The organism is Natronosalvus amylolyticus (assembly GCF_024298845.1).
GTDB lineage: Archaea > Halobacteriota > Halobacteria > Halobacteriales > Natrialbaceae > Natronosalvus > Natronosalvus amylolyticus.
In genome coordinates this window covers 1,995,108-2,108,923 of sequence record NZ_CP101156.1, presented here as the reverse complement: position 1 = coordinate 2,108,923, position 113,816 = coordinate 1,995,108, and the positions used below count along the sequence as shown (strand labels likewise).

General features: G+C 62.4%; 108 protein-coding genes (2 of these 108 cut by a window edge). 56 read left to right on the top strand and 52 right to left on the bottom strand.

Features of this window, described 5'->3' with window-relative positions; all coding sequences use genetic code 11:
* Nucleotides 1–106, bottom strand: partial view of an MFS transporter gene (locus tag NLK60_RS10030; RefSeq protein ID WP_254807658.1) — the beginning only. It extends 1,079 nt beyond the left edge of the window; 106 of the gene's 1,185 nt are visible here — the first part of the coding sequence; it begins with the start codon at nt 104–106; the stop codon falls past the left edge of the window.
* A gap of 222 nt (nt 107–328) precedes the next feature.
* Here NLK60_RS10030 and NLK60_RS10025 point away from each other — a divergent pair, with 222 nt between their 5' ends.
* Nucleotides 329–1,354: an asparaginase gene (locus NLK60_RS10025; protein ID WP_254807657.1), complete on the top strand. Its 1,026-nt coding sequence runs from the start codon at nt 329–331 to the stop codon at nt 1,352–1,354.
* 80 nt (nt 1,355–1,434) lie between these two features.
* Here NLK60_RS10025 and NLK60_RS10020 read toward each other — a convergent pair whose 3' ends face one another.
* On the bottom strand, nt 1,435–3,294 hold the full coding sequence (locus NLK60_RS10020; RefSeq protein ID WP_254807656.1) for an excinuclease ABC subunit C: 1,860 nt from the start codon (nt 3,292–3,294) through the stop codon (nt 1,435–1,437).
* A 110-nt stretch (nt 3,295–3,404) separates the two neighbouring features.
* Here NLK60_RS10020 and NLK60_RS10015 point away from each other — a divergent pair, with 110 nt between their 5' ends.
* On the top strand, nt 3,405–4,463 hold the full coding sequence (locus tag NLK60_RS10015) for an outer membrane protein assembly factor BamB family protein (RefSeq protein ID WP_254807655.1): 1,059 nt from the start codon (nt 3,405–3,407) through the stop codon (nt 4,461–4,463).
* 253 nt (nt 4,464–4,716) lie between these two features.
* The gene (gene radA, locus NLK60_RS10010; protein WP_254807654.1) at nt 4,717–5,748 is read left to right on the top strand and encodes a DNA repair and recombination protein RadA; all 1,032 of its coding nucleotides are present in this window, start codon (nt 4,717–4,719) and stop codon (nt 5,746–5,748) included.
* A 278-nt stretch (nt 5,749–6,026) separates the two neighbouring features.
* Here the strand turns inward: radA and sufU are convergent, their stop codons facing one another.
* The 4 genes from sufU to NLK60_RS09990 form a co-directional block, all read right to left on the bottom strand.
* Entirely contained in the window at nt 6,027–6,443 is a 417-nt protein-coding gene (gene sufU / locus NLK60_RS10005; RefSeq protein ID WP_254807653.1) for a Fe-S cluster assembly sulfur transfer protein SufU, read from the bottom strand.
* A 93-nt stretch (nt 6,444–6,536) separates the two neighbouring features.
* A complete protein-coding gene (locus NLK60_RS10000) occupies nt 6,537–7,733 on the bottom strand; it encodes an MFS transporter (protein ID WP_254807652.1) in 1,197 nt (398 codons plus the stop codon).
* 112 nt (nt 7,734–7,845) lie between these two features.
* Nucleotides 7,846–9,090 carry an aminotransferase class V-fold PLP-dependent enzyme gene (locus NLK60_RS09995; RefSeq protein ID WP_254807651.1) on the bottom strand — a complete coding sequence of 415 codons (1,245 nt, stop codon included), beginning with the start codon at nt 9,088–9,090 and terminating at the stop codon, nt 7,846–7,848.
* 121 nt (nt 9,091–9,211) lie between these two features.
* A complete protein-coding gene (locus NLK60_RS09990) occupies nt 9,212–10,066 on the bottom strand; it encodes a DUF8054 domain-containing protein (protein WP_254807650.1) in 855 nt (284 codons plus the stop codon).
* A 162-nt stretch (nt 10,067–10,228) separates the two neighbouring features.
* Here NLK60_RS09990 and NLK60_RS09985 point away from each other — a divergent pair, with 162 nt between their 5' ends.
* Both NLK60_RS09985 and NLK60_RS09980 read left to right on the top strand, forming a co-directional pair.
* Nucleotides 10,229–11,236, top strand: a complete 1,008-nt coding sequence (locus NLK60_RS09985; RefSeq protein WP_254807649.1) for an ABC transporter ATP-binding protein — start codon at nt 10,229–10,231, stop codon at nt 11,234–11,236.
* Nucleotides 11,233–12,108 carry an ABC transporter permease subunit gene (locus NLK60_RS09980; protein ID WP_254807648.1) on the top strand — a complete coding sequence of 292 codons (876 nt, stop codon included), beginning with the start codon at nt 11,233–11,235 and terminating at the stop codon, nt 12,106–12,108. The genes NLK60_RS09985 and NLK60_RS09980 overlap by 4 nt, the downstream gene beginning before the upstream one ends.
* Nucleotides 12,109–12,194: 86 nt before the next feature.
* Here NLK60_RS09980 and NLK60_RS09975 read toward each other — a convergent pair whose 3' ends face one another.
* Together NLK60_RS09975 and NLK60_RS09970 are read right to left on the bottom strand one after the other, a co-directional pair.
* Nucleotides 12,195–12,497, bottom strand: a complete 303-nt coding sequence (locus tag NLK60_RS09975; protein WP_254810461.1) for a DUF424 domain-containing protein — start codon at nt 12,495–12,497, stop codon at nt 12,195–12,197.
* A 38-nt stretch (nt 12,498–12,535) separates the two neighbouring features.
* Entirely contained in the window at nt 12,536–13,333 is a 798-nt protein-coding gene (locus NLK60_RS09970) for a tetratricopeptide repeat protein (RefSeq protein ID WP_254807647.1), read from the bottom strand.
* A 189-nt stretch (nt 13,334–13,522) separates the two neighbouring features.
* On the opposite strand from NLK60_RS09970, the gene NLK60_RS09965 reads away from it, so the two are divergent.
* On the top strand, nt 13,523–14,104 hold the full coding sequence (locus NLK60_RS09965; RefSeq protein WP_254807646.1) for a hypothetical protein: 582 nt from the start codon (nt 13,523–13,525) through the stop codon (nt 14,102–14,104).
* A 107-nt stretch (nt 14,105–14,211) separates the two neighbouring features.
* Here the strand turns inward: NLK60_RS09965 and NLK60_RS09960 are convergent, their stop codons facing one another.
* The 6 genes from NLK60_RS09960 to NLK60_RS09935 all read right to left on the bottom strand — a co-directional run bounded on the left by NLK60_RS09960 (nt 14,212) and on the right by NLK60_RS09935 (nt 21,203).
* Nucleotides 14,212–15,504: a DUF5305 domain-containing protein gene (locus NLK60_RS09960; protein WP_254807645.1), complete on the bottom strand. Its 1,293-nt coding sequence runs from the start codon at nt 15,502–15,504 to the stop codon at nt 14,212–14,214.
* 130 nt (nt 15,505–15,634) lie between these two features.
* Nucleotides 15,635–16,789 (bottom strand): signal peptidase I, encoded by a 1,155-nt coding sequence (locus NLK60_RS09955; protein WP_254807644.1) that lies wholly within the window; start codon nt 16,787–16,789, stop codon nt 15,635–15,637.
* Nucleotides 16,790–16,836: 47 nt separating this feature from the next.
* Nucleotides 16,837–17,733 carry a rhomboid family protein gene (locus tag NLK60_RS09950; RefSeq protein WP_254807643.1) on the bottom strand — a complete coding sequence of 299 codons (897 nt, stop codon included), beginning with the start codon at nt 17,731–17,733 and terminating at the stop codon, nt 16,837–16,839.
* A gap of 597 nt (nt 17,734–18,330) precedes the next feature.
* A complete protein-coding gene (locus tag NLK60_RS09945; protein ID WP_254807642.1) occupies nt 18,331–19,896 on the bottom strand; it encodes a PGF-pre-PGF domain-containing protein in 1,566 nt (521 codons plus the stop codon).
* 24 nt (nt 19,897–19,920) lie between these two features.
* A complete protein-coding gene (locus NLK60_RS09940) occupies nt 19,921–20,490 on the bottom strand; it encodes a hypothetical protein (protein WP_254807641.1) in 570 nt (189 codons plus the stop codon).
* 44 nt (nt 20,491–20,534) lie between these two features.
* On the bottom strand, nt 20,535–21,203 hold the full coding sequence (locus tag NLK60_RS09935; RefSeq protein ID WP_254807640.1) for a hypothetical protein: 669 nt from the start codon (nt 21,201–21,203) through the stop codon (nt 20,535–20,537).
* A gap of 335 nt (nt 21,204–21,538) precedes the next feature.
* Between NLK60_RS09935 and NLK60_RS09930 the strand changes: the two genes are divergently transcribed.
* Nucleotides 21,539–22,129 carry a DUF7344 domain-containing protein gene (locus NLK60_RS09930; protein WP_254807639.1) on the top strand — a complete coding sequence of 197 codons (591 nt, stop codon included), beginning with the start codon at nt 21,539–21,541 and terminating at the stop codon, nt 22,127–22,129.
* 4 nt (nt 22,130–22,133) lie between these two features.
* Nucleotides 22,134–22,598 carry a hypothetical protein gene (locus NLK60_RS09925; RefSeq protein WP_254807638.1) on the top strand — a complete coding sequence of 155 codons (465 nt, stop codon included), beginning with the start codon at nt 22,134–22,136 and terminating at the stop codon, nt 22,596–22,598.
* A 786-nt stretch (nt 22,599–23,384) separates the two neighbouring features.
* Here NLK60_RS09925 and NLK60_RS09920 read toward each other — a convergent pair.
* Entirely contained in the window at nt 23,385–25,352 is a 1,968-nt protein-coding gene (locus NLK60_RS09920; RefSeq protein WP_254807637.1) for an aconitate hydratase, read from the bottom strand.
* A gap of 303 nt (nt 25,353–25,655) precedes the next feature.
* On the opposite strand from NLK60_RS09920, the gene NLK60_RS09915 reads away from it, so the two are divergent.
* The 4 genes from NLK60_RS09915 to NLK60_RS09900 all read left to right on the top strand — a co-directional run bounded on the left by NLK60_RS09915 (nt 25,656) and on the right by NLK60_RS09900 (nt 27,879).
* The gene (locus NLK60_RS09915) at nt 25,656–26,135 is read left to right on the top strand and encodes a deoxyuridine 5'-triphosphate nucleotidohydrolase (RefSeq protein ID WP_254807636.1); all 480 of its coding nucleotides are present in this window, start codon (nt 25,656–25,658) and stop codon (nt 26,133–26,135) included.
* A 57-nt stretch (nt 26,136–26,192) separates the two neighbouring features.
* Nucleotides 26,193–26,747, top strand: coding sequence for a metal-dependent hydrolase (locus tag NLK60_RS09910; protein WP_254807635.1), 555 nt, complete (start codon nt 26,193–26,195; stop codon nt 26,745–26,747).
* 70 nt (nt 26,748–26,817) lie between these two features.
* Nucleotides 26,818–27,297, top strand: coding sequence for a copper resistance protein CopD (locus NLK60_RS09905; protein WP_254807634.1), 480 nt, complete (start codon nt 26,818–26,820; stop codon nt 27,295–27,297).
* A gap of 150 nt (nt 27,298–27,447) precedes the next feature.
* A complete protein-coding gene (locus tag NLK60_RS09900) occupies nt 27,448–27,879 on the top strand; it encodes a hypothetical protein (RefSeq protein ID WP_254807633.1) in 432 nt (143 codons plus the stop codon).
* A gap of 6 nt (nt 27,880–27,885) precedes the next feature.
* Here the strand turns inward: NLK60_RS09900 and trpY are convergent, their stop codons facing one another.
* Nucleotides 27,886–28,389 carry a TrpY family transcription regulator gene (gene trpY / locus NLK60_RS09895; protein ID WP_254807632.1) on the bottom strand — a complete coding sequence of 168 codons (504 nt, stop codon included), beginning with the start codon at nt 28,387–28,389 and terminating at the stop codon, nt 27,886–27,888.
* A 222-nt stretch (nt 28,390–28,611) separates the two neighbouring features.
* Between trpY and NLK60_RS09890 the strand changes: the two genes are divergently transcribed.
* A complete protein-coding gene (locus NLK60_RS09890) occupies nt 28,612–29,313 on the top strand; it encodes a hypothetical protein (protein WP_254807631.1) in 702 nt (233 codons plus the stop codon).
* Nucleotides 29,314–29,318: 5 nt separating this feature from the next.
* Here NLK60_RS09890 and hisB read toward each other — a convergent pair whose 3' ends face one another.
* Nucleotides 29,319–29,906 carry an imidazoleglycerol-phosphate dehydratase HisB gene (hisB, locus tag NLK60_RS09885; protein ID WP_254807630.1) on the bottom strand — a complete coding sequence of 196 codons (588 nt, stop codon included), beginning with the start codon at nt 29,904–29,906 and terminating at the stop codon, nt 29,319–29,321.
* 253 nt (nt 29,907–30,159) lie between these two features.
* Here hisB and NLK60_RS09880 point away from each other — a divergent pair, with 253 nt between their 5' ends.
* Nucleotides 30,160–30,432, top strand: a complete 273-nt coding sequence (locus NLK60_RS09880) for a DUF8028 family protein (RefSeq protein ID WP_254807629.1) — start codon at nt 30,160–30,162, stop codon at nt 30,430–30,432.
* A gap of 61 nt (nt 30,433–30,493) precedes the next feature.
* Here the strand turns inward: NLK60_RS09880 and NLK60_RS09875 are convergent, their stop codons facing one another.
* From NLK60_RS09875 to NLK60_RS09860, 4 genes are all read right to left on the bottom strand, one after another.
* Complete coding sequence (locus NLK60_RS09875) at nt 30,494–31,828, bottom strand: RNA-guided endonuclease InsQ/TnpB family protein (protein ID WP_254807628.1); 1,335 nt, start codon at nt 31,826–31,828, stop codon at nt 30,494–30,496.
* A 173-nt stretch (nt 31,829–32,001) separates the two neighbouring features.
* Nucleotides 32,002–33,585 carry an ATP-binding protein gene (locus tag NLK60_RS09870; protein ID WP_254807627.1) on the bottom strand — a complete coding sequence of 528 codons (1,584 nt, stop codon included), beginning with the start codon at nt 33,583–33,585 and terminating at the stop codon, nt 32,002–32,004.
* A gap of 68 nt (nt 33,586–33,653) precedes the next feature.
* Nucleotides 33,654–34,724, bottom strand: coding sequence for a tRNA-intron lyase (gene endA, locus NLK60_RS09865; protein ID WP_254807626.1), 1,071 nt, complete (start codon nt 34,722–34,724; stop codon nt 33,654–33,656).
* A 118-nt stretch (nt 34,725–34,842) separates the two neighbouring features.
* Nucleotides 34,843–35,634: an endonuclease NucS domain-containing protein gene (locus NLK60_RS09860; RefSeq protein WP_254807625.1), complete on the bottom strand. Its 792-nt coding sequence runs from the start codon at nt 35,632–35,634 to the stop codon at nt 34,843–34,845.
* 147 nt (nt 35,635–35,781) lie between these two features.
* Here NLK60_RS09860 and NLK60_RS09855 point away from each other — a divergent pair, with 147 nt between their 5' ends.
* Nucleotides 35,782–36,306 (top strand): PH domain-containing protein, encoded by a 525-nt coding sequence (locus NLK60_RS09855; RefSeq protein WP_254807624.1) that lies wholly within the window; start codon nt 35,782–35,784, stop codon nt 36,304–36,306.
* A 128-nt stretch (nt 36,307–36,434) separates the two neighbouring features.
* On the top strand, nt 36,435–38,819 hold the full coding sequence (locus NLK60_RS09850; RefSeq protein ID WP_254807623.1) for a DEAD/DEAH box helicase: 2,385 nt from the start codon (nt 36,435–36,437) through the stop codon (nt 38,817–38,819).
* Between the two features lie 36 nt (nt 38,820–38,855).
* On the opposite strand, the gene NLK60_RS09845 is transcribed toward NLK60_RS09850, so the two are convergent.
* Together NLK60_RS09845 and NLK60_RS09840 are read right to left on the bottom strand one after the other, a co-directional pair.
* The gene (locus NLK60_RS09845) at nt 38,856–39,515 is read right to left on the bottom strand and encodes an HAD family hydrolase (RefSeq protein WP_254807622.1); all 660 of its coding nucleotides are present in this window, start codon (nt 39,513–39,515) and stop codon (nt 38,856–38,858) included.
* Nucleotides 39,516–39,539: 24 nt separating this feature from the next.
* Nucleotides 39,540–40,907 carry an oxidoreductase gene (locus tag NLK60_RS09840; protein WP_254807621.1) on the bottom strand — a complete coding sequence of 456 codons (1,368 nt, stop codon included), beginning with the start codon at nt 40,905–40,907 and terminating at the stop codon, nt 39,540–39,542.
* 59 nt (nt 40,908–40,966) lie between these two features.
* Here NLK60_RS09840 and NLK60_RS09835 point away from each other — a divergent pair, with 59 nt between their 5' ends.
* Nucleotides 40,967–41,146 (top strand): hypothetical protein, encoded by a 180-nt coding sequence (locus tag NLK60_RS09835; protein ID WP_254807620.1) that lies wholly within the window; start codon nt 40,967–40,969, stop codon nt 41,144–41,146.
* 86 nt (nt 41,147–41,232) lie between these two features.
* On the opposite strand, the gene NLK60_RS09830 is transcribed toward NLK60_RS09835, so the two are convergent.
* Genes NLK60_RS09830 through NLK60_RS09820 form a run of 3 tightly spaced genes read right to left on the bottom strand, consistent with a single transcriptional unit; the run spans nt 41,233 to nt 44,397 of the window.
* Nucleotides 41,233–41,460: a hypothetical protein gene (locus NLK60_RS09830; RefSeq protein ID WP_254807619.1), complete on the bottom strand. Its 228-nt coding sequence runs from the start codon at nt 41,458–41,460 to the stop codon at nt 41,233–41,235.
* A 19-nt stretch (nt 41,461–41,479) separates the two neighbouring features.
* On the bottom strand, nt 41,480–42,013 hold the full coding sequence (cgi121, locus tag NLK60_RS09825) for a KEOPS complex subunit Cgi121 (RefSeq protein ID WP_254807618.1): 534 nt from the start codon (nt 42,011–42,013) through the stop codon (nt 41,480–41,482).
* Nucleotides 42,013–44,397 (bottom strand): ATP-dependent DNA helicase, encoded by a 2,385-nt coding sequence (locus tag NLK60_RS09820; RefSeq protein ID WP_254807617.1) that lies wholly within the window; start codon nt 44,395–44,397, stop codon nt 42,013–42,015. The genes cgi121 and NLK60_RS09820 overlap by 1 nt, the downstream gene beginning before the upstream one ends.
* Nucleotides 44,398–44,481: 84 nt before the next feature.
* Between NLK60_RS09820 and NLK60_RS09815 the strand changes: the two genes are divergently transcribed.
* The 3 genes from NLK60_RS09815 to NLK60_RS09805 all read left to right on the top strand — a co-directional run bounded on the left by NLK60_RS09815 (nt 44,482) and on the right by NLK60_RS09805 (nt 46,307).
* Nucleotides 44,482–44,973 carry a universal stress protein gene (locus NLK60_RS09815; protein WP_254807616.1) on the top strand — a complete coding sequence of 164 codons (492 nt, stop codon included), beginning with the start codon at nt 44,482–44,484 and terminating at the stop codon, nt 44,971–44,973.
* Nucleotides 44,974–45,052: 79 nt separating this feature from the next.
* Nucleotides 45,053–45,625, top strand: a complete 573-nt coding sequence (locus NLK60_RS09810) for a magnesium transporter (RefSeq protein WP_254807615.1) — start codon at nt 45,053–45,055, stop codon at nt 45,623–45,625.
* A gap of 46 nt (nt 45,626–45,671) precedes the next feature.
* Complete coding sequence (locus NLK60_RS09805; protein WP_425499076.1) at nt 45,672–46,307, top strand: magnesium transporter; 636 nt, start codon at nt 45,672–45,674, stop codon at nt 46,305–46,307.
* A 90-nt stretch (nt 46,308–46,397) separates the two neighbouring features.
* Here the strand turns inward: NLK60_RS09805 and NLK60_RS09800 are convergent, their stop codons facing one another.
* On the bottom strand, nt 46,398–47,606 hold the full coding sequence (locus tag NLK60_RS09800) for an inorganic phosphate transporter (RefSeq protein ID WP_254807614.1): 1,209 nt from the start codon (nt 47,604–47,606) through the stop codon (nt 46,398–46,400).
* A 124-nt stretch (nt 47,607–47,730) separates the two neighbouring features.
* Between NLK60_RS09800 and NLK60_RS09795 the strand changes: the two genes are divergently transcribed.
* Entirely contained in the window at nt 47,731–47,976 is a 246-nt protein-coding gene (locus NLK60_RS09795) for a ferredoxin (protein ID WP_254807613.1), read from the top strand.
* Nucleotides 47,977–48,169: 193 nt separating this feature from the next.
* Here the strand turns inward: NLK60_RS09795 and mdh are convergent, their stop codons facing one another.
* A complete protein-coding gene (gene mdh, locus NLK60_RS09790; RefSeq protein ID WP_254807612.1) occupies nt 48,170–49,084 on the bottom strand; it encodes a malate dehydrogenase in 915 nt (304 codons plus the stop codon).
* A 198-nt stretch (nt 49,085–49,282) separates the two neighbouring features.
* Here mdh and NLK60_RS09785 point away from each other — a divergent pair, with 198 nt between their 5' ends.
* The 3 genes from NLK60_RS09785 (at nt 49,283) to NLK60_RS09775 (ending at nt 51,050) form a co-directional block, all read left to right on the top strand.
* Nucleotides 49,283–49,747 carry a TIGR00725 family protein gene (locus NLK60_RS09785; protein WP_254807611.1) on the top strand — a complete coding sequence of 155 codons (465 nt, stop codon included), beginning with the start codon at nt 49,283–49,285 and terminating at the stop codon, nt 49,745–49,747.
* A 74-nt stretch (nt 49,748–49,821) separates the two neighbouring features.
* Nucleotides 49,822–50,271: a GNAT family N-acetyltransferase gene (locus tag NLK60_RS09780; RefSeq protein ID WP_254810459.1), complete on the top strand. Its 450-nt coding sequence runs from the start codon at nt 49,822–49,824 to the stop codon at nt 50,269–50,271.
* Nucleotides 50,272–50,354: 83 nt separating this feature from the next.
* Complete coding sequence (locus NLK60_RS09775; RefSeq protein WP_254807610.1) at nt 50,355–51,050, top strand: Sjogren's syndrome/scleroderma autoantigen 1 family protein; 696 nt, start codon at nt 50,355–50,357, stop codon at nt 51,048–51,050.
* An 18-nt stretch (nt 51,051–51,068) separates the two neighbouring features.
* On the opposite strand, the gene NLK60_RS09770 is transcribed toward NLK60_RS09775, so the two are convergent.
* Together NLK60_RS09770 and NLK60_RS09765 are read right to left on the bottom strand one after the other, a co-directional pair.
* Nucleotides 51,069–51,485: a thiol-disulfide oxidoreductase DCC family protein gene (locus tag NLK60_RS09770; protein WP_254807609.1), complete on the bottom strand. Its 417-nt coding sequence runs from the start codon at nt 51,483–51,485 to the stop codon at nt 51,069–51,071.
* A 122-nt stretch (nt 51,486–51,607) separates the two neighbouring features.
* A complete protein-coding gene (locus tag NLK60_RS09765; protein ID WP_254807608.1) occupies nt 51,608–54,139 on the bottom strand; it encodes a DEAD/DEAH box helicase in 2,532 nt (843 codons plus the stop codon).
* Nucleotides 54,140–54,225: 86 nt separating this feature from the next.
* Between NLK60_RS09765 and NLK60_RS09760 the strand changes: the two genes are divergently transcribed.
* Both NLK60_RS09760 and NLK60_RS09755 read left to right on the top strand, forming a co-directional pair.
* Entirely contained in the window at nt 54,226–54,732 is a 507-nt protein-coding gene (locus NLK60_RS09760) for a TspO/MBR family protein (protein ID WP_254807607.1), read from the top strand.
* A 50-nt stretch (nt 54,733–54,782) separates the two neighbouring features.
* Complete coding sequence (locus NLK60_RS09755) at nt 54,783–56,054, top strand: TIGR00341 family protein (protein ID WP_254807606.1); 1,272 nt, start codon at nt 54,783–54,785, stop codon at nt 56,052–56,054.
* A gap of 13 nt (nt 56,055–56,067) precedes the next feature.
* Here NLK60_RS09755 and NLK60_RS09750 read toward each other — a convergent pair whose 3' ends face one another.
* On the bottom strand, nt 56,068–56,442 hold the full coding sequence (locus NLK60_RS09750) for a hypothetical protein (RefSeq protein WP_254807605.1): 375 nt from the start codon (nt 56,440–56,442) through the stop codon (nt 56,068–56,070).
* A gap of 223 nt (nt 56,443–56,665) precedes the next feature.
* Entirely contained in the window at nt 56,666–57,793 is a 1,128-nt protein-coding gene (locus NLK60_RS09745; RefSeq protein WP_254807604.1) for an ORC1-type DNA replication protein, read from the bottom strand.
* Between the two features lie 116 nt (nt 57,794–57,909).
* On the opposite strand from NLK60_RS09745, the gene NLK60_RS09740 reads away from it, so the two are divergent.
* A complete protein-coding gene (locus NLK60_RS09740) occupies nt 57,910–58,569 on the top strand; it encodes a hypothetical protein (protein ID WP_254807603.1) in 660 nt (219 codons plus the stop codon).
* A 77-nt stretch (nt 58,570–58,646) separates the two neighbouring features.
* Here the strand turns inward: NLK60_RS09740 and NLK60_RS09735 are convergent, their stop codons facing one another.
* On the bottom strand, nt 58,647–60,686 hold the full coding sequence (locus NLK60_RS09735) for a MutS-related protein (protein WP_254810458.1): 2,040 nt from the start codon (nt 60,684–60,686) through the stop codon (nt 58,647–58,649).
* 203 nt (nt 60,687–60,889) lie between these two features.
* On the opposite strand from NLK60_RS09735, the gene NLK60_RS09730 reads away from it, so the two are divergent.
* Together NLK60_RS09730 and map are read left to right on the top strand one after the other, a co-directional pair.
* Nucleotides 60,890–61,849: a DUF368 domain-containing protein gene (locus NLK60_RS09730; protein ID WP_254807602.1), complete on the top strand. Its 960-nt coding sequence runs from the start codon at nt 60,890–60,892 to the stop codon at nt 61,847–61,849.
* Between the two features lie 83 nt (nt 61,850–61,932).
* A complete protein-coding gene (gene map, locus NLK60_RS09725; protein WP_254807601.1) occupies nt 61,933–62,835 on the top strand; it encodes a type II methionyl aminopeptidase in 903 nt (300 codons plus the stop codon).
* 76 nt (nt 62,836–62,911) lie between these two features.
* Here map and NLK60_RS09720 read toward each other — a convergent pair whose 3' ends face one another.
* Nucleotides 62,912–63,112: a DUF7835 family putative zinc beta-ribbon protein gene (locus NLK60_RS09720; protein ID WP_254807600.1), complete on the bottom strand. Its 201-nt coding sequence runs from the start codon at nt 63,110–63,112 to the stop codon at nt 62,912–62,914.
* Between the two features lie 273 nt (nt 63,113–63,385).
* On the opposite strand from NLK60_RS09720, the gene NLK60_RS09715 reads away from it, so the two are divergent.
* A complete protein-coding gene (locus NLK60_RS09715; RefSeq protein ID WP_254807599.1) occupies nt 63,386–63,937 on the top strand; it encodes an HIT family protein in 552 nt (183 codons plus the stop codon).
* Nucleotides 63,938–64,129: 192 nt separating this feature from the next.
* Here the strand turns inward: NLK60_RS09715 and NLK60_RS09710 are convergent, their stop codons facing one another.
* Nucleotides 64,130–65,377 (bottom strand): tRNA (N(6)-L-threonylcarbamoyladenosine(37)-C(2))-methylthiotransferase, encoded by a 1,248-nt coding sequence (locus NLK60_RS09710; protein WP_254807598.1) that lies wholly within the window; start codon nt 65,375–65,377, stop codon nt 64,130–64,132.
* A gap of 163 nt (nt 65,378–65,540) precedes the next feature.
* Between NLK60_RS09710 and NLK60_RS09705 the strand changes: the two genes are divergently transcribed.
* The 4 genes from NLK60_RS09705 to NLK60_RS09690 all read left to right on the top strand — a co-directional run bounded on the left by NLK60_RS09705 (nt 65,541) and on the right by NLK60_RS09690 (nt 70,655).
* A complete protein-coding gene (locus NLK60_RS09705; protein ID WP_254807597.1) occupies nt 65,541–67,475 on the top strand; it encodes a hypothetical protein in 1,935 nt (644 codons plus the stop codon).
* Nucleotides 67,476–67,662: 187 nt separating this feature from the next.
* On the top strand, nt 67,663–68,379 hold the full coding sequence (locus NLK60_RS09700; RefSeq protein ID WP_254807596.1) for a DUF547 domain-containing protein: 717 nt from the start codon (nt 67,663–67,665) through the stop codon (nt 68,377–68,379).
* Entirely contained in the window at nt 68,376–69,305 is a 930-nt protein-coding gene (locus NLK60_RS09695; RefSeq protein ID WP_254807595.1) for an HNH endonuclease, read from the top strand. Before NLK60_RS09700 ends, NLK60_RS09695 begins: the two co-directional genes overlap by 4 nt.
* 126 nt (nt 69,306–69,431) lie before the next feature.
* Entirely contained in the window at nt 69,432–70,655 is a 1,224-nt protein-coding gene (locus tag NLK60_RS09690; protein WP_254807594.1) for a digeranylgeranylglycerophospholipid reductase, read from the top strand.
* Between the two features lie 8 nt (nt 70,656–70,663).
* Here the strand turns inward: NLK60_RS09690 and NLK60_RS09685 are convergent, their stop codons facing one another.
* From NLK60_RS09685 to NLK60_RS09675, 3 genes are all read right to left on the bottom strand, one after another.
* Entirely contained in the window at nt 70,664–71,356 is a 693-nt protein-coding gene (locus NLK60_RS09685; protein WP_254807593.1) for a YqjF family protein, read from the bottom strand.
* 173 nt (nt 71,357–71,529) lie between these two features.
* Nucleotides 71,530–71,796: a YgaP family membrane protein gene (locus tag NLK60_RS09680; RefSeq protein WP_254807592.1), complete on the bottom strand. Its 267-nt coding sequence runs from the start codon at nt 71,794–71,796 to the stop codon at nt 71,530–71,532.
* Entirely contained in the window at nt 71,793–72,533 is a 741-nt protein-coding gene (locus NLK60_RS09675; RefSeq protein WP_254810457.1) for an SDR family NAD(P)-dependent oxidoreductase, read from the bottom strand. Before NLK60_RS09675 ends, NLK60_RS09680 begins: the two co-directional genes overlap by 4 nt.
* Before the next feature lie 140 nt (nt 72,534–72,673).
* Between NLK60_RS09675 and NLK60_RS09670 the strand changes: the two genes are divergently transcribed.
* The 3 genes from NLK60_RS09670 (at nt 72,674) to NLK60_RS09660 (ending at nt 75,029) form a co-directional block, all read left to right on the top strand.
* Complete coding sequence (locus NLK60_RS09670; RefSeq protein ID WP_254807591.1) at nt 72,674–73,132, top strand: universal stress protein; 459 nt, start codon at nt 72,674–72,676, stop codon at nt 73,130–73,132.
* A gap of 48 nt (nt 73,133–73,180) precedes the next feature.
* On the top strand, nt 73,181–74,149 hold the full coding sequence (locus tag NLK60_RS09665; RefSeq protein ID WP_254807590.1) for a C-terminal binding protein: 969 nt from the start codon (nt 73,181–73,183) through the stop codon (nt 74,147–74,149).
* Between the two features lie 100 nt (nt 74,150–74,249).
* On the top strand, nt 74,250–75,029 hold the full coding sequence (locus NLK60_RS09660) for an SDR family oxidoreductase (RefSeq protein ID WP_254807589.1): 780 nt from the start codon (nt 74,250–74,252) through the stop codon (nt 75,027–75,029).
* An 82-nt stretch (nt 75,030–75,111) separates the two neighbouring features.
* Here the strand turns inward: NLK60_RS09660 and NLK60_RS09655 are convergent, their stop codons facing one another.
* On the bottom strand, nt 75,112–75,705 hold the full coding sequence (locus tag NLK60_RS09655) for a nitrous oxide reductase accessory protein NosL (RefSeq protein WP_254807588.1): 594 nt from the start codon (nt 75,703–75,705) through the stop codon (nt 75,112–75,114).
* A gap of 242 nt (nt 75,706–75,947) precedes the next feature.
* Between NLK60_RS09655 and NLK60_RS09650 the strand changes: the two genes are divergently transcribed.
* The 5 genes from NLK60_RS09650 to NLK60_RS09630 all read left to right on the top strand — a co-directional run bounded on the left by NLK60_RS09650 (nt 75,948) and on the right by NLK60_RS09630 (nt 84,293).
* Nucleotides 75,948–76,748: a hypothetical protein gene (locus NLK60_RS09650; protein WP_254807587.1), complete on the top strand. Its 801-nt coding sequence runs from the start codon at nt 75,948–75,950 to the stop codon at nt 76,746–76,748.
* 125 nt (nt 76,749–76,873) lie between these two features.
* Nucleotides 76,874–78,829 carry an AMP-dependent synthetase/ligase gene (locus NLK60_RS09645; RefSeq protein ID WP_254807586.1) on the top strand — a complete coding sequence of 652 codons (1,956 nt, stop codon included), beginning with the start codon at nt 76,874–76,876 and terminating at the stop codon, nt 78,827–78,829.
* Between the two features lie 171 nt (nt 78,830–79,000).
* A complete protein-coding gene (locus NLK60_RS09640; protein ID WP_254807585.1) occupies nt 79,001–80,968 on the top strand; it encodes an AMP-dependent synthetase/ligase in 1,968 nt (655 codons plus the stop codon).
* 231 nt (nt 80,969–81,199) lie between these two features.
* Entirely contained in the window at nt 81,200–83,053 is a 1,854-nt protein-coding gene (locus NLK60_RS09635; protein ID WP_254807584.1) for an asparagine synthase-related protein, read from the top strand.
* A gap of 169 nt (nt 83,054–83,222) precedes the next feature.
* Nucleotides 83,223–84,293 (top strand): thiamine ABC transporter substrate-binding protein, encoded by a 1,071-nt coding sequence (locus tag NLK60_RS09630; RefSeq protein WP_254807583.1) that lies wholly within the window; start codon nt 83,223–83,225, stop codon nt 84,291–84,293.
* Between the two features lie 147 nt (nt 84,294–84,440).
* Here NLK60_RS09630 and NLK60_RS09625 read toward each other — a convergent pair whose 3' ends face one another.
* On the bottom strand, nt 84,441–84,758 hold the full coding sequence (locus tag NLK60_RS09625) for a thiamine-binding protein (RefSeq protein WP_254807582.1): 318 nt from the start codon (nt 84,756–84,758) through the stop codon (nt 84,441–84,443).
* Between the two features lie 189 nt (nt 84,759–84,947).
* Here NLK60_RS09625 and NLK60_RS09620 point away from each other — a divergent pair, with 189 nt between their 5' ends.
* The 6 genes from NLK60_RS09620 (at nt 84,948) to pheT (ending at nt 94,822) form a co-directional block, all read left to right on the top strand.
* Nucleotides 84,948–86,747 (top strand): ABC transporter permease, encoded by a 1,800-nt coding sequence (locus NLK60_RS09620; RefSeq protein WP_254807581.1) that lies wholly within the window; start codon nt 84,948–84,950, stop codon nt 86,745–86,747.
* The gene (locus NLK60_RS09615; RefSeq protein WP_254807580.1) at nt 86,737–87,870 is read left to right on the top strand and encodes an ABC transporter ATP-binding protein; all 1,134 of its coding nucleotides are present in this window, start codon (nt 86,737–86,739) and stop codon (nt 87,868–87,870) included. Before NLK60_RS09620 ends, NLK60_RS09615 begins: the two co-directional genes overlap by 11 nt.
* Nucleotides 87,871–87,952: 82 nt before the next feature.
* Entirely contained in the window at nt 87,953–89,539 is a 1,587-nt protein-coding gene (locus NLK60_RS09610; protein WP_254807579.1) for a tryptophan--tRNA ligase, read from the top strand.
* Nucleotides 89,540–89,614: 75 nt separating this feature from the next.
* Nucleotides 89,615–91,189 (top strand): hypothetical protein, encoded by a 1,575-nt coding sequence (locus NLK60_RS09605; RefSeq protein ID WP_254807578.1) that lies wholly within the window; start codon nt 89,615–89,617, stop codon nt 91,187–91,189.
* A gap of 283 nt (nt 91,190–91,472) precedes the next feature.
* A complete protein-coding gene (gene pheS / locus NLK60_RS09600) occupies nt 91,473–93,002 on the top strand; it encodes a phenylalanine--tRNA ligase subunit alpha (protein WP_254807577.1) in 1,530 nt (509 codons plus the stop codon).
* Nucleotides 93,002–94,822 carry a phenylalanine--tRNA ligase subunit beta gene (gene pheT / locus NLK60_RS09595; RefSeq protein ID WP_254807576.1) on the top strand — a complete coding sequence of 607 codons (1,821 nt, stop codon included), beginning with the start codon at nt 93,002–93,004 and terminating at the stop codon, nt 94,820–94,822. Before pheS ends, pheT begins: the two co-directional genes overlap by 1 nt.
* A 191-nt stretch (nt 94,823–95,013) precedes the next feature.
* On the opposite strand, the gene NLK60_RS09590 is transcribed toward pheT, so the two are convergent.
* Entirely contained in the window at nt 95,014–95,211 is a 198-nt protein-coding gene (locus tag NLK60_RS09590; RefSeq protein ID WP_254807575.1) for a hypothetical protein, read from the bottom strand.
* A gap of 240 nt (nt 95,212–95,451) precedes the next feature.
* Here NLK60_RS09590 and NLK60_RS09585 point away from each other — a divergent pair, with 240 nt between their 5' ends.
* A complete protein-coding gene (locus NLK60_RS09585; RefSeq protein ID WP_254807574.1) occupies nt 95,452–95,760 on the top strand; it encodes a non-histone chromosomal MC1 family protein in 309 nt (102 codons plus the stop codon).
* Between the two features lie 179 nt (nt 95,761–95,939).
* The gene (gene pheA, locus NLK60_RS09580; protein WP_254807573.1) at nt 95,940–96,746 is read left to right on the top strand and encodes a prephenate dehydratase; all 807 of its coding nucleotides are present in this window, start codon (nt 95,940–95,942) and stop codon (nt 96,744–96,746) included.
* A 45-nt stretch (nt 96,747–96,791) separates the two neighbouring features.
* On the opposite strand, the gene NLK60_RS09575 is transcribed toward pheA, so the two are convergent.
* From NLK60_RS09575 to NLK60_RS09565, 3 genes are all read right to left on the bottom strand, one after another.
* Entirely contained in the window at nt 96,792–97,211 is a 420-nt protein-coding gene (locus NLK60_RS09575) for an Hsp20/alpha crystallin family protein (protein ID WP_254807572.1), read from the bottom strand.
* A 74-nt stretch (nt 97,212–97,285) separates the two neighbouring features.
* On the bottom strand, nt 97,286–97,636 hold the full coding sequence (locus tag NLK60_RS09570; protein WP_254807571.1) for a hypothetical protein: 351 nt from the start codon (nt 97,634–97,636) through the stop codon (nt 97,286–97,288).
* On the bottom strand, nt 97,633–98,373 hold the full coding sequence (locus NLK60_RS09565; RefSeq protein WP_254807570.1) for a DUF4382 domain-containing protein: 741 nt from the start codon (nt 98,371–98,373) through the stop codon (nt 97,633–97,635). Before NLK60_RS09565 ends, NLK60_RS09570 begins: the two co-directional genes overlap by 4 nt.
* Nucleotides 98,374–98,631: 258 nt before the next feature.
* Between NLK60_RS09565 and leuS the strand changes: the two genes are divergently transcribed.
* Nucleotides 98,632–101,475, top strand: a complete 2,844-nt coding sequence (leuS, locus tag NLK60_RS09560; protein ID WP_254807569.1) for a leucine--tRNA ligase — start codon at nt 98,632–98,634, stop codon at nt 101,473–101,475.
* A 74-nt stretch (nt 101,476–101,549) separates the two neighbouring features.
* On the opposite strand, the gene NLK60_RS09555 is transcribed toward leuS, so the two are convergent.
* The 6 genes from NLK60_RS09555 to NLK60_RS09530 form a co-directional block, all read right to left on the bottom strand.
* On the bottom strand, nt 101,550–102,584 hold the full coding sequence (locus tag NLK60_RS09555) for a DMT family transporter (RefSeq protein ID WP_254807568.1): 1,035 nt from the start codon (nt 102,582–102,584) through the stop codon (nt 101,550–101,552).
* Between the two features lie 295 nt (nt 102,585–102,879).
* Entirely contained in the window at nt 102,880–103,155 is a 276-nt protein-coding gene (locus NLK60_RS09550; protein ID WP_254807567.1) for a hypothetical protein, read from the bottom strand.
* 177 nt (nt 103,156–103,332) lie between these two features.
* Nucleotides 103,333–103,776 (bottom strand): plastocyanin/azurin family copper-binding protein, encoded by a 444-nt coding sequence (locus NLK60_RS09545; RefSeq protein ID WP_254807566.1) that lies wholly within the window; start codon nt 103,774–103,776, stop codon nt 103,333–103,335.
* A 390-nt stretch (nt 103,777–104,166) separates the two neighbouring features.
* Nucleotides 104,167–105,000 carry a class I SAM-dependent methyltransferase gene (locus NLK60_RS09540; protein WP_254807565.1) on the bottom strand — a complete coding sequence of 278 codons (834 nt, stop codon included), beginning with the start codon at nt 104,998–105,000 and terminating at the stop codon, nt 104,167–104,169.
* Nucleotides 105,001–105,144: 144 nt separating this feature from the next.
* Entirely contained in the window at nt 105,145–105,945 is an 801-nt protein-coding gene (locus NLK60_RS09535) for a helix-turn-helix transcriptional regulator (protein ID WP_254810456.1), read from the bottom strand.
* 65 nt (nt 105,946–106,010) lie between these two features.
* Nucleotides 106,011–107,237 carry an MFS transporter gene (locus NLK60_RS09530; protein WP_254807564.1) on the bottom strand — a complete coding sequence of 409 codons (1,227 nt, stop codon included), beginning with the start codon at nt 107,235–107,237 and terminating at the stop codon, nt 106,011–106,013.
* Between the two features lie 156 nt (nt 107,238–107,393).
* Between NLK60_RS09530 and NLK60_RS09525 the strand changes: the two genes are divergently transcribed.
* The 4 genes from NLK60_RS09525 to NLK60_RS09510 all read left to right on the top strand — a co-directional run bounded on the left by NLK60_RS09525 (nt 107,394) and on the right by NLK60_RS09510 (nt 111,767).
* Nucleotides 107,394–108,725 carry an O-acetylhomoserine aminocarboxypropyltransferase/cysteine synthase family protein gene (locus NLK60_RS09525; protein ID WP_254807563.1) on the top strand — a complete coding sequence of 444 codons (1,332 nt, stop codon included), beginning with the start codon at nt 107,394–107,396 and terminating at the stop codon, nt 108,723–108,725.
* Entirely contained in the window at nt 108,722–109,966 is a 1,245-nt protein-coding gene (metX, locus tag NLK60_RS09520) for a homoserine O-acetyltransferase MetX (protein ID WP_254807562.1), read from the top strand. Before NLK60_RS09525 ends, metX begins: the two co-directional genes overlap by 4 nt.
* A 142-nt stretch (nt 109,967–110,108) precedes the next feature.
* Nucleotides 110,109–110,759, top strand: a complete 651-nt coding sequence (locus NLK60_RS09515) for a DUF7978 family protein (RefSeq protein ID WP_254807561.1) — start codon at nt 110,109–110,111, stop codon at nt 110,757–110,759.
* A gap of 87 nt (nt 110,760–110,846) precedes the next feature.
* On the top strand, nt 110,847–111,767 hold the full coding sequence (locus tag NLK60_RS09510) for a DUF7978 family protein (RefSeq protein WP_254807560.1): 921 nt from the start codon (nt 110,847–110,849) through the stop codon (nt 111,765–111,767).
* A gap of 72 nt (nt 111,768–111,839) precedes the next feature.
* Here the strand turns inward: NLK60_RS09510 and serB are convergent, their stop codons facing one another.
* Nucleotides 111,840–112,484 (bottom strand): phosphoserine phosphatase SerB, encoded by a 645-nt coding sequence (gene serB / locus NLK60_RS09505; protein ID WP_254807559.1) that lies wholly within the window; start codon nt 112,482–112,484, stop codon nt 111,840–111,842.
* 143 nt (nt 112,485–112,627) lie between these two features.
* Between serB and NLK60_RS09500 the strand changes: the two genes are divergently transcribed.
* Entirely contained in the window at nt 112,628–113,431 is an 804-nt protein-coding gene (locus tag NLK60_RS09500; RefSeq protein ID WP_254807558.1) for a ParB N-terminal domain-containing protein, read from the top strand.
* Between the two features lie 66 nt (nt 113,432–113,497).
* Here NLK60_RS09500 and NLK60_RS09495 read toward each other — a convergent pair whose 3' ends face one another.
* A protein-coding gene (locus tag NLK60_RS09495) for a TIGR00296 family protein (RefSeq protein WP_254807557.1) crosses the window boundary here: on the bottom strand, nt 113,498–113,816 show its 3' portion. The gene runs 284 nt beyond the window's last position; 319 of the gene's 603 nt are visible here — the last part of the coding sequence; its start codon lies off the right edge, out of view — the gene reads right to left on this strand; its stop codon occupies nt 113,498–113,500.

Here is a 113,816-nt window from a genome sequence, read left to right as displayed (position 1 = left end):
GAACGACCGGGCTAATCGCGAGGCGGGCGACCATCGTCGCGAAGAAGGCGAGCGTACACAGCGCGAGGACGGTGTCCCGGTAGCGCCAGCGAGCGAGTGGATTCATCGTGAGCGAAACGGTCAGTGCTCGTGTATCGATTCGTAGGGGAAAAGAACACGTCGGTTCCGGCAGCCGTTCTGGAGCGATGTCCTCGATAATCAACAGCCGTTCTCGAGCGATGTCCTCGAGTGACCAGCAGCGGTTCTGGAGCGAGACGGTCGGTGAAAGGGCTTACACTGACCGACTGCAACCGGAAACACCCTTTGGGATTCGTTTCCATACCGAGGTATGGACCAGTCAGGCGCAGCCGAACGGAACGTCTCGAGGCCCGAAGTTCACGTGTTGAGCACGGGCGGCACCATCGCCAGCACCGCGGGTGAAGATGGTAAAACGCCCTCCGAATCCGGGTCGGCGGTACTCGAGGCCGTCCCCGACATCGAAGCGCTCGCATCGGTGACGGTCGAGGATATCTGCCAGGTATCTGGCTTTCAGATGGACGGGCCGAACGCCAACGCGGTCGCCGACGCCGTCGAACGGGCGGCGCGATCGGGTGCCGACGGCGTCGTCGTCACCCACGGCACCGATACGATGGCAGAGACGGCGTACTTCCTCGAGACGGTTCTCGAGGCGGAGCTCCCGGTGGTCTGTACGGGCTCACAGCGGTCGTTCGACCAGCTAGGCACGGACGGGCCGACGAACCTTCGACTCGCGGTTCGAGCCGCTGCTGACGAACGGTTCCGGGACGCCGGGGGCGTATACGTCGCGTTCAACGAAACGGTACACGCTGCACGCGATGTCGTCAAACATCACACGAGCAAACTCGAGACCTTCCAGTCGCCGAACCTGGGGCCGGTGGCGGTCGAGACGCCGACTGGACTGCGGTTTTCCGGCTCGCCCGGCCCGCGAGTCCCGCCGATTCCCGGCGCCCGTTTCGACCCGGACGTTCAGGTCGCCATCGTGACCAACGCGCTGGGTGCCGATGGGGGCGTTCTCGAGGCCGCCCTCGAGGGACCGGACGCCGTCGACGGTATCGTGCTCGCCGGAACGGGGCTAGGGAACGCGACGGCCTCGCTCGGGGGTGTCCTCGAGCAGGCGCTCGAGGGCGATATTCCGGTTGTGCTCACTTCGCGGTGTTACGCCGGTTCGAGCGCCGGCGTCTACGGCGGCTCCGGCGGCGCGACGACGTTGCTCGAGACTGGAGCCATCCTCGGAAGTGACCTTCCGGCCTGGAAAGCGCGACTCACGCTGTGGCTTGCCCTCGGTGCCGGCAAAGACAGGACGGCCATCCGGGCACTGTTCGACGAACTCGAGTGAACCACGTCGTGCGTTTGCCCGCGCTCGAGTGACTCGTTTCGGATGAGGCCAAAGCGGGCTCGAAAACTGATCAACCGCTCTCACAGCCGCTTTTGGACCACCTGTGCGGTCTTCTCGCCGACGCCGTCGACCGACTGGAGTTCCTCGAGGCTCGCCGCCCGGACGTTCTCGACGCTACCGAATCGACGCAACAGGCGCTTTCGCGTTTCGGGACCGATCCCCGGCACGTCGTCGAGCACCGTCGACACCTCGTCGCGCAGCGTCTGGTGGTACTGAACTGCAAAGCGATGGGATTCGTCGCGCACGCGCTGGAGGAGGTGTAGCTGTGGGGCGTCCGTCGGCCAGTCGTACTCCCTGTCGGCGGTTATCACGCGCTCGTCGGCTTTCGCCAGCCCGATTGCGGGAACGTCCCAGCCCACCCTCTCGAGGGCTTCGCGAGCGGCCTCGAGTTGGCCTTTCCCGCCGTCGATAACCAGCAAGTCGGGATCGGGCCGCTCGTCGCGGCCCTCGACAGCACGGCGGGCGCGCCACTCGAGGAGTCGGCGCATGTTGGCGTAGTCGTCGTTCTCGTCGCTCAGTTTCTTCCGGCGATATCCCGACTTGTCGGCGCTGCCGTCGACGAACGTCACGTTCGAGCCGACGGCTGCCGTTCCCTGCGCGTGGCTCACGTCGAACCCTTCGAGCCTGCTGGCGCGCTCGAGGCCGAGTGCCTCGGCGAGCAGGCCACACTCGTCCCGTCGACCGACGTTCTGTCGGGCGTTTTTCAACGCGAGTTCGACGAGGGTCGCTTCCCGCCCAGCGCCGGGGACGCGGACGGCGACGCCCTCGCCCTCGAGCCAGGCCGACACCTCGTCGTCGCCGTGACGTTCGGGGAGCAAGAGGGCGTCCGGAAGCCGTCGCTCGGCGTAGTACTGGACGAGAAACGCTGCCAGGACGCCCGGGACGCCACCTGCTTCGGGGTCGTCAGCGGCGGGTGCCTCGAGCGTGTGGCGGTCACGCTCGACGAGTTTCCCCCCTTCGGAGCGGAGTCGGGCGACGGTGGCCTCGGCACCGCGAATCGCGACGCCGATGACGTCGACGACGCGCTCGTCGCCCACCGACTGGACGGCCGCGCTCCCCTCGCCGTGAATCGCTTCGACGGCCTCGAGCCGGTCACGAAGGTGAGCGGCGCGTTCGAAGTTCTCGCTTTCGGCGGCGGCCTCCATCTGTCGGCGTAACGGGTCGGCGAGGATGCCCGTTTCGCCGTCAAAGAATCGGGTCACAGCGGCTACGTCTTCGGCGTAGCTCTCGTGGCCGATTTCGCCGGTACAGGGGGCAGTGCACAGTCCCATTTCGTAGTCCAGACAGGGCCGATCTCGGCCGGCGTACTTGTGATCTGAACAGCCGCGCAGGCCGTAGGTTTCACGGATAGCCTTGACGACGGTCTCGAGGCGGCCCTTGTCGGTGAACGGGCCGAAGACGGTCGCGGCCGCGCCGGTCGACCCGTTCTCCCGGCCGCCAGTCGATCCGTTCGGCCGACTGCTCGCCAACCCGTTTCCTCGAGTCGCCGCCGGTGTAGCCTTCCCTCGGCTCTTGGCGGGGTCGGTATTCGGGTCCCGCGTAATCTCGATTCGTGGGGCCTCGTGGGCCGTCAGCTGAACCATCGGGTAGGACTTGTCGTCTTTGAGCCGAACGTTGTATCGAGGCTGGTGGCGCTTGATGAGGTTCGCCTCGAGCAACAGCGCCTGGGTTTCGGTGTCCGTGACGGCGATATCGACTTCGTCGGCCCGGTCGACCATCCGCCGGATTCGAGCACTGCGTGGGTCGGCGTAGGAGCGAACTCGTGTACGGATGTCGACGGCCTTGCCCACGTAGAGCGTGGTTCCGTCGGCCCGAAACTGGTAGACGCCGGGCTCTGTCGGCAGTGCCGACGCCCGTTCACGAACCGCCTCGGCGTTCATCGGCGGCCCTAGCCGGTCGAGCGATTTCAGTGTACCGTCCGCGGTCGGTCGTGTCGGTCCCTCGAGTGCGAAGGCATCGCTTATCCGATTCGCCTCGAAAGCGGGTAGTAGTGAACGGCTGGAACCAGTTTCGAGGCGACGAACGAAACCGCTCGCGGATAGATGGGGCGGGGCTGACAACTCGGCCGACGCAGGCCTGGCAGGTCGAACTCAGCGGCGCGCTCGAGTGTCCGCCCATCCTCGACGACGACACCGTTTACGTCGGCTCGAGCGCCGGGAATCTGTACGCGTTCGACCGGCAGGGGCGCCGTCGGTGGGTGTACGAGACGACGACCACGACGACCATCGCTCCGGCAGTGAGCGGGTATCACCTCTGTCTCGTGCTCGACGACCGACTGGTCGGTATCGACTCGGCGCGTGGCACAGCCGAGTGGGAGCGACAGATAGACGGCCTCTATACGACGCCACCCACGGTCGACGGGAACCTCGGCCTCGTCGGCTCGAGCGACGGACTCACGGCGTTTCGCGTCGAGGGTGGCGAGGAGATCTGGACGCGGGACCTCGGCTCGCCGCCGGTCGGTGCACCAGCGGTCGGCTCGAGTCACGTCTACGTGGCGACGCGAGACGAGCAGGTCCACGCCCTCGAGTTGGGTTCGGGGGAGACGGCCTGGAGTGCGCCTACCGACGGCGTGGTCGTGGGTGGCCCGACGCTGACTGACGACCGCGCTTACGTCGCAGACGACAGCGGCACGCTGCTCGCACTCGATCCCGAGTCGGGCCAGACCTGGTTCTCGTATGAAATTCGCGCACCGTTTGCGTCCGCGCCGACGGTCCTCGAGGACCGGGACACGCTGTTGGTCACCGCTGCCGACGAAACGTTGCACATCACCGATACCACCTTCGGCAACCGCAAGCGTCGCGGCTGGCTGTTTTCGAAAGCCGGCCTCGGACTCGACGGTGCGCCCACCACCGACCCCGTCTGCGTCGGCGAGAACGCCTTCGTCGGCGACGACACCGGCGGCCTCTACGGGGTGGACCTCAAGGACCTCGATTTCACCTGGCACCTGCCCCTCGAGGCCCCCATCGCGGCCACGCCAGCGCCGCTGGCCGAGGGCGACCTCTTCGTGGGTGACGAGGCGGGCGTTCTCACCAGGTTGACCTGGCCCTGACGCTCACTCGAAAGCTCAAGTCCTTGCTTTCTCAGTCCGCCTGTCCTGTCTCCCCGTTCCCGTTGTCGCACCCTCGCTGTTCCCGAAACTCCTGTTTCCGGGGTCACCGTCGTTCTCGACTTCTTCCCGTTCTCGGCTCGATGGTATACAAACCTTCGTTGCACTCGCTTTTTCACCGGCAAGCAGTCGGCCACTTTCACTTCCACTTTGGTGTTAACGAGGGTTTATACCCCATCCGGCACAACCCCCAGCTATGCCCGAAGTAGATCTCGAGACACTCCCCGGTGTAGGACCGGCAACTGCAGACAAACTCACTGACGCCGGGTACGACTCCTTCCAGAGCCTGGCCGTCGCGTCTCCCTCCGAACTCTCGAACACCGCCGACGTCGGCGAATCGACTGCTGGCGACATCGTTCGCGCCGCCCGTGACGCAGCAGATATCGGCGGCTTCGAAACCGGTTCGACCGTCCTCGAGCGGCGAAACCAGATCGGCAAACTCTCCTGGCACATCGACGAGGTCGACGACCTGCTCGGCGGCGGTATCGAAACCCAGTCGATCACCGAGGTGTACGGCGAGTTCGGCTCCGGTAAGTCCCAGGTCACCCACCAGATGGCGGTCAACGTCCAGTTGCCCCACGAGGTCGGCGGTCTCCACGGCAGCACCATCTTCATCGATTCGGAGGACACCTTCCGACCCGAGCGTATCGACGACATGGTCCGCGGTCTCCCCGACGAGGCCATCGACGCCGCCCTCGAGGATCGTGAAATCGAAGGGTCTGCGGGTGACGAGGAAGCCGTTGACGAACTCGTCGCGAGCATACTCGAGAAGATTCACGTCGCGAAGGCGTTCAACTCCAACCACCAGATGCTACTGGCCGAGAAGGCAAAAGAGATCGCGAGCGAACACGAGGACTCGGAGTACCCCGTTCGCTTACTGTGTGTCGACTCGCTGACCGCCCACTTCCGTGCGGAGTACGTCGGCCGTGGCAACCTCGCCAACCGCCAGCAAAAACTGAACAAACACCTTCACGACATCGACAAGGTCGGCAACCTCTACAACGCGGCCGTCATCGTCACCAACCAGGTTACCTCGAACCCCGACGCGTTCTTCGGCGACCCGACCAAACCCATCGGTGGCAACATTCTCGGCCACAAATCGACCTTCCGAATGTACCTCCGCAAGTCCAAAGGCGACAAGCGAATCGTCAAACTCGTCGACGCGCCGAACCTCGCCGACGGCGAGGCCGTCATGCGCGTCCAGGACGAAGGTCTGAAACCGGAATAACCCGTTTTCACTGTTTCGCTCGCGGTACCGCTCCACGCTCGATCGACTGCTCGGATGGAACCACTCGAGCGCAACCGCTCGAATCGCCCCGAGTTTGTGTCATCTGTTAACCGACCCTCGAACGACGTGGACGCTCGAGGTGTCTCGGTTCGCTGTTGAAACTACGGAATTGAAACCGTTCAATTCCCAATCTGGAATAAAAGGCACTTATCGAGACCGTCGTAACTGACTCCGGCCAGCGACTCACGTTTCGTCGCTGACCGCGACACCGAACCCTATCAGTCGTCTTCGGTCGTCGTCTTCTCCTTCTCGAGTTCGCCGCGATACATTTTGGCTCCGTCTTGGGCGACTTTCTCGGCTAACACCGCACACTTGATTCGCATCGGCGAGATTTCGACACCGAGCATATCGACAATGTCGTCCCGGTCCATCTCGAGCAGTTCGTCGACCGTCGTTCCCGGCAACTCCGTCGTGAGCATGCTGGCGGCGGCCTGGCTGATAGCACAGCCGTCACCCGAGAACGCGACCTGTTCGATCTCCTCGCCATCGAGGCGGACGTCCATTCGAATCTCATCGCCACACATCGGGTTCTCGCCGATGTGGGTGAACGTCGGATCCTCGAGTTCCCCGTAGTTTCGGGGGCTCTTGTAGTGGTCGAGGATCTGCTGTCGGTACATATCGGAGCCAAGTCCCATGTCAGGTACGGGTACGGTTGTCGCGTCCAAAAGGGTTCCGGGGTGGCCGGTGTCTGCCGCTGTGTGGTGGTCTCCTCTCGGGCGAGACCTGAATCAGTAGCCCGTTCGCAGTGCCCAGTTTCCGAATAGCAGGACTAGCCCGATGGCCAGCAGCGTCACGAGGACGGCGATGGAAGCGGCCCAGCCGGCCAGATCGGCGACGGTTCCGGTGACGACGGAGCCAGCGGCAGCGAGACCCATGACGACGGTCTGTGTCAACCCGAAACCTGCCCCGCGGTCCTCGCTCGAGAACAGGTCCATAAACCGGGCCATAGCGGCAGTGTACGCACCCAGACCGACACCGACGAGGACGACGCCGATGACGACGAAAGCGGAGGCGGTCGGAATCACGAGTGCGAGCAAGCCAGTAATTGCCAACACGAGACAGCCAGCGATGACGGGGTCACGGCCGTACTGGTCGGAAAACTGCCCGATTTTGACCTGCGTCAGCCCCTGGACGACGAAAAAACCGGAGAACGCGATTGCGGCCAACCCATCGCTGTATTCGTGATAGGAGACCAGGAACGTGGGTAAAAACGAGGCGAGCGCTTGCCAGGAAAACGAGAGCAGGACCGAAATCACGACCGTGAACGTGACCGATGGCCGGGAGAGGACCGTCAGCAACGGCTCGAGGCGAAACTGATTCCGGATCTCGAGGTCGGGCCGTCGAGGTGGCGTCGGCTCGACGTACCGAAAAAAGAGGGCGAACGCGGGAATCGCGACGACGAGTCCGATAGCGACACCGGTTCGCCATCCGTATCGAACGCCGATCCAGGTGGCCGCGATGGGGGCCAAAAGGCCGCCGAAGGTGCTCCCCAGCGTGTGGATGCCGATGGCGCGACCGACGTCGTCGTAGGTTCGGGTGAGCAACGTCGTCGCCACGCTAAAGTGGAGACCGGCGAGCGCGCCGAGGATGACCGTCGCGATGGCGAAGACGAAAAAGACTGGTGCCGTGACGATAAGGAGGCTGCCCAGCGCGGTGCCCGCGAGGGCAACCAGAATCACCGGCCGCTCGCCGTACCGGTCGGCAAACACCCCACTGGGGTACTGTGCCAGGCCGTAGGTGAGCCACATTCCGGTCAGTGCCAGGCCGACGAGCGCGTTCGAAACACCGTATGTTGCAGTAATCGCGGGAACCAGTGGACTGATCGCCAGGCGGGCAACCATGGTCGCGAACAGGGCGAACGTACACAGCGCCAGCACTGTCTGGCGGTAGTGCCAGCCCCTCGAGGTCACGACTCCTGGAAACACGGCTGTAACGACCGCATGTCGCGAGTGGAAGGGCATATGTCTCGCGGAAACGCGTTGGGATCCCCTCGAGCAAAAATCTGGACCAAAAAATCGCTCTCCGTTCGCGGTAGACCTATGCGAACAGTTGGCGGGCGCTGTCGATAGCCTCGACCAGTTTGTCGACCTCCTCTCGAGTGTTGTAAACGTAGAACGACGCTCGAGCGGAGGCCGCGACACCAAGTTTGTCGTGCAGTGGCTGGGTACAGTGGTCACCGGCGCGAATCGCCACGGCGTGGTCGTTCATGATCGAGGCCAGATCGTGGGCGTGAACTGACTCGAGATTGAAGCTCACCAGTCCGCCGCGGTCCGGGCCGGGTTCGGGGCCGTAGAGTTCGACGTCCCCCTCCTCGGACAGTTGCTCGTAGGCGTACTCTGCCAGCTGTTCTTCGTGTGCCTGCACGCGCTCCATGCCGATGTCCTCGAGGTAGTCGACGGCGGCCTCGAGACCGACGGCCTCCGCGATGGGTGGCGTGCCGGGTTCGAACTTCCAAGGCAATTCGGCCCAGGTGGAGTCCTCGAAGGTGACCTTCTCGATCATGCCGCCGCCGTACAGGTACGGCTGCATGGCCTCGAGCAGGTGACGTTTTCCGTAGAGGACGCCGATACCGGTGGGTCCGGCCATTTTGTGGCCCGAAAAGGCGTAGAAGTCGGCGTCGATGGCCTGGACATCGACGGGCCGGGTCGGGACGGCCTGTGCGCCGTCGACGAAGATGTAGGCGTCGTGGTCGTGGGCGACGTCGGCCAGTTCGGCGACCGGATTGACCGTCCCGAGCGTGTTCGAGACGTGGACGGCGCTGACGATAGCGGTGTCGTCGGTGATACACTCGCGAGCGTGGTCCATGTCGAGGCGGCCGTCTTCGTCGATAGCGATGTACTTGACGTCCGCGCCGGTGCGATTGGCGATCTGTTGCCAGGTGACCAGCGAGGCGTGGTGTTCCATCTCCGTGAGGACGACCTCGTCGCCGGGGCCGAGTTCGGCCAGCCCCCAGGCGTAGGCGAGGAGGTTCTCGCTCTCGGTCGTGTTCTTCGTGAAGATGACCTCTTCGCGACCGTCGGCACCGATAAAGTCGGCGACCCGGTCGTGGGCTTCCTCGTAGGCGATCGAGGCTTCCTGACTGAGGTGGTGGATACCGCGGTGGACGTTCGAATTGTACTGTCGATAGTACTCGCTCATCGCGTCGACGACGGGATCTGGTGTGTGCGTCGTCGCTGCGTTGTCGAGGTAAACCAGTTGACTCCCCGAAAACTCGCGCTCGAGGATCGGGTACTCCGCCCGGATCCGGTCGACATCGAGGGACTCGACCTGTTGGTGACTCATTACTCGAAGAGAGGAACCGTAGACAAAACACTCCTTCGGTCCATCCCGGTTTCGCCGTTATCCGGGAGTTCCCGGATTCGATCAGGAACGCACCAGTCCCGCTTTTCCTACCGTCTGTTGTTCAGGCGTCGACTTCGAGCAATCGCGCGTCACAGTCCTCGCAGGTAACGGCGTACACTTCGTAGGAGCGACAGCAGGATTCGACGGTTTCGGCGTCGATGGAAATCGTTCCGCTACAGGTCGGACAGGTCTCGAGAAACGCCCTGAGGCCGCTGACCAGTTGACTGCGCTGTTCGAGTGTGAGTGCCTCCCAGTTTTCGACGCGGTGCTCGAGGAGGTCGAAGCCGGCGACGTCGGCCAGTAACGCGGCGTCTGATTCCCAGCGAGCCGCGACTCGACCGTCGACGCGGACGACGACGTGGTTGCTGCGCTGACTGTCCCGGACGTCGACCTTATCGGGCTCCGCGTCGAGAAAGGCTGCGACCTGTTTCGCACGGTCGCCCTCACGGCGGTCCTCGATGGCCGCTCGCCAGGTCGCGTGGGCGTCGTCTTCGAGACAGAGGTCGTCGACGTCGGCACAGGGTTCGACGACGCCGGCCGAAACGAGGGTCTCCTCGGGGTTGATCCGGGTTTCCCGTTCGTGTAGGGGGTCGGGGCCGTGACTGTCGTCCGCCTCGAGGCCGTCGCCTTCGATCCCGTATCCGGGCGGGGCTTTTTCGAATTTAGCGAGCAGCCAGTCGGGAAAGTACCGTTTCGTCAGCGCAGGCGTGCCTGGCACGAGATAGCCGCGGAAATAAATCGCGAGCAACGAGAGCGCGAAGACGGCGAAGCCCACCGGTGGGACGAGGAACCCGACGGCGAGAGAAAGGACGAGTGCAATCAGGACGTTGACGACCGTGCACGGAATACACCGGTTTTCGCCGGTGTATTCTGGTTGGCGAAGCCGGTCGAGGGCTCGAGACGGTGTCGTTGGCATAATCCCGACTTGGATAACCCTCGTAAAAAACACGTCGGTTCTGTGGGCTGTTAGCAGTACTCGAGCCCTGGCTTCCCCGGAACGACTGTAAAAATGTGGGTCAGATAACAAGTTTTAACCGACGGGAACGTGCCAGCTAGGCCCACCGAACGTGTTCATTACATGCCAGCAATAGAGACACGCAGATTGTCCAAGCGGTTCGGCGACGTAACCGCCGTGGACGACCTCAACCTGACGGTCGAGGAGGGCGAAGTATTCGGCTTTTTGGGCCCGAACGGGGCCGGCAAGTCGACGACGATCAATATGTTACTGGATTTCACTCGCCCAACGTCGGGGTCGGCAACCGTCCTGGGCTACGACGCACAGACGGAGACTGACGCGATCAGCTCACGCGTTGGTGTTCTCCCCGAGGGGTTTGGCGTCTACGAACGGCTCACCGGCCGCAAACACCTCGAGTTTGCTATCGAGACGAAACGCTCCGACGACGACCCCGAGGAACTGCTCGAGCGCGTCGGTCTCGACGGCGAAGACGCGTCCCGCCCTGCTGGCGAGTACTCCAAGGGAATGCGACAGCGACTCGCGACCGGGATGGCGCTGGTGGGTGACCCCGATTTACTCATCATGGACGAACCTTCGACGGGGCTCGATCCGACGGGAATTCGGGAGATGCAAACCCTCGTTCAGAGCGAAGCCGACCGGGGGACGACGGTCTTTTTCTCGAGTCACATCCTCGAGCACGTCGAAGCCGTCTGTGACCGCATTGGCGTCCTCAACGAGGGCGAACTCCTGGTCGTCGATACGCTCGAGGGACTTCGCGACTCGCTCGGCAACGGGGCGACGATGACGGTCACGCTGGCCGACCCAGTCGACGGCGCGGCCGAAACCGTCGCCGCACTCGAGGGCGTCAGCAACGTCACCGCTGGCGGTCGTCGACTCGAGGCCTCGGTCACCGAACCGACTGCCAAAGCGACTATCGTGACGGCCCTCGATGCGGCCGGTGGGACGATCACTGATATCCGTATCGAGGAAACCTCGCTCGAGTCGCTGTTCTCGATGCTGGTCGACGGCGAGGCCGATGAGTTGCTCGCATCGACAACCGACCCGGGGGCCGAAACCGCGGTGTCGACACCAACACGAAAGGCTTCGTCGTCGGGAGGTGTCTCTCAGTGACCTCTCACATCACGACCGTTGCACGCAAGGACCTCGAGGATGCTGGCCGTTCGAAACTGCTCTGGGCTATCGTCGGGTTGCTCGTGGGACTGATGGCAATCGGATACGTCGCCGCCTGGGCCACCATCGACGACGCGACGGGGGCCGCGATGCTCGGCTTCGTCGCCCTCCCGTTGAGCGTCCTGTTGCCGGTTGCAGCCCTCATCGCGGGTTACATGGCTGTTGTCGGTGAACGTCGCTCGGGGAGCCTGAAACTCCTGCTTGGCTTGCCGCCGAACCGGACGGATGTCGTCTTCGGCAAGCTACTCGGCCGCGTGGCCGTCATCTCTTCGGCCGTCGTCCTCGCGTTCGTCGTCGCACTGGCGTTGAGCCTCCTGCTTTTCGGTTCGGTCCCGTTTCTCGACTGGCTGGCGTTCGGGGCCGTCAGTCTCCTCTTTGGGCTCACCTTCGTGGGGCTTGCCGTCGGCGTCTCCGCGGGCGTCGCCTCGAGGGGGCGGTCGATGGCCCTCGTCGTCGGAACCTACATGGTGTTCGTCGGGCTCTGGGAACTCATCACTGCGGGTCCGTACTACCTGATCTACGGTGAGACGCCACCGATCGAAGCCGAAACGTGGTATCTGCTACTATTACAGCTCAACCCGCTCGAGACTTACGCAAACGTCTCCTCCACCATCGTCGAAGGCGAGGTGTTTCCGTTCATGTTCCGCTACGGTCTCGAGCCGTTCGAGGCTCAGAGCATGACGCCGGCTGAACGCTACGTGGGCGACGCGCCGTTTTATCTCCAGGAGTGGTTCGGTGCGGTGGCGATGTTGTTCTGGGTCGTCGTCCCCGTTGCTATCGGCTACTACCGGTTCCAGCGAGCGGACCTGTAATAGGGACTGCTGTCGTCACGTATCAGCGAGCGCCCTCCCCGTGGCAAACGCTCGGCGGCAAACTGTCACACCGATCTCGATGACCGCTACATTCGCATAAACTGGGCGTGCCTGGTCCCCTCGAGTTCCAGCACGTTCCCTTCCTCGACGTAGCCCGCTTCGATGGCGACGCCGACGGCATCGTTGCCGACGAGGTTCGCCACACTCGCTCGAGCCAGGCTCTCGAGGGCGCTTTCGGCATCGACGGATTCGGCACCCTCGCCGTAAAAATCCTCGGTGACCGTCAGCGAGACGTCCTGGTCGACGCCTTCGAAGGTCTCACCGAGCAGACCGTCATCACAGACCGAGACGAGCAATCCTTTGGGCGTCTGGCGCTCGACCAGCAACAGCGGGCCGGCTTCCTGGAGTGAATCGCGTTCGGTCACGGTTACTCGGGCAACTGTTCGCGGTCTTCGATGAGCTGCTGTTCGGCCTGCTCGCGAAGCTGATTTGCCTCGTCGGCCAGTGCCTCGGCTTCCTCGTGTTCGCCCAATTCTTCGAGGATTTCGGCCTTCTCCTCGAGGATCTGTGCGTTTCGCAAGCCGAGTCGAATCGCGTTGTCGATACAGTTGAGTGCCTCCTCGGTGAGGCCGCGTTCGGCGAGGAAGAACGCCCGGTTGTACCACCCCTCAGCGAAGCGATCGTCGATTTCGACGGCGCGTTCGGCGTGCTCGAGTGCCTGACTCGTATCGCCAAACTCCCACAGGGCGTAGGCCAGGTTGGTGTGTGCCGTCGCCGTGTGCTGGGGGGCTGCGCGGTCGTACTCCCCACCCTCTTTGTCGGCTTCGCGGGCGATTCGCAGTGCCTCCTGGTGGGCCCCGATGGCCTCGTCGTACTCTTCCAGGTTCGCGTGGGCGACGCCCTTGTTGACCCATGCCTCCTGTTCGATACTCGGGTCTTCGGCGAACTTCGCCGTCCGTTCGAAGGCCTCGGTTGCCTCTTCGAAGCGGTTGATCTGCATGTAACTCAGGCCGACGTCGAGCAGTTCCTCGGTGTCGACGGCGTCGCTCGCGATCTGGCGCTCGTCCAGCATGTCAGAGAGCACGCGCGAGTCGACCGGGTCGACCTTCGACGGGTCGACGTCGAGTTCCGGGGGATCGAGGTCGAAATCGTCGTAGGACTCGTCGAACCCGGCACCTTCGGAGAACCGATGCCTGCGGTCTGTCTCGTCCGTTCGGTCAGTCATTGCTCGCTGTTGGGTATCTGGCGGGTTAAGGTCTGCGTTCATCTCGAGTGGGTTGTGCCATCAGTTCGGAGTGGCGAACAGATCGCCATCCGAAACGACAACGAACCTGATGAAAGGGGCGGGGTTTGATAGACAGTCGCGTCGTGAACTCCCTATGCTCACTCGAGACCAATTCGGAGGGTGGTTTTGATGGGGCGTGTCCTGGTTGGCTCGAATATTGGCGGGTCGCCGACCGGTTCGATTGCGGACTACGTCGCTGACCGGCTTGCCGAGGCGAGACACGACCCCATCGTAATCAATACGACACATCCCCCGCCAAACCTCGACCTCCGACGGTACGACGGCTGTGTCGTCGTCCGAGCGCTCCCACCAGTCGTCACCGAACCGAGTCCTTTTCTACGCGCTAACGCCGATGTGTTGAATCGATTGCATTCGGGACTGATCGCCGTCGATAGCACCGACGGCCCACTCGAGGGATCGAGACAGAAACCCCAGACCGAACCGTCTACTGGAGCGACTGCCGTCCCACCGGCAGCCGAACGTGTCGACGCCCTCTGCGAGGCGCTCGGCTGGGAACCAACCTATACGCTCATCGTGGAAGACCGATCCGGGCAGTTGTTTTCGATCGTCTGGAACGAACTCCGCTACCGACTCTCGAAGCTCCGGGGGGATACGCGCCCTCGAGAACGGATCGCGGCACGTCGACAGTGGGCGGCTATCGACGATTTCGTGGCCTCCTTCGCGGCCACACTCGAGAAGCCACACCCCTGAATTGAGCGACCAGGGGTCGTTCGCCCCGTTCAGTGGCTCCACTCCGTTTCACACGTCTCGGCGTCCGAGTTCTACTGCCATCAGCCACCGGAACGGCAGACAGATACTCACTTCCTGTCTGTCACAGTTTCCGTTTTCGGGTCTGATTCGCCGGTTTCTTTGGGTGACTCATTCGTCTTGCCGTCACTCTCTTTGGTTCTCGTGGCCGCGTCGGGAATCGATTCGTCGAACGAAGTAACTGTCCCGGAGTCCGCCGGTTCGGGTGCGTCGTCACGACCCCCATCCAGGGCGTTCGTCTGTCCACCTTCGTGTGGCGGCGACGGGGGTTCGTACACGTACCACAGGTCGTCGGTGAGCACGACGTACCGATCCCGGTCGACATCCTCGAGAATCGGCGCTTCGAGGTCGATTGCCAACTGAATCGCCGCTTCCAGGCTCTCGAGTGGGGCTTGCTGCTTTCGTCCCATTTCAGTGGTATCGTCGCCTGGCGTAGGTTCTGTGGCGTCGTCGGCGGGGAGTCGCGTCCGCGTCACAAGTGAACCCTGTTCCTCGAGCGTTTCCCGATAGGCGAGCCATTCGGCTTCCGCGGGCGATAACTCGTAGCGACTCGGGGGAACGACCGTCAATCCTATCGCACCGACCAGTCCCACGAGTGCGAGCAGTGGGCCACCGGCACGCCGTTCGAGGCCGTAGGTCCGTGTCTGGGTAACCGTCTCGTACTGTTCGTAGGTTTCGCCGAAGCTCCCGTCTTCGGTGAGCGAGTAGGTGTTCCCGTCGAGGTCGACGTCGATCGTGGTCGTCTCGGTCGTCGACCGTTGGGTGCCGTCTACCGTCCCCTCGATTTCGCGTTCGATCTCGAGGACAACCTGTCGGTCGCCCGGACTCGCGCCGAGATCTGATTCGATGGCATCCATACGGTTCTCGATTTCGCTGACGTTGAACTCGAACGCTGCCGTCGCGCTCTCGTCGGGGTCGAGGCCACTCTCGCTGGCAGTTGCAAGGGTTTCCGTCTCCCGCCAGTAGGTGTGCTCGTCGTCGCTCGACTCCCAGCGCAAGGTTACTTCGAGGTCGACACTCACGTCGTCGCCAGTGGTTCCCCGATAGCCGGCGTCGAACTCGCCCTCGAGTGTTGGTGAGAGTCGCGTGTAATACAGCGGCTGATTCGAGAGCCGTGAGCCGACCGGATACACCGTGTTCTCCGCCTCGACCACGGCGCTGTGTGTCAGGACGCCCGTCGTCGTCCACGAATCCTCGAGTTGTTGGTGCGCTTCCTCACCAGGGTCCACGTAGGTGCCGTAGGTAACCCAGGCACCGCCGACCACGGCGAGTAGACAGATGCCGATAACGAGCCATCGGTAGGAGGCGAGGTTGCGTCGAACCCGGAGGCGTTGGGTGTCCATCGTCAGCACTCACCCCGACGATGGTTGCCACTCGTCTGTCGAACCGGTACGTCCCCTCCAACCGTTTTCCACACCGTGGCTCGAGTCATTGCCACCCACCGTCGCCACCGTTCATGTGTGTTTGTCGTAACTACCATTGGTTATAATCACTTCGCTGTGCGTGTGTGTCCCGTCTTCCTGTTTTCGACCGCCGTTGTGCTGGCGTGTCGCCGATAAGGATTCGGCCGATTCCGTACGTTACGCCACCCATGAGCCCCGTAATGACGAGCACCGGGAGCCAGGGATTGAGTGATGCGAGCCCGCTGATCACCGGTGACGGTAACACGTACAGATACCGATACTCGGTCACGTATCGCTGATAGGCACCGGTATCTGCGGGAGCAGTTATCGCAACCATTGTTCCTGCAGAACCTCGTTGCTCGAGTGCCAGCCGTTCGTCCTCGACGCTGACGCCGTCTCCACCCTCGAGGCCGACCAGGACGGGTACGAAGCCGCTGTTCTCGACGGGGTAATCGATCCGTTCGGTTTCGCCCTGTTCGATGACGAGTGGCCGGTCGGAGGGCGACTGCGCACTGACCACGTCGTAGGAGTGTGTTCCGGCGGGGACGACCATCGCCCCGAGTGCGGCGACCATCACCATGAGGGCGAACGCGCCACAGAGGAGTTTCGGATCGAGACCCTCCTCGTTGTTTCGTCCGAGTCGCGACTCGCGTGCCTGTTGGCGACGCTCGCGAACGGTTTCGATGGCGTAGGCGGCCAGCGAGATACCGAGCAAGACGTAGGCTGCACCCGTCGTCCCCTGAGCGGATTGTAAGCCGAGAGCAGACGCCATCCAGGTCTGAATCCATTCGAAGAGGGCGTTGATCGCCATGACGACGGTTCCGAGTGCGGGTATCGTCAGCACCGAGCCGGTCGGCTGGGCGACCGTTGCTACGATCTGGGCGTCCTGAACCGGTGGCTCACCCCCATCCTGGTCGGTAAACGGGTTGGCGTCCCCCTGGGTCACGTACCCCTCGGGTCGTTCGTCGACGATCCGGTGCGTCGTCAATCCGCCACCCTCGATCTCCTGGGCGTCGAAGACGACGACGTCGCCCGGTTCGGGATCGCTCGCGACGACCGATGGAACGGCGACGAATCCGTCCCCGGGCTCGAGCGTCGGTTCCATACTTCCGGTTTCGACGTAGCCCAACAGAACGGGTTGTCCGAGGAGGTGCCCGGCGAGCAGGGCGACGATCGCGACGACGACGAGTAGCTGTAGCCCGCGACTGACCCACCCCTCACTCATGACGAACGTGTATCACGTCCCCACCGTCTTAACTGCGGGTGTTCCGGTCAGGCTCGGGGAGAGGAAGGGGGTTTGAGAGGGCTGGTCGGCCGGTCGTACGTCCCAGCCTCGAGCACCAGATACGGGCCGATGAACCCCAGCGAGTAGCCCAGAAAGTGCACGTAGATGTTCAATACTGCCGTCCCGTACACCACGTCGGCGGGAAACGCAACGAACAGATACGAGACGAAGACCACGCCTCCCCCCAGCGCGAGTTCCCCGTAGCCCGGTCGCTCGAGGATTTCCCGACCCAGCCGGCGAAGCTGCCAGTGTCGCTGCAACAATCCGTGTGCGTACAGGCCAGCGATCCCGACAGAGGTGGTCGCCAGGGCGACCGTCGACAGGGCGATGGGAACGGCGATGAGTGCGATGATCGCCGTCGCCACGAAGTAGGCCAGTCCGACGTGTCGTCGCTCGAGTGTCGGCGTGAACGTCGCTCTGAGATACTCACCGAGTACCAGCGGCAACAACCCGAGGAGAGCCATGTTCACGCCCGAAAAGCCATAGGAGACGGCGTTTCGTGGCACTGCGAGGTTGAGCCCCGACAGCACCAGTGGAAACACGAGGACGATAACCAGCAGTGCCGAGAGGAAAAAGCGTCGACAGTTGCCATGCACCGCCAGTAGGTACCCCACTCCGGCAAGCAGCCCGTACCCCAGGAGGTTTGCCAGCAGGTGTGTCGCCTCGAGGTGAACGAAGTGGGACGCAAACGCCGTCAGCAGCGTGGGCTCGAGATAGTACAATACGAACTCGTCCCTGAACGCTTCGGGAAGCGCATAGACCAGCACCAGCAGGGCGGGAATAGCGAACAAGAGTGCCAGGTCGAGGGCTCGCACTTTCCGTCGCGTTCGCTCGAGAAACGGCCGTTCGGCAGCGGTACGGGGTTTGGGACCTGGGTATGACATGGGGTGGTTCCCATCCCGTTACCTGCGCGTCGGATGACACGGTGGTGTGTCACGTCACACTCGAGACGAGTGGCTGACGTGTGCGTTGTGCAGTTGAAATGGATGCACGGTCCACGGCATCGCCAGTCATCGGCGTTCGTCGACTACCCACGGGGGACGGTGATCGGTTGGGGGATGGGGGGATCGGTGTAGGTAGCGTGTGCGTCCGAACGACCGATAGCTCGCGTACGGATGAACGTTCGTCTCGTTTCTGTAAATACGTCTGTACGTTTACAGGGAACGAGTCGGTCTGCGTATCGAAACTCGAGTCGAACCGTGAGTCGTGTATGAACGAGTTTGTCGCTCGAGATGAGAAAAGGTCAACACTTTACTACAACTACGCTACCCACTGGATAGTGATTGTGTAGTAATCTCAGACCCCCGTCTGATCGCTTCATCGTTCGCTTACAGTGGGTGCTCGAACTGGGGAACACGAGCGAATACATTCACCCTCGAAAACACCCAACTCGGGGATATTGCCGTCGGCACCACGGTTTCGCCTGTCGGCGCCTGCAACCCGATTCTCCGGCTGCGTGTGTCCACTCGCCCGGGTGTGGACTACACTCGACCGGCGAAAAAGTCCCCTCGAGATGGCAGCTGTTCGCGGTTTCGGTAGCCCCACAGCCCCATGGTGAGCAACACCAGCAACATCAGGATGCCACCGATTTCCAGCACGCCGAAGCCGCCTGGCTCCTCCGTCGGCTCGTCGAGTTCGTCCAGGTCGTCGGTTTCGACCGTGTCGTCGCTCGGCGGATCTTCCGCCGGCGGTTCGACCAGTATCGTCGCTTCCACCTGGCCGTCGACGATGATCTCGTAGGAGCCGGTGCCCGTCGTGGTGTACTCCGTGGCCACCGTTTCGGATTCGCCCGGCTCGAGGGTGACCGTCACCGTGTCGATGACCGTCTCCTCGACGACGATCTCGGTTTCGAACGTCCCGACTTCCTCGCCGGTGTTCGTGATGGTCGTCTCGAGCGTCGTCGACTCCCTGACCGTCACGATCGACGGTTCGGCGGTCACGTCCTCGACGGTGAAGACGGCCTGGTCGACCCCCAGTGCGTACCGGGAGAACCCGTCGTAGGTCGCCTCGAGGACCACCTGGTCGTCGGTCTCCTCGACGACGGTCGTGGTGAGCGGGTCCCACTTGCTGCCGTCGTCGGCTTGCCGGTAGAGCACGAGGGCGTCAGTGTCGATACCCTCGCTCTCGAGGTAGCTTCGGTCGACGCCGAGCGTGTAGGTGACCGTCTCGACGCGGTCGGGATCAGGCGTCTCCGTGATCTCGAACTCGCCGATGGCGCTCGTGGTGTTTTCGTCGGCCAGCGGTTGGCCATCGCCCTCGAGGGCGTCTTCCCCGAGGACGGTGAACTCTGCGTCACCGTCGTCGGCAAAGGTGACTTCGAGGCGCTCGAGGGTGACGAACTCACCAATTCCCAGCGCCTCGAAGGGCACGTCAACTGGGACGTCGGCCGGGATGTCCTCGATGGCCGCCGTTCGCTCACCGGGGCCGACGATGAGATCGATCGGCGGCTGTCCTGGGGGGTCAGGGTCCTCAGGTGGGTCCTCCGGTGGGTCGGGGTCAGCGGGCGGTGATGGTGGTGCGGGGATGAATCCGGGGCCGTCGTCATCATCTTCTTCGGGCACCTGGGCGTTGATCTCGATGGAGTCGATGAGCATATCGCCTGCCTCGAGGTCGCTTTCGCGGGTGTCGACTGAGAAACCAACGTGGACGGTTTCGTTGTGCTCGAGGGTGACGTTGTTGGCCTGTCCCTCGAGTGAGTCGCCACTGGTGTCGTAGAAGGTAACGTGGTCGGAATCGTGCTCGAGCCACACCTGTGCGAAGTCTTCGCCCGTGTAGGTGAGGGTGAAGATGTCATCGATCCCGCTCAGGGCCTCTACAGAGACCCCACTTCCCTCGATTTCCGTGTTGTTGGCGGTGAGATCGATGACGAGTTCGTCGGTTTCAGGATCTATGAAGGCATACGCGCCGTTCGAGCCCTCGGACGGTTGAGCGACTATATCGTCTGAAATCTGGTCCTGTGAACTATTTTCGACGATCGTGACAGCTGCAGTCGGGATTGCCACTATCAGGATCAGGGCGACTATGACGCCGGCGCGCGTAGCGTTCATTTATTTTAAATTTTGTGCCATGATTCAGTCTGATGTTTCAGCGACGATAACGTAACTGGCATCAACCAGATCACCGTCCGTGTCGACGTTCGTCGTATCTACTTTGACTGAAACGGATACTGGGTCTTCGCCGGGATCCAGCTCTTCGTTCAGTGCGTCTCCTGAACCGCCGTCTTCGGTCCAAAGCGTTATTTCCGGCTCTTCGTCATCTGGCGGTTCAACGTCTGCTTGTCCAGTCGTTTCGTCCGGCTCGGTTAGCTTTCCGGCCTCTCCTTTGACCTCGACTGTTTGCGTGCCCAGATTCTGTATGGTGAACACATCGCTGAAGACGTACGTTGCGTTGGCGTTGATTCCTGTTGCCGATTCGGTTCCGAGTTCCTCGTCGATTGTGATCAACAGCGATCCGTCATTATCACCGATTTCGGCGAGATCTGACGTGGCTTCGAGTGTGAGCAACGCATCCGAATCCTGTTCGGCGAGGCTGACGGATACGGTGCGCTCGACACTCGTCGCCGAAAACGCTCCCGAACCGGCGGCGAGTATACCAGTCGCTGTCAACCCGGCGACACCAAATAGCACTTCTCGTCGTTTCATCGTTTTGGTGTCTCTATGTTCGGTGATGTATCAGTTAGTCGCCATTAGCGCTGATCACGTGCAGTACCAACGCCGACAGCAGCAATTGTGAGTTCTTCGTCGAAATCTTCAAGATCTTCGTTGGTAGTCTGAATGGTGAACGAGACTGGTGTCGATTCACCAGGCTCAAGATAACGAACGTTGTTATCTTCGTCTATCGTCGCACCCTCCGGAATTACATAGCCTGAGCCACCGTCGACTTCTTCGAGCTCTGGGGATCCCGTACCAACTCCGTTATCGACATCCTCATTCTGCTCTCCGTCCTCAGTTAGCTCTCCGTCAGTAGAATAAGTGAACCATCCATCTATAGCGTCATTCTGATCTCTAATATCCATTCCTCCAAAAGTGCCGAACAAAACGTCGTTCGTACTCTGATTGACGACGTTGAAGAGGTCGGTGAAATCGGTTGATGCGTTCGGGTTTAATCCCTTAGGTTCAACACCGTCATCATCACCAGCTTCGCCAGTGAGATCAATTTCGATTCCCTCACCTGTATCAACTACTCGATCAGTATCGAGCGGTTCCAATCCCAACAGCGCGTCTGTATCCTCATCGGCAACTTCGACACTCACGGTACGTTCGGCGGACACTGCCGAGAACGCACCCGAGCCAACCGCAGCCGCTGTTCCTGATGCCAATGCGCCCATTCCGATTACGAATTTGCGTCGTTGCATATCGTTTGTCACCGGTCCCCCCTAAGGGACTCGAGTCAACCACTCGCCAGTAGGCATATTGTAATCCGGGAATTGACTCCCTACTCCCGACAGTTGACTGTCGGTCAACGACACTCACGTACTGGTATTGGACCGCTTGGAACGTCCGAAACCGGTGCCTGAAACTGACGAACGAACGGTATTACTGGGGTTGACTGGTTACAGGAACCTCGAGAAGTCCGTTCTCCGAAGTCTGAATTTGCACCCCGTTCTGGGGCTATTTTCCACCGGTGAATATGTTAGGATGGATGACTGATCAGAGGATTTAATACACTACCATCGAATAGCCACTGGTAATGGGGACCGCAAGCGCGACGTCCTTGGGGGGACGTGAGCGACAAGCATCAGCTACGACAACACTTTCGGAGGACGAACTGTTCGAACTACTCGCAAATCAGCGTCGACGGCACATTCTTCACGCACTCATGCGCGAGGACCAGGCACTCGAGATCGGGACGCTCTCACAGGAGATCGCCGCCTGGGAGGACGGCAACGCACTCGAGGAAGTCTCGAGCAAGGATCGAAAACGGGTCTATACGGCACTCCAGCAATCGCACCTGCCGAAGATGGACAAATCGGGGGTCGTCGACTACAACAGCGACCGCGGAACGGTCGAGCCGACCGAAGCGCTCGAGGACGTCGAAATCTACATGGACGTCATTCGCGGGCGTGAACTCCCTTGGAGCGACTACTACCTCGGACTGACGGGCGTTATCGCGCTCGTACTGGGTGGGGCAACGGTGGGGATTGCTCCGTTTGCGATGCTCCCGATGTCCGCCTGGACGATCTTCGTCGTGGTGACGCTCGCCGTCTCGGCGCTGGCACATCGGTACTACTCCCGGCGGAATCGCCTCGGTATCAGTGGCGAGCCACCGGGGGTCGAGTAAATCGATGAATCGGACGAAACTCGTCAGCCTCGCCGTCGGTCTGGTCGCCGTCATTGCGCTCGTGACAGCGAGCGGCGCGTTCAGCGGACTTGCGGCCGACCGATCGATAGATATCTCTGTCGTCGATGATGACGAGGCCTACCTCAAAATTGACGGGGTCGGCGAGAAGTTCAATGCAACCGAGGGCGATCCCGTCGACACATTGGAGATCACCAATCAGTTCAGTGACGAGGCCGATCTCACGATCGAACTCGAGGATTCACCCGAGGGATTCGACGAGGGTGATTTCGAAAGTGAACTCGAGCGCACACTCGAATCCGGTGCGGACCACACGTACACCCTCGAGGCCAACTGCACGGCGAGTGGCAAGGTGACGGTGACGATCACCGCAGAAACTGACTCGGCTGAAGTGACGGCAAACGATCGGTCGTTCCACCTCGAGTGCGACGAGACATCTGGTTCGTCATAAGCGATCACCGTTTTCGCTGCCGTGGCTCGAGTCCCACTCGAGGATGAGACAATCGGTAGAGGACTTTGGGACGGGACCAAAAAATTGAGCGATGGTGTACAGCGACTGTCGAAAAGGGCCGCCGATCCCCCCGGATTGGCGGCACCCCCAATAGGTGTGCTCCCAGCATGGAGGGCACGACTCGGTGTTGGTCCCTCCCCCATATTGTAGTGACACCGTTGACCTCCAGCCACACACCCGAGGCAGCAGTAAAACGACGGTTGACGGGACGGACACCGAGGAAACCGTTCGTTTCGGCGATAGAGTTGTGGTGACCTCGAGTTTTGCTGCTGCCGTTCATTCTCCTCGAGTTGAACTCGCGCTCCCTCGAGAGACAGTGTCCTCACTCGTTCGGTTCACCACATGGAGGACAACGTGCTGGGCATAGGACACTCGAGGCGCTTCGAACCCGTCGGTACGCAGAACTGTTAAGACGCGCTGGCCCTACGTTATTGATGGGAAGCGGTACCACGAATGTCGATGGGCGCTGAGCCTGTGGCAGCATTCCTGCCCGAAACTCAGCCCCCATCGGCCCGTCGGCGGCGACACGTTGGGGGACGTGTGGTCGTCGATTGCGTGCCGGATTCCCGGACGTTACTTGCCTCGATTACGGGCTTCCGGGGGGTCGCCCGACTCACTCGAGGCAGTTTTCTTCGACAGACCAGAGTGATCGCGAGTGGCCGGAGAGCGTACCCCACACTCGAGCAGGTCTATCGCCCCGTCAAAAAATCTCGGCCGGTGATCCGATCAGTCGTCGGCAGGTGCTGCGCCCGAGTCTTCGGCCTGGGCTTTCGTCCAGGCGAGTTTGCCGCCGGCAGCGAGAATGTCGCGTTCTCGCTCGGAGGCGTCGAGCGTTGCGGTGTACTCGTCGCCGTTGACGCGGACGGTGAATTCTTCCTGACCGCTCGTGACGGCTTCGTAGACGTCGTCGACGATCTCGAGGTCGTCACCCTGGTCGATCGCGTCGTAGGTGTCCTCGTCGATGGTCAGCGGGACGATTCCGAAGTTAAAGAGGTTCGCGCGGTGGATCCGGGCGAAGCTCTGGGCGAGCACCGCCTCGATGCCGAGATACATCGGACAGAGGGCGGCGTGTTCTCGCGAGGAACCCTGGCCGTAGTTCTCGCCGGCGACGAGGAACCCGCCGTCGGCGTCGAGTGCGCGCTGGGCGAAGGTGTCGTCGACGCGAGAGAGCGTGAACTCGCTCAGTTTGGGGACGTTCGACCGGTACATCAGGATGTCCTGAGTCGCGGGGATGATGTGGTCGGTCGTGATGTTGTCCTCCATCTTGAGCAGTGCTTCGCCGGCGACCTCGGAGCCGAGCTGGTCGCGAATCGGGACGTCGCCGATGTTCGGCCCTTTGATGAGTTCGTCGTCGACGGCCTCGTCCGGTGCGATGAGGTCGGTTTTGGAGCCGTCGTACTTCTCGGGGAGTTCGACGCCGGGTGCCTCGAGGTCGCCGAGTTCGTCGGCCAGGTCTCGTGGGTCGACGATTTCGCCTTTGAGCGCGGCGGCGGCGGCGACTTCCGGCGAACAGAGGTAGACGTTGTCGTCTTCGATGCCCGAACGGCCCTCGAAGTTGCGGTTGAACGTTCGCAGCGAGACGGAATCGCTCGCGGGAACGTGACCGATACCGATACAGGCACCGCAGGTGGCTTCCGAGAAGTTGACGCCGGCGGCCATCATCTCGGCGACCCAGCCTTTGCGGGCGAGCATCTCGGAGGCCTGCTTGGAGCCGGGTGCGACGATGGTCTCCGTTTCCATCGAAGTTTCGCGCCCCTCGAGCATCTTCGCGACGGGGAGGATGTCCTCGTAGCCGCCGTTGGTACAGGAGCCGACGATGACCTGTTCGACGGACTGGCCGGCGACCTCGCGGACGGGGACGACCTTGTCGGGCATCGAGGGTTCGGCGATCAACGGCTCGAGGTCCGAGAGATCGACGACGATCTGGTCGTCGTACTCGGCGTCGTCGTCGGGCTGGAGTTCGACGTACTCGTCGCCGCGGCCGACGCGCTCGAGGTAGTCTTTGGTCTGCTCGTCGGTACCGAAAATCGACGTCGTTGCGCCGAGTTCGGTGCCCATGTTGGTGATGGTCATTCGCTCGGGCGCGGTGAGGGTTTCGGCACCGGGGCCGGTGTACTCGAGGATTTTGCCGACGCCACCTTTCACGGACAGGCGGCGCAGCATCTCGAGGATGACGTCTTTCGCGGTGGCCCACTCGGGGAGTTCGCCCTCGAGGCGGACCTCGACGATTTCGGGCATCTCGATGTAGTACGGTGCGCCACCCATGGCGACGGTGACGTCGATACCGCCGGCACCGATGGCGAGTTCGCCCATTCCGCCGGGGGTTGGGGTGTGGCTGTCGGAGCCGAGCAACGTCTTGCCGGGGGCGGCGAAGTTCTCCCGGTGGACGTTGTGACAGATGCCGTTACCGGGGCGAGAGAAGTGTGCCCCGAACGTGCCGGCAGCAGAACGCAGGAAACGGTGGTCGTCGGTGTTTTTGAAGTCGAACTGGTACGTCTGGTGGTCACAGTACTGGGCCGCGATTTCGGTCTGGACCTCGTCCAGTCCCATCGCTTCGAACTGGAGCCAGACCATCGTTCCCGTGGTGTCCTGTGTCAGCACCTGGTCGATCTCGATCCCGATCTCCTCGCCAGTTTCGAGTTCGCCCTCGACGAGGTGATCTTCGAGAATTTTCTCGGTAAGCGTCTGTCCCATAGCACCAAAAAGTGGGCTTTCCTGCCTGATAAATCCAGCGTGTTTCTATCCCAATCAACCATGTGAATTTCCTCCTCTCGGGAACGCTCGCCGCAACTTTTGCGCTCATCCTGGACGCTCGGTCACTTTTCGTTCGCTGACAGCGTGTGTCCCTCGAAAGTCTGTTATTCGAGAGCGTGTGGGCGGCGGTACTGGGTCAGGGTCACCTTCCACGATGGTCTGTCGAGTCAAAACCCGTCTACGAGCAGTTGCGCTGTATCCGAACGCGATACGCTTTTGTTCATCCCTCGAGGTGGAGTCTGTATGTACCGTTCCGGCGAGTTCGTCGCCAACCACGTATCGCCGACCACCGGCGAGCAGGTACAGCCAAACGGCGTCGACCTGACCCTCGACGTCGTGTTCGAACAACTCGAGCCGGGGCGAATTACCAAAGCGGACAAAGAGGTCGGGGATCGGGTAGCCCGGCCGCTCGAGCAACTCGAGCAAAAAGACCCCGACAGCTACTATCTGCCAGAGGGGTCCTACGTCGTCCGATACGGTGAACGAATCCGCATCCCCGACGGCCACATCGGTTTCGTCTATCCGCGGTCGTCGCTCATGCGAAACTCCTGTATGCTCAACACTGCGGTCTGGGACGCGGGCTACGAGGGACGGGGGGAAGGGCTAATGCAAGTTCATCACGATATCGAACTCGAGCGCGGGGCCCGGATTGCACAACTCGTCTTCGCGAAGGCGGAGCACCAAGCTACGTACGACGGGAGCTATCAGGGTGAAAATCTCTAGTGTGCCTTCCGGTTGGCATACCGTTTTAGCGCGTGCAATTGTAAGGCTACCACTGCGATGATGGCGACAACGCACGTGTTCCTCGGACTGGCGCTCGTTGCGCCGGTCGCGTACGCGGTTCCGGAACTGGCTGCTCCGCTCGCTGTGGGGGCGATCATCGGCGGCCTCGCTCCGGATTTTGACCTCGTGTTCATCCATCGTCGGACGTTCCATTTTCCGCTCGTGGGTGGCGTGCTCACCGTCCCGATGCTCGCCGTTGCACTCCTGGTCCCGTCGGCGCTCACCGCATTCCTCGCGGCGTTCGCGCTTACGGCGTGGGTGCACGCGGTCAGTGACGCCGCTGGCGGCGGCCCCGAAATGGATCCGTGGACGAATCCGACCGACCGCGCCGTCTACGATCACGTCCGCGGTCGTTGGGTCCGCCCTCGCCGCTGGATTCGTTACGATGGTGCGCCCGAAGACGCCGTCCTGGCCGTCTCGCTTGCGGTCGTTCCGCTGATCGTGTTCGACGGACTCCTCAGAACACTCATCCTCACCTTGGTCGTCGTTTCGGTGATTTACGCACTGCTTCGCCGTCGACTCGTCGAGTGGACACCTGACTGGCTCGAGTGAGCTTGCATCCGGATATTCGCGTCTCGGCGAAAGTCACAATGCTAATACGGTTGCTACCCAAGAGTCGGGTATGCCTGTCGATGCCGTCTCGCGAATCGTCCACCTGGTGTTTGCCGCCGTGTGGGCGGGCAGCGTCTTTTACGTGGCCTTCGTCGTCTTACCGCTGGCTCGAGATGGGGCCTTCAACACGACCAAACCGCTCGAGGTCCTCTCCTCGAAGCTAACGATGCTCTCGCGTGTGAGTGCAGTCGTCCTTCTGGTGACGGGTGGCCACCTCGCGGGCGTACTGTACAGCTTCGACGGCGAGGGTGGGCCGAGTCTGTTCAGTTCGACGAACGGCCAACTCGTCATTTTCATGCTCGTTCTCTGGGTGGCTCTCGCTGCGCTGGTCGAAATCGGAGCGAAACGCTTCGAATCGGGGCTGAACGGCAAGAAACTCCGCGAACCGGCCCAGAACGCGTTGCCGATGTTCCGTGCGGCGGCCGTTATCGGTATCCTCTTGCTCATCGTTGGCGGCCTCATCACGACCGGATTCGTGCACCGCCTCTGACATTCTCGAGTACCGCCTACTCTTTTTTGCGGTTAGCTGCCGGTTATCGGGCGGTGTCGCCCAAAATGCGTCCGTATCACTTCGAAACTGAAGTGTCAGTAAGACATATAATTGCGAAAGATACTTAGCCGATTACTGTAAGATAGCGCTATGATACTCAGGGGTAAAAACGTCGCACTCTCGCTACTGGCGGTCGGCGTGGCGGCCGTCGCTGGCTACCTCCTCAGGTCTCGTGGCGGCGATAGGGCCACCGGTCAGCCGAAAGCCGACGTTGGTGCGCGCATCGTCGAGGACATTCCTGCCGAAGCAACCGTCATCGACGCCTCGAGCGAGCGCCTTCGCGAACTGCCCGGGGTCGGTCGAGCGATCCGGCGGGCGATCCGGTACGACGCCCGCGAGGAGTGGGAGCACGTCACCCTCGAGCGCGAGGGCGCGTGGGACATCGTCGACGCACTCCGTCGGTCGCTACCGTACTACGAAAACGACGACGACGCCCACAACGGCGTCTACGTTCGCTACGACGACCGGGTGGTCGTTCTCGACGCTATCGGCTGGGCGCGGATGGAAGAACCCGTACAATAATTCTCGTTATTGAATCTCGAGGGTGCGAACGAACGGTAGCGCGCGCAGATCGGTGATCACGTCGCCAGGGAGTTCTTGATCGGTTACCAGATGGAGCCGGGGTTCGTCGGTGAACTCAGGGTCTTCGCTGATCGTCTGGCGAATCGAGACGTCGTGTTCTGCGAGCACGCCGGTGACTGCGGCGACGATGCCTTTCTGTTCCGCGTCGGCAACCTCGACGGACAGGACCGTCAGGTCGAGCACCGGTGCCAGATCCATCAGACTGGGCACTTGCGAGATGTTCTGAAAGATACGCCGGAGTTCGGGGTCCTCGAGGATGACGTCGGTCGTCGAGTCGACGACCCGTCGGTCGACGTCGATCTCGCGGGCGATTCCGGTGTTCGGAATTTCGATGCCGCCGGAGACGACCCGCCCGTCGTCGTTGACGGAGAACCCACGCTCGAGCAACAGGCGAATAACGGCCTGCTGACTCGGTGACCCCTCGAACTTCTCCATGATTTCGTCGAACATTCGTCTCCCGGATAGTACGGCCCCGTCCGTATAATGATACGTGATCGACGCTCGAGGTTGCTTCGACTGGTCGAACACGCTCATCTGGAGGATATCGAGACTCGAGCCCTTTGGCTGTGGAACTTGGAGACTGGAGCAGTGCGGGGAAGGGCACGAGAAATCGCGGGTTCGGACCAGATCGTGGTGGCCACGTTTTTATCGCCAGCACCGAAATGCGAGGGTATGCGCGCAGTCAACACCTGTGATTTCTGCAGTGAGCCAGCCGTTGGCGTCTTCGAAATCGTCCCCGAATCGCTCGAGCCCAGCGAACGAGAACAACGACGGACGGCACTATGTGAGTCGTGCCAACAGCGGCTCGAGACACTGTTGGAGCCACTGCTCGAGCGAGCTACTGGGGGCTCACGAGCCGGCAGGGCGACTGGGGCTGTCGACTCGAGCCAGTCGGCTTCGCTCGAGTCGGAGCGGGATACTGCGGATGGGAACGGTGCGGACGGAAACGGGCCTGCTGTGGATGGGAGCGAGCGGGGCAAACCCAACGCGCCCCTGAACGACGAACCTGGCGGCGTGTTGCTCGAGCCCGGTTCTGCCCCGAGCGACGATTCTACAGCCACCGAGGAAAACGAGGCCGGGGCAGTCCAGGCGACCGACGGCGACACGCAGGGCTCGAGTGACGAACCGGTCTCCCCAAAGCCTGACTCGAGCACGGGAGACGAAACGGCTGACGAATCTTCTACGCCGCCACGTGCCTACGGAAAAGTTCGGCGTCTCCTCCGCAACCGCGAGTTCCCGATGGCTCGAGCCGACGTCGAGGGACTTGCTGCGGGTGCCTACGACCTCGAGCGCCACGAAGTCGATGCCATCATCGAGTACGCAATCGAACAGGGTGAACTCGTCGAATCGGGCGGCAAACTCCGTCGAGCCTGACGCTGTTATAAGGTCCCCTTCGTGCTCGGCGTTCCCTCCCGTCGCTCGTCGAGTCGAGTTGCGTCGTCGAGCGTTCGAGCGAGCGTTTTGAACAGTGCCTCCACCTCGTGGTGGGCGTTGTCGCCGTCCACTGAGAGATGGAGGGTCACGCCGGCGTGCATCGCCAGCGACTCGGCGAAGTGACGCGCCATGTCGCTCGTGAACCCGCCGATTTGCTCCTGTGAAAACCCACCTTCGAAATAAAATCGCGGGCGGCCACTCACGTCGACGACGGCATCGGCGACTGCCTCGTCGAGTGGGACCCGTCGGTCGGCATATCGGACGATACCCGCCCGGTCCCCGAGTGCGTCGTCGAACGCCTGCCCGAGGACGATTGCAACGTCTTCGACCGTGTGGTGATCGTCGACCTCGAGGTCGCCGTCACACGTCAGTTCGAGATCGAACAGTCCGTGCTTGGCGAACGCGCTGCACATGTGATCGAAAAAGCCGATACCGGTGTCGACGGTCGATTCGCCGGTACCGTCGACGGTCAGGGTACACTCGATCGACGTCTCGCCCGTCGTGCGCGAGACGGTCGCCGTTCGCTGGCTCATACTGGTGCGTGTTCGCGAACCTACAAGGCGATTGCGTTCGAGGTGGTGGTATTTCCGCTCGAGCCAGCCGATGCTACTGAATCTCTGAAGACGCATTCTAAAGGTGTTTTAAAACGTCTAGACGATTCTGAACACGTCTAAAAACGATGTATGGTCTCCATATCGGGGGTGAAAACGACTGAAAATACGTCAATGTTCGATTGGCTATATGATGTGTGCAGTGAATGTCTCGAGTAACTCGAGGAGATTACCTGTGTCCAGCTCATCCCCGCTTTCGAACGAATCGCCCTCTCTCTCGCCGCCCGAAGCCGTTAGCCGCTATGGCTCGCGTGTGCGCCGACTGGCCAGCACGCTCAGATCACCAGCGCAGTTCCTGAGCTTCTGGATTGCGATTGCCCTCCCGTTCCTGTATGTCCCCCTCCTCGTGAACGGACTGGGCAGTGCACCTGTGGCGCTGGCTTTCGTCACGCTGTTGACACTCAACGTCTTCGCGTTGTACATCGGCCACGGATACAACCAGCATTGAGACACGCGGTGTTTTGACATCCACCCACGACTGAAGTCGTGAGATCCCTCTCGTGGGAGTCTCAGTCGTCTGAGTCCCCGAGAGCGATATTTCCGCTCGATGCGGTACTTTGGTTTGTGTACGCCTCGTTGGCCGTTGTCTCCACAAGGGAGGGCGGGCTATGATGTTCCCGCCAACTGTGTTTGTTCCACTTGAGGTACACGGGCCGTGCCATCGACCCTACTGTGTTGTTCTGCTGTCTCAGGAACGATTCCGATGCGACAAGGTCGGCGTGACCCTCGAACCCACACGGACACGCCAGCGAATCCTCGTGGCGAATAGTCCCTTCGCGCTCGCCACAGTCGGGACACTCCTGACTCGTCCACGCTTCAGATTCCTCTTCGACCCTGATACCGTACTCTTCGCACATGTCTTCGAGCCGATTGATGAACCGGCGGTACGCCCAAAAGTTGTGCGTCTTCGAGTTTATAACCGGCGACCAATGTGTTGAGAGAACGCCTTTGATGTCGCCTACGTACAGCGTCGACACGCCCTCGTCGTACAGACGTTCCACGAGGTCGCGGACGAGGGTGTTTTGGGCGTGTTTGCGCCGATTCGTGCGCTTACGGTACAAGCGGTCGATGCGCTTGCTGGATTTGCGCTGGTCTTCGAGGAGTGACTGGTAGTACGCGATTTGTTCGGTGGTTTCGCGGAACCGCTCGAACAACTCACGTCCTTCGTACAAGTATTGAGAACCGGTTGTCGTCGTGCAAGCGACGAGATTGTTCGCGCCCACGTCGAGAGCGGCTTCTTCCGAAGCCAGTGGTGAATCCAGTCGAGAACTGTCGACGGTGACTGGTTGATAAGCCCTGAACGTATCTGCGGTTTCGTCGTACACGAGTTCGAGTCGGCCTTGCTCGCCGCTCCACTTCGGCTCACCAGCAACTTCAACGCGAAGCCGTTGGTTCCGATTCAACCCAAGTTCGTTTTTGAGTTCAGAGCCGATCGGGACTTCAAGCCGGGAATATTTCCCGAATTGGATGGTGTACTGGTCGTTGCGAACGTACGTACGGAGTACCCGTCCATCGTCTTCGTTACCCCAGTATCCAGGTGGAGACGGCTTCTCGTCGAGTTTGCCGGCGTGGTATCTCTCATTGCTGGAAAAGAACGACCGCCACGCTTCGGAGTTCTTGCGGATGATCTGTTGGGCGACGGAACTGCTGAGAACACCCTTGTATTTGCCTTCGAGTTTGCCGGTGTCGGCGTCCCAGATGCTTTCGTCGTCTTCAAGAAGGGCTTGGCGGCGAGCGTAGTTGGTCTCGTTCCAGAGACTCGCAGAAGCGTCCAACCAGCGAATGAACACCTCACGCTCTTTCTCCGAGCGAGGGCGAACGTTGAAGCGATTGGCTCGCTTCATCACCAGATCTTACGAAATATTGTTTTGTAAAGGTATGGATGAGCGTGGGAGACTCGGACTGGCTATCGCTCGTGGTTCGTGTCGTCTGTTGTGGGATTCATCCCACGACTCAAGTCGTGGGCTTTCTCCTTGACTTTCTGTAACCCCTCGAAACGCTCCGTTTTTGTAACTCCTTAGTGATCGAAGGTCTGGAACTCGAGGCGAAGTCCCCCATCGGCCCCGGTATGGGCGGTGACCTCCCAGTCGAAAACTGACGCGATTCGTTCGACGATTGCGAGCCCGAGCCCGGTTCCAGACCCGCTCGAGGTGTACCCGTACTCGAACAGCCGGGAACGGTCGACGTCGTCGATACCTTCACCATCGTCTTCGATGGCGAACCCGCCGGTTTCGAGGGGCTCGACCCGAACGGTCACATCACGACCGCCGTGTGTGACGGCGTTGTCGAAGAGGTTCTCGAACAGCTCCTGGAGCGGACCGTCGACCGCCCTGGCGGAACCGAGGTCCGTGGCCACTTCGAGGCTTGCGTCGCCGGTGTCGACGGTGTCCCAGGCCCGGTTGGCGACCACGCCGAGTGAGACCCACTCGAGATCGTCGCCGTCGATATCGTTTCGGACGAGTGTGAGGACATCCTCGATGAGGTTGTCCATCCGTCCCAGCGCGTCCTCGATACCTTCGATCTGGTCGCTGTCACACTCCGCTTCCAGTAACTGGAGTTTCCCCGTGGCGACGGCCAGCGGATTCCGCAGGTCGTGAGAAACGATGGCGGCGAACGCCTCGAGTCGATCGTTGGTCTCCTCGAGGGCTCGTTCCCGCTCGGTGCGTTCCAGAGCCGCCGTGGTGGTGTCTGCCAGCACGCTCAGGAACCGAAAGTCGTCGACGGTGAACGCCTGTGGCTCGATCGCGACGACGCCGAGGGTACCGTAGGTGCCGAGCGGAAAAATAAATCCAGACGACATTGGGTTGGATGGGTCGGTGAGGACGTCGCTTTCGTCGATCGATCGAACGTCGATGGCCTCGAGGTCGACGAGTTCATCGAGCCACGAGGTGCCGTCGACTGACTCGACGTCGAAGACGTCGGTCGTGGTGTCGATTCCGGTGTCGAAGTAGACGGGGCGCTGGTTCCCGAAGGCGGTTCCGGTCAGCGAGTCGCCAGCGGGGATTCGCTGTGGTGGATCGCCGTGCGTTTGCCGTTCGTCGGTCGTCGCAACGACGTCGAACCCATCTTCACGTTCGGTGTACTGAAAAACCGAGGTGAACGGATGGCCCAGCAGCCGGTTTGCTGTGTCGACGGCTGCCTCCGCAATTTCTTCGGTCGACGTCGCGTGAAACAGCTCCTGTGTCGAACGCTGGAGCGCACGAATAATCTCTTCCCGGTGACGCTCCGCGACGAAACGCTCGACGTGGTCGACCAGTGTGTCTTTGGCCGTCGTGTGAAACGTCGCTGGCCGGTAGGGGACGTCTTCGAACTCACTGCCCGCTGTCTCCCTTCCGGACTCGATATAACAGACGACTTCTCCGTTTTCGGCGTGTTTCTCGACTGCTTCGAGGAGCGTCGACAGGGCTGGTGCGCTCGATGAAGCGGGACAGACGACGCACGCGAAATCTTCGTTTTTCAATCGCTCGAGTGCGCCTTCGAGCTGTCGCTCGTGAACTAGCGTCACGCGAGAAAGCCGGGACTCGAGCGCCTCGAGTATCCCATCTCCGTGAGTGTCTCCGAGAACGAGGACGTTCGGCGCGCCGACTGCACCAACTGCCATTATCGATGAGTCGGCCCGGCGAGTCATATACCTGTTGCCCAACCGAGTATGTTCACAACACCGTCACTTCATGGGGTCAGTCGAGTGAGTGCGAGCCAGGTTATCGAATCCGCCCGGTTCTCCGCACCACTTTGGGAACTCACCAGTGCGAACACCATGGTTTTTCTGACGCCGTGGGCGAGTCGAACGTCGAGCGCGAGGTCTCGGGGCTCGAAGACGTGCTCGCTCGGGTGGACCCTGATCAGCAACTCCGAGTGGCCCAGGTCGTCGACGCTTTCGACGGACGCGTACGTGCGGAAGTCGGCCCCGAACTTGTATCCGGTTTTCGGGACGACTCCTGCTTCTCGCAGTGCGGTGTACACCGCCAACCGGCGGTCGAATCGATCGCCTTCGACGGTCCGGCCACGTTCGAGTACCCGTTCGGGCTCCAGTTCGAGTGCGCCGTTCCGGCTGAGGTGGGCTGCCTCGAGCAACGAACACTGGAGCGTCGGTCGGTCGTACTCTCTCCCCTCGAGTGGCTGGCCGTAAAACGTGCGTTCGTACAGCGTCTCCGGTGGGTTCCAGACGACGACACGGTCTTCGAGCAAGTCGGCGTCGACCCCCGTTGGTAACGCCGCCGCGCTATCGCCGCTAATTTCGGGCGTACTCACCTCGAAGTAGGTAATCTCGCTCTCTTCGTCGACGACGGCGAGTGCGCCCGCCGCGAGGTCGGTCGCTGACAGGTCGGTTCGTTCGCCGACGACCTGCAGGGCGTACTCGATTTCGCCATCTCCGGGCCCGGAACCGCGCGGAAAGACGGCAAACGCCGCATCTGGTGGGTCCTCGAGCCACGGTTCCCTGGCCGGGGTCAGGTAGAACCCACGCGAGCGGAGGTCGGCGTAGACGAGAAACCGAACGCCGAAGTCGGGTCCGTGATCGCCTGCGAGAAAGTCGCGAAACCCAAGGTTTTGGGCGCCACCGGACCGCGTATCGACGACAGCGATATCCCCACGATACAACAGGTGGGCGGCTTCGACCGGCGCGAGCGCGATTTCGTTACCCTCGAGCGGATAGCCGTAGCCGCGAGCGTCGTGAAATCGCTGGCGAGCGTCACCTGCAACGCGAACCACGTCGCCGTCGAATCGACCCTCGAGTGTCATACGCGAACCTGTGTGGCCGGGCACAAAGCGCCTGCGAATTGCGGGTCGCCATCGTATGAATACCGGGTCGAGGGTTGCTTCGACACCGTCGATCTCGACACTGTTCGGGCCCCTTTCGTCACTTCTCGACGACCGCTTCTTCCCCCTCGAGGGCGTCACGAGCGGTTCGATCGCGTTCCTCAAGTCGAGCACAGGTCGCATCCAGACAGCGCCGGCCGTGCCCGGTGTCGAAGGTTGGGAGGCCACAGCCACACTCGCCGTCGACGACGCCGGTCGGGATCACGTAGCCGGTCTCACACTCGGGGTACGATTCACAGCCGGCGATCAGCCCGCCGCGTCGGAGAATCAGGAGGTCGCTCCCACACTCCGGGCAGTCCCACTCGCGGCCGAAGGCCTCGGTGACGGCGTCGTCGAGTGATTCACAGTCGCGGTCGAGACAGACGTGAAAGGCGAGTCCCCGTTCGACGCGCATCCGTGGAAGGCCACACGAACAGCGCTCGTCGCGAATCGTCGCGTCGTTCGGAATCGCATAGCGCTCACCACAGTCGACACAGTGGACGCCGTTCGAGCGAACGAGCACGCCGGTGCAGTCGTCGTTTGGGCAGGTGCCGACGGGGATGCCGGCGCTCGAGGCGGGGTACGTCCCGAAGCCATCCTGGTCGTGGGCGGCGACGCGCAGGGTCTGGGTGTCCTTCTTGGCGACGAGGGTGAACCCATCCGAGCGGTCGCTCGAGACGCTGTCGGCTCGAGTGAGCCAGGCGACCGGCTGGTAGCCGTCGACGTCGTGGACGAGGACAGTGTTGTCGGGCTTGACGATGGTCGTCACGCGCCCGCGGTATTCGCTGCGGTCGGTGCCGTCGGCGATGACCGTACAGTCCCCGGCGATGACGCGGATCGAGTCGCTGATCATGGCTGTGCTGGCCGCGGGTTCGTATTTAAACTCGAGGAGGTACCCGAGTGGGTCCGTGTTCGAAAGTCAAATGATCCCGCACCACGGGCATTTCGCCGGGTGCGAAACGCCCCAGTCGTTTTATGATCGATGGTGGTAGCCCGGTACATGTCAGAGGGGAATAACGCGGCGTGGCTCCACCTCGCCGACGGGGAACAGGTCGTCTGGGAGAGCCGTCCGCATCCGATTTCGATGGGGTGGCGACTCCCGCTCGGGGGCGGGCTGATTCTGTTCGGTCTGGTCTTTCTGGTCTGGACGGCGACCAACGGCAACGAACTCGTGACCGCGACGGGGCTCGTCTTTTCGGGAGTTGGCCTCGGGGTCGTCCTCGTGGCGTACGTCTTCTGGACGAACACGCGCTACGTCATCACCTCGGGTGAACTGTATCGAAAACACGGTGTCATCGCTCGGAACGTCACACAGTTCCGTCTCGACCGGATACAGAACACGAGTTTGCGCCAGAGCTACTTCGGCCGGCTGCTCGGCTACGGTGAACTGACCGTCTATACGGCGGGTTCGGCCGACCCCGAACTCACGTTTCGGTACACGCCACGGCCAGAACGTGCGGCTGGCGTGCTCAACGAACAGCTCGAGGGTGGCTCGAGGCGAGAACGGGAGCGCGAGGAATCGTGACTTCCGGAAGGGTTGTAACACTCGAACGGGACCCCTTCACTCGAGTGTCTCGGTTGTTCCAAGAATCAGTTTGACATCGTCGGCCGCGACAGAAACGCCTTTCACCGGGCACACCCCGTGTCCGAGTGATGGAGGTCGCCGAGGTTCTACCTGACTTTGCTGACGCCTTCGCCTTCGAGTCGTTCAACCGGATGCAACGCGAGGCGTTGCCCGCGTTGCTCGAGCGGTCTGACAACGTCGTCGCGAGCGCGCCAACTGCCTCGGGCAAAACCGCGCTCGCAGAACTGGCAATCTGTAACGCCCTAGCCGAGGACGGGACGGCGCTGTTTCTCGCGCCGCTTCGCGCCCTGACCAACGAAAAGGAGGCCGACTGGGAGCGCTTCGAGTCCCTCGGCTACTCGGTGTACGTCGTCACCGGCGAACGCGACCTGAACCCGCGCCGCGCCGAGCGGGCGGACATCCTCGTGATGACACCCGAAAAACTCGACTCGGCGACGCGCAAACACGACTCGCCCCGGTATTCGTTCGTTACGGACATCGACGTCTGCGTCATCGACGAAGTGCATCTGCTGGATGCCGACCGGCGTGGCTCGGTCCTCGAGGTCACGATCTCTCGGCTTCGACGACTCTGTGACCCGCGCGTCGTGGCCCTGTCGGCGACGATGCCCAACATCGACGACGTGGCTGCGTGGCTCGATTCCCCGCCCGAGTGCACCTTCGAGTTCGGCGACGAGTATCGGCCCGTCGACCTCAACGCCGGGGTCAAAACCTACACCCACGGCGAGAACACCTTTGCGGACAAGTACCGGCGGTTGTACCGGGCGCTCGACCTCGCCGAACCGCACCTTCGCGAGGACGGCCAGGCGCTCGTGTTCGTCGCCTCGAGGCAGGATACCGTGCAGGCGGCGAAAAAGGCCAGAGACGAAATCGGCGAGCGAGACATTCCGATGGGGGCCCGGGGCGACTACGATTTTCATACCGAGACGAAACGCCTCGAGAACGATACCCTTCGTAACTCCGCCCTCGACGGGGTCGCCTTCCACCACGCGGGCCTCTCGAAAAACGACAAGGACCTGGTCGAGGAGTGGTTCAAGGAGGGGAAAATCGAACTACTGTTTTCGACCTCGACGCTCGCCTGGGGGGTCAACCTTCCCGCTCGCTGTGTCGTGATTCGGGATACGAAGTACCACGACCCGCTGGAGGGCGAAGTCGACATGAGTCCCCTCGACGTGTTACAGATGCTCGGGCGCGCTGGACGGCCGGGCTACGACGACGTTGGCTACGGCTGGGTCGTCTGTGATACGGCCGACGCAGACACCTACCGCCGTCTGCTCAGAGACGGCAAGGAGATCGAATCCCGACTGGCCGACAGCCTGGCGACGCATCTCAACGCCGAAATCGCGATGGGAACCATCACCGACCTCGAGGACGTGATGGACTGGCTCGAGACCACGTTCTATTACGTCCGCGGTCAGTCCCGGCCAGACGACTACGACTTCCAGAACCTCCGCCGGCGGGTTCGAGACTGTCTCGAGGGCCTCGTCGAACAGGGATTCGTCGAAACGGGACCCGAACTGTCGGTCGAAGCGACGCCTCGCGGGGTGTTGGCCTCGACGTACTACCTTCGTCTCGAGACGGCTGTCGGGTTCGCGAACCTGTGTGATCGCTCGAGCGGTGCCGACTCGGAGACTGGTACTGCGGACGATACCGCAACGCTCGAGGCCGACGACATCCTCGAGACCGTCGCGAGCGCGACGGAGTTCGACTCGGTGTCGGCACGTCAGTCGGAACGAGACGCCATCAACGCCGTACTGGTCGGCCGAAACACCCCGGAACTCGATGCCGGCCAGCGGAAGGTGCTCGCCATCCTCCGCAGTGCGGCCAACGGCAACACGCCGCCGGACCTGCGCAGCGACGCCTGGGTCATCCGGCGCAATGCCCTGCGATTGCTCGCAGCCCTGCGGGCGTTTCTCGAGCGCTTCGGAACGGCTCACGACGCGAATCTCGCCCGACGACTCGAGGCCCGGATCGAAAACGGGGTCGCCGACGACGCGGTCGGACTGACGGCGATCGACGGCGTGGCTTCGGGTCGGGCGAGCAAACTCGCCAAAGAGGGGCTGGCGACACCCGGCGACGTCGTCGAGGCGGGCGTCGAGGGGCTGGTCCGGGCGGGGCTGGGCGATAGCATCGCCGAGCGAATCTACGAGGGTGCACAGACGCTTCCCGCGGTCGAACTCGAGTGGGGTTCGTTCCCCGACTCCGTCACCACGGGTGAAAGCACCGTCCACGAGGTTATCGTTCGTAACGTCGGCGAACCGAGTACGGCGGGCATCCGCGTGACCGTCAACGGGGTCGAGATGACGGCGACGACCTGTTATTTGCGTGATCGGACGACCGTTCCGATCGGCGTCTTCGGTGCGAACGCCGACGAACTCGAGTACACTATCAGCGTCGCGTTCCCCGACGAACCGCTGGTCCCGTGCGAGGAGACGCGGGTCGTCGACGTGGTGTAACACCTCCTCCGAACCGATTTCTCACGACCGCTAACGTTACTTTTCGACCTGCTCGAGCACCGCTTCTCGAAGCGCCGCGGGCGTGGTGACCACGGCGTCTGCGCCGGAGTAGTCGATACCGTCGTGGGCGTCGATGTCGTAGGCGATACAGATCGTTCCGGCGCGAATCGCGGCCTCGATACCGTGGGCGGAGTCCTCGACGACCACGCACTCTTCGGGAGCCAGGCCCAGTTGGTCGGCGGCGTATTCGAAAATATCTGGCTCGGGTTTTCCGGGACCGTCGATCTCCTCGGCGCTGATGACCCTATCGAAGGACTCCTCGAGGTCGAATCGCTCGAGGACGATATCGATCCAGTCGTGTGGCGAAGAGGAGACGACCGCGCGCGCCACGTTCTCTTCCTCGAGTTCGGCCAGCAGGTCGTGAACGCCCTCGAGGAGACTCACTCGCTCGTGGTACAGTTCCTGTGCCGTTTCTTCGAACCGCTTGAGAAACCCTTCGCGGGAGACGGCGACGTCGTAATTCGCCTCGAGGTAGTCGTAGATCTCTCGGTAGTTCATACCGGTGATTTCGCGCACGTCGACGTTCCCGTCGGGGACGACTTCAGGGAGGAGTCGCTCTCGCTCGAGTTCGACCCAGTAATCTTCGGAGTCGACCAGGACGCCGTCCATGTCGAATAAGACTGCACTCGCGGTCATTGGCCGGGGATACAGTAGACGGGCCTAAAGGCGTTCGCCCGGCTCTCGGACGTACGCCCCTGCCCGCTCGAGTTCGCCGCGCGTCCGCAGGACGGAGGGAGTTCGACAGATACCGGGCGCGCCGGTCACCTGCGGGACCGTGCAGTTGTTGCAGTTCTCACAGATAACGCGGCGGGTGGGGTCCGTGGGGGCGTCGGGGTCGTCCTCGAGCAATCGCGCGCCGAGTCGAGGCTCCGCGTAGAAGGGTCGCGCCATCCCGACCATGTCGCAGGCCGGGGATTTGGCCCCCTGGCTCCCGCCCAGCAGGCGGTCCATCTGACCGCGTTCGCGGATCCCGCCTTCGGCCAGCACCGGTATCGAGACCTGTTCGCGGACGCGCCGACAGAACGTCTCGTTCCACGCGGGATCGAAATCGTAGACGAACGACTCGAGGCGGTTTCCCGCGGCGACGAGTCGGCGACGCCACGCACTCCCGAACGCCTCGTCGTATTTCTCTCGCAGGGCCTCGTTCTCCCACGCCCGCTTCGGGAACGACCCCCTGACGATGCTCATGTCCCAGGCGACGGAGGTCTCGACCGGCACGACGCCGTCGTAGCCGACCGCCTCGAGTCGACGAGCGATCTCGACGCCGTCCTCGAGCGAGAGCTTTCGACGAACGACCGGCCACGGCGGGGCGGGCCGCTCGGCGGGCACTTTGGTGATGAGCGGAACGTCGCCGGCCCGGTCGCGAATCTCGTCGTGGACGACTTCGAGGAACCGCATGCGGGCCTCGAGCGAGCCACCGAACTCGTCCTCGCGGCGGTTGTAAAAGGGTGAGAGGAACTGCTGGACGATGCCCATGTTCGCCCCGGAGAGGTGGATGCCGTCGTAGCCGGCGTCGGCGCAGTTGGCGGCTGCGGCCCCGAAATCGGCCGCGAGATCGTACACCTCGTCCGTCGAGAGGACGTGCGGGTCGTACTCCAGAAACCCGACGGCGTCGAGCGCGCGTAACTGCCAGGGGAGCGCGGAGACGGCCAGTTGCTCGAGGCCTGGATTATCCGATCGAAACCCCGCGTGCCAGGTTTCCATGCTCCGCAGGCCACCGTGCTCGAGTTGGACGAAAATTCGGCTCCCGTGGTCGTGGATGCGGTCGGTGAGCCTGTAGAGCTGTGAGACGAAATCGGAGTCGTGGACTCGCGTCATGCCCGGCGCGGCACAGCCGCCCTCGCCGCGGACGATGGTCGCGCCCTGACAGAGCAGACCGACCCCGGATTCGGCCGCCGGCTCGAGGTCCTCGATCAGCGCGTCGACGGCGTCCGGCCCGTTGCCCGCACACTCGAGGACGGGCGCGCGATAGAGGCGGTTCGGTATCGTCAGGCCGCCGATCTCGACCGGCTCCTCGAGTCGTGGCATACGGTGGCTACCGCGGCCGGACACAAGAGTATATTGTGGCGCTGTTCGAACACACGTGTATGCAATCGGAAGCCGCAATCCGCGAGCGACTCGAGCGCCTCGAAACGTGGTACGACGAGAACGATCCGCCGGCCTCGCCCGTGGCGGACGAACTCGAGGTCGAACTCCTCCGAGCGATCGCGGAACTCGAGTGGGTGCTCGACGAACGGGAGGATCCCGAGGAGTTCCCCGGCGAGTGATACTGCCAGACAAAACGGGTCACACACCGATCGCACTCGAGCGGGTGTTCACAGACTTTTGTCCGACAGTATGACGCGTCGGCCGATCAGCGACGTAGTCGATAGTACTCCACGCTCGTCTGGACCACGAAAAAGCCGACGGCGGCTCCGACCGCTATCGGCAGGGTCACCTCCCCGCGACTGACGTACTGGAAGGCGAGCAAGACGACCAACACGATAACGCCCTTCACGGCCGCGTCCACCAGTATATCGTTCATATCGGTCTCGGCCGCTGTCGGCGTTTCCGTCGTGGCGTCTGTACGTTTGTCACTCATTTTTCGTTACCGTCACCCCTCACTTTTCCACCTCGAGCAGTGCCACCCGCTCACAGATCAGCGTCTCGAGGTCGGCGTCAGTCGCCGCCCGCTCGGCTTCGGTGATGTCGAAAAACGACTCGATGGTCGCGCTATCGCGCCATTCGAAGGGGTCGTCGGAGTCGCCTGCCGTCTCCCTCTCGAGTGACTTCCAGCCCTCGCCGTCCAGTCGCTCGCACAGAGCAGCCGCCGCGGCAGCCTCGTCGCCAGCCCCGTCGATCACGAACACGGCTCGCGTCTCGCCCGGTGAGACGCCCATCTCGAGGGCCCGGTCGATCTGCCGGCGGCCCGCGGCGTACAACAGGATTTCGACGCTTCGATCGCGGGCGACGTTCTCGCCGCGAGCGATTGCGCGGTCAGCTAGTTCGACCGCCCGCTCGAGGTGCCGGCGGCCGGCCACGTAGCTCGCGTCGAAGGCCTGTACCGTCACGTCGTGGGCAGTCGCCACGGAATCGACCGTCTCGAGGAAGCTCTCGAGGTCGTCGATGTCGAGTTCGGCTGTGCGTAGCTCCATCAGAAATCACCCAGCGACGCCTGTGATTCGTGGTCGTCTCGGTCATCGTCGGAACGGTGGCTTTCGTCACTTTCCGACTCGCTGCTGGCGGTACCGCCGTCACTGGCCCCCGTCGTGGTTGGCGAAACGCCGTCCATCGACGGGTCGTCCCGGCCGGCGTTCTCGAGGATGGTCTCGGCCGTCTTCTTCCCTTTGAGCGCACCGAGGACGAGCGATTTGTCGGCTTCGCGGAGGTCGGCTGGCGTCTCCAGTCCCGCCGCATACAACTGGCGGGCGCGTTTCCGACCGATACCGCGGATGCCGACGAGTTCGAGTAGTTCCTCCCTGACGCCGTGTTCGACGCGCGCTCGAGCCTCGCGGACCGCGACGGTCCACTCGCTGCCGATTTCGGCCGCGAGCGATTCGGCGGCCCCGAGGAGCCACTCGGCGGTGTCGACCTTGCCCCGCAGGTCGCCAGGCCCGACCGAGTAGCGTTCCGTGAGCCTGGATTCGTCGTCTTCGTCGGCCCAGTCTTCGAGCAGTTTCCCGGTTTTCAGGGCCGAGAGCCAGTCTTCGAAACGGGCGTCTTCGTACTCACTCGGTGCGTCCCCGAGCAGTTCGGCCTCGCGTTCGTAGAACAGTTCTCCGTAGGTCTCATCGTCTCCCGAACGGAGGTACAGTTCGTACATGTCCGGGGTGCGGGCGATCAACTGGTAGAGGCCGAGCGCGGTCGGGCGCTCGTCGGTTCTCTCGAGGCCGTGGACGATTTCAGCGGCGCTCATGGGGTCGAGGTACAGCCGTGAGACTGTGTGTCCGAGATTGGTCGCCCGGAGTTCGACGTCGTTTGCCGCCGCCTCGGATGCTGCCATCGTGGCTGCGGAGACGAAGCCACCGGGGTCGTCGTCAGATTCGGATTCGGCCGTCACACCCGAAACCTCGCCCCCCTCGCGTTCGATGAAGTCGTTTCGATCGAGATAGGCGAGCACGTCGTCGGTCACTCGCTCGAGACGGCCCGCCTCGGTCGACTGGCTGGCATAGAGGGTGTTGGCCATGAACTCGAGCAGGCCGCCGCGGGTGTTTGCAAACCCTGACGCGATCGTCGCCAGCACGTGCGTCCGGAGGGCGGGTTCGGCCGCGAGTTTCGATCGGACCTCCTCGGGGTCGGCCCAGACGTAGCGCTCGAACAGTTCGTCCATCTCGTCGTGGCTTTTGGCCAGCAAGACGGCTTCGCCGTAGGGGTCGAGACCGGGTCGGCCCGCTCGCCCCATCATCTGGTGAACCTCGAGGACCGAGAGCGGGGCCATCCCGCCGGCGCTCGCGTCGAAGCGCCGCCAGTCACGAACCACGACCCGGCGAGCGGGCGTGTTGACGCCGGCGGCGAGCGTCGGCGTCGCTGATATTACTTTGATGAGTCGGTCGCGAAAGGCGTCCTCGACCAGCGACCGGTGCTCATTGGCGAGTCCAGCATGGTGAAAGGCCGACCCCGCTTCGAGGCAGGTCGCCAGTTCCTCGCTCGTTTCGGTATCCGAGATGTCTCTCACCTCGTCGGCGAGGGCGGCGAGGTCGTCGCGCTCCTCTGGCGTGAGATGGTTCCCACTCGTCTTGGCCAGTCGTCGAGCCGCGGCCTCCGCGTTCCGTCTCGAGTTGACGAACACCAGTGAGGACCCACCTTCCTCGAGGATATCCCGGAGCAAGGCGGCTTCCTGTTTTTCGGTGCCCTCGACGGGTACTTCACGGTTCGATCCGTCTTCGAACTGGATTGCGTTGCCGTAGTGGACCCCCATCTCGAGGTCGATGGGTCGCCAGTCGCTGTCGACCAGTTCGGCGTCGAGCCAGTCGGCGATGGCGTCGGCGTTGCCCACGGTCGCCGAGAGGGCGATCACCTGCAACGCGGGGTTGAGCTGTCTGAGCTTTGCGAGGGTGACCTCGAGGGTCGGTCCCCGGTTGCGGTCGTCGATCAGGTGCACCTCGTCGCTCACGACACAGGTGAGGTCGGTGAGCCAATCTGCACCGTTTCGCACGAGCGAGTCGACTTTCTCGCTGGTCGCGACGATCAGGTCCTTGGTGGCGAGCCAGTCGCTGGTCGATTCGTAGTTGCCGGTGGTCACGCCCGTCGTCACGCCGAACCGTTCGAACGCGTCGAACTCGGCCTTTTTCTCGCTGGCGAGCGCTCGCAGGGGGACGATGTAGAGCGCCTTCCCGCCGCGTTCGATGGCTGATAGCATGGAGAGTGCGGCGATCATCGTCTTTCCGCTTGCCGTGGGGACGGCGGCGACGAGGCTCTCGCCCGCACAGATGCCGGCCTCGACGGCCTCGGCCTGTGGTGGGTACAGCGACTCGACCCCCTCCTCGCGAAAGTGATCGACAGCGCCGTCGGGCAGTCCCGACAGGTCCTCGGCGTTCATTGCTCGTCGTTTGGGCGTGTTCGGGTTTAAACTGTCGTCTCGAGTGGCGATAAACCCTTGAACGGGCCGCCCGAACGGTGGCGTATGCGCAGTCCGTCCGACGTCCTCGTCTCGCTCGTTGGACGCCCTCGTGAGGAGGAGGCACTCGAGTACGCGCTCGAGCGGTTTCCGGACGCCTCGATCACGGTCCTCGCCGTGGTCCTTCCGATCGGCGCACGGCTGAGTGAGGGCGGGATTCTGGAGCGAGAAGACGAGCGAGAAGCTGCCGAACGCGAGCGAGCACGACGGTTGCTTGAGGCGGCAGGCGAGCGAGCCGAGTCAGTCGAACGGACCAGGTCGGGTGGCGGCGAAGTCGGGTCGGATGGCGAGCGAACCGACCTCCCCGCTCGAGTCGATATCGTCGTCGAAACGGGCCGCCCCGGCATGGTCGTCCCCGCGTTCGCCAGCGAGCACGACATCGATCACGTCGTCATGAGTGGTGAGGACGGGCACTGGCTCGTCCGTCGGCTGCTCGGGCGCGATATCACGACGACGGTCACTAATCGAGCGCCGGTTCCGGTCACCGTCGTCGAGTGACATCTTTGTGACCTCGAGTGATATTTTCACGGCCTCGAGTGACACGCATTCATATACGGCGAGCGCACAATTGATCGATATGAGCGAATGGGCGGACGCCATCGAAATTTATCGACGCGCACTGCCCGTGGTCCTGGTCAGTCTCGTTGCCGGGCTGTTCGCCGGCACGATCCTCGGCAGCGAGACGATGCGTGATGGTATCGAACAGGTGCCGGGCATCCTCGTTCTCTTGCCCGCCTTCCTGGCGACTCGAGGCGGCGTCTACGGCTCGCTCGGTGCACGGCTCTCGAGCGGGCTCCACCAGGGGCTGATCGAGCCGGAGTTCATCCTCGACGAGCGCCTCTCGAACGCGGTTATCGCCTCGTTCATCAACGGGATGGTGGTCTCCGCGTTCATCGCCGTCATTGCCTTCGCCGTCCTGGCGCTCACCGGCGGCGGTGGGAATCTGGTCGAGTTGGTCGGCATTATGCTCATCGCAGGCTTTCTCTCGGCGCTCCTCATGCTGTCGGTGCTGGTGACCGTCGTCTTCGTGGGCTACCGTCGCGGGCTGGACCCGGACAACATCGTCGGCCCACTGGTTACGACACTCGGTGACGTGTTCGGGGTCTTTTTCCTCCTGGTTGCGATCTATCTCGTGGGGTTGGTGCTATGAGGTGGGTACGATGAGAGACAGCTACTCCGGCGACGACCTCTCGGGCATGAGCGACACGCTGGGAGAGTTCTACGACGAGCTCGCCGGGAAAGACGATGAAGAAGCAGACCCTGTAGACGAGAGCCCCCTTGGCGACGACTGGACGATCACCCACATGGTCGCCACGATGGTGCCGTTGCTCGCCGGCCTCTCGATTTTGCAGATGGTTTCGGGCTCGGTCCTCGAGTCGTTCGAAGAAGTGCTGCTAACGAATCCGGCGCTGTTGATCCTGGTTCCGGTACAGATCGGGACCGCCGGAAACCTCGGCTCGATCATGTGCTCTCGACTGTCCACGCAACTGCATCTGGGCACGTTCGAACTCGCCCTCGACAACTCGGACGTCCGCACGAACTCGGCTGCGGTCCTGGGCCTCGGACTCACCGTGTTCACACTCGTCGGCGTTGCCGCGTGGGCTATCGGCCGCGTTCTCGGGGGATCGCTCACGCTGCTCGAGGTGCTGACGATTTCGCTCGTGAGTGGCACGCTGTTGTCGCTGTTCGTCGTCGTCGTGAGCCTCCTGTCGGTCTCGGCGTCGTTTCGACTGGGGTACAATCCCGACGACACGACGATCCCTGTCGTGACCAACGTCTGTGACATTACGGGCGTTCTCATCCTCTTTGCCGTCATCTCGATCGTGCTGTGAACTGGCTTCCTCGCCGTGATGCATACCTTGTGTGCTCGAGACGCCGTCTTCGCTCAACTATCGGTCTCGAGCGCGCACCGACAGGCCGTCTCACCCGCCGACGACGAACGCGAAGACGCGGTAGACGCCGAAGCCGACGGCGACCGACGAGAACAGCGTAAATAGCCAGAAGCCGACGGTGAAGAGTATCTTCCCTTTCGAGACGCCGCCGGAGCCAGCAGCGAGGCCGCTGCCGATGACTCCCGAGAGGATGATGTTGTTGAGCGAGATGGGAATGCCCAGGGCGATCGCTAGCTGGGCGATGACGAAACCGGGGACGAGCGCGGCGATGGAGCGGCGAACGCCGAGTTGGGCGTACTCTCGAGAGGTCGCCTGCAGGAGTCGCGGGGCGGCCATCCACGCGCCGGCGAGAATCCCGCTGGCACCCAGGGCGAGCAGGGTGATCGCCGGGAGGCCGAGCTGGACGCGAAAGAGGTTGTCGAGCGGTCCCGTTGCGAGGCCGACCTGCGAGCCGCCGGAGGAGAACGCGACGATGCCGCCCAGCACGAGCAGGAACGAGCGGATACCCCCCTCGATAGAGGCCTGAATTTGCGTCCGAACCCAGTAGAAGCTGCCGAGGCCGAAGGCGATGGTGACCAGCACCATCACGATATCGTAGTTGGACGCGACCGGCAGGGGCGACCCCAGTTGCCAGGAGACGAATTCGGCGACGGTTCCCTGGTCGCCGGCCGGTGTGGGAATCACGCCGAGACGAATGTTCGCGATGATCATTCCGACCAGCCCCGCGAGCAGGGGAACCCCGATGGTTTCTGGTACGTCATCCCGACGAAGCATGATCGCCGTCGTGTAGGCGAGGCCGCCGGACATGAACGGAACCATGAGCCAGAAGAGCCCCAACCGCTGGTAGGTCGCCATCGCGGGGTCGCCGCCGAGCGAGAGGCCGACCCCCACCATCGCGCCCGTCGTCGCGAACGCGGCAGGGATGGGATAGCGGGTGTAGATGCCGACGGCCATGAAGCCGGCGGCCGTCAGCAGGCCGGCGGTGGCGGCGAGGGCGTCGATGTCGGCGTTGTCGATCAGGTCCTGGCCGACCGTTTCGGAGATGGCGCCGCCCTGCATGAGCGCGCCCGCGGCAGCGAGCAGCCCGATGACGAACGCGGCTTGCATGGTCGAGATGGCGTTCGCCCCGATTGCGGGAGCAAACGGCGGCGAGTTGCTGTTCGCCCCGAGCACCCACGCCATGGAAAAACAGGTGAGTATTGCGACCCCGAGCAACAGCCCGAACCCGACTGTCGACATTGTCTGGCTATCGCTTGCCGCGTTGGCACCAAAAACCTATGCTCGAGTTCCCTCTGCTGGTCCGCTAGCACGACTCTAGCGGGTACCCGTCACCGCTTTAGTCCTGCCAGCCAAATCAGCAAGCATGAAAGTCGAATTTGACGAAGATACCTGCATCGGTATGTACCAGTGTGTCGTCGAGTGGAGCGAGTTCGAGAAGGATAAGTCGGCGGGGAAGGCGGTGTTGCTCGAGTCCGAAGAAGCCGAAGACGGCGTGTTCGTCCGTGAGGTCCCCGAAGGAGACGAACTGGATGCGAAGTTCGCGGCCCGGACCTGTCCGGTCGATGCGATCACGATTTACGACGACGAGGGCGAGCAGTTGATCCCCTGACTGCCTCGCTCCCCTTCCAATAATTGGATCGAATAACTATGCTATCAATACTATTAGCTACGCCTATGATATTGTTTACTATCTATTTCGAAGCATCAACTATTGAATATGTCGTAATGTAACTGACACACTCGAGTGCGACGCAACGAAAACGAGACGCTAGCCTCCCGGTGAAAACCGCCGTTCGTCGCTCTCAGGCGATTTTCTCGTACTGCTCGGTCAGCTTTTCGGCGGCTTCGCCGAGCTGGTTGCGCTCGTACTCCGAGAGGTCCCACTCGACGACCTCCTCGACGCCGTTGGCACCGAGTTTGGCCGGGACACCGAACGCGGTGTCCTCGTGGCCGAACTCGCCCTCGAGTTTCACGCTGGCGGGGAGGACTTCGCCGGTGTCGCGGATGACGGCTTCGACCATGTGGGCGACGCCAGTGGCTGGCCCCCACTCTGTCGCGCCTTTCTTCTCGATGACGTTCATCGCGCTGGTCTGGAGTTCGTTCAGAATTTCCTCGCGTTCGTCGTCGTCGAAGGTGAGGTCCTGGCCGTCGACGCGCACTTTCGAGAAGACGGGTACCTGTGCGTCGCCGTGTTCGCCGAGAATCGTCGCCTCGACGTTCTGAACGGGGGCGTCAAAGCGCTGGGAGAGCACGTACCGGAAGCGCGCGGAGTCGAGTCGGCCACCGAAGCCGATGACTTGCTCTCGAGCGCGGTCGCCGACCTCGTAGAGGTGACGGTTCAGCAGGTCGACGGGGTTCGAGGTCGTGATGGTGACGAAATCGTCGTTGTACTCCGCCAGCGAGGAGCCGATGTCTTCCATGATGGGGGCGTTGTCACCGGCGAGGTCGATACGCGTCTGGCCGGGTTTGCGGGGAATACCGGCCGTGATGACGACCACGTCGGAGCCTTCGGTCGCCGAGTAGTCGCCCTGGCGGATCACGGTGTTCGAGTCGTAGGCCGCGCCGTGGTTGACGTCCGCCGCTTGCCCGACCGTGGTGTCTTCCATGTCCGGAATGTCGACGAAGACGAGTTCGTCTGCAATCCCGCGCAGTGCGATGTTGTACCCCGCTGCCGCACCGACAGTGCCAGCCGCGCCGATCACGCTAACTTTCGTCATACCACGTGGAGGTTTGCCTGCCCAGGCGTTAAATCCGTCGGAAATTGCCAATTTGTCCCCTCGAGACACCCCGTTTTCACCTCGAGGAGCACGCCCGTCGGCCATCGTTCAGGACTGGCGACACTCGAGGCCAGCCGAACGAATCGATGATGCGGTCAAACCGAGCCAGCCTTGTGGACTCGCGACGCGCTCTCTTGCATGCGCGTCAGCGTTATCGGTGGCGGTTCGATCACGGACGAACAGGCGACTCGAGCCGAGGCGCTGGGTCGGGAACTGGCTCGGCGCGGCCACACCGTCGTCTGCGGCGGTCGTGGCGGGACGATGGAAGCCGTCTGTCGTGGCGCGAAAGCCGAAGGGGGCCAGACCATCGGTATTCTCCCCTCGAGTCGTCGCACGGAAGCGAACCCCTACGTCGATGTCCCCATTGCGACGGGGCTGGGTCACGCTCGAAACGCTCTGGTCCCGCTCAACGGCGACGCCGTCATCGCCCTGCCTGGGGGCGCGGGGACGCTCACCGAAATCGGCTTTGGCGCTATCGCTGACCGACCGCTCGTGAGCCTCGGGAGCCACGATGTCGGTAGTCTCGGCCTCGAGATCACGACAGTCGAGTCACCGACGGCGGCTGTCGAAGCGGTCGAACGGGCTCACGAGGGTGGTGAGTGAACGGCTCGCACCAGCGGCGAGACTGTGAACCGGGCTTCGACAGCATTTTCGCCCCGCTCGCCCTCCCTCGAGGCATGACTGAAATCGCGAGCCAGGAGCCACTCGTGGACATCCCTGGGTATCGTCTCGAGGAGAAGCCACCGACGCCAGCGACCTTCGTCGCCCTGCGGGACGCTGCGGGCATGGGCTCGCGGTCGCTCGAGGCAGCCGAACGCGGCCTGCCAAACTCGGTGTACGCGGTGCACGTCGTCCACGGGGACTCTGGCGAGACCGTCGGGATGGGGCGAATCGTCGGCGACGACGGCGCAGTGTATCACATCTCGGATATGGCCGTCCATCCCGACCATCAGGGTCGGGGCCTGGGGACGGCGATCATGAACGCCCTGTGGGGCTACATCGAGACGACCGCACCCGACACCGCCTACGTCAATCTGGTCGCCGACGTCGATGGCTTCTACGAGCAATGGGGGTTCGAACCCGTCCAACCGGCCTCGAGGGGCATGGCGGTTCGTCTCGAGGAATAGCGGTCCTTCTCACGAGTCGCTCCATCGGACAAGGCGCGACACGGGTCGTAGCTTTTTCGACGTTCCCCGTCCATAGCACGGATATGAGCGATTTCGACAAGGAAGCCGAGCGCGAAAAACTTCGCAAGAAGTACGAGAAGGACAAGCAAGACCGCGAGGCGACCCAGCGGATGAGCGACCTCTTGCTCAAGGGTGCGACGATGACGAACAGCCACTGTAACACCTGTGGCGATCCGCTGTTTCGACAGCAGGGGACGACGTTCTGTCCTAGCTGTCACGGCGGACCAGAGGGTGTCGATGCCTCGGTTCCACCAGCTGATGATGAGACGCAGACGGAGACTGATCCGGCAACGGATTCCGGACCGGCACACGCGAATTCACCTCAGTCGGTCTCCGATTCGGCGGATGGTCCCCAGGAGGCTATTTCACAGCAGGGACAGCCACCACAGCCTCAACAGGAACAGCCACAACAACCTCAGCAGGGGCAGCCACCACAGCCCCAACAGGGACAGCCACAGCAAGGTGCGCCTTCGAGATCCCAACAGGGTACCGGCTCTGCCTCGAGTGAGCCACAGCGCGAGACTGCGGGCACTTCCAACGGATTTCCCGCTGGTAATCCAGTCCCTGGCGCCGATATCGACGACGCCACAAATGCCCTCGTCGCAGCCCTCGAGCGCTTCGCTCGAGCGGGGGCACAGGCCGACGATCCGCGAGAGGCAAAAGAATGTCTCGAGGCGGCACACGAGGCGGCGGCGGCGCTTTCGACGCTTCGGGAGTAACGACTGACCGTTCACTGCTCACTCGAGAAACCGTTCCTGAATGTTGCCCGTGGGCATCATACACTGGTCTTTCTTGCCGAACCAGCGATAGCGTCGGGCGGCGACGAAATCGTACGCCCAGTTACGAAGTCGACGCGGGAGGACTCGGAACGGCCACAGCAGCCGGTACGGCAGGCCAAGGTGGTAGGCCGTCCGCAGGACGGCTCCCGATTTGACGTAGACATCGTCACCTTCGATCAGGACGACCGACTCGAGGGCGTCTGTCGGCAGGTCGTGGCGCTCGAGGAGTTCCTGGCCGACGTCGGATTGAAGGGAGGCGAAGTAAAATCGTTCCTCGGTGTCCCGGGGAGCGATGTACTGCACGAACCCGTTACAGAGGTTACAGACGCCGTCGAAGAGGATTATCGGGTCCTCGTCTGGTATCTCGGGCGACATCTCGATTGAAACTTCGGTCTTCGGATACCTCAGGGTTCCGATTGCCGACCGCACCGAGGCTCTCGACGGGTCAGGTGCGGTGTTCCAGCGCTCGAGCCATCACGCCCTACCTGCTATGTTCGTCAGGACGAATCGGACCCTGCGCTCGAGCCGTCACCCGCTCCCGTGTACGGACTGCCGATGACTTCGCGCATTCGCTCGGCGGTCACCGTCCCGACGCCGTCAGCCGCCTGCAACTCGTCTTCGCTGGCGATCATAACGGCCTCGACCGTGCCAAACTCCTCGAGCAGCGACCGGGCGGTAACGGGGCCGATTTCGGCAATCGAGGAGACGACATACTCCTGTTGTTCGCTGCGTGTTTTCGTCCCTTTTTCGCCGTGGACGGATACCTCGCGGTCCTCGAGTTGCTGTTCGCGTTTGGCGATGGTCGCCAGCAGTTCCGTCGTGTCGTCTTCGCCTTCGGTTCGGAGGATGCTCGCACCGAAATCGACGGCCAGACTCGAGAGCGCGCCACGAATCGCGTTCGGGTGGATGTCACGTTGCTCGTAGAGGCCTTCGCCTTCGACGACGACCACGGGTCGAGCGTAGTGTCTGGCCATCGCGCCCACCTGCTCGAACACCGAGCGGTCGCCGCCGACCAGCGAGTCGACGAAGTCGGCGACGGACTTTCGCTCGACGGCGACCCGGTCGGAGCAAATATAGTCACCGACCTCGAGCGTCTCGAGTCGGATCTCGATTTCCTCGCGTCTCGAAAGGTCACGAGCGATGTTGGCGTCCATCTCGCGCTGATCGGCGACGATTTCGACCGTGTCGCCGTCGGCGCTGGGGACGTGGCGCTCGGGCTGGCCGTGTTCGTCTGCTGCTGGTGCGGTTTCCCCGGATCCATCCACGTTCGATTCGTCATCTGGGGACTCGCCAGCATCGTGCTCATCGTCATCGCTCGAGTCGGTATCACCAGCGAAATCCTGTAACCCTGGCTGTTGGCTAACCCCCTGGGTTCCACTCGAGGACCCGCTTCCATCCCCGGGTTTTCCGCCATCTCCGTCTACTTTCGCTCCGGTGTCGAACGCGGCCAGTGATTGTTGGGAGTCGTCGAGTTCGGCCTCGAGGTCGCTGGCCATTCCCTTCAGTTCGCGCAGTTCGCTCTCCATCTCTTTTTCGCGACGTCTCGAGATCCAGAAGTAGGCCTCGTCGCGGGTATCTTCGGCCATCAACACGACGACGCGCCCCTCGGATTGGCGGCCAGTTCGGCCCTTGCGCTGAATCGACCGGATGGCTGTGGGTACGGGTTCATAGAAGAGAACGAGGTCGACTTCGGGGACGTCGAGGCCCTCCTCGGCAACCGACGTCGAGACCAGCACCTCGAACTCGCCGGCGCGGAAGTCGTCGAGGACGTCCTGTTGTTGGGTCTGGGTCATTCCATCCGACCCCTCGCGGTTGCCCTGCCCGACGAACCGCCGGGCGTCGAAACTCGACTGTAAGAACTCGGTCAGCGCTTCGGCCGTATCTCGCGACTCAGTGAAGACGATCACCCGCTGGCCTCCCTCGAGTCCCAGGGTCTCGGCGAGTAGCATCCGGGTCTTTCGATACTTCGGATGGAGTTCGTCGAACGACTCGGCCCGACGCATCGCCTCGCGCACGCGCGGGTCACTCACGAGTCGCTGGCTGGCTTTCGAGGCGCCCGAACTCCGTGCCTGGTTTCGCTGGCGCTCGAAGTACCGGCGCAGGGCTTCGACGCTCTGGGTTTCGACCAGCGTCACCGCCTGTCGAAGCTTCATGATCTCGGCGTGGACGGACATGCCTTTGAACCCTTCCGACTGGTCGTTGTTGATGAGTTTCTGGAGTTCCGCACGCATCCGGTTGAGATCCTTCTGGGACTGGTCTGGTCGGGTCGAACGCGCGACACCCAGTTCTTTCAGCTTCTCGAGGCGCTCGGAAATCACCTCGTTGAGCGCGTCCCTGATCTCGATGACTTCGTCGGGCAACTCGATTCGTTCCCACTCGAGGTCGGTGTCGTGGGTAAATTCGCCGACGTCGGCGTCGTCTTCGGTCATCACCTCGACCTCGCGCAGGCCGAGGTTGGCACAGACCTCGAGGATTGCTTCCTCGTCGCCGCCGGGGGAAGCGCTCATCCCGGTGACGAGCGGGTCCGTGGCGTCGGCGTGGTACCGTTCGGCGATGTAGTTGTAGGCGTAGTTGCCCGTCGCTCGGTGACACTCGTCGAACGTAATGTGGGTGACGTCGGCGAGCGAGACCCGGGAGCCGACGAGGTCGTTTTCGATCACCTGCGGGGTTGCCATGACGACGGTGGCGTCTTGCCACAACGCCGCCCGGTCGTCGGGGCTGACGTCACCGGTAAAGACGACGATCTCCTCGTTGGGAATCTGGAGTGCCTCCCGATAGAAGTCAGCGTGTTGCTGGACCAGCGGTTTTGTCGGCGCGAGCATGAGGGATTTACCACCGACTTCGTCCAGTCGGCGTGCCGTAACGAGCAGGCTGACCGTCGTTTTGCCGAGCCCCGTCGGAAGACAGACGAGGGTGTGATCGTTTGCAGCCGTCCCTGCGAGTTTCAACTGATAGAGTCGACGCTCGAGGAAATCCGACTCGAGGAGGGGATGTTCGATCGAGGGCGGGCTCTCGTCCGTCGCGGCCATTATCACTCATTTGCGGTCCGCTCGGTTAAGGATTGAGATACCACGGTGAAAGTGAACGGTAAGGGCAGAGAAACCGTACGGTGGTCATGGGATCTGTTGACGATGGAGCGACTGGCGGCGTGCCGTCTCGAGCGACCGTCCTCGAGGTGCTGGGGTTCGTCGTCGCCATCAACGCCATCGGCGCGAGTCCGGCGCTCGTGTTTTCACCTGACAGCGCCTGGTTTCGCTCGCTCGAAAAACCTGCCTACTATCCGCCGGAACTGGCGTTTCCGATCGTCTGGACGCTGTTGTTCTCCCTCATGGGTCTCGCCCTCTGGCTCGTCTGGCGATCCTCGAGTTCTGGGCGCTCCCTCGCCATCGGTATCTTTACCATACAGATGGCCCTCAACGTGGTCTGGACGCCGGTCTTTTTCGGCCTCGAGGCACTCGGTTTGGCGGTCGCCGTGATCGTGTTACTTTGGGTGGGAATCGTCGGGACCATCGTCGCGTTCGCCCGGGTCGACCGGCGTGCGGCCCTGATGCTCGCCCCGTACCTCCTGTGGGTCTCCTTTGCAACGGTTCTGTCGTACGAACTGTGGCGACTCAACACGTGATCGGACGCCACAGCACAGGCTTTTTCGCCTCACCCTTCGTGTGAGCACTCGTGCGACTGGTTCAGATCACGATTCCGACGGGCAAACGCGACACCGTTCGCCGGCTCCTCGAGGAGGAGGGTTTCGATTACACCTTCACCGACGAGACGAGCGACCGGGAGTACGAAACCGTCGCCTACATCCCACTCCCGAAAGCGGGAGTCGAACCAGTCATGGACAAGCTCAAGGCTCTCGGGATGAACGAGGAGGCGATCACGGTTGTTCTGGAGGCCAATACGGTCGTCTCGGCCCATTTCGAGGAACTCGAAGAACGGTACGAGGAAGAGACGAGCGAGGAGCGAATCGCTCGAGAGGAACTGCGCTCGAGTGCAAATGCACTGTTGCCGGCCCGTCGGAACTACGTCGTATTGACCGTTGTCAGCGCACTCGTGGCGACCGCCGGACTGTTGCTCAACTCGGCCGCGGTCGTCGTCGGCTCAATGGTGATTGCGCCGCTGGTCGGGCCCGCGCTTGCGGCCAGCGTCGGCACCGTCATCGACGACTACGAACTCAGGGTTCGTGGAGTCGCCTTGCAAGCCCTCGGGGTCGGCTGTGCCATCGCGAGCGCAGCGATTTTCGCTGGTATCGTCCAGTTTGCAAATCTCGTCCCGCCGGGAATCGACGTCCTCTCGATCGAGCAGGTCAGAGAGCGGCTGGCACCGGACTTTCTGGCGCTCGTCATCGCACTCGGGGCGGGCGTCGCCGGTGCACTGAGCCTCTCGACGGGGGTTTCGGCCGCGCTCGTAGGCGTCATGATCGCCGTTGCGTTGATTCCGCCGGCCGCCGTCGTCGGTATCGGTATCGCCTGGGGTGAGCCCACACTGGCGCTCGGGTCAGGAATTCTGGTCCTGGTCAACGTCCTCTCGATCAACATGGCCGCGCTGGCCGTGCTGTGGTATCAGGGGTACCGACCTGACTCGTGGTTTCGCGCGTCGGATGCACGGATGCAAACCCTCACCAGAATCGCCGTACTTGCCGGTGTTATCCTCGTCCTTTCGCTCTTTCTCGGCGGCGTCACCTACGCGAGTTATCAGGGGGCCCTCGAGGAGGAAACTATCCGTGAGGAGACGGAGGCGATCCTCGATGAGCACGAAGAGTTGACCATGATCGAATTCGAGGCCGAACGCGACGACAACCCGTTACAGGCAAGTCCCGACCGTGTCGTGGTGACTGTCGGCATCGAACCGGGGGCCGAAAGACCGCCGATTGCGAGCGAGTTACGCGAACGCGTCGGCGCCGACGTGACTATCGAAGTTCGGTTCGTCGAGATCCAAACCGAGTGACCGGCTGGACCGGTCAGCCCGACTCGTGTGCCGCCGACGCTCGGGTACGGTCAGTAGCGTACTCCAGAGCCGCATCGAAGGTATCGGTCCCGGAATACTGGGTCTCGAACAACTTCATAAACCGTCTGGCGAGGTCGTCACATCCCTCGAACCTGAGCACGTGACGGATCGTCTCCGATTCCGAAAACTCGAGACCCGGATACGTCGTCGTCGTAATCGCATACCCCGGTCTATCTTCGCCGTCGATGGAGGCGGGTGCGACCCGAACGCGCAGGTCACCGGAGTCGTGACGGTAGGTTCGATACTCCATTTCACGGTCGCTGTCTGCGGGCGTGTACTGTCGACGTTGTTCGACCGTCCAGCCAGCCGGCGGCTCCTCGTCGCTCATCGACGGGGTTTACGCCACGCCTGTAGACGTTCGTATCGACTCGAGCAATATTCTCTTTGTCTGGTTATTTTTCGTCTTGATGGTCGGTTTTCACGACGAAATATGCATGAGTTGTGGACGTTTGTCAGCTATATGCGTCCGCGACTGATGATCAATGCGAGCAGGTTCGAAAACAACGGGGGGCTCGTCACTCACAAAGACGCTTCGGCGTCGGTGCCGACGCCTATAGGCGGTCGGCTATGGCATCCGCGTCGTACGCCAGCGTCAGCGCTCGAGAGCGTCCGCGGCCCTCGATCTCGGCGTAATCAGCGTCGATGAGACCGAGCTGGTCGAGTTTGTTGACGATCTCTGAGTATCGAGTGTAGCCGAGGTCGGTCCGTTCGCGAAACCGGTCGTAGACGTCGCCGGCCTGTGCGCCATCGTGCTCGAGTAACACCTCGAGCAACGCGGCCTCGTTGTCGGTCAGGCTGTTGAGACTCCGGGAGAGATTGATGTACTTCGATGTCTCGTAGGCCGTTTCGACGTCCTCGAGTTCGACGGTCTTGCTGGCGCGCATTTCGGCGTTGAGGCCGGCTCGTCGAAGGAGGTCGATGCCGACCCGGAGGTCGCCGCTGTCGGCGGTCAATCCCCCGACTCGCTCGAGGACGTCGGTTGCGACGACGCCGTCGTGGAAGCCGCGGGTGACTCGCTCGCGGAGGATATCGACGATTTCGGGCTGGTCGTAGACGGGGAAGTAGATGTCTTCGGGTCGGAAAACGCTCTGAACCCGGGTATCGAGTTCGTCGATGACGTCGAGGGAGGGGTCAGAGGAGATGACGACGACGCCGATTTTCGCACCGGGATGTTCCTCGTGGGCGCGCAACAGCGAGTACAGGGTATCGGAGGCCTCGTTCTCGTAAAACAGGTAGTTGACGTCGTCGAGGGCGACAACGAGGACTCGGTCGTCGTCGACCAGTTTCTCGGCGATCTGCCCGAATAGTTTCTTGAACGAGATGCCCGACGATGGTGGCTCGTAGTCGAAACTGCCCTCGAACAGTCGTGAGAAGACGGCATATCGGGTTGCGTTGACCTGGCAGTTGACCCGGATGGTCTGGACGTCTCGCGTCTGAGCACCGACTTCGTCGAACAGTTTCTGGACGGCCGTGGTCTTCCCCGTTCCGGGTGGCCCACGGATCATCACGTTCAGTGGCCGAGAGCCACGAACTGCCGGCCGCAACGCGTAGGTCAAACTCTGCATCTGGGACTCGCGGTGGCGGAACGTCTCCGGAACGTAGTCGATTTCGAAGACGTGCTCGTTGCGAAACACGGACTCGTCCCACGACAGCATGTCCTCTCCGGAGTCCCCTGTCATTACTTTCACCACGCTCTCGAGACCACTTAGTTGTTTGCGGTGTGTCGGGTTTCGGGGCCGAATTCGCCCGTCTTCCGCCGAGACTTTATATACGAACCCGCGGCCAGCGTGGCCCAATGAGCACGTTACCGACCGACCCGAACAAACGGCTGGCCGCTATCGGTGGCGGCCTCCTCATCGTGAGCGCTTTCCTCCCGTGGGCGACTATCGACGTCCTCGAGACGTCAATGTCTTCGAACGGACTGACAGGCATTGGTTACAGCGCCCCGCTCACCGGCTGTGTCGCCCTCTGGATGGTCTACTTCCGAGAGTGGCGACCCTACGAGGCGAAAGTGACCGCAGCCGCCGGTGGCATCTCGCTCGTCTCACTGGGTATCATTTACACCTCCCTCGAGAACGTGTTCGCCGTCGGCCAGCCCGCAAACCACGTCAGCGTCTCCCCCGAAATCGGGCTGTACGTCGCTGCCCTCGCCGGCGGGCTGGTTACCCTCGGTGGCTATCGGGGTCTGCAAGCGTTCGGCTCCGGTTCCACGGCCGTCTCGAGCGATACGGCCACTCCCTCTCCACCCACCACAGCCACATCTTCATCACAATCCGCGCAAACGAGTCCTTCTACCGGATCCACGGCCACAGACCAGCCCGTAGGTGCCACCAGCACGTCCGGGCCGGAAACTGTGACAGCGTCGCCACAATCGGGGCCGCCGACAAACGACACCACCTCCGGGCAGGGCCACTCGAGCCCCGAACCATCCGCCACGCAGTCGGACGCTCGTTGAACGCGAGACTCGAGGCAGTGGTGACTGGTGTCTGGAGGAGTACTGGTAGCGGAGTCAGTGACTGGTGTTCCGAGGAACTAACCCTCGTCCTCGAACTTCTCGAGCAGTCGGTCGTAGAAATCGCCGTCGCTCTCGCCGGCCAGTTTCTCGACGATGAGTTCGGGTGTCGACCGGGCGAGGTGGTCGGGAACGGGCGACCGGTTGACTTTCAACTCGCCGTCGACGAGGCCGACGGCCTCGATACCGTCGACCGCGATGTCGGCTGTCGACACGTCCCGAATCTCGCCGGCCAGGTGGGAGACGAATACAGCTGTCGACCCGTTTTCGGTCAACGCCTCGAGGATACCGGCGATAATCTTCGCACTCGCTCCGGGTTCGGTGATGCTCTCGAGTTCGTCGACCAGCACGAGCGAGCCGTCGCTGCCAGTTGCGAGGTCTGCGAACTCTCTGACGGTCGATTCGAACGCTCCCGCATCGAGGGTGCCCTGTGTTTTGGCGTGATAGTGAATGTCGTCGAAGCGCTGGATACGAACCTCGTCTGCGGGGACGGGCAGTCCCATGTGGGCAAGGATAACGACGCTCGCAACGAGGTCGAGCGTCGAGGTCTTGCCACCGCTGTTGACGCCGGATAACAGCGTCGTGCCCGAGACGCGGTAATCGACCGGGTCGATTTGGTCCAGCGGTTCCTCGAGCAGGGGGGAGCGTCCGCCTTCGATGGCGAACCCGAAGCCGCCTGCCGTATCGCCAGCTGTCTCCCCCGTGTCCGCTTCCTCCCAGACGAACCTCGGGAGCGTACAGTCGAAGTCACGAGCGAATCGGGCAATCGCCAGTTCGACGTCCACCTCGAGGACGCTTCGAACCAGCGCCGTTGCCCCCTCGCGCTGGGCGGCCAGGTCGGCGGCCAACTCGCGTTTCAACCGGGTAGCGCGACGGTCTCGAGCCGCGACCAGTTCCTCTCGAAGGCGTGAGCAGGCGTTTTCGTCCCGTTCGACGGGGTAGGTCGGTTCGTCCCCGAACACCCGGCGGGCGAGTTCTGCTTCGCCGGTATCGAGGTCGAGCACCTCGACAAGGTGTTCGCGGGCCGCCTCGACGGCGTCGGCGTACTCGTCGGCGAGCTCTCGAGAGAGCAGCGAGTCGACGCCAGCGCCGCGTTCGACCAGCGAGAGCAGGTCGGCACCTTCGATGGTGACGTCCTGTCGCTCGATGGCGTCCCGAAGCCGGTCGTTCGCGACGCTTTCGCTCATCCCGACGACGGCATCGAGGTCGTCGACGGCCACGCTGAGCCTGTCGAGTTCGTCGTCGCCGGCGACCGAACCGTCGTCTTCGAGTCGCTCGAGGCCGTTTTCGAGCGCCGACAGGTCCACCTCGGTATCCGGAAGCGAGTCGCCCTCGAGCGCGCGGGCGGCGCGGATAGCGGCGCGAAGCCGCTCGCGATTGCGGGCGAAAAACGCCAGCGGGCGTTCCGGAACGACGTCTGCCGGCTCCTCGAGTGCGTCTGGACGCACGCGAACGTCACCGCTCACCTCGACGCCGGCGAACGATTCGTCGATGGCGATGACGGTCGCGTAGCCGCGGGCGAGTTCGGCCAGTCCCTGGGCGTCTTCGACGACTTCGACGGAGAGTTCGGGGATCGCCTCGCGTGCTTCGGCGTACCGTTCGGCGTCCGTGGTCGCGAGACAGCGGTCGCGGACGGCGACGTCGCCGGGTCGCTCGAGCGGTTCGACACCCTCGAGCGCCTCGAGGACGGCGTCGTTCGGTTCCCGTTCGATGGCCGTCCGAACGAAGGTCTGACTCTCCTCGATTCGCGAGCGACGGGGGCTCGGATACAGCGTTTCGAGGCGGTATGCAGCGTAGTTCGTGACGGTTCGTTCCTGGAGCAAACCGAGTAGCGTCCGATAAATCTCTCTGGCTCGATTCGTCGCGAGAAAGCCTCCCGGGTCGTCGTGTCGTGCCCTGATTGCGCCGCGAGCGATGCGTGCAGCCCGGCCGACGGAGATGCCGGGTGCGTCGGCCAGGGCGGCGACATCGCCACGCTCGAGCACCCCTTCCGGGTCCTCGAGGTCGCTCAGTGCGCGGGCGGTCTTCTCGCCGACACCCGGAATCGACTCGAGATCCATTGCCATCGACCGGGATGTCCCGCCGAGATGAGAAAAAGGTCCCGCCCGTGAGTTGGTCGAGTCGATATTCCACGCCCTGCGACGAAAGGCCCTAATTTAAGACTGCGGATCAAGCAGGAGGTGACATGAACACGGATTTCGCTTGGATTGCCCTCTCGTGTACGAACTGTCTGTTGTGGGGTCGGCTGAGGCATCGATAACAGATGGGGTACGAACACGACACGCGAGTACTCGAGGGGTTGGCCCTCCTGCGCGTCTACGGATATGGGCTCTGTATGGGGACGGCGGATGCCTTGCCGGGGGTCTCCGGCGGAACCGTTGCTCTGTTGCTCGGCTTTTACGGACGGCTGCTCTCGGCGATCACGGCGTTGACACCGGCTCGGATGGGGGCCGTTCTCCGGGGTGTACAGCCGACATACCGCAGCACGGCGCGCGAAAGTCTGCTCGAGATGGACCTCCGATTTCTGCTGCCGCTCGGTGCCGGAATGGTGACAGCCGTCGCCATCATCGCGAGTGCTGTGACGGCAATAGCGAACTCACACCCGCTGGCGCTCGCGTCGTTTTTCAGCGGGCTCATCGGCGCGTCAGCAGTCGTCCTCTACCGGAGTGTCTCAATCGCGACTCGAGTGGAGGTACTCGCGATGGTGTCCGCAATCTCGTTCGCCTTGCTGGTCGGGGCAAACGTCATCCAGTTTCCGGCAACTGGACTGTGGATGGTGTTCGTGGCGGGAATCGTGGCGATTAGCGCGATGATTCTGCCGGGCATCTCGGGCTCGTTATTCCTGATACTGCTCGGGCAGTACGTCTACCTCTCGGGCGAACTGAGCGCCTTCCTGTCGGGACTTGCCGCGCTCACCAGCGGTGGCTCGCTCGAGGCACTGGTCGGTCCGGGTACCACCGTGGTCGTGTTTATCGCCGGTGGCGTCGTCGGCCTGTTGACGGTCGCTCGAGTGGTTCGTCGGGCACTCGACTGGCGGCGAAACCTCACGCTCGTCTTTCTGGTGAGCCTGATCGCCGGTTCGACGCCGGCACCGATGTTCACTATCGCCGAGGATCAGGCCTGGTCGACGGAAGCCTTCCTCGTCGCGACAGGCTGGCTCGTAGTCGGTGCCGGCGTGCTGTTCGGGTTGAACGTGCTGGCTGGCGGATTCGACCCTGAGTGAACGACGTCGTTCGAACGGGTCCTCCGCGGACGGACCCGAGACCGTGACGCAATCTCTTTTTATCGACCGCTACAAGGGGACGTATGAGCGAGACGGAAATCGACCTCGAGGCGGAACAGTATCAAAAACACCGCGAAGCCGGTGAGATTCTGGCCCAGGTTCGGGCGGAAACCGCTGACCGGGTCGAGGTCGGGGTGAGCCACCTCGAGGTGGCCGAATACGCCGAGAACCGAATTCGGGAACTCGGCGGGAAACCGGCGTTTCCGGTCAATATCTCGATCGACGAAGAGGCCGCCCACAGAACGCCGTCGGTCGACGACGACTCGGTGTTCGGCGAGGAGATGATCAACCTCGATATCGGCGTTCACATCGACGGCTGGCTCGCGGATACAGCTATCACCGTCGACCTCTCGGGCAACCCGGAACTCGCCGAGGCCTCCGAACAGGCACTCGAGGCGGCTATCGACATCGTCGAACCGGGCGTCAACACCGGCGATATCGGCGCGGAAATCGAAGACGTGATCGACGGCTACGGTTACAACCCCGTCGTCAACCTCACCGGTCACGGTCTGGGTCACTGGGAACAACACACGACGCCGAACATTCCGAACCGCGCCGTCGCGCAGGGCGCAACGCTCGAGGTCGGTGACGTCGTTGCCATCGAACCGTTCGCCACCGACGGCGGCGGCAAGGTCACGGAGGGTGCAAGCGAGGAGATTTACTCGCTCGAGCGCGAGGCCTCGGTACGAAACCGACAGGCTCGGGCTGCTCTCGACCAGATCACCGAGGAGTTTCGGACGCTGCCGTTTGCGACGCGATGGCTCGAGACCGACCGGCCGGAGATGGCGCTACGCCGACTCAAACGCAAGAACGTCGTCCACGGCTATCCGGTGTTGAAAGAAGACGACGGCTGTCTGGTGAGTCAGAAAGAACACACGATCATCGTCACTGAAGACGGTTGTGAAGTGACGACTCGAGATCGGTAGTCGCTGAACGAATCGAAAGAGAGGGCAACAAACGGCCTCGACCGAGCTGGGGTAGCTCGCAGGTCGATTGCGGGGATTACGCGTTGTTCATCCGCTGGCTCGAGCGGTGGCCACAGCGCTGACATTCGGTCACGCGGTAGGGCTCGCGGGAGAATTGGGCGTTTTCTTTCTTCAGGCTCTCGGTACGGATCTGCACGTTCACTTCGTGGAGGGTATCCAGTTCGCAGTCTTCACAGTACTCGGTCAGACCATTAAATGAGTTGTCTGTCGTTGCCATTGATATGTCTTCTAGCGAGGTAGCTATTAAATCCCTGCTTCATTTCGAGCAATGAGTTGACAAAATCACCAGACGGGGCCGCGGTGGTCGTATAGGCGTCTCTAAGGGTTTTTTACTGTTTATTATCGCTTCTGCTGGATTATTTCACGAAAAATTGAATTTCGTGACAGCGTGTTAATTTGGTTTTACTACATTTTGCGTGTGGCTCTTTCGAGACGGTCGCGGTCGATCGCAGTCGACAGTATATAAGCCGCTGCCTCGAGAACGCTCGGTATGGATCAGGTGTTCGCCCCGTGGCGTATCGAGTGGATCAGACGCGAAGACAAGAACCCGAAGGTCGAGTCGTGCGTCTTCTGCGAGCTGCCAGAGTGGGGGGCCGACCGAGAAAATCTCCTCGTCGCGCGGAGCACACATGCGTTCGTTCTCCTCAACAACGCCCCGTACAACCCCGGGCATGTCATGGTTATTCCGCACGTCCACACCGGTGACTATGCCGAACTTGACGCCGAGGTACTCCTCGACCACGGCCGCTTGAAGCAGCGGACGTTCGAGGCCCTCGAGGCTGGACTCCGGCCAGACGGCTTCAATGCGGGCTTGAACCTGGGTGATGGGGCGGGGGGCTCAATCGACGATCACCTGCACACGCACATCGTCCCGCGCTGGGAGGGTGACACCAATTTCATGCCCGTCTTGAGCGACACCTCGGTGATCGTCGAGGCCCTCGAGGAAACGTACGATCTTCTCCACGATGCGTTCGCCGACCTCGAGGGCGCACACGTTCCGGACGAAGCACAGGCGGTCGAGTTCCGATTCGAAGACACGTAGCCAGACCAGCGGCCAGCGCTCGGTCGAGCGCCGACTGGTGAGCCGAATCTGACAATCGCTATCGCTTCGACTCACTCGTTCAGGCGTGACACATCACTCGGTGCTGTCTCGAGCCTGAACTGATGGGTGAAACCGGATTACGGTTGCCGGTTTCACTCATCGGTCGACGGTTGGGAGGGGACGCAGCCACACTTATCTGGGTTCGGCGAAGGCGTAGACTGTGTTCGCACTCGTCACCTCGAGGTCGACGAACTCCCCCGGCTCGAGGCCGTACTCGCCCGCGTTGCGAACGATCAGCTGTCGATAGGCGCCATCTCGGCATTTGACCGAATCGCCGGTACCCGCTTCGACGACGAGAGCGTCTTCGCGAAGTTCGCCGACCATCGACTCGTAGGCGTCTCCGACGACGTCCATCTTGAGCGCCGACATCGCTTTCGAGCGCTCCTTTTTGATCGTTCCGCCGAGTCCCTTCATATCGGCTGCATCCGTGCCCGGTCGTTTCGAAAACCGGGTGACGTTGAGCTTTTCTGGTCGAGTCTGGCGAATGAGTTCCATCGACTGCTCGTGGTCCTCGTCGGTTTCGGTCGGAAAGCCGACGATGAAATCGGTCGACAGCGTCCACTCCTCGAGCGCCGAATCGAACGTGTCGACGATCTCGAGGTACTCTCCGACCTGGTGTTGGCGGCGCATGTCGCCGAGCACGTCGTTGCTACCGGACTGGACGGGTGCGTGCAGGAAGTTGTATAGTTTGTCGTTGGCTGCAAAGACTCCTGCCAGTTCCTCGCGGATGCCGTGGACGCCTTTTGGGTTGGCCATCCCGACGCGCACGCGGAACTCGCCTTCGATGGCACAGATTCGCTCGAGGAGCGTGTGCAGTTTCCGTTCGCCGGTGTCCCAGCCGTAGACGCCGGTATCCTGGCCTGTAATGCGAATCTCTTTCGCACCGGCGTGGATCAGTGCACGCGCCTTCTCGACGTTTTCCTCGATCGGCGGCGACTCGATTTTTCCGGTCGCATGTTTCGTTATACAGTACGAACAGTCCGACATACAGCCGCGGGCGATCGGCAAGATGCCGACGACCCCGTCGAGAACGGGTGACGCGTCGGGGGTCGTCGTCGGACACTCACCGTTCGTGACGGCGGCGGGGACCGCTTCCCAGTGGAGTACCTGCGCATCCAGGTCGCCGAAGGACTCGCCCTGGGCGAGAGCCATACAACCGGTCACGAGCAGGTCTGCCGTCTCCTCGCTGAGTTCGGCCGCTCGCTCGAGCATGTTCCGTTCGGTCTTTTCGACGACGGTACAAGTGTTGAGAATCGCGACGTCGGCGGCTTCCGGGCCGTCGACGCGGTAGTGGCCCGCATCACGGAGGCGTCGCTCTATTTCGCGGCTCTCGCCACGATTCGAGGTGCAGCCGTAGGTTTCGATGTGGTAGCGAGCCATTGGCTGGTCTGTTCTGCGGGTTCAGCGGGCAAAAGGGCGACGAATTGCGGTGCCAATCGACGACGCTGGCCACCGCCCGCAAGATGGCCTTGTTGGTGTGTCACATGTCGACTCGTGGCCACAGAAACTATTATACTTCCGAAGTGTTCTAGTTATCAGTATCATGCGAACTACAAAAATCGGTGCTGTACTCGTTGCGCTGCTCGTCGTCGCGAGCATGGGCGTAGCGGCCTTCGGTGCCGGTCCGTCGACGTTCGAGTCGACACAGGAGGAAGTGGCGCCTGGCGACGTTGACCAGGCGGACGAAGTGTACGTGTACGAGAGCGGTGACGCGGTCCTCGTTTACGAGGAAGATCACAGTGACGACCCCGACGCACAGGCATTGGCCGGCTCGTTCGGCCTCGAGACCCAGACCGGGTTGATGCATGCGCTGTACACCGCTGACTTCTCGGAGATGGACGAGGATGGGGCTGAAGAACTCGGCATGACCGGTGACATGTCCATGCACATGACGCCCGACGTGGTCGCGAGTTCCGCCGATCTGACCTTCTACGATATGGAGGACTCCGAGGATCTCGAGACGTTCGACTTCAGCGCGGATATCGAACAGACGTCCTCGAGTGCCAGTTCGAACATCGACTTCACGTTCGTCGAGTCGACCGACAACTGGGTCGAGCAAGAACAGTCCGTCGACCTCGAGGCGACGACCGAGACGACGGCAACGACGTTCTCCTCGAGCGGGACGATGACCGCTGAAACCGGGAACGAGATGGCTGCTCAGGAGTTTGGCGGCATGGAACTGCGGCTTACGCAGGACGGTGACTCCTACGACCTGGAGGTAAGTGAGGAACGGACGGTCTACCAGCCACAGGCGTGGGAAAGTGAGGAGGCAGCGAAACAGAGTCTGGAAGACCAGTACCGTCAGCAGGCGATTATGCTCGGCGGACAGGTTGACGTAACGCTCGAGTCACACTCGTTCGACGATAGCGGCCAGATGCCGACGGTCGATCTCGAGTACACCGTCCGGTTCGACGGTATTCAGACCCAGGTCCAGGAGATGATCGCGGCGGAACTCCAGAACGACCCCGAACTCGACCTCGACCAGAACGAGGCCCAGGCACTCGCTGACCGCCTCGCTTCCCTCGAGATCGACGAAGTGTACCTCTCCGCTGAGGCCTCCGGAACGCAGGTGAACGCTGAGTGGAACGTCGAATTCAGCAACTACGACGAGGTCGTGCTGGGTGTCGTCGAAATCGCGGACTCGCTCGACGATGTCGACGACGAACTCGCCGACCAGTTCGACGAGATGCAAGCGGTGATCGAAGCCCAGCAGGCCGCTGACCTCGTCCAGACGACCGAGATGAGCCTGTACGCCGGAGAACGACCCGACGAAACGTTCGTCGAGTTCAGCGCGTCGATGGATACCCAGAACTGGGGTACATACGTCAGCGAACTCGAGGACCGTGGCGTCGAGCAGTTCGCCGCTGAAACGCAGTTCACCATGGACGCCGAACTCGTGGGTGACGAACTGCAACTGACCTACGACTTCGAATCCAGTGAGGAGGCTATGCTCGAGCAGGCGCTCGCCGAACTCGAGACGGCTATCGAGAACGACCCGTATGCTGACGACGAGATGCTCACGGCGATCGAGAACTTCCGTGAAGCCGACTTCGAAATCGCGGCTATGAGCATGTCGGCGACGGACGAGGAGATGGAGTTCGAGGCGGCGATGTCCTTCGATGACATGACCGCACTCGACGGTGTCCCGTTCGAAACCGACGACGGTGAGACGATAACCGGGGTCCACGCCGAGACCGAAGACGGCGTGACGACGTTCTACATCACGCTCGAGGATTACGTCGGTGAGAACGCAGACGAAGCCGAGGTCCGCGAGAAAGACCAGGTTGGTCCGGACACCGAGGTTCACCTGCCGGGCGAGTGGGACCGTGACTTCCCATCGATAGACGAGGAAGCCGTCCAGTCGTACCTCGAGCAGGTTCAGGACAGTGAGTCGTCCTCGGGCATCGACACGACGACGGTGCTCGTCGGTGTCGCCATCGTTGGCGGACTGTTCATCGCCTACCGCAAGTTCTCCTAACGCTGCAGTTTCGGTTTTTTGACCGATTATCGGCCGCCAGACGTTTTTCCAACACTGAGAGGGTTCGTTGTCGTGGTCAGCGACCACTCGATCCGTCGCTGACCGACAATCAGTCACAACAATCCCTGTGACTGTCGGCTTCGTCGGTCAAACGGCTTCAAGACCGTGGTTGCCCTAGAGTCGGTGTATGTCGACACAGCTCGACCCGCTGACGATCTCGGCTGATCTCCTCTATTCGGTGAAAACCGATGGGGACTCGGTCGCGTTGCGCGAGGAGCTGGCGGCACTCGAGCGACGGCGTCTCGAGCGGGCCCTGGGGAGCCGTGAGGGAAAGCTGGCGTTCTGGCTCAACTGTTACAACGCCTACGTGCAGATCCTGCTCGAGGAACACCCGTCGCTGCTCGAGGGAGGGTTACTCGACCGGTGGCGGTTTTTTGCCGGCGATCGCGTGCCGGTTGCCGGGATCTGGCTCAGTCTCGATACCATCGAACACGGGCTGCTTCGTGGCTCGAAACACCCCTGGGGAATGGGGTATCTGCCGGACCCGTTTCCCTCCTCGTTCGAGCGGCAGTTCCGTCTGGAGGATGTCGACCCACGAATCCACTTCGCCCTCAGTTCCGGCAGCGAACACGCGCCGCCGGTAACGGTCTACACGCCCGCCGACGTCGATAGTGAACTCGAGATTGCAACCGAGTGGTTCCTCGAGGAGAACGTCAGATACGACCGTGGTCGAGACGTACTCGAGGTGCCCCGACTGTTTCTATGGTACCGTGGCGACTTCGGCGGGAAGCGCGGAATTTTGGCGTTTTTAGAACGGTACGACGTGGTACCCCCTGGGGCGACGCCGACGCTCACCTACAGCGAGTACGACTGGCCGGCGGATCTCGAGACGCTGCGTCGGTGATCTGGTTCGACGGTACTGGACGTACCGGGGCCGTCCAGCCAGCCGGAGCGTTTTTGACCCACCAGCGTGACCGATACGTCGTGGATTCCGACGCTCGAGAGTGGCACGCCGACAGGGAGGCGGTGTTCGAACGCGACGAGTATACGTGCCGTCACTGTGGGGGCGGGCGGGAGCCGGGAGATCTCCGCGTGGCGGCGGTTGGCGACATCCCCGTTCAGGGGACGGTGCACGAGAGTTCCCTCGTAACGTTGTGTGACGACTGTTACGGCTCGATCAAACGACCCGAGAGTGGGATCGACTCATCGGCCGCGCTGTTCGAGACGATCCGGGACGTGACGAAACACCAGAGCGAGGCGATTTCAGCTGTCGCGTCGGTTGGTTCGCTTGCGACGACGATTCCCGCGTCGCTCGAGGATGGAGAGCACCCCGAGTACGTCGATGCGAGACTGGACGCGCTCGTGGTTCTCGAGTCCGTCGACGCGACGCTCGCGAACGTCGAGGATGTGGCTGACGGCGACGCGATCGGCCCCATCGCTCCGTCGTCGGCTGGTTCGGACCTCGCTTCGCGGCTCGAGGCGTTCTGTACGACGGCGTCGACGTTACAGGACCAACTTCGACAGGTCCTCGAGCAAGCCGAACTCGTTATCGTCGGTCTGGGCCGATGTCACGGGTGTTTTTCGCCTCTCGATCCGACTGATCAAACGGAAACGACGTGTTCGACGTGTCATCGGACGATCCCCGTTATGGACGACTGGCGCGACTCCGACGGGTCGGTTCGGTTCGACGACCTGTACGGGACGATCAACGCCTCCCTGCAGGCGAGTTCCAGGACGACGACCACGTTGACCACGCGGACCCAGGCGGTTGGGCAGTTGCTCGTCGGTGAGGCCAAGTCCAGTTCCGACAATGGTGTTGGCCGAGACTGACGGCCGTCGTCGCGGCTACTGTCGGCGAAACGTCCTATTTTACGTTCCTCGAGGCTTCTTCCTACAAAACAGGCCGCTCGATGCCAACTGGGTATACTCATAATGCTCGAGTACACTCTGTGGGTTATGAACGAAGATTACGACGTGGTTATCGCGGGTGCTGGTCCCGCGGGTGCACAGTGTGCCCGTGATCTCGCATCGCGGGGGTATGACGTCGTCGTCCTCGAGACGGAAGCGGCGGATGAGTTCCCAAAACAATCGAACAAGTCGACGGCCGGGACGTTTCCGTCGATGATGTCCTCGTTCGCAATTCCGGACGACGTCGTCCAGCAGTATACGAAGACGGTCGTCCTCGAGTCGCCGAACGAGTACTACGTTCGCGAACAACCCGGTGCGGTTCTCGACTTCGCCAAATTCAAGCGATTTCTGGTCGAGGACGGCCAGGAAGAGGGGGCCGAATACCGATTCGAATCGCGGGCGACGGCTCCGATCGTGGAGAACGATGAACCGGTTGGCGTCACCTACAACGGCGACGAGGAGGTGTATGCCGACGTCGTCATCGACGCGACGGGGCCGGCCGCGCCGCTGGCGAAGAAACTCGGTGTGAGCGACCTCAAACGTGAAAACCACGCCATCGGGATCGAGTTCGAACTCGAGGGGATCGACATCGATCATCCGGAGTTCGCCGATTTACACGACGCGATGATGTTGCGTCTCGATCACGACATCGCGCCCGGTGGGTACTCCTGGATCTTCCACACGGGCGGGGATACGGCCAAAGTCGGCGTCTGTTACATCCAAAACGAGAGCCACCAGGAACACGGCCGGTCGGATTTCAGCATCGACGACTATCTCGGCTACTGGCTCGAGAACGACCCGCGCTTTGCCGACGCCGAACGCATTGAGGGCCGCCAACACCGTGGCTCGGCGCACATCCAGCCACCTGGCAAAATGCACACTGACCGGTTTATGGCTATCGGGGACACCGTCCCGACCGTCGACCCGCTCTGGGGTGAGGGGATTCACACGTGTATGAAGTCGGGACGGGCGGCGGCGACGGCGGTCGACCGCTGTCTCAAACACGGCCGACAAAAGCCGACGGCGGCGAACCTCGAGGTGTACGACACGCTGTGGCATCGCGATGTCGCGCCGAACATCGATTCGCGACTGCTGATGACCCACCTGTTGTATCTGGCGTCGAACGAGCGCTACGACAAACTGATGGCCGACCTGAACCGATACGACGAGGAAACGCTCGCAAAGGCGAACAACGGCAACAAACGAGCGATCATGAAGCTCCTGGGTCTGAGCGACCTTTCGCTGGTCTGGAAAGTCCTGCGTGACAAGTAGGGATTCGATCACTCGAGACGGCGATTTCGCGACGCCGTGATATCCAGCCCCCGAGAATAGTACAGCAGTGGCTCCTCGACCGGCGGTTCGAAGCCGTTTGCTCGAAACAACTGGTCGGCTTCGATGGTGGCTCGAGCGTCCTGGAGGTTCCAGGGTTCGTGTCGAATTTCGGCTGAGCGAACGGCTCCGTTGGTGTCTTCGGTGAAATACCGGTAGCGTTCGGTGAGAAAGCTTGCGAGCGGGTCGCTCGTTGCCTCGAAGGGGTCGCCGGTCGCTTCGTACGACGCGGTGAACGTGACTGGGCGAGCACCGGGGTGTACGCGCCGGCTTCGAAAGTGGATCTCTCCGGCGCGTTCTCGGATCGACATTCGTGCATTGTAATACGGCAGGTGATGGAGCACGCGTGCACCCAGGACACCGACGAGCCCCTCGGCATCGAGGCTGAAAAAGTACACACCGGGGCGTCCGCGATGGCGAACGTACGTTCGGAGGTTGAGTTCGGGGAGTTCGAACCCGGTCCACGCGGGCAGTCCTCGCGGCCGAACGTCGACGTTGTAGAACGGAACGACGGAAAGCCAGGCCTCCCCGTCGTGGGTGTCGACCTCGAGAGCGTCGGGCAGGTGCGGGGCGAGGCGGACCGGGTCGATCGACCAGTTGGCAAACAGGAGGTGTCGCCACCCCATCGCGACTGGGAGGGCCATACGGTCCATACGGGTGCTAGCGGTGAGGCTGTCTCGCCTCCGGTGTCCTTTTCCGCTTTTGTCGACGCGGACGGATTGTCGTCGTCGATACGTGACGACATAGTCCCTTCCCAGCCGTCGACCTGTGACCCGAATCCATCGGTTCGGCTCACCCGTTCAGGCTTGGGAAGCCGCTATCGCTCACAGGTGTCGATACCCAGCAGCCGATTGCCGAGACAGCGGCGGGTTAGCGCGCTTGTGAGCAGGAAGCCGCCGAGGAGGAGGCTCACGACGACGCTGAGTACCCGCGTGTCAGCCGAGAAGGCCGTACTCGAGCCAATGGCGAGTGCGAGTGACAGGGCGAGCACGCCCAGTGTGATTCGGACGGTTCGGTCGAAGCCGCCGACGTTCGGTTCCATAGGGTCCGATTTGGTCTCGAGGGGCTTGGATGTGTCTGTCATACTTGTTCCGGAAGCCAGCCTCCGTCGATTTCGACGTTCTGGCCGCTGACGTAGTTCGCTTCGGGATCGAGAAACCAGAGCAAGGGGCGAGTCATGTCCTCGAAACTCGCGGGTCGCCCACGGGGGAGGGTTTCGGGGAACTCGTCGGAGTTCTCGACGACGTACGGTGAGATGGCGTTTACCGTAATCCCGTCGTCGTTGGTGTCGGCAGCGAGCATTCGTGTGAACATGATGACGCCAGCTTTGGCGACGAAGTACGGGAAGTTCTTCGGACTTACGAGTCCCTTCTCGCTCGAGGCGTAGCCGACGTTGACGATGCGGCCGTAGCCACGCTCGCGCATGCCAGGTAGTGCGCGTTTCGAACAGAGATAAGTGCCATTGAGGTTGGTCTCGAGCACCCGATTCCAGCTTTCGAAGTCGATTGCCTCCCAGTGTTGTGGGGCGAAATCGCCCACGTTGTTGACGAGACAGTCGACGCTGCCGAGGTCTGCCTCGAGGGCGTCAAAGAGCGCGTCGACCGAATCGGGGTCGGTGACGTCTCCCTGGACGGTCGTCACGGCGGGGGCACCCGCTTTTCGAGCGAGCTCGGCGACTGCGTTCGCTTCGTCGGCACTCGAGTGGTAGTGTACCGCGGTTTTCGCGCCCTGTCTTGCGGTCGCTAAGAGGAGTTCGCGGCCGACGCCGCGAGCACTGCCGGTGACCAGCACGGTCTGTCCGCTGAGGTCGGGTCCGTCCATCGGTACCATCGTTGGGTCTCGTAACGTATAACGGTCCCCGTCACCCACGAACGCTTCCGGCGACTCTCGGAAGGTCAAATAATTACTCGAGACTGAGTAAATTATCAACGTTTAAGTCAGTAGGGGTCTGTTGTAGTGATATGACACTCAAAACGGTCTTGCTCGCTGTCGGACCCGGAGACGCCGAACGTACCGACGAACTCGCAGAGACGGTTATCGAAGTCGCTAAACCGGCCGGGACGACGGTCGTACTTGGTCACGTGTTCACGCGCGATGAGTACGACGACGTTCTCGACAGACTCGACTTCGACCCGGACCACGAAGCCGTCGACCCGAACGACGTCGCTGGACGACACGCGACGATCCGTGATCTAGCCTCGACGCTCGAGGAGGCCGACGTCAGTTACCTCGTCCGTGGTGCGGTTGGTGAACACGGCGAGACCATCGTCAACCTCGCAGAGGACGTCGACGCCGACCGCGTCATCGTCGGCGGTCGAAAACGCTCCCCGACCGGCAAGGCAGTCTTCGGCTCGACGGCACAGGAAGTCCTGCTGTCGTCGCCGTGTCCGGTGACGTTCGTCCGTGCTGAATCGGAATAGGTCGTACAAACCGACCACTCGTTGCGCTCGTTACACCACTCGACGCCCATGACTCACACTGTCTTGCTTCCCGACAAACCGAACGTGGAACCGGCCGTTTTCGAACGACTTCTCACCGACGCGACCTTTCATTTCATCGAAGGGGATGAACCGAGTGCGCTCGCGAACGCACCGGCGGCCGATGGCATCGTCGCTCACACCGACATACCCGTTCCTGCCGAGGTTTTCAGGGGCCATCCGTCGCTCGAGATAGTCGCGAGACTCGGCACCGGCGTCGACAACATCGACCACGAGGCGGCCGCCGAAGACGACGTCTGGGTCACGAACGTGCCACTGTACTCGGTGGACGAGGTAGCGACACACGCGCTGTCGTTGCTGCTCGGTGCCCGCCGGGGGCTGGTCGCTCACAACCGGGCGATGAGTGAGGGCGCGTGGGACTGGACGGTCGGGGCTCCAGCACCGCGGCTGGTTGGGTCGACGGTAGGTGTCGTTTCCTTTGGCTCCATCGCCCAGCGGTTCGTCGAACTCCTGTCCGGACTCGACGTCGACGTGCTCGTCTACGACCCATACGTGGACGACGAAACGGTTGCCGACTGCGATGCCACCAGCGTCGACTTCGAGACGCTACTCGACTCGAGCGATGCCGTTTCGGTTCACGCTCCGCTCACGCCGGAGACAGCGGGTATGTTCGACGCCGCGGCGTTCTCCCGACTCCCCGAGCACGCGGTCATCGTCAACGTCGGCCGGGGCGGGATCATCGACGAGGATGCCCTGCTTTCGGCGCTCGAGGCCGACGAACTCGCCGGTGCTGGTCTGGACGTCTTTGCGGCGGAACCGCCGAACGGGTCGCCGTTGCTCGAGCGAAACGACGTCATCTGTACCCCGCATACGGCGTGGTACTCCGAGGCGTCCAAGCGAGAACTGAACGAAACGGCAGCGAGGAACGTGGCTGCAGCGCTCGAGGGCGAACGCCCGCCGGACGCGATTGACCTCGACGCAGAGTGGCTATCGACGTAGGACACACTTTCGAGTGCCGAATCATCGGGTCTCCTATCGCTCCGTCCCAGCTGTCGGGAACAGACTGTAGCTTTATTCCCATCTGCGTTGACATCACGGTATGGAACCACTCCTTGCGAACAAAACTGCCGTGATCACTGGCGGTGCCAGCGGGATCGGTCGCGAAATTGCACACACCTACGCGAAACAGGGTGCGTCGGTCGTCGTCGCCGACTTGCAGCCAGAACCCAGAGAGGGCGGCGAACCGATTCACGAAATAATCGACGACGAAACCGACTCGACGGCGACGTTCGTCGAGTGTGACGTCACCGAACGCGGCGACCTCGAGGCGGCCGTCGAGGCGGCTACCGACCTTGGTGGCCTCGATATTATGGTGAACAACGCCGGGATGGTCGGCCCAGTCGGGCCGATTCAGGACGTCGACCCGGCCGATTTCCAGCAGTTACTCGCGGTCAACGTCGAGGGGGTCTTCACCGGCTGTCAGGTCGCGACCGAAACGATGCTCGAGCGTGAAGTGGGCGGCTCCATTATCAACATGTCGAGCGTTGCGGGACTGGTCGGCTATCCGAACATCACACCCTACAGCCTCGCCAAAGGCGGGGTGCGGATGCTCACGTACGGCCTGGCGGGTGAGGTCGGCCCACACGGAATTCGGGTCAACTCGATTCACCCCGGCGTTATCGAGACCGAAATGACGACGACCGACTTCCCCATCATCGGTGGCGAGGACGAGGATGCAGCCCTCGAGGCTATTCCACTCCGTCGATTCGGGCAACCCGAGGACGTCGCGAACGTGGCGACGTTCCTCGCGAGCGACTGGGCAGCACACGTGACCGCCGAATCGATCGTCGTCGACGGCGGCGAGTTCCGGACGGCATAGTCTCGCGCGTCCGGAAGTCAGCGCACGCCCAATCGCACGAGGACTCTGACTCCGGCCTTTCGTCGGGAAACGATACGTTCTTTCAATGGTCGTGGCCGGTATCTCCATCGTCCGACGACTCGAAGAACCGACCGCGATAGAACGTCGCGAGGTCCATGTCGAAGTCCTCGAGGGTGATAATGTCGTCTTCGTCGTACTCGTCGAACTCGTCGATGAATGCCTCGGCGTCGCTACGCTCGGCGAACGGCGTTGGGTTCTTCATCATGATGTCGTCGACGTGGTCCGAATGGCTTACGCGGACGAAGACCGCCTCCGAGGCGTCGATGAGTTCGCCCGTCTCGTATTCGGTCACCCAGACGTTTGCCACGGCAACATCCGGTCCGTCGAACGCCTCTGGAGCGGCGTAGTATGCGGCCATACAGCCCGCAGAGCAGAAGAACTCACGGGTGCCGTCCTCGTGGACCAGCTGGGCGTTCCAGTCTGGATACTCTTCGGTGACCATGCTACAGACGGCACACGCTCGTTCGGCGGGGAACTCGACTGCTTCTTCGATATCGGCGTCGTCCCCGGGGCCGTCGTCATCGTTCGTGCCGAGACAGCCGGCGACACCAACTACCGTTCCCGTTCCGAGAATGCCTAACATGTGGCGGCGGTTACACGCTCCGTTGGATTCCATACCCTGAGTGAGGCGAATAGCCTGTAAACGCGTTCTGGTACTTTCGCCGAAAGCACTCGAGGCTATTCCCCGTCGGTTCGGCAAAATCAAAGATATCGTGAACGTGGAGGGTCTTCGCGAGCGACTGGGAAGTACACGCGACCGTCGAACCGATCATCGTCGACGACGAGTTCCGGACGGCCTGATCGCTTCTGGCGTCTTATTCCGGTAGGTATTTGTTGTAATCAACGAACGTTGCGATTATGAAATCCCTTCGGTTGTTCGGGTCAGACCCAGCGGCCTTCGAAGACGACTTCTGGGAATTCACACAGGGATCCGACGCCATTATGCTGTACGACCCGGTGTTCGGTCGATTTCCGCGGGAGTATCTCGTGTTCGCCCTTCGGACGCCCGTTTTCTGGATGGCGATGTGTCTGTATATGACGATGGTCGATACGATGGAACGTGTCGTCAGGCGTGAACTGGGAGCAACAGCCGACTTCTATGGTGCTCTAAAGCAGGCGAACGACGACCGTCCGATCCACCGCGTTGGGTACGTCGCTGATTCGGTTTTGGCCGCCCGCTCGCTCGTTTCAATGGTGGCCAACTGGCTCGTCTTGCTCTCGATGGCTGTGGTTGCTCCGAGTGCACTCGTGCTCGTCGGTGCGGTGGCAACGATCGTTCCGGTCTCGAGTGCACTCTGGCGATCACTCGAGAACTGGAGACTGGGTCTACGGCTGCGCGTCGTGACCGGGTTCGTGGGCTGGGGCGTCGTTCTGGGCGGAACGGTGTTCGTCAGCCTCGCCGTTTTCCCCGTGGCCGTTGCGTTTCTCGTGACCGGCTACCTCACACCGGGGTACATCGCCCGCTGGATCCCGGAGAAACGAGTCCAGTTGCTGGCTGCTGACGTTGCTTCGATCGCGGACGAACGAGGATACGAGACGATCTGCCTGTGTTGTCTCCCGACCGATCTCGAGTGGCTCGAGGAGGCAACGGAGACGTACCACGCCGACACGATGCAGGTAACGAACGTCTACGTCCGATGGGCGTCCGCTCCACCGTAGGGTTGTCGTCTCATCCGACAGCGACGGACTGGGCCGGTCTGAGACAAACACTCAGTAATAAACCGGAAACGTCGTGCAAACCGTTCCCTCACGTTTTATCGCCCGGGAGGTTCTGTCACACGGGTATGAACTGGCGGGATGCAGAACGCGAGTACGACGACGAGGTGATCGGGACGACCAGCCTCGGGCGGCTGTTCGAGGACGCTGCCGAACGACACCCGAATCGGCCGGCCCAGCGATACAAGGGAGGCGTCTACGATCGGTCGCTGACGAACGACGTGCTCGCTGCCGCACCGGCGGGCGAGTTTCGCGCAATCTCGTATACCGATATGCGCGACATCGTCCGGTCGCTGGCCGCCGGCTTTCGCGACCTCGGTATCGAGCGCGGCGACCGCGTCGGCATGTTCTCGAGCACGCGGATGGAGTGGGCCCAGTGTGACTTCGCCCTGTTGAGCGCCGGTGCGGTCGTCACGACGGTCTACAAAAGCTCGTCGCCGGATCAGATTCGGTACCTGCTCGAGGACCCCGGTGCCGACGCCGTCGTCGTCGAGAATCAGGCGCTCTTCGAGCGCGTGCTCGAGGTCGAAGACCAGCTGGACCTCGAGTGTATCGTCAGCATGGACGAACTGTCGGGTGAGGTCGCCGAACGCGAGGACGTCTATACCCTGGATGCAGTGTATGCCCGCGGGAAGGACGTGTTCGACCTCGAGACCTACCAGACGTGGGTCGACGAACCCGGGCAAGACGACCTGGCGAGTCTGATCTACACGAGCGGGACGACGGGCCAGCCAAAGGGGGTCCAGTTGACCCACGGCAATTTCCGGTCGAACGTCAATCAGATCCGCAAGCGCTACGGTCCTCGGCCGGACAAACCGGCTGACGTGCCCGTGATCGACGAGCGGGCGCAGACGGTGTCGTTCCTGCCGTTGGCGCACGTCTTCGAACGGACCGCCGGGCATTTCCTGATGTTTGCCAGCGGGGCCTGCGTGGCCTACGCCGAGAGCCCGGACACGCTCAAAGACGACTTCGGTGCGGTGGGGCCGTCGACGGCGACCAGCGTGCCGCGTGTCTACGAGAAAATTTACGACGCCATCCGCGAGCAGGCGAGCGAATCGCCGGTCAAAGAGCGGATATTCAACTGGGCAACCGACGTTGGCGTCGACTACGCCAGCGCGGATGACCCCGGTCCCGTGCTGTCGGCAAAACACGCTCTCGCGGATCGACTCGTGTTTTCCCAGGTCAAGGAGGCCCTGGGCGGCAACATCGAACTACTCATCAGCGGCGGCGGCAGCCTCTCGGCCGACCTCTGTACGCTGTATCACGGCATGGGGTTGCCGATTTACGAGGGCTACGGCCTGACCGAAACCGCACCCGTCGTCAGCGTCAACCCGCCCGAAGCGCCCATCATCGGCACTATCGGGCCGGCGCTGCCGGACGTCGAGTTGCGAATCGACGAGTCGGTGGCCGACCAGGACGTGTTCGACGACCCCGGCGAGGTCGGCGAACTCCTCGTCCAGGGGCCGAACGTCACCGAGGGCTACTGGGAGAAACCTGCCGCTACGGAACGCGCGTTCCTCGAGGACGAGGACGGGCGCTGGTTCCGTACCGGCGATATCGTCCATCTCCGACCGGACGGCTACCTCGAGTTCCGCGAGCGAGTCAAACAGATTCTCGTCCTCTCGACGGGTAAAAACGTCGCCCCGGCACCTATCGAGGACGCCTTCGCCGCGAGTGAGATCGTCGAGCAGGCGATGGTCGTCGGCGACGGCGAGAAGTTCATCGGCGCGCTCATCGTCCCCAACCTCGAGCACATCCGCGACTGGGCCGAGCGCGAAGGGATCGACCTGCCGGACGATAGCGAGGCCATCTGTACTGACGACCGGGTCCACGACTACGTTCGCAAGGAAGTCGACCGCGTCAACGAGAACTTCGAACGCCACGAGACGATCAAGCAGTTCCGCCTCGTGCCGGTCGAGTTCACCGAGGATAACGAGATGTTGACGCCGACGATGAAAAAGAAGCGTCGAGTGATTCTCGAGCGATTCGAGGATCGAGTCGAGGATATTTACGCGGACGCGTAATCCCACATTTCGAATCGGGCGGTCCCGTTCCGATTCCAGGCGCGGTTCCTTCCCGGCTGCTCACGTACGATCCTTTCCGAGTTTTCGAGCGTGAAATCACCTTCGAGCGGCCAAAACACTCTGAACGACCGAATAGTTCAAGAGGGAATGTGAGAATTGATAATGTATATCATGGACTGGAGGGAATCCGAACGGCAGTTCGACAACGAGGTACTCGAGGTGGATACGCTCGCACAGATGTTCGCGAAGACGGTCGAGCGAAACGAGGGGCAACCGGCCCAGCGGTACAAGGGTGGCATCTACGACCGCTCGCTTGCCAGAACGGCGTTCGAACCCGCCCCAGACGGCGAGTTCGCGATGCTCACCTACGATGAGATGGGCGAAATCGTCGGCGTGTTAGCCGCTGGGTTTCGTGACCTGGGTGTCAAAGCTGGTGACCGCGTTGGGATGTTCGCGAGTACGCGTATGGAGTGGGCCCAGTGTGACTTCGCCCTGTTGAGCGCGGGCGCGGTCATCACCACCGTCTACAGCAGTTCCTCGCCCGCACAGGTGCAGTACCTACTCGACGATCCCGACGCAACCGGCGTCGTCGTCGAAAACGAGGCCGCCCTCGAGCGCGTCCTCGAGGTCGAAGACGAGCTTGCACTCGAGTTCATCGTCAGCATGGACACCCTCTCTTCGGCGGCGAGCGAGCGAGAGGACGTCATGACGCTTCGGGAGGTCTACGACCGCGGCCTCGAGGCGTACGACGAGGAAGCGTTTACGGACTGGCTCGAGAAACGGACGCCGGACGACCTGGCGAGCCTGATCTATACGAGCGGGACGACGGGCCAGCCCAAGGGTGTCGAGTTGACCCATCGAAACTTCCGCGAGAACGTCAACCAGGTGTATCGACGATACGGTCCGCGGCCGGGGAAACCCGAGGGGTCGCCGTCCATCGATACCGACACGCAGACGGTGTCGTTCCTGCCGCTAGCGCACGTATTCGAACGGACGGCGGGACACTTCCTGATGTTCGCTGCCGGCGGCTGTGTCGCGTACGCGGAGAGCTCCGACACGCTCAAAGAGGACTTTCAACTGGTCGGGCCGACGACGGCGACCAGCGTCCCACGCGTCTACGAGAAAATTTACGACGCCATCCGCGAGCAGGCGAGCGAATCGCCGATCAAAGAGCGAATATTCAACTGGGCGACCGGCGTCAGCCGGGACTATTATCGGGCCGACAGCCCTGGCGGCCTCCTCGGGATAAAAATGAAGATTGCCGACTCGCTGGTGTTCTCCCAGGTCAAAGAGGCACTCGGCGGCAACGTCCAGTTCCTCGTCAGCGGCGGCGGTACGCTCTCGCCTGACCTCTGTACGCTGTATCACGGCATGGGGCTCCCGATTTACGAGGGGTACGGACTCACCGAAACCTCGCCCGTCGTGACGACCAATCCGCCCGAGGAACCGAAAATCGGGACCATCGGCGTTCCGGTCGAAGGCTGCAGCGTCAAAGTCGACGAGAGCGTCGCCCCGAAGGAGGGGACAGGTTCCGTCGAGGGCGAAACAGGAGAACTCCTCGTCAACGGGCCGAACGTCGCTCGAGGCTACTGGAACAAGCCGGGTAAGACTGCAGAGGCGTTCTTCGAGGACGACGAGGGTCGCTGGTTCCGGACCGGCGATATCGTGACGATCCGCCCTGACGGCTATCTCGTCTTCCACGAACGCTCGAAGCAGATCATGGTGCTCTCGACGGGGAAAAACGTCGCGCCGGCCCCCATCGAAGATTCGTTCGCCCAGAGTCAGGTCGTCGAGCAGTGTATGGTCGTCGGCGACGGCGAGAAGTTCGTCGGCGCGCTCATCGTTCCCAACTTCGCGTATCTGCGCGAGGAACTCGACCTCGAGGACGACGAGAGCGTCACCGAAAACGAACAGGCAAACGCACTGATTCAGGAAGAAGTCGACGCCGTCAACGAAAACTTCGCGAAACACGAGCGCATCAAACAGTTCCAGCTGGTCACCGAGGAGTTCACCGAAGAAAACGAGATGTTGACGCCCACGATGAAGAAGAAACGTCGCGTCATCCTCGAGAAATTCAACGAGGAAGTCGCGGATATCTATCCCGAACGTTCGGCCGATGCAGCCGAAGCGGCCGACTGAACGCGAGCGCTCGGACACTCGATTCGAAGTCGCTTTCTCGCGGTGGTTACACCGCACTTCCCGATCTACTATTTCTGCTGTACCAAAACAATATTGAATGAGAAGCACTTGGTACAATATCACTATCAAATACTTTGAAAGGACTACCAAAACCAGAGGGATGCGACGGTCGCCGCTCGAGTGGTACCTCGAGCCGAGGCTATTTATTTGATCGCCGGTGAGTTGCTGGATATGTACCTGACGCTCCACGACGACGGCTGGGTCCGAGCCCGTGGAGTGGCCGTTCGTGGCCGGGCGTTCGACGGCAATCGGCTTCTCGAGGGGGTGGCGCTGGCCGAACGGTTTGGCCGTGTGCTGGCCGACGTCGCGTCCGCTGCTGGCGACGGTGACGAACCGAACGGGGCGGCCAAAGCCGACGCCACCCTCGAGGCCATCGCCGACTGTGCTGGCTCCCTCGAGGGTTTTTTCGCCGCCGTCGTCGACCTCGAGAGTGAGGACGGGTCGTATCTCGTTGCCGACGGGGCGCGGTCGATTCCGCTGTACTACGCCGAGTCGGCCCGGTTCGTCAGCGACCGCGGGAACGTCGTCCGCGACGCTACCGATGCGCCACGGGACCCAATCACCGAACGCGAGTTCCTGGTGACCCGGTACGTTACCGGTCCAGAAACGATCTGGGACGGCGTGTACGCCGTTCAACCCGGCGAGGTCGTCGCCCTCGAGGCCGACGGCATCCGTCGACACACGTACCGGGAGTACTGGCCTGCGGGAGGCGGTCGTGGGACGACCCCGAGGCGCGACAGTACACCCGAGTCACGCGATGCCGGACCGACTGCGGACGCCGACCGCCTCGAGACAGCCCTCGAGATCGCACTGAACCGACTCGAGATGGTTGCCGGGGACCGCCCCATCGTCCTCCCGCTGTCGGGCGGGTTCGACTCCCGGCTGCTCGCGTCGGCGCTGGTCGAGCGCGGGCGCGAGGTCATCGGGTTCACCTTCGGTCGCTCGGGCCACCCGGACGTCGAGATGAGTCGCGAGGTCGCCGCCCGACTGGGGATTCGCTGGGAGTTCTACCCCTACAGCCAGGCTGACTGGCACGGGTGGTATCACGGTACCGCCGGCCGTCGCTACCGCGAGTGGGCGTTCGGGGGCGACGCGCTCCCGTTTCTGGCCGAGTGGCCCGCTCTGCGGGGCTTGCTCGAGGCCGGACGACTCCCCGAAGACGCACTGTACTGCCCCGGACACACCGTGGCGACGCCGAGCGAACGATTGCCGCGATTCGTCGGCGAAGGGCGGCCGGACGACGAGACGACCGTCGGCTGTGGGCCGGCGGTCGACGCCGACGGGGGGACGGACGGGACCCCGCTGATCGAGCCGACCCTCGAGGCGCTCGTCGAGTACGTCCTCGAGACACACTACACGCTCTGGGGGTACGACGACGAGGTCTTCCGGACGGCTGCGCGAGCGCGCATTCGCGAGGGGTTGCTCGGCGAGAGGTCACCGGAAGCGATCGATTCGCCGGAAACGGCTGGTGCGGCCTACGAACGCTGGGAGTGGCGCGGCCGGATGTCGACGTTCACGAACGGGGACTGTCGGGCCTACGAAGACGCCGGCCTCGAGTGGTGGCTGCCGCTCTGGGACCCGGCGTACGTCCGCGCCTGGGCACAGGTGCCGCTGGCTCGTCGGCGGGCGAAAGGGCTCCACGCCGAACTGGCCGCGAGGGTCTACCGTCGTGTCACCGGTGTCTCGGTTGATCGCTCACGGCTGACCGACCGGACGCTCGAGCCGGCCGATCGTGTTCTTTCGCTGGTGCGACACACGCCGGAACGGCAGTGGACCGAACGCGACGGCGACTGGCTCCCGCCGTTTCTCGCCCCGCGGTCGGCCTGGCGCGAGCCGGGAACCCATCCGCTGGCGTGGGACGGTGCCGTCGAGACGCGGTTACTCGAGGCGCTTCCTGAACAGGCGCGAAACTTCTACGCGCTTCGAACGCTGGCCGAAACCGGGCGACTCGACCTCGACGACCCGGACCCCACGGTGTGCTCGAGTGGGCTTTCGCTCCCCACGCTCGAGTCGCTGAGCCAGTGACAGGATCTACTCGAGTCACGTACCGCCGGGTGCTCGCCACGGGTCGGTGCTCTGCGGTACGTTGTGACGACAATCCCTGTGAGCCTGCTCCGTCGTGTCACCCGCCGAGATAGTCTCCTTCGAGTCAGGACCGAGTCCCTTACGTACCACCAGGTACGACCACAGAGTAATGAAGCGACGAACGTACCTCAGTGGAATGGCTGCCGGGGGCCTCGCGGGCCTGGCTGGCTGTCTCGGGAGTATCACGGGCGACAGTGACGACGACACGCTCCACGTCGCCACGTACAACTCCTTTATCGACGCGCCCAGTGACAGTCCGGGCGTCTGGATCAAAGACGAGTTCGAAGAACGCTACGACGCCACTCTCGAGTGGCACACGCCCGAGCAGGAACTCAACTACTTCATCGAGCGTCACAACGAGGGCGTCGACATCGAACCCGACCTGTACTACGGGCTGAGCCCGCACGAACTGCTTCGAGCGGACGAGAACACTGACGACGACCTCTTCGTCGAAACGGATCGCTCGGTCCTCTCGAACGCCGAGGACATCGGCGAGCACCACGAGTTCGACCCACAGGGGCGGGTCATCCCGACCTACCGGAGCCTGTGTGCCATCGTCTACGACGGCCGCAACGTCGAGAAACCCGAAACGTTCGAAGACCTGCTCGACCCTGCCTACGAGGGCAAATTCGCCGTTTCGAATCCGCAGCGCGGGACGACGGGCCAGCTGTTCATGCTCTGGAGCATAAACGAGTTCGGCGACGAGGGCGAGTACACGTACCTCGATTACTGGCAGGACCTGCTGGACAACGACACTCGCGTGCTCGACTCCTGGAGCGACGTGTATACCAACTTCGAGAACGACGACATTCCCGTCATCGTCTCCTACGCCAACGACCGCGTCTACGCCAAGCGCTTCGACAACGACCTCGAGAAACACCGCGTCGCGTTGCTCAACGACCAGGCCTACGCCAATTACTCGGGCATCGTTCGATTCGCCGAGAGCACCAACGACGACCTCGCCCACGAATTCATGGATTTCGTCCTCGAGCCTGAGGTCCAGGCCGTCGTCGCCGAGCGCAACGTGACCGGCCCGACGAACGACACGACGGAGCTCCCCGAAGTCTTCGAGGAGTACGCCCAGGAACCCGAGGAAGCGGTCTTCTTCGATTACGAGGATCTACAGGGCAACCTCTCGACCTGGCTCGACGACTGGGGCCGAACGGTCGTCGACAACTGATCGGTCGTGTCCGCGACCCGTGCACTGCGAAGGGGAGCGAAAGCGGGCTTCGAGCGACCGCTCGAGCCCGATTGTTTACCAGTGGCTGGCTCGAGCGCACGAGTGCCGTCTTCGCGAACGGTTAGGAACTCGAGCGTTCGAAGCCGATCACGCGTCGCGGTCGCTGCTGGCTTCCCGGCCGAGTGTGCCCTCGACGGCGTCGACTTTGTCGCTCGCGGTCATCTCGACGTCGCGCTTGTCGTCGACCTGAACGAGTGTCTGGACGTGTCCGTGGTCGACCGCCTCGTGGGCGGCCGCACACGCGGCGAACAGTTCGTGGACGTCATCGGCCTCGAGCGTCGTCGCCATGGGCGTCGTCTCGTAGGCGACGTCGAAGTCCTCGAGGGCCTCGATGGCGGCGGCGACGTCGTCGGTGATGTCGTCGTCGGTGATCGGCGAAACGCGGAGCAGTGCAAAGACGGTCATACGATGCCGTGTCCTCGAGGCGACCTGATTGTTTCGACTGACGGTGGAGCTACCGGCTTCCGTCGAAACCGCGCCACGAGGGCCACGCCGCTCGAGACAAGAGCCGGTCACGAACCAACGACCGACTATCTGCCAGGCGACGATGCCACCCGGCAGCCAACAGTTACCGACTGATGACGCCTCCTAACCATGACTGAAACGGAGCCTACTGCCGGCCGACGCGTTCGCGACTCCCTCGAGCGACGGGCACTCGCTCTGGGCGCTCTCGGGACGACGATCTTGCTGGTCCTCATGTTCTATTACCCGGTGGCGACCGTGTTCGTCGAGTCGGTCGTGGTCGAAGGGGCCGTCACGCTGGCTATCTTTCTCGACTTGTTGCGCGACCCGTTTTATTTCGGTGACCTCGCACGCGTGTTCGCGGGGGAATCACCGATCACGGTAATGGAGGATTTCCTCTCGAGTGACCGCAAACTCGGCATCGTCGGCTTCACGACCTACCAGGCGATCCTCTCAATGGTGCTGTCGCTGGCGCTTGGGTTGCCGATGGCCTACTTACTCGCCAGATACGAGTTCAGAGGCCGCCGGACGCTGCGGTCGCTGACGATTCTTCCGTTCGTCCTCCCGTCGATCATGGTCGCCGTCGGCTTCGTCGCCACCTTCGGCCAGACGGGGACGCTCAATGGTGTGCTCGGCCTGCTCGGTCTCGGCCCCGTCTCGCTCATGTTCAGTCTCGAGGCGATCCTCATCGCCCACGCCTTTTATAACGCGCCGCTGGTCGCACGGGTGACGACGGCGGCCTGGGAGTCCGTCGATGCGAGTGCTATCGAGACCGCGCGCAGTCTGGGTGCGAGTCCGTTCCGAGCGTTTCGCGACGTGGTCGCCCCACAGCTGTATCCGGCCGTGTTGATGGGCGGCGCGCTGACGTTCGTCTTTACGTTCGGCACGTTTCCCATCGTTCTCGCGCTCGGCGGGATTCAGCTGGCGACGGTCGAGGTGTTCGTCTATCAGTTGATTCAGGACCTGAACTACGCGGAGGCGGCCGCGCTGGCGATCGTCGAGCTCGTCATCTCCCTCGGCGTGCTCTACGCCTATCTCCGGTATGAGGCCAAACACACGGTCCGCTCGCGCGGCGCGCGCCCGCTCCCTCGAAAATCGCTCAGGCCACCGACGTTCTCGGCTCGAGAGTTGACACCTCGAGTTGGACTGGCGATTTACGGCGTGATCGCGCTGTTCGTCTTCGTCGCCCCGATTCTCAGCCTGCTGTATCGCAGCGTCGCCGGCCCGACTGGCGGGTTTACGACCGCCCACTATCAGTTCCTCATCGACCGCCAGGCGACGGGGACGGCCTACCAGGTGCGACCGTGGCCGGCGATTCGCAACTCACTGTTTTTTGCCGCGGCCGCGCTCGCCGTCTCGCTTCCTATGGGGGTCGTCATCTCGGTGTTGACGACGCGGCGCTATCGCGGCCGCAAGCTCATCGACGTCGTCGCCATGGCACCGCTGGCGGTCTCCGGCATCATCGTCGGCATCGGTCTGCTCCGGGGTCCCGTCTTCGGCTTCGAACTCGGGAGCTACCGACTCACGATTACCGGTGCGCTCGCCATCATCGCCGCCCACGCAGTGGCCTGTTACCCGTTCGTGGTCCGGACGGTGGCCCCCGGTTTCGAGGCCATCGACCGCAGTCTCCTCGAGTCGGCGCGTGCGCTCGGCGCCTCGAGGACCCGCGCCCTGATCGACATCGAACTGCCGCTGGTCTGGCCGGGCGTGGTCGCCGGGGCCGCGTTCGCACTCGCGATTTCGATGGGCGAGTTCTCCTCGACGGTGATTCTGGCGACGGGGACCAACGAGTACACGATGCCGGTCGCGATCGAACGCTTCATCGGTCGTCGCCTCGGACCGGCAACCGCTATGGGTGTCGTCTTGCTCGTCGTCACGTCGATCAGTTTCGTTATCATCGACCGACTCGGGGGTGAGAGCTTTGGGCTCTGAGCGCTCGCGAACTCCGGTAGAACTCGAGCACGTTGGCGACGAGTTCGTCGATGCGCCAGTCGCGCTCTCACTCGAGGGAGTGAGCAAACAGTACGCCGAGACGACTGCGGTCGACGACGTGAATTTGCGCGTTCGAGAGGGCGAGTTTTTCACGCTCGTCGGCCCTTCGGGCTGTGGGAAGACGACGACGCTGCGTCTCATCGCTGGTTTCGAGGCACCGACGACGGGAGGGATCCGTTTCGGCGGGAACGACGTTACCGGCGTCCCACCCGAAGACCGGGACATCGGCGTCGTCTTCCAGAACTACGCGCTGTTCCCGCACATGACCGTCGGTGAGAACGTCGCCTACGGCCTCAACTTTGCCGACCCACCGGGTGGGATTTCGAGCGATCAGCGGGTCGCCGACCTGCTCGAGTTGGTCGACCTCGAGGGGATGGAAGCGCGCGACCCGGACCAACTTTCCGGCGGCCAACAACAGCGGGTAGCCATCGCCCGCGCGCTGGCACCGGGACCGGACATCCTCTTGCTCGACGAGCCGATGAGCGCGCTCGACGCCCAGCTCCGAGAGCGGCTTCGGGTGCAGGTAAAACAGATCCAGCGCGAACTGGGGATTACGACGGTGTACGTGACCCACGACCAGGAGGAGGCGCTGGCGATCTCCGACCGGGTCGCAGTCATGCGAGACGGTGCGCCCGAGCAGGTGGCCCCGCCGCAGACGATTTATCGCCAGCCGGCGACCCGATTCGTCGCCGACTTCATCGGTGACAACAACGTGTTCGACGGCGAAGTCGAACGCGTCGAACGGGGCGATGGCGGGGCCGCCCGTGTCCAGGTTCACGTTACTGACCAGCCCTTCGACCTCGAGGTCGAGAAAGGAACGTCCCTCGAGCCCGGCGACACCCTCACCTTCTGTGTTCGCCCTGAACACTTCTCGCGGGAAGCCACGACGAACACGTTCACGGGCACCGTCGAAAGCGCGGAGTTCCTGGGTGAGACCACGCGCGTCACCCTCGAGTGGCAGGATCGTTCGATCCGACTGCGGACGACCGACCCACTTTCGGGAGCCGTAACGGTCGGGTTCGAGCCCGATGGGGCACACGTCGTCGACTCGAGCAGGGAGTGATGGGGCCGGTGTCGCCGCGACCGTGGTGATCGACCACACGGGAAGCGAAGATTTTTGCGCACACGGCGGCCATGCCGGACTAATGACCGACGACCACGCTCGCGAGGAACCGATGACTGACGGTGGGGCAGCAGGTGCAGACGACGTCGCCCTCGACCCGTGGGGCTCCTCGAGCGTCTCCGACTACCGCAAGCTCTTCGAAACGTTCGGTATCGAGGAGTTCGACGCGTTGCTCGAGTCCGTCCCGCACCCGCATTATCTGATGCGACGGGGCGTCATCTTCGGCCACCGCGATTACCGACCGGTGCTCGAGGCGATGGGTAACGACGATCCGTTTGCCGTTCTCTCGGGGTTCATGCCGACGGGCGATCCACACATCGGCCACAAACTCGTCTTCGACGAAATCATCTGGCACCAGGAACGGGGCGGGGACGCCTACGCGCTGATCGCCGACCTCGAGGCCCACGCGGCCCGCGGGCTGACCTGGGACGAAATCGACGAGCACGCACGGAGCTACCTGCTCTCGTTGCTCGCACTCGGGTTCGACCTCGAGGAGGGGACCATCTACCGACAGTCGACCAACCGGGACGTCCAGGACCTGGCGTTCGAACTGGGTATCGACGCCAACTACTCCGAACTGCAGGCTATCTACGGCTTCGACGGCGAGACCGACGTCTCCCACATGCAGTCGGTCGTCACGCAGATGGCCGACATCCTCTACCCACAACTCGAGGGGCCAAAACCGACGGTCATTCCCGTCGGCCCGGATCAGGACCCACACGTCAGGCTGGCGCGAGACCTGGCCGCCAGGACCCGATTCTTCGGCGTGACGACTGCCTACGCGAGTTTCGAGGCGACGGAAGCCGAACTGACGGCCATCGGCGACGCCTACGACGCCCGCGAGGCGTACGCGGAGGAGCCGGAAACCCCGCGATGTACCGAGGCCGCCGACTGGCTCGAGGCGAACGCGGGCAACCTGACTGGCGATAGTGATTCGCCCGACGCTATCTCACCTGCCGTCCTCGAGGCGGCGGTATCGAAACTCGAGAACGCCGGCATGGAGCCGCTTCGACCGCGAATCCGGTTCCTGAACCGTCGCGGGACGGAGGAGGCCTTCGAGGCGCTCATCGACGCCATCGACGGTGAAAAGCGCGTGTTCGACGAACACATCGACGCCTTCGACCTCGAGCGGGACGCGGCCGAGGAGCTCGCCCGCGAGGTCGAACTCGATAACGGCGGGTACGGCTTCCGTCCGCCGTCGTCGATCTATCACCGGTTTATGACCGGCCTCACGGGCGGCAAGATGTCCTCGTCGATTCCGGCGAGTCACATCTCGCTGCTCGACGACCCCGAAGACGGCTACGACAAAGTGAAGTCGGCGACGACGGGCGGACGCGAGACGGCCGAGCAACAGCGTGAACTCGGCGGCGAGGCGGACAAGTGCCCGGTGTACGAACTGTACGCCTACCTGCTTGCGGGCGACGATGACGACTTCGCCAAACAGGTCTACGACGAGTGTGTCGGCGGCGAGCGCCTCTGTGGTGACTGCAAAGAGGAGGCCGCCGATCTCATGAAGGAGTTCCTCGCCGACCACCAGGAGAAACGCGAGGAGGTCGCCGAGTTGCTCGAGGACGCCGATATCGAACTCGAGTCGCCGCGACGCGGGTGAGCGTCTGCCCGGTTATCGTCGTTATTTTTCGGTGTCTGACGAAGGTATAAACCGGTCGAGGACGTGTGTGTCGATATGATCCGGCGGCGCTCGAGTGCGGTCGATGGCGACTCCATCGTCTGTGCCGACGTCCTCGGTCGGTTCGGCGTCGAGGGGGGTGATCTGCGTGCCCAACACGATAGCGAGCGACTGCCGGGCGAGGAATCTGCCGAACTCGAGACCGTCCTGGAGACGGCGCTGGACGACGCCCGCGACCGGACGACGTTCCTTCGTCGGACGATTTCCGGGTCTCCCCGCGGTATCGACTGTTCGGCCAGATACAGTCAGGAGACCCTCGAACGGGAACTGACGGCCGCGTTCGAGTCGATCGAGTGGACGGTGACGTTCGAACGAAGCGGCTTCGAGTGGCGACTGCGGGCAACCGATCCCGCTGGTCGAAGTCGGGAGACGACGCTCTCGTATCCGAAGACACCGCTCGAGCGGGACAATCTGCCGGCGATCCTCCACCAACTCGAGTCAGATATCCTGTACGGAACCGACGCGGGGTTCGTCTTGCTCTCTCGGGGCGTCGACCGCTGGCGGGCCGCACTGGTCGACGAGACGGCACTCGAGGCAGTGTGTGCAGACTACGGTGATCGAATTGCGGCGTTCGACCGCCCGCTGTTACCAGCGGCCTCGCTCGAGACGTATACGTCGGACTCCTCTGACGCTGTGGTGTCAGTCGACGGCGATAGCCACTGGCCCGAGTGGGCACTCGAGCGTTCTCAACGGCGCGTCCGCAGCGGGACGGCTGGTCCCTCGAGAGGGGCGACGACGGACTCGACTGGCGTCGGGGGCAACACCGGCGCTCCAGAAACGACACCCGAGGTGTCGCTGATCGAGGAGGCCGAATCGAGCGACGGGCGAGACAAAAGCGACGAATGTAGGGATGAGGGGGGCAAAAGCGACGAATCGACGACAGAGAAACCGGTCTGGGCCCGAGACGATGGAGCTTCGTTGTGGAACGAAGAGTCGACGTCGTCCGCGGAGACGACTCGTGAACGCGATGGCTACGTGCTATCTGGCGGTTCGCCGACAGTATCGCGCTCTGGCGGGGCGGAGCGTTCGTGCTCTGGAGGGACGAACAGGTCGCACACCGGGGACTCGAGGAGGGGTGACTCGAACGAGCGTACGGGGCTCGCGAGCGAGACGGGACGTTCCGATTCCGCGAACGAGTTCACAGGGGCTCACACCACGAGCGAGACCGCGGGAACCAACGACGCGTTCGACGCTGCGCGTTCGAGAGAGGCCGCTTCGGACCGGGCGGCCACGGCAGACGATGACGGCTTCGGTTCGTTGTCGGGGAGCGTGAGTACCACGCGCGTCTCGAACGAGTCGTTCGGAACGGGCGAAACGCAGGACGAAGACGAACAGTATCTCGCGCTGGGTGCGGCGATGGGAACCGGTCAGAACGTCTCCGTTAGCGGCCTGCTCGAGGACGATTCGTTCCTGCCCGAGTTACCAGCGGTTGAACCAACGGAGACGCGGATGACGTTCGAGGAGACGTTCGACCCCGCCGCGTTGCCGAAAGCGAAGGCCGCCGCCGAGCAGTCGGGGTTCGTCTGGGTGCAGTCCGGTGGCCTCGAGACGACGCGAGTCTCGAACGGATGACCACAACGTTTTTCGAGATACCGGGCGACCGTCGAAGTATGGCACCACAATCCCGATGTCGTGCTGGAATCGTCTCACAGCTACGGCTTTTCCCGTCGGGATTCGGCTTTCGGCCGCCGAAACCGGCCGCCTTTTTCGCCCACCTGTAAGCCGACCGGCGGACTCCTGACGCGCCGAAAGGCCCGTCACGACGAAACCGGCCGTTCCATCGCGACCCGACGGCCTCGAGTCGCGGAACATCGGAACCGCTAACTGACCGACACGCAGCCATACGAACAAGCGAATGCAACTTCCATCAGCACAGGTCGCGGTCCTCGAGACCGCGAGCGCAGACGAGGCACAGTCCGTCGATGCCCTCGCGAGCGCGACCGACCTGCCACCCGAGACGGTCACCGGCGCGGTGTTCGAACTCGAGGAGGCCGGTCTGGTCGCTATCAGCGAGGCGGTCGACGAAACGATCACGCTCACCGAGGAGGGAGCCGAGTACGCCGCCGATGGCCTCCCCGAGACGCGTTTCTACGAGGCCGCGCTCGAGGCGGGTGCCGACGACGACCCCGTCGAGATGGGGCCGGTCATCGGCCGCTCGGGACTCGAGGGACCACAGGTCAACATCGCGCTCTCGAACTACGCCCGCAAGGGCTACGGCGTCATCGACAGCGGTGAGGTGACCGCTAACCCCGACGCGGACCCGACGGCGGACGCCGAACGGGCCGCACTGGAGACGCTGGCCGAGCGCGACGAGGAGGTCGATGCAGATTCCCTCGAGGCCGACGACGGCGTGCTCGAGCAACTCGAGCGCCGTGGCTTGCTCGAGCGCCGTGAGACGACGGTCCGCTCGGTGACGCTCACCGAGGCCGGCGTGACGGAACTGATGGCCGGCGTCTCGGCCGCCGAAACGGTCGGGCAGGTCACGCCCGACCTGCTCACGAGCGGCGACTGGCGCGAGGCCGAGTTCACCGAGTACAACGTCGAAGCGGACGCGGAGGTCGTCGACGGCGGCAACGTCCACATTCTGCGCCAGACCGCAGAACGCGTCAAAGACACGCTCGTCGGCATGGGCTTTCAGGAGATGGAAGGGCCACACGCCGACGCGGACTTCTGGATCAACGACTGTCTGTTCATGCCACAGGACCACCCGGCGCGGACTCACTGGGACCGGTTCGCCCTCGAGCGTCCGACCCACATCGAGCACTTGCCGGGGGACCTCGTCGAACGCGTCGAGCGCGCTCATCGCGAGGGTGTCGGACCGGACGGCGAAGGGTACAACTCGCCGTGGGACGAGGACTTCGCCCGCGCGATTGCCCTTCGCGGGCACACGACGTCGCTCTCGGCACGCTATCTCTCCGGCGAACAGATCGGCGACCTCGAGCCTCCACAGCGGTATTTCAGCGTCGAGAAGGTGTACCGAAACGACACGCTGGACCCGACGCACTTGCTCGAGTTCTTCCAGATCGAAGGCTGGGTGATGGCCGAGGACCTCTCGGTGCGGGACCTGATGGGCACCTTCGAGGAGTTCTACGCCCAGTTCGGTATCCACGATATCGAGTTCAAACCCCACTACAACCCGTATACGGAGCCGAGTTTCGAACTGTTCGGCACCCATCCGACGACCGGTGAACTCGTCGAAATCGGCAACTCGGGTATCTTCCGCGAGGAGATGCTCGAGCCACTCGGCGTCGAGTGTGACGTGATGGCCTGGGGGCTGGCCTTAGAGCGCCTGCTCATGTTGATGTACGGTTTCGAGGACATTCGCGACATCCACGGCACGCTGTGTGACCTGGAACTGCTGCGGGATACGGAGGTGACCTACTGATGCCAACCGTCGAAATCGACCCGGACGAACTGCGCGAGTTGACCGGTCACGAGGACAAAAGCGACGACGACCTCAAGACCGACCTGTTCGGCCTCGGCCTCGAGTACGAAGGCGAGACCGAAGATGGGGAGTTCGAACTCGAGTTCGCGCCGGACCGCCTGGATCGACTCTCGGTCGAAGGTGTCGCTCGCTCGCTTCGGTATCAGTACGGTGACGCGCGAGGCGTATCCGTCCCGTCGACGAACAGTCCGGACTGGACGATAGCGGTCGATTCCTCGGTGCCCGACGAACGACCGTACGTCACGGGCGCGGTGATTCGCGGCGTCGACCTCGACGACGACGCGCTCGACTCGTTGATTCAACTGCAGGAGAAACTGCACGCGACGATGGGACGAAAGCGTGCGAAGGGCGCTATCGGTATTCACGACCTGACGATGCTTCGGGGTGCGCCCGCAACCGAAGGCAACCCTACCATCGAGTACGTCGGCGTCGAACCCGACGGCGACCGGTTCGTTCCCCTCGACGCCGACCGGGAGATGACGCCGGCCGACGTCCTCGAGGACCACCAGACGGGGAAAACCTACGCGGACCTGGTGAGCGCGTACGACCGATACCCCGCCATCTACGACGATATCGGGCTGTTCTCGTTCCCGCCGGTGATCAACGGCCGCCGAACGGAGGTCTCGACCGACTCGCGGGACCTGTTCGTCGAGATGACCGGCACGGACCAGTGGACCATCGACCGCATGCTGAACATCGTCTGTTATGCACTGGCTGCCCGCGGGGCGACTATCGAGGAGGTCACCATTGAGTACGGTGATGACGAGTCCGCAAACGCGGACTCGAACGGAAGCCGGCGTGTAGCTGGCGGCCGCGAACTGGTTCGCCCGGACTTCTCGACGAAGACCAAGACCGTTACCCACGACCGAATCGAGACCATCCTCGGCATCGAACTGTCGAGCGAGGAGGTCATCGATCTGGCCGAACGCTCGGGCCTCGAGGCGACGCTCGTTGGCGACGGCGATGGGGCGGCCGAAGACCGCGCGTACGAAGTCACCATCCCGCCGTACCGCGTCGACGTCCTCCATCCGCTGGACGTGATCGACGACCTCGGGCGCGCTTACGGGTTCAACGACCTCGAACCACGGTATCCCGACGTGGGTACGATTGGTGGACGTCACGAACGCTCTCGACTCGAGAACGCCGTGCGCACCCGGCTGGTCGGCCTTGGCTTTCAGGACCTGCTCAATTTCCACATGATCAGCGAGGCCGAGAACTTCGAGCGAATGAACCTCGAACGGGGCGGTTCGGGGGCCGGTAAGGCTGACAGCGACGACACCACCGGGTCAGCGGAAACCGTCTACGGTGCAGGCGAGCCAGCGACCATCAAAGGCCCCTACAGCGAGGATTACACCATGCTCCGGACCTGGGTTACCCCGTCACTGTTGATGGTTCTTGAGAACAATACCCACCGACGCTACCCGCAGGACCTGGCCGAAATCGGCTTCCACGCCGAAGTCGACGACGGCGAGAACACGGGCGTCAGCGAGGGTCGTGCGGTCGCTGCCGTCCTCGCCCGCCACGATGCCGCCTTCGAGGACGCGAAAGCGCGCTTGCAGGCGCTGGTCAAGAGCTTCGGGGGCGACCTCGAGACGCCGCCAACCGATCATCCCGCCTACATCGACGGTCGCACTGCGGCCGTCGTCATCGACGGTGTGGAAGTCGGTGTTATCGGTGAAGTCCACCCGAAAGTCCTCGTCGAACACGATCTCGAGGTCCCCGTCGCCGGCTTCGAGTTCGACCTCGAGGCCTTACGGTAAGCGAGAGACGCGGTTGCGAGGTGTTCTTTCGAGAACGGGTCGCAACTTCCGGTGGTACAGGCGGTAGCCAGCAACCCCGACCGCACGGTCGAGATATCCGGGCCGACCGTCGATGGGCCGGTTGTATCGTCCAGAGAGGCAGCGCTCACGCTCTCTCGAGGGGTTACTTCAGGTGCAAAAACGGTGAACGGCTAGAACTCGTGTTCGACCTCGTCTTCGTCGGCTTTCTGGATGATGATTTTGCCGTCTCGGACGCGGACGAACACCTCGTCGCCGATATCCATGCCCGCGACTGCAAGTTCGTCCTCGTGCAGGTTGAGGTGAACGTTGTGATAGTTGCCCTCGTCGTCTTTGGCACCGCTTGGACTCAGCTTCTTTTTCCGTACCATCGCGGGTATCTACCACGCACTTCGCCGTAGGATATACTTAAGTGTTTTCTACGACACAGCGAATGACTCTTACTCACACATTTTCCTGGAACGTATCAGATTCGAGACGATGGCGTCGTCTATCGATATTGCAGAAAGATGGTGACCGCCAACTACTTAAACATACCGGCGCTGTCACTCGGTTTTCGGGGATATCTTTATGGTAAATCATGCTCTCGGTTGACACGGAGGTACAAAACCATGGTACGTGAAGATGGTAAGCGAAACTTTGCACTGCGCGAATCGGGCGGCGACGAATCGAGTGTGTTCTCCGGGAACACGCCTCGACAGGCGGCACTGAAAGCGGCTCGACGACTCGACCCCGGCTCCAGCGAAGATGCGGCCGACCGCGTCGAACTCCGACTCCGAGAGAAAGGAACGGAGAAAGTCCACATCTACGACGGCTGGGCCTGGGAAGAAGAAGCTCCTGACGACAAGCCGGACTGGATGCCTTCCGAGATCACCGAAGCGAACGTCTCGAAGAAGGGTATCGAACACCTCGACGAGTGAGGTCGTCCCCCAAACATCCTGTGGTCGGTTGTCCGACCAACGTATTTTACGCCCTCGAGTGACGGGTGTTCGTCTCTGTACTTACCCTGGGTGGGGGGAGTGTCGACTCAATCTCTGTCCGGCACCCTCGAGTTGCGCCTCTCGGTACGTTTTTCCGGCCCCGTCACCGTTAGACGGGTATGACAGCTGTGACACTCGGACCGGAAGGGACCTACTCCCACCGGGCCACGCAGGCCGTCGATGAGGATATCGTCTTTCGCCAGTCGGTGACGGACATCGTCGCTGCCGTTGCACAGACGGAGTTCGACTATGGGGTCATCCCCATCGAAAACAGTATCGAGGGTAGCGTCACCGAGAGCCTCGACGCGCTGGCCGAATACGACGTCGCCGTCGTGAGTGAGATCGTGACGCCGATTCGACACGCCCTGCTTGCACAGGGTCCCAACTTCGAGACGGTCGCCAGCCACTCGCAGGCGCTGGCTCAGTGTCGTTCCTACCTCGAGTCATCGTATCCGGATGCACAACTCGAGGCGGTCGCGAGCACGGCCCGTGGTGTCGAGTACGCGCGAAACGACCCGACGGTGGCCGGCATTGCCCACCCGGATAACGCTGACGACGATCTGGAGATTCTGGCCCAAGATATCCAGGACCAGACCTCGAACGCGACCCGGTTTTTCGTCCTGGCACCGGTGACGAACCGGTCACAGGCGGGCGGCAAAACCTCGCTGGTCGTCTACCCCAACGCGAACTATCCTGGCCTGTTGCTCGAGTTGCTCGAACCGTTTGCCGACCGGGATATCAACTTGACGCGCGTCGAATCTCGCCCGAGCGGCGAACGGCTGGGTGATTACGTCTTCCACATCGACGTCGCCGCAGGCCTGTACGAGGACCGAACGCAGGAGGCGATCGGCGACCTCGAGGAACTGGCCGAACGGGGCTGGGTGCGGCGACTCGGCTCGTACGATATTCAACACGTCATCGAGTGAGTCCCGTGTGGCCGTCGCTGTGCCACGCTGAAAAAGCCAACTGCGCTATTCGATGTCGATCTGTTTCGAGTCGTCTCCTTCCTCGAGCTTGGGCAGCGTTACCGTCAGGACGCCGTTGTTGTACCCTGCGCTCACTCCTTCCTCGTCGACCGGCTCTGGGAGTCGAATCCGTCGACTGATCGAGCGTTGCGTGCGTTCGCGGCGAATGTAATGTTCGTCCAGGGTTTCGTCCTCGTCCGTATCCTCGGCGTCGAGGCGCAGGGTGCCGTCAGCGAGCGTGAGGTCGATGTCCTCCGTTTCGAATCCCGGGAGGTCCGCCGTCACGACGTACTCGTCGACCCTGTCGACGACGTCGACGGGGACAGAACTCGGAACGGGGAGGCCGTCCGTTCCGACGCCGCCGTCGAACTGTTCGCTCAGGCGATCGAGCATCTCTTCGAGGTCTTCGAACGGATTTCGTCGCATACGCGGTGGTACGCGCTCGAGGGAGATAAAATCTGCCCATCCGGAGACAACAGAACGGAAGATTCGCCGGAAAGTTAGGCGCCGGGCACGCCGAACGCGCCGAGGTTCAGGCCGAGTGCCGCGTCGACGATGAAGAGGATGAACAGCGCCGATAGCCACGCGAGGACGCCGATGAGGGCCGCCGTGGTCCAGCCGCCGGGGTAGCGCCAGTTGATAACGCCGATCCAGACGACGAGGGCGATAAGCGGCCCGACAAGCGGAATCCACGAAGTCAGCGCCCAGGCGAACGCCCCCAGGAGAGCGGTGATGATCGCCTGTGTGTAACTGTCGGCGTTGACGGTGAAGCTAGCGGCGAGATAGATGGCCAGGGCGCCGATGGCGAGCGTGACGATGAACGTGACCAGGGAGCCGACGATGGGAATCATTCGTCGGTCTCACCGGCACTGTCGTCGGCATCATCTGTCGTTTCGTTATCGTCTTCGGTGCCATCGTCGTCCTGGGTTTCGTCGTCTTCGTAAATCACCCGCGTGCCGCGAGCGACCGGCTGGAGGAGGTACCGTTCGGTCTGCCCCCGACGAACGGGCGTGAAGTCGCCGATGAATCCAGTGCGTTCGTCCGCTCGAATCTCGAACTTGCGGTTGAACTGGAGCGGCGCGTTGCCCGGCGTAGACACTTCGGCCTGGCCGCCATCCTCGAGTTGGCCGTCGACGTCGGACACGTCGAGCTGGAGGTACTCGTACGTGCCAACCGCGAGTTCGCGCTCGTCGATGAGTTGTGTGTTCTCTCCCTGTAACTCGACGAGGTCCGCTTCCTGCGGTTCGTCGAACTCGAGGTACTCGCGTCCGTCGCCCTGGTCGACGTCGTCTTCGTCCTGTGTTTCGACGCCGTCGTCGCTTTCGGCCTCGTCATCGGTTTCGTCGTCCATTTGGTCATCGGTATCGTCGCCAGACTCTTCGTCTCGAGGCTTGATCCAGACGCCGTCGATCGTCACGACACACGACTCGAAGTCAGCGATGTCGCCGGGCTGGTCGGTAACGCTCGTTTCGAGCGTGCCCGTCGCGTCAGTGGACTCATCGCCGAGACAGCCTGCAAGCCCCGCCGCTGCGAGGCCGCCACTGAGTTGGAGATACGTGCGTCGTCGGAGGGTATCGAGTGCGCTCATTGCGTCCGTTCGTCTCCGCGAGGGCCACATATAGGTCGGTAGCCGTCCACTCCCGTTTGTAATCGTTTGGACCGTTTGTGACTGTTTAGAGCGGCGTCTGTGATCTCAGGTCGCCCGACTGTGGGTACCACCGGTTCGGCGGCTCGGTTTCACATTGTTTTTCATTCGAAACGGTTTGAATCGAACCAGCTGTCCCCGCACCCCTCACTTCCGGTCGATGTGGGAGTCCTTTTACCCTCGCCACGAAAAGAGGCGCGTATGAGCTACGACCCACAGGAACTCGAGTCCCAGTGGCGCGAGCGCTGGGCCGCGTCGGGTCGGTACGAAGCCGATCCTGATGGCCGTGACCCCGAGGACGCGACGTTTGTGACCGTTCCGTACCCGTACCCGAGTGGTGGGATGCACATCGGACACGCTCGTACGTACACCGTCCCGGACGTTTACGCCCGGTATCGCCGCCAACAAGGTGACAACGTGCTGTTCCCGATCGCCTGGCACGTTACCGGCACACCGATCGTCGGCGCGGTCGAACGCCTGAAAAAAGGCGACGAGAGCCAGATCGACAGCCTCCAAAATGCGTTCGGTGTCCCCGAGGCAGACCTCAAAAACCTCGAAACGCCGATGGGATACGCCCGGTATTTCATCGAGGAGGCTGCGTGCAGTTACAAAACGGGGATGCGCCAGCTCGGCCTCTCGATCGATTGGCGACGCGAGTTTACGACGACCGACGAGCGCTACCAGCGATTTATCACCTGGCAGTACGAGACGCTGAAAGACCGCGGCCTGCTCGAGAAAGGGTTGCACCCGGTCAAGTTCTGTACCGAACAGGAAAACCCGGTCACGACCCACGACTTGCTCGAGGGTGAGGACGTCGAATACCAGGAGTACACGCTCGTCAAATTCGAGGGCGACGACGCAACCTTCCCGATGGCGACGCTTCGCCCGGAAACCGTTCGGGGGGTAACGAACGCCTACATCGATCCAGCGGGCGAGTACGTCGAGGCCAGTGTCGACGGGCAGGAGTGGGTCGTCTCCGTCGAAGCCGCCGAGAAACTCGAATATCAGGACCACGAGGTCGAGATAGACCGGCAGGTAACCGGCGACGCATTCGTTGGAGAAACCGTTACGAACCCCGTCACCGGTGACGACGTTCTCATCCTCCCTGCGGGATTCGTCGACACCGATAGCGGGAGCGGTGTCGTCATGTCCGTACCGGCGCACAGTCCAGACGACTACCTGGCCTTGCAGGAGGCCAAAGCAGACACCGAGCGACTCGAAGCCTACGGGATCGACCCCGGGGTCGTCGCCGCGATCGAACCGATTCCGATCCTGACGGTCGAGGGTTATGGCGAAATTCCGGCGAAGGACGCCGTCGAATCCGCAGGGATCGATTCTTCGGACGACCCCGAACTGAAAGACGTGACCCAGCAGGTGTACAACCGTGAGTTCCACCAGGGTGAACTCAGTGACGAGTACGGCGAGTACGGCGGCGAAGTCGTCGAGGCCGTTCGCGACGAACTCAAAGCCCACTTCCAGTCACAGGGGGCCTTCGGCGCGATGTACGACTTCCCCGAACCGGTCATCTCCCGTGCGGGCGGGAAAGTCGTCGTCTCGTATCAGGATACCTGGTTCCTGCGCTACAACGACGACGACTGGAAAGCGAAAGCGAGCGAGGCGGTCGCCAACCTGGACGCGATTCCGGAGAATACCCGCGAGCAGTACGATCACACGGTCGACTGGCTGCAGGAGTGGCCCTGTATCCGTAACTACGGTCTTGGGACGCCGCTGCCGTGGGACGACGACTTCATTATCGAGCCCTTGAGTGACTCGACGATTTACATGTCCTACTACACGGTTGCTCACCGGCTACAGAACATCCCCGAAGACGAACTCACGCGGGAGTTCTTCGACACCCTGTTGTTGGGTGAAGGAGACCACGAAAAGGCGGCTGAACTGCGCGAGGAGTGGGACTACTGGTATCCCATCGACTACCGCTGTTCGGCCAACGACCTCATTTCGAACCACCTGACCTTTTTCCTCTATCACCACGCCGAACTGTTCGACCAGCCCAAGTGGCCCGAAGGGATCACCATCATGGGGATGGGCCTGCTCGAGGGCGAGAAGATGAGTTCCTCGAAGGGGCACGTCGTCCTTCCCGGCGAGGCCATCGATACCTACGGGGCCGACACCGTTCGGTTCTTCCTGCTCAACAGCTCCGAACCGTGGCAGGATTACGACTGGCGGGCCGAAGAGGTCGGCTCGACACGCGATCAACTCGAGCGCTTCTGGAACCGTGCAACAGAACTGATCGACGGTGATGCTGGCGAGCGCGACCTCGAGCAGGTCGACCGCTGGCTGCTCGCTCGGCTTCAGGAGACCGTCAGGGACGTCACTGAGGCGATGGAGCGGTTCGAGACGCGGACTGCCAGCCAGACCGCGTTTTACCGCTTCGAAGAACACCTTAAGTGGTACCGTCGCCGGGCCGACCTCGAGCGCCCCGGAGCGAAGTGGACGCTGCGAACCGTGCTCGAGACGCGACTGCGGCTCCTCGCACCGTTCGTGCCGTTCATGACAAACGAACTCCACGAGCGCCTGACCGGAGAGCCCGCCGAAGACGTGCCGTGGCCGGAACCGGTTCCCGAGTTCGAGGATGCGGGTGTGCTGGCCGAAGAAGCGCTGATCGAAAATCTGGTCGAGGACGTTCGCGACATCGTCGACGTGACCGACACTGACCCGGAGACGATTCGGGTGTACGTCGGCGCGGACTGGAAGCGACAGGTGTTCGACACCGTCGTCCAGACCGGGCCGAACCAGGGTGCGGTCATGGGAAAGGTCATGCAAAACGAGTCACTTCGAGAGAAAGGAAACGCAGTTAACGACCTCGTGGGCGACCTGGTTTCGTTCGTTCGCGAGCGCGACGAGGACACGCTCGAGACGCTGGCAGGCATCGAGGAAACGGCAGTCTACGAGGAGGCGACGACGTTCCTCGAACGTGAGTTCGATGCCGACATCGAGGTATACGACGAGGATGCAGATCCGGTCGACCCGGCCGACAAAGCCAGTCAGGCAAGACCGTTCCGCCCGGCGATTCATCTCGAGTAACCTGTTCTCTCACCGCCTGACAGTGCGTCGGTGTCCGTTTCAAAAACGTCGTTTTTGCTGTTTCGATTCGAGCGTCAGTCAGCGCTCACGCCAGGCGTACCGTACTCACTTTTCGCTGCACTGTGGGATCGATCCGCATCTAGTGGGAGATACACGTTCCCGCTCACCACGACACCGTCGGGGTCGCTCGGACGGTAGGGGCCGTAGCCCACGGCGGGTGCGGCCGTCTGCCAGAGGGCGCCGAGTTTACACAGGGCAAAGCCGACCAGAATCAGGGAGAAACCGACGACTGTCGCGGGGGTGAGCGACTCGCCGAGAGCGAGCCAGCCGACGACGGCGGCGACGACGGGGACGGCGTAGTTGACCAGGCTCAACTCGGTCGCACCGATTCGCTCGAGCAGGACGAAGTAGACGAAAAAGCCGCCGCCAGTCGCGACGAGCGCAAGGTATGCGAGCGCGCCGAGTGCGGGGAGACCGACCTCGAGGCCGGTCGCGGATTCTGCGGGGTGGGCCGCGCTGAGGGTGTGTAAGATGGCAGCCCCAAGCGCCATCGACCAGGCTTGTAGCGAGACGATTGGCAGCGTTCCCTCGGTTCGTTCGGTCAGGACTGAGCCGAGCGCGAACGCGATGGTGGAGGCGACGAGGAGGCCGACGCCGACGGCCTGACCGTCGAGTGAGCCGCCACCGAGTGCGATGACGACGACGCCGAGGAGTCCGAGAATCAGGCCGACGACTGCCGGGGGTCGGATTCGTTCCCGAGGGAGCAATGCGAGCGCCAGCGGCGGCGTCACGATGGGGGTTAGACTAAGGACGATGGCTGCGACCCCGCTCGAGACGTACGACTGTCCGAGAAAGAGCAATGCGAAGTGAGTGCCGATGAGCAAGCCACCGCCGACGCCGATGAGCGCCCAGTCGGCTCCTGTCCGTGGTCGCCAGTGTGCGCCGGTGAGGGCGACTGCCAGTGCGAAGACAATAGCTGCGATATCGAATCGAAGAGCCGCAAAGAGAATTGGCGGGAGCGAGGCCAGGCCAACCTCGATAGCGGCGAACGACGTTCCCCAGACGAATGCAAGGCCGAGGAAGAGGAGGATATCTCTTTTTCCAGTCATTATCTCCTGGAAGTGTTTGCACTATTTCTATGTTGTTATTCTGGGTTTAGAGCGGCTCTAATCCATGATGCTGGCGTCATGTGTTGGCACACGCCATTCCCTAGTTTGGGTGTGCTACTCTTTCACCTGATATATCGTTCGGAGGGAGAACGTTCGTCTTGTTGTCAACTATCAACGATGCACTCGAGGGTAGACTGACTGGTGCTCAGCGGAGCAAACCGGTTCGAAAACCGAACGGTACCGCAAGCTCAGCCTCGAGCGCCACAAAAGGAGCGTTGCTTCGCGGCTTTTCCGTTCAGTTTTCTTCTTCTTCGTCTTCCGGCTCCTCCTCTTCATCTTCCGGCTCTTCTTCCTCATCTTCTGGCTCTTCTTCCTCGTCTTCCGGCTCCTCCTCCTCATCTTCTGGCTCTTCTTCCTCGTCTTCCGGCTCTTCGTCAACGAGGTCATCGTCCATGGAATCGTCCGCACCTTCGTCCTCACCTGGGCCGCCACAACCGGCAACGGCAACCGACAAGGTGAGGCCAGCGATTCCGAGTACTCGTCGTCTCGAGAGGTCTCCGTCTTGGACCATAGCCCGACCTTTATCAAGCCGCTCAATATAGCGATGACTTGCACCTGCCGGCATTATTCGCTTATCGATGAAGGTTTCAGACACTCGAGTCGGGAAAATTGCGCGCGGGAACCGCCTTCGATGGTCGTTATTGAGGAACCCAAAAACTTGATCCGTACTCCCGGTTCCCGAAACGGTTCAGTCGGAGTGGACTTCGACGTCACCAACCATCGTCCCCTGGTGTGGTTCACAGTGATACTCGACCATATCCTCGGTGGCTTCGAACTCGAGCGTTTGCTCGTCGTCGTTAGTCCACTCGGTTTCGACGATGACGCTACCGGCGTCGTCGACGAACGCGATGTTGTGCTCTGCGCCGTCTTCGTTGTACCACGTCAGTGTGTACTCCTGGCCAGCGGTGAGAACCAGCGTGGGGTTTTCGACGTCGTCGATGGGATCGGGAGCGATACCGGTCCACTGGTTCGTGTGCCCGTTCAGTTCGATGGTGTCGACGCCCTCCCAGGCATCCGGGTCGGTGTCGCCGTCGTCGCCGTTACCGAGACAGCCAGCGAGGCCGGCCGTGGCGACGCTTAGTCCAGCGAGTTTGAGGGTCGTCCGTCGTGAGACCGCATTATCTCCTGTCATCATCTCAATTTAGTGGTGAACGCTGATAAATGGATGGCCTACGAGTGGATTCTCCTCTTGCGATTCCACAGCATGTCACACGTTCGTTACTGTCATGCATGTGTGGCTGTGTCCATTACCCTGCGATTCGCTCCAATTGCCCGCCTGGCGACGGCAACTTTCGGTTGGCAGGGGGTGGAAGCTTTCGATCCCACTCGAGGGTGGAGACGGATATATCGAGCAGTTTAGAGACGGGGATAACGCGTTCGGTGTTTTCACAACGGAACCGGCCGCCGTCTCATGGGAATCGCTGTCGACAGTGTTGGTGATCATCTCACTCGTTCGCATCGGTGATTTGGGGTATCAGTGACAGAATTCGACAGAGGAGGTGTGTATCTGGAACCCCGTTCGCTATTGGGGCCGGTCTGCTGTGATGACGTAGGACTCCATTGGCGAGACGACCCCATGATCGTCACTGTAGGCGTGTAATTCTTCCTCGACCGCTTTCACCAGTTCGTTTCGAACCGTTCGTCCGACGGCCGCGATTGGTTCGGCGAGCGGTGAACTTGCCACTTCACGGCGAACGAACTCCTCGACCGAAGGATAGCGTACAGACCCGACCTCGATGGTGACCAATACGTCATCGAAGCCCGCATCCTGAACGAGGGTTCGTAGGTCTCGTGTGTCCCAATCTGGGAACGGAGACCGCATCATTTTCCCGGCGTTGGCACCGACGTGGTGTTCCAGCGCTTCGGCCAAAACTACGTAGGCAGGGTGGTACTCGAGCGGTCGCCAGACGCTCAGGGCAACGTGGCCACCCGGTGTGAGGACCCGTTGCATCTCTTCGAGTGCGGCGGTTGGGTCGTCGAAGAACTGCACCGACTGTTGACTGCAGACGACGTCGAAATCCTCGTCGTCGAACGGGAGCGCTTCCGCGTCACCCTGTCGCCACTCGGGTGTGTGTTGGTTGTCGCCAGCGGTTTCTGCCGCGACGGCGAGCATTCCCTGGTTGGTGTCAAGCCCCACGACGTCTCCGCTGGTCCCGACGCTGGTCGCGACCCGTCGGGCCACGATGCCGGTTCCACAACCAACGTCCAGGACTCGATCACCTTCCCTGATATCGCCAGTCTCGACGAGTCGGTCGGCCCACGACGCGAATATCGGTGGTACCAGGTAGCGTTCATAGGCCTCGGGGGCGTTCTGTTCGAGTTGCCAGCCAGTCGATCGACGTGTGTGATCGCTCATACGTACTCACCACGAACTCGGCTACTCCGCGAACGTATGTGTAGATGTCTAGTGAAATATTTCACGCCGTGAAAGCACGCCTTCGGGTACCCATTCGATATCAACGTGATCGATCACGCGAAGGATTCGGCCTCTGGGAGGGTGTCAAAACCGGTCGATAGCGTCCTCGAGCGGTCGGGCCTCGTCCCGGAACCGTTCGTAGTGCGACGTTGCCCAGGCACGCATCTCGTCGCTTCCGGTGTCGACGAGTGACTGCAACGCCCCCGTTTCCGGGTCGTAGCAGCAGATACTGACACGGTCATCGAACAGGCAGACCCCACACCGGTCGTCCAGTGGAAGCCCATCGTGTACCAGAACCGTATAGTTGTCCCGTGTCGCCATCTCGAGGACGGTTTCTTCGTCCCACGAGAGTAGTTCCTCGAAAACGGCTGGCGGGTAGATGTATTCACATTCCAATCCGTTTCGGACGTGGTCGAAAAACGGCTCGAGATTCCCGGACTTGAGCAGCGCCATGCCGAATCCGGTCATCGATTCCGTCGCCGTGAGACACTCCGTGAGACGCTCGAGAGGCTGGTAGGGGTAGCCGGGCCCCGGCTGAGAGATCACCACGTCAGTGAACAACTCGATGCTGAAACCGTCGGTTTCGTGGGGGAGCCACGGCCAGATCTCGCGGAGACGCCGTTGATAACTCATCTCGTCTCTGAACGCTTCGAAGCGAGTGGCGACGAATGTCCCCAGCTCGGTCAGCCGGTACACGTTCCCGTTCCGTTCGATCCAGTGGCGATCCTGAAAGCCCGCAAGAATTCGACCCAGCGTCGGGGAAGACGCTCCCGTTGCAGAACGGAGATCGTTCCGCGTACACGGATCGTCGGCCAGAGCCTCGAGCACTCCAACGCGATGATTCGACCTGATGAGGAACTCGATGTCTTCGCGTGTCGCATCCATGGCCATGATACGGGTTGGCATACAATAATCGTCTCGCCGTGCTCTCGTTGGGTCGCCAACCCGTCTCAGGCGTCTCGCCCCTCGAGCGAAAACCGTGTCTTCCCGATCGAGAGGTGCAAAAACGCGGGCACCGCGACGAGTGCGATGAGAATCTCGAGGCCGCCGACGATGAGGAACGCGTGACCGTATCCCCAGGCACTGGCGACGGTGCCGCCGATGAGAAAGCCGCCGAGGAACCCCAGGCTTCCGGCGAGATTGAACCCGGCCATCGCGACGCCGCGGCCGCTTTCGTCGGCGATATCGGTGACGAGGGCCATCGTGGCCGGGGAGATGAGCGCGCCCAGCACGCCGACGAGTATCATCGCTGCGGCAGCGACAGGTACCGTTGGGGCTACGCCGACGGCGAGGATGCCGAGGCCGTAACTGAGCGATCCGACGACGATAGGAATAGTGCGCCCGATTCGATCGGACAGTTTTCCCAGGGGGTACTGCAGGAGGGCGAAGGGAGCGAAAAAACACGCCAGCAACAGGCCAGTCATGGCGGCGTCGACCCCGAACGCGTCCTGAAAGTACAACGTTCCGACGAGGGCGAAAAAGCCGGCGGTAAGCCGGTCGACGAAGCCGAACGCGTACGGAATCGACAGCACCGGCCTCCGGGAGACGCTCGAGAGAATAGCCTTCACTCGACGTCGATGGCTGGGGGCCCTATCTTCAGCGAGGGTTACCAGCACGCTCACGACGGCCAGCAAAACGGCGGCCGCAACGAGGGGGGCACGCGGGTCGAGGGTGGTGAGCTGGCCGCCGACGGGAGCGCCCGTTGCCGCCCCAAGTCCGATGGCGATGCCCGCTGCGCCCATGTTTCGGCCGTGCCCACCCTCGAGGTCCATCAGCATCGTCATCGTGAGCGAGAACGCGCCGACGGTCATCGCGCCCTGAAATATCCGCACGAGCAAGACGCCCTCGAACGGGATGGTGCCGGCCGTCGCGATGACGGCGAGGGCGAAGTAGCCACCGGCCCCCGCGAGCGCACCGAGGACGATAAACGGTGTTCGTCGGCCGGTTACGTCGCTGGCGACACCCCAGACGCCGACGAAAGCGACGTACGCGGCGAATTCGGCGACGAGAAACCACATACTCGCATCGAGGGTCGTCTCCGTCAACGGCGAGGTCGGCTCATCGGCACCCAGAACTCCGACCAGTTCCGCGATACCTGGATACAACAAGAGCTGGGAGAACAACACTGCAAAGACCACGCTTGCGAGGACGATTCGGTCACGGCCGCTCGAGTGCACGACTCTCCGTTAGTACTGCGCGTATGAAGGCGTTTGTCTTCGGATTCGAGTTTCTTCCCGACGACAGATAATGGTCTGTGTTAGCACTTCTCTGTATTTGTCGGTTTTTGCCGTTACTGGCGTGCATAAGTTCCTCCAAAAGTATGCATACAAAACATGAGCGACGACTCGAGCGGCCCCCCATCGACCGCCGAATTCGGGACAGGGTGTATCCACGCGGGCTACGACGGCGATCCGGCAACCGACGCGGCCGCGGTCCCGCTCTATCAAACTACCTCCTACGTCTTCGATGATGCCGACAGCGCCGCTGCCATGTACGCCCTCGAGCGCGAGGGACACATCTACTCTCGCATCTCCAATCCGACGACGAACGTTCTCGAGGACCGTCTGGCGACCCTCGAGCGTGGGGCGGGTGCCGTCGCCACCGCCAGCGGTATGGCTGCTCTCGACTCGATCGTCCTCGTCCTGGCCGGCGTTGGTGACAACGTCGTCTGCTCGACGGACACCTACGGCGGCACGACGGCGTATTTCTCGAAGACGGCCAGCCGTCGGGGAATCGAAACGCGACTCGTTCCCACCCTCGACTACGACGCCTACGCCGAGGCTATCGACGAGGACACGGCGTTCGTTCACGTCGAAACGGTCGGCAACCCCTCGCTCGTTACGCCCGACTTCGAACGACTGGCTGAACTCGCCCACGACAGGGGCGTTCCACTGGTCGTCGACAACACGTTCGCGACGCCCGCGCTGTGTCGGCCACTGGAGTGTGGCGCTGACGTCGTCTGGGAGTCGACGACCAAATGGATTCACGGCTCGGGGACGACCGTCGGCGGAATTGTCGTCGACGGCGGCACCTTCGACTGGGGCGAACACGGCTACAGCGAACTCGCCGGACAGAACGACGCCTACCACGACGTCGATTTCAGTCGCGACTTTTCGGACGCCCCGCTCGCGGCCGCGATTCGCTATCGGTCGACTCGGAGCCTCGGAAACCAGCAATCCCCGTTTGACGCCTGGCAGACCATGCAAGGCCTCGAGACACTCGCGCTTCGCATCGAAAAACACTGTGAGAACGCGGCTATCGTCGCCGACTACCTCGCCGACCACGAGGACGTCGCGTGGGTGACCTATCCCGGCCTCGAATCCCATCCGACACACGACAACGCCTCCCGGTACCTCGAGGACTACGGCGGCATGATCGCCTTTGGCCTCGAGGGCGGGGACGAACCACGCGGCGGCTACGAGGCGGGGAAACGCCTCTGTGAATCGGTCGACCTCGCCCAGTTCCTCGCGAACATTGGCGACGCGAAGACGCTCATCATCCACCCAGCGAGCACGACCCACGGCCAGTTGACGCCGGACGAACAGGTTGACGCCGGCGTCACGCCTGACCTCGTTCGACTCTCGGTCGGTATCGAAGATCCGGCAGATATCCTCGCAGACCTCGAAGCGGGAATTTCGACGGCGACCGATCGAGGTGACCAATGACTACGAAAGACACCATCGATCTCGGCTCGTTTACCTTCGAGTGTGGCGAGTCTATTCCACGCCTCGAGGTGGCCTACGAGACCTACGGCGAGTTTACCGGCTCGAACGCTGTCCTCATCTGCCACGCACTGACTGGTAGCGCCCACGTCGCCCGACGCCCCGATGCGGGTGACCAGACGGCCGGCCAGGCCCGCGCCTGGTGGGGAGACGTCGTCGGCCCCGGCAAGGCTATCGACACGACCGAGTACTACGTCGTCTGTGCGAACGTACCCGGTTCGTGTTACGGCACGACCGGTCCCTCGAGTGTGAACCCCGAAACGGGCGAGTACTACGGCACCGACTTCCCGCCGGTGACCATCGGCGACTGGACGCGCGCTCAGCGACGCCTGCTCGACGAACTCGGTGTCGGTCGCCTTCGCGGGGTTATTGGCGGCTCTGTCGGTGGGATGAACGTCCTCGACTGGCTGCGGCGCTATCCCGACGACGTCGAGTGTGCGGGCGCCGTCGCCACGGCCCCGAGACTCGATCCGCAGTGTCTGGCCCTCGACACGGTCGCCCGGCGAGCGATCACGAGTGACCCTGCCTGGAACGGCGGCCACTACTACGGAGATGCGTCTCCGGACGGGAACGGCCAGGCACCAAATACGGCGGCGAACGGACCGAGCGATGGCCTCGCCCGAGCCAGACAGATCGGTCACATCATGTACCTCTCGAAGTCCTCGATGGACCACAAGTTCGGCCGTCGAGCGGCCGGCCGTGAAGCGACCAGAGAGACGCCGACCGACCCGGCTGGAGCCTTCTTCCCGTATCGTGAAGTGGAGTCGTATCTGGATTATCAGGCCGAACAGTTCGTCGACCGATTCGACGCCAACAGCTACCTGTATCTGACCCGGGCGATGGACGATTTCGACCTCGCGGCGGGCTACGAATCCGACGGTGATGCCCTGGCGGCCTACGAGGGCGAGTTGCTGTTGCTCTCGTTTACCGGCGACTGGCACTTTACCGTCGAACAGGCGGAGACGCTGGCCGAGGTCTGTCGCGGGACGGGTATCGACGTTGCCCACCACGTCGTCGAGTCCGATCACGGCCACGACGCGTTTCTCGTCGAACCCGAAAACGTCGGTCCACCGCTGTCAGATATGCTCGAGTCGGGGTTAGCCGGCCGCTCGATCACGGATACGGTCGAACGGGACCAATCGGATTCGTTCGCCCCGGTGCACACGAGCCTGTTTTCGAACTGACGAGTTCGGTAGTGAACGCGGTTTTCAAATTCGTTCGAGACAGTCAAAACACCTGTGCAGTGGCTCACTGGCCTTCATCTCGAATCAGTTGTGGACACATATGCCGAAAATTATAAAACTTATCTGTGAGATACCTTCGGTGATGGCAGACGAAAATCAAATGGAATATGACGAATCGGGGGCTGGACAGCCAGTACAGGGGGCCGGTGAGCAACCACAGGCAGCATCGGACGCGGGGTCTGAGCTGCCAGTCAAGGAAGGGGCCGTATTCGGCGTTGGCGCGTTCTTGCTGAGTTATCTGACGTCGTTGGCAGTCGTCATCGGGACGTTCGCCCTGGGTGGCGTCGACGCTGACGACATGGCTGCTTCCTGGGAGTTCGCCGCATGGGGGCTGCTTTCCGGACTCGGGGCGACGTTCGAGGTAGACGGTGAGGTCGCCTCACTCGTCAGTGCTGGAGGAGGATTCGGTAACGTCGCAATCGTGTTCATCCTCGTTCCCCTCGTCGTGTTGCTCGCCGCCGGCTACAGCATGGCAAAGTACACCGACGCGACGGATGCCGGTGAGGCAGCCAAGGCGGGCGCGCTCATCGTCCCCGGCTGGCTCGTGCTTGCCGTCATCTTCTCGGTCGTTGCGGAGTACGAAACCGACGCCGAAGTCACGATGGGCGTCGCAACCGGCGACGCCGTCCTCTACGCTGGCGTCCTGATCCCGGCGCTGTTCGCCATCGCTGGCGGTCTGCTTTACAGCTGGCCGGATCCGGTCGAGAAGGCGATGGAGAAAATCGACGGCTAACCGCAGCCACGCGCTTTTTTCGCGATTCGAGTCGCACACAGGTCAACGAACCGAAAGAATAACGACCGCCTATCTGGACCTACAGGTATGTCCCTCGACAGACGGCTCGAGTACGAGCCAGCGCCCTCCAGCGCGGCGGATACGACAGCGGAATCCGAACAGGAAGCGAGTGACTCGAGCGACGGCTACGACCTCTCGGTGCTGAAACCTGGCGCTGCCGTCGGACTGGGGATTTTCACGATTGCGTATCTCGTCAGTTATCAGTTCGTCATCGCCTCCGGTGGAGGTATCGCCGACGGTGGCGTCACCGACGGCGGGGAAGGCCCCGCCCGGTGGACCCTCGCTGGTTTTCTCCTGCTTTTGGTTAACGGCGGGACGTTCACCCAGGACATCGAACGGCTGTTGTACCCGGCCGATGTGTTGTTTCTGTTCGGGTCGATGATTTTCGTGCCCGTACTCGCCGTTCTCTTTCTGAGTGCCGGTGGGCTCATCGTTCGTCTCACCGAACCACAGGATCTACGATCGACGGTTCAGGCGGCAGCGGCCGTCGTTCCGAGCTATCTACTAGTGCTCGCGCTCGCGACACAACTGTTCTCGTACACGCCGGAGGGGGAAGACGTACCGTGGGGGGAGTTCGACTCGGTTGCGGTCACCCTCGACAGCACGTTGCTCGTGACGAGTGCCGTCTTTTCGTTCGCGTTCATCTGCCTGGGAGCCGTGATCGCCAATCGTGGCGTGGTGTTCGGATCGAACGGTGGTCGAACGCAACCAACCGGTCCGGGAATTGCCGTCGCCTCTCAGTCGTCGGATGCTGAAGGAACAGGTGACCACACCGCGAGGAAGACCGATTCGAACCATCGTCGAACCGCGGATACAGGCGAGACACGGCAGTCTGGCTCGAGAGAGACGCCAGAACCGACGCCTCGTTCGCCTGATGAATCTGTCGGGATGTCGACCGAGACGGGATCGGTCGACGACCACGAGCGCTATCGGCCATCGGACCGCTGACGCAAATCGGCCATCGGACCGCTGACGCAAACCGATTATAAAAACTGAACCAGTACTCGAGAACGCCCGCCGCTATTTCAGGACGCCAGCCCGTTCGAGTTCGTCGCGAACGCCAGCCATCGACGTGACGACGACGTCACAGTGTGGCTCGACGGCCGGTTTCGGCTCGAATCCGATCGCCAGCCCCGCAACGCGGAGCATCGGGAGGTCGTTTGCCCCGTCGCCCACCGCGACGGTTTCCTCGAGCGTCACGCCGACTGCGGTCGCGAGGTCTTCGAGTGCGTCGTCTTTGGTCCCCTCGATGAGGGGGCCCTCTGCATCGCCGGTCAGCGCCTCGCCGTCGCTATCGAAGGGGAGTCGGTTCGAGACGATGTGATCGACGGTGACACCTTCGCGTTCGAGTGCCGCCTGGACCCCGCGTTCGAAGCCGCCGGTGAGAATCGCCGTCGTCACGCCGGCGTCGCTGAGCGTCTCGAGCAGGTCGGCGGCTCCATCACGGAGTCTCACCTCGTCGTAGGCGGCCGTTACCTCGGCTTTCGGTAGTCCCTCGAGCAGGGCTGCTCTCGAGCGAAGGCTTTCGGCGTAGCCAATCTCGTCGTTCATCGCGCGTTCGGTGATGTCGGCCATCTCGTCGGCGACGTCGATCCGTTCGCCGAGCAAGACCGTCATCTCCGAATCGGAGAGCGTTCCGTCGAAGTCGAATGCGACGACAGTCATCGACCGAGGATTATCAGCGGTCGGTTAAACCCCTTCAGGTTCGTGCGAATCTCGAGCAGTGTCTCCCCTCGAGGATGTTACGGATGGCTACTGGCCGATTACTTACTACCGAGCAGGTGGCCGCTCTTCCGAGGGACGCTATCGTGTCTTCAGGACGTTCTCGAGCGGTCGCACGCAACCCGTCGCCAGCAGACGACTCGACAGCCGTGACTCGCATCTTGGAGACGCTCACTACGCAGCGGCCGCCGGTTTCTGATCGGCCGTTTTTCGTCCCCGAACAGGTGCGGTGGTATCACCGCCAGCGACTTCGCTTCCAGACCTGGCGGGCCTGCGGCCGCCAGTGTGTCGCCCCGATAGATCCGACGGCGACCCTCGAGATCCCCCCGGAAGCGATCACGCATACGCTCGACCCCTCGTGGCGACGGCGTCTCGAGGCGTCGACGCCGGGACACGTACAGGCGGTGACCGGCGGTGACTGGGACCGGACGGGGACGCGATTTCTCGAGAGCACCCCCTACCGAACGGTGGCCGACGTGCTTGGGTCACAGCGCGAGATAGAACTCGATGAAGCGGACAAGCTGGAGGCTCCGGCCGAGGGCTCGATAGCACGGCTCGAGTGGCTACTCGCCGATATCGCAACCGGCGGCTACCGGTCGGTTGCCGAACGGCGCAATCGGCGTCGCGATCCAACGGAACCATCGATACTCGACCCACATCCACAATTACCGCCGGCAAAAAGCGAGGTTCGCGTCACCGTCGGCCGCGATGGGCGCTTGCTCGTTCACAGCGGCCACGGGCGGCTGGCCGTCGCACGTCTCCTCGGGGTTCGGTCGATACCCGTCCACGTCTACGTTCGTCAAGAGCGCTGGCAGCGTCGTCGTGACCGAGTGGTCCTCACGGGCTCCGGCCGAGGGTCTCATCCGGATCTCGCTTGCCTCGAGCCATGATACAAGACGCGTTCGTTCCACTCTCGAGGAGGCGGTGCCGCTGATGCGGATTTCGGAAAACCGCGATTACAATTGTTCGATGCTGCCGTCGCTCGAGCGCTCGCGGAAGACCTGTCCTTCGAACAGCGTCACGACGACGTCGTCATCTTGCCAGGCGTTTGGGGCGAGTCCGGCCTTGCGGCAGGTTCGGTCCAGGTACTCGTGTTCGCTCCAGCCGTTTTCGACGGGAACCGTCGGGTAGAGCCAGCCGGTTTTGCCGCCACCGTCGATGGCGACGCCGTGGGTGCCGAGCTCGAGGTCTGCCAGCGGGTCGTCGGTGAGCACTACGTTGCGGACCGTACAGACCGAGACGGTAAGATTCGAGAGTTCTGAGGGGGTTACTTCC

Coding starts and splice junctions, on each gene's coding strand:
- NLK60_RS10025 (WP_254807657.1), top strand. CDS start 329: ATGGACCAGTCAGGCGCAGCCGAACGGAACGTCTCGAGGCCCGAAGTT.
- NLK60_RS10020 (WP_254807656.1), bottom strand. CDS start 3,294: ATGAACGCCGAGGCGGTTCGTGAACGGGCGTCGGCACTGCCGACAGAG.
- radA (WP_254807654.1), top strand. CDS start 4,717: ATGCCCGAAGTAGATCTCGAGACACTCCCCGGTGTAGGACCGGCAACT.
- sufU (WP_254807653.1), bottom strand. CDS start 6,443: ATGGGACTTGGCTCCGATATGTACCGACAGCAGATCCTCGACCACTAC.
- NLK60_RS09995 (WP_254807651.1), bottom strand. CDS start 9,090: ATGAGTCACCAACAGGTCGAGTCCCTCGATGTCGACCGGATCCGGGCG.
- NLK60_RS09990 (WP_254807650.1), bottom strand. CDS start 10,066: ATGCCAACGACACCGTCTCGAGCCCTCGACCGGCTTCGCCAACCAGAA.
- NLK60_RS09985 (WP_254807649.1), top strand. CDS start 10,229: ATGCCAGCAATAGAGACACGCAGATTGTCCAAGCGGTTCGGCGACGTA.
- NLK60_RS09970 (WP_254807647.1), bottom strand. CDS start 13,333: ATGACTGACCGAACGGACGAGACAGACCGCAGGCATCGGTTCTCCGAA.
- NLK60_RS09965 (WP_254807646.1), top strand. CDS start 13,523: ATGGGGCGTGTCCTGGTTGGCTCGAATATTGGCGGGTCGCCGACCGGT.
- NLK60_RS09960 (WP_254807645.1), bottom strand. CDS start 15,504: ATGGACACCCAACGCCTCCGGGTTCGACGCAACCTCGCCTCCTACCGA.
- NLK60_RS09955 (WP_254807644.1), bottom strand. CDS start 16,789: ATGAGTGAGGGGTGGGTCAGTCGCGGGCTACAGCTACTCGTCGTCGTC.
- NLK60_RS09950 (WP_254807643.1), bottom strand. CDS start 17,733: ATGTCATACCCAGGTCCCAAACCCCGTACCGCTGCCGAACGGCCGTTT.
- NLK60_RS09945 (WP_254807642.1), bottom strand. CDS start 19,896: ATGAACGCTACGCGCGCCGGCGTCATAGTCGCCCTGATCCTGATAGTG.
- NLK60_RS09940 (WP_254807641.1), bottom strand. CDS start 20,490: ATGAAACGACGAGAAGTGCTATTTGGTGTCGCCGGGTTGACAGCGACT.
- NLK60_RS09935 (WP_254807640.1), bottom strand. CDS start 21,203: ATGCAACGACGCAAATTCGTAATCGGAATGGGCGCATTGGCATCAGGA.
- NLK60_RS09930 (WP_254807639.1), top strand. CDS start 21,539: ATGGGGACCGCAAGCGCGACGTCCTTGGGGGGACGTGAGCGACAAGCA.
- NLK60_RS09925 (WP_254807638.1), top strand. CDS start 22,134: ATGAATCGGACGAAACTCGTCAGCCTCGCCGTCGGTCTGGTCGCCGTC.
- NLK60_RS09920 (WP_254807637.1), bottom strand. CDS start 25,352: ATGGGACAGACGCTTACCGAGAAAATTCTCGAAGATCACCTCGTCGAG.
- NLK60_RS09915 (WP_254807636.1), top strand. CDS start 25,656: ATGTACCGTTCCGGCGAGTTCGTCGCCAACCACGTATCGCCGACCACC.
- NLK60_RS09910 (WP_254807635.1), top strand. CDS start 26,193: ATGATGGCGACAACGCACGTGTTCCTCGGACTGGCGCTCGTTGCGCCG.
- NLK60_RS09905 (WP_254807634.1), top strand. CDS start 26,818: ATGCCTGTCGATGCCGTCTCGCGAATCGTCCACCTGGTGTTTGCCGCC.
- NLK60_RS09900 (WP_254807633.1), top strand. CDS start 27,448: ATGATACTCAGGGGTAAAAACGTCGCACTCTCGCTACTGGCGGTCGGC.
- trpY (WP_254807632.1), bottom strand. CDS start 28,389: ATGTTCGACGAAATCATGGAGAAGTTCGAGGGGTCACCGAGTCAGCAG.
- NLK60_RS09890 (WP_254807631.1), top strand. CDS start 28,612: ATGCGCGCAGTCAACACCTGTGATTTCTGCAGTGAGCCAGCCGTTGGC.
- hisB (WP_254807630.1), bottom strand. CDS start 29,906: ATGAGCCAGCGAACGGCGACCGTCTCGCGCACGACGGGCGAGACGTCG.
- NLK60_RS09875 (WP_254807628.1), bottom strand. CDS start 31,828: ATGAAGCGAGCCAATCGCTTCAACGTTCGCCCTCGCTCGGAGAAAGAG.
- NLK60_RS09870 (WP_254807627.1), bottom strand. CDS start 33,585: ATGGCAGTTGGTGCAGTCGGCGCGCCGAACGTCCTCGTTCTCGGAGAC.
- endA (WP_254807626.1), bottom strand. CDS start 34,724: ATGACACTCGAGGGTCGATTCGACGGCGACGTGGTTCGCGTTGCAGGT.
- NLK60_RS09860 (WP_254807625.1), bottom strand. CDS start 35,634: ATGATCAGCGACTCGATCCGCGTCATCGCCGGGGACTGTACGGTCATC.
- NLK60_RS09855 (WP_254807624.1), top strand. CDS start 35,782: ATGTCAGAGGGGAATAACGCGGCGTGGCTCCACCTCGCCGACGGGGAA.
- NLK60_RS09850 (WP_254807623.1), top strand. CDS start 36,435: ATGGAGGTCGCCGAGGTTCTACCTGACTTTGCTGACGCCTTCGCCTTC.
- NLK60_RS09845 (WP_254807622.1), bottom strand. CDS start 39,515: ATGACCGCGAGTGCAGTCTTATTCGACATGGACGGCGTCCTGGTCGAC.
- NLK60_RS09840 (WP_254807621.1), bottom strand. CDS start 40,907: ATGCCACGACTCGAGGAGCCGGTCGAGATCGGCGGCCTGACGATACCG.
- NLK60_RS09835 (WP_254807620.1), top strand. CDS start 40,967: ATGCAATCGGAAGCCGCAATCCGCGAGCGACTCGAGCGCCTCGAAACG.
- NLK60_RS09830 (WP_254807619.1), bottom strand. CDS start 41,460: ATGAGTGACAAACGTACAGACGCCACGACGGAAACGCCGACAGCGGCC.
- cgi121 (WP_254807618.1), bottom strand. CDS start 42,013: ATGGAGCTACGCACAGCCGAACTCGACATCGACGACCTCGAGAGCTTC.
- NLK60_RS09820 (WP_254807617.1), bottom strand. CDS start 44,397: ATGAACGCCGAGGACCTGTCGGGACTGCCCGACGGCGCTGTCGATCAC.
- NLK60_RS09815 (WP_254807616.1), top strand. CDS start 44,482: ATGCGCAGTCCGTCCGACGTCCTCGTCTCGCTCGTTGGACGCCCTCGT.
- NLK60_RS09810 (WP_254807615.1), top strand. CDS start 45,053: ATGAGCGAATGGGCGGACGCCATCGAAATTTATCGACGCGCACTGCCC.
- NLK60_RS09805 (WP_425499076.1), top strand. CDS start 45,672: ATGAGCGACACGCTGGGAGAGTTCTACGACGAGCTCGCCGGGAAAGAC.
- NLK60_RS09800 (WP_254807614.1), bottom strand. CDS start 47,606: ATGTCGACAGTCGGGTTCGGGCTGTTGCTCGGGGTCGCAATACTCACC.
- NLK60_RS09795 (WP_254807613.1), top strand. CDS start 47,731: ATGAAAGTCGAATTTGACGAAGATACCTGCATCGGTATGTACCAGTGT.
- mdh (WP_254807612.1), bottom strand. CDS start 49,084: ATGACGAAAGTTAGCGTGATCGGCGCGGCTGGCACTGTCGGTGCGGCA.
- NLK60_RS09785 (WP_254807611.1), top strand. CDS start 49,283: ATGCGCGTCAGCGTTATCGGTGGCGGTTCGATCACGGACGAACAGGCG.
- NLK60_RS09780 (WP_254810459.1), top strand. CDS start 49,822: ATGACTGAAATCGCGAGCCAGGAGCCACTCGTGGACATCCCTGGGTAT.
- NLK60_RS09775 (WP_254807610.1), top strand. CDS start 50,355: ATGAGCGATTTCGACAAGGAAGCCGAGCGCGAAAAACTTCGCAAGAAG.
- NLK60_RS09770 (WP_254807609.1), bottom strand. CDS start 51,485: ATGTCGCCCGAGATACCAGACGAGGACCCGATAATCCTCTTCGACGGC.
- NLK60_RS09765 (WP_254807608.1), bottom strand. CDS start 54,139: ATGGCCGCGACGGACGAGAGCCCGCCCTCGATCGAACATCCCCTCCTC.
- NLK60_RS09760 (WP_254807607.1), top strand. CDS start 54,226: ATGGGATCTGTTGACGATGGAGCGACTGGCGGCGTGCCGTCTCGAGCG.
- NLK60_RS09750 (WP_254807605.1), bottom strand. CDS start 56,442: ATGAGCGACGAGGAGCCGCCGGCTGGCTGGACGGTCGAACAACGTCGA.
- NLK60_RS09745 (WP_254807604.1), bottom strand. CDS start 57,793: ATGACAGGGGACTCCGGAGAGGACATGCTGTCGTGGGACGAGTCCGTG.
- NLK60_RS09740 (WP_254807603.1), top strand. CDS start 57,910: ATGAGCACGTTACCGACCGACCCGAACAAACGGCTGGCCGCTATCGGT.
- NLK60_RS09735 (WP_254810458.1), bottom strand. CDS start 60,686: ATGGATCTCGAGTCGATTCCGGGTGTCGGCGAGAAGACCGCCCGCGCA.
- NLK60_RS09730 (WP_254807602.1), top strand. CDS start 60,890: ATGGGGTACGAACACGACACGCGAGTACTCGAGGGGTTGGCCCTCCTG.
- map (WP_254807601.1), top strand. CDS start 61,933: ATGAGCGAGACGGAAATCGACCTCGAGGCGGAACAGTATCAAAAACAC.
- NLK60_RS09720 (WP_254807600.1), bottom strand. CDS start 63,112: ATGGCAACGACAGACAACTCATTTAATGGTCTGACCGAGTACTGTGAA.
- NLK60_RS09715 (WP_254807599.1), top strand. CDS start 63,386: ATGGATCAGGTGTTCGCCCCGTGGCGTATCGAGTGGATCAGACGCGAA.
- NLK60_RS09710 (WP_254807598.1), bottom strand. CDS start 65,377: ATGGCTCGCTACCACATCGAAACCTACGGCTGCACCTCGAATCGTGGC.
- NLK60_RS09705 (WP_254807597.1), top strand. CDS start 65,541: ATGCGAACTACAAAAATCGGTGCTGTACTCGTTGCGCTGCTCGTCGTC.
- NLK60_RS09700 (WP_254807596.1), top strand. CDS start 67,663: ATGTCGACACAGCTCGACCCGCTGACGATCTCGGCTGATCTCCTCTAT.
- NLK60_RS09690 (WP_254807594.1), top strand. CDS start 69,432: ATGAACGAAGATTACGACGTGGTTATCGCGGGTGCTGGTCCCGCGGGT.
- NLK60_RS09685 (WP_254807593.1), bottom strand. CDS start 71,356: ATGGCCCTCCCAGTCGCGATGGGGTGGCGACACCTCCTGTTTGCCAAC.
- NLK60_RS09680 (WP_254807592.1), bottom strand. CDS start 71,796: ATGACAGACACATCCAAGCCCCTCGAGACCAAATCGGACCCTATGGAA.
- NLK60_RS09675 (WP_254810457.1), bottom strand. CDS start 72,533: ATGGACGGACCCGACCTCAGCGGACAGACCGTGCTGGTCACCGGCAGT.
- NLK60_RS09670 (WP_254807591.1), top strand. CDS start 72,674: ATGACACTCAAAACGGTCTTGCTCGCTGTCGGACCCGGAGACGCCGAA.
- NLK60_RS09665 (WP_254807590.1), top strand. CDS start 73,181: ATGACTCACACTGTCTTGCTTCCCGACAAACCGAACGTGGAACCGGCC.
- NLK60_RS09660 (WP_254807589.1), top strand. CDS start 74,250: ATGGAACCACTCCTTGCGAACAAAACTGCCGTGATCACTGGCGGTGCC.
- NLK60_RS09655 (WP_254807588.1), bottom strand. CDS start 75,705: ATGGAATCCAACGGAGCGTGTAACCGCCGCCACATGTTAGGCATTCTC.
- NLK60_RS09650 (WP_254807587.1), top strand. CDS start 75,948: ATGAAATCCCTTCGGTTGTTCGGGTCAGACCCAGCGGCCTTCGAAGAC.
- NLK60_RS09645 (WP_254807586.1), top strand. CDS start 76,874: ATGAACTGGCGGGATGCAGAACGCGAGTACGACGACGAGGTGATCGGG.
- NLK60_RS09640 (WP_254807585.1), top strand. CDS start 79,001: ATGGACTGGAGGGAATCCGAACGGCAGTTCGACAACGAGGTACTCGAG.
- NLK60_RS09635 (WP_254807584.1), top strand. CDS start 81,200: ATGTACCTGACGCTCCACGACGACGGCTGGGTCCGAGCCCGTGGAGTG.
- NLK60_RS09630 (WP_254807583.1), top strand. CDS start 83,223: ATGAAGCGACGAACGTACCTCAGTGGAATGGCTGCCGGGGGCCTCGCG.
- NLK60_RS09625 (WP_254807582.1), bottom strand. CDS start 84,758: ATGACCGTCTTTGCACTGCTCCGCGTTTCGCCGATCACCGACGACGAC.
- NLK60_RS09620 (WP_254807581.1), top strand. CDS start 84,948: ATGACTGAAACGGAGCCTACTGCCGGCCGACGCGTTCGCGACTCCCTC.
- NLK60_RS09610 (WP_254807579.1), top strand. CDS start 87,953: ATGACCGACGACCACGCTCGCGAGGAACCGATGACTGACGGTGGGGCA.
- NLK60_RS09605 (WP_254807578.1), top strand. CDS start 89,615: ATGATCCGGCGGCGCTCGAGTGCGGTCGATGGCGACTCCATCGTCTGT.
- pheS (WP_254807577.1), top strand. CDS start 91,473: ATGCAACTTCCATCAGCACAGGTCGCGGTCCTCGAGACCGCGAGCGCA.
- pheT (WP_254807576.1), top strand. CDS start 93,002: ATGCCAACCGTCGAAATCGACCCGGACGAACTGCGCGAGTTGACCGGT.
- NLK60_RS09590 (WP_254807575.1), bottom strand. CDS start 95,211: ATGGTACGGAAAAAGAAGCTGAGTCCAAGCGGTGCCAAAGACGACGAG.
- NLK60_RS09585 (WP_254807574.1), top strand. CDS start 95,452: ATGGTACGTGAAGATGGTAAGCGAAACTTTGCACTGCGCGAATCGGGC.
- pheA (WP_254807573.1), top strand. CDS start 95,940: ATGACAGCTGTGACACTCGGACCGGAAGGGACCTACTCCCACCGGGCC.
- NLK60_RS09575 (WP_254807572.1), bottom strand. CDS start 97,211: ATGCGACGAAATCCGTTCGAAGACCTCGAAGAGATGCTCGATCGCCTG.
- NLK60_RS09570 (WP_254807571.1), bottom strand. CDS start 97,636: ATGATTCCCATCGTCGGCTCCCTGGTCACGTTCATCGTCACGCTCGCC.
- NLK60_RS09565 (WP_254807570.1), bottom strand. CDS start 98,373: ATGAGCGCACTCGATACCCTCCGACGACGCACGTATCTCCAACTCAGT.
- leuS (WP_254807569.1), top strand. CDS start 98,632: ATGAGCTACGACCCACAGGAACTCGAGTCCCAGTGGCGCGAGCGCTGG.
- NLK60_RS09555 (WP_254807568.1), bottom strand. CDS start 102,584: ATGACTGGAAAAAGAGATATCCTCCTCTTCCTCGGCCTTGCATTCGTC.
- NLK60_RS09550 (WP_254807567.1), bottom strand. CDS start 103,155: ATGGTCCAAGACGGAGACCTCTCGAGACGACGAGTACTCGGAATCGCT.
- NLK60_RS09545 (WP_254807566.1), bottom strand. CDS start 103,776: ATGACAGGAGATAATGCGGTCTCACGACGGACGACCCTCAAACTCGCT.
- NLK60_RS09540 (WP_254807565.1), bottom strand. CDS start 105,000: ATGAGCGATCACACACGTCGATCGACTGGCTGGCAACTCGAACAGAAC.
- NLK60_RS09535 (WP_254810456.1), bottom strand. CDS start 105,945: ATGGATGCGACACGCGAAGACATCGAGTTCCTCATCAGGTCGAATCAT.
- NLK60_RS09525 (WP_254807563.1), top strand. CDS start 107,394: ATGAGCGACGACTCGAGCGGCCCCCCATCGACCGCCGAATTCGGGACA.
- metX (WP_254807562.1), top strand. CDS start 108,722: ATGACTACGAAAGACACCATCGATCTCGGCTCGTTTACCTTCGAGTGT.
- NLK60_RS09515 (WP_254807561.1), top strand. CDS start 110,109: ATGGCAGACGAAAATCAAATGGAATATGACGAATCGGGGGCTGGACAG.
- NLK60_RS09510 (WP_254807560.1), top strand. CDS start 110,847: ATGTCCCTCGACAGACGGCTCGAGTACGAGCCAGCGCCCTCCAGCGCG.
- serB (WP_254807559.1), bottom strand. CDS start 112,484: ATGACTGTCGTCGCATTCGACTTCGACGGAACGCTCTCCGATTCGGAG.